Source organism: Enterobacter sp. BIDMC 29 (assembly GCF_019378755.1).
In the GTDB taxonomy this organism is placed as follows: domain Bacteria; phylum Pseudomonadota; class Gammaproteobacteria; order Enterobacterales; family Enterobacteriaceae; genus Enterobacter; species Enterobacter ludwigii.
Genome location: NZ_CP080000.1, coordinates 1,996,280 through 2,081,664, shown reverse-complemented (window position 1 = coordinate 2,081,664; position 85,385 = coordinate 1,996,280). Strand labels below are relative to the sequence as shown.

Annotated in this window: 86 protein-coding genes and 1 pseudogene; 57 read left to right on the top strand and 30 right to left on the bottom strand. The window is 54.4% G+C overall.

Features of this window, described 5'->3' with window-relative positions; genetic code table 11:
* From JTA15_RS09410 to fucR, 3 genes are all read left to right on the top strand, one after another.
* Nucleotides 1-271: FGGY-family carbohydrate kinase (locus tag JTA15_RS09410; RefSeq protein WP_219373148.1), on the top strand; the 271-nt coding region annotated here is incomplete at its 5' end.
* A gap of 1 nt (nt 272) precedes the next feature.
* Nucleotides 273-695, top strand: coding sequence for an L-fucose mutarotase (fucU, locus tag JTA15_RS09405; protein ID WP_020883358.1), 423 nt, complete (start codon nt 273-275; stop codon nt 693-695).
* A 56-nt stretch (nt 696-751) separates the two neighbouring features.
* The gene (gene fucR, locus JTA15_RS09400; protein ID WP_219373147.1) at nt 752-1,480 is read left to right on the top strand and encodes an L-fucose operon activator; all 729 of its coding nucleotides are present in this window, start codon (nt 752-754) and stop codon (nt 1,478-1,480) included.
* 192 nt (nt 1,481-1,672) lie between these two features.
* Here fucR and JTA15_RS09395 read toward each other — a convergent pair whose 3' ends face one another.
* Nucleotides 1,673-1,900 carry a hypothetical protein gene (locus JTA15_RS09395; RefSeq protein WP_014170703.1) on the bottom strand — a complete coding sequence of 76 codons (228 nt, stop codon included), beginning with the start codon at nt 1,898-1,900 and terminating at the stop codon, nt 1,673-1,675.
* A 57-nt stretch (nt 1,901-1,957) separates the two neighbouring features.
* Nucleotides 1,958-2,152 carry a hypothetical protein gene (locus JTA15_RS21785; protein ID WP_032669962.1) on the bottom strand — a complete coding sequence of 65 codons (195 nt, stop codon included), beginning with the start codon at nt 2,150-2,152 and terminating at the stop codon, nt 1,958-1,960.
* 125 nt (nt 2,153-2,277) lie between these two features.
* On the opposite strand from JTA15_RS21785, the gene JTA15_RS09390 reads away from it, so the two are divergent.
* Entirely contained in the window at nt 2,278-2,448 is a 171-nt protein-coding gene (locus tag JTA15_RS09390; RefSeq protein ID WP_305961753.1) for a YnfU family zinc-binding protein, read from the top strand.
* A 297-nt stretch (nt 2,449-2,745) separates the two neighbouring features.
* On the opposite strand, the gene JTA15_RS09385 is transcribed toward JTA15_RS09390, so the two are convergent.
* Nucleotides 2,746-2,964 carry a cold shock domain-containing protein gene (locus JTA15_RS09385; protein WP_014170702.1) on the bottom strand — a complete coding sequence of 73 codons (219 nt, stop codon included), beginning with the start codon at nt 2,962-2,964 and terminating at the stop codon, nt 2,746-2,748.
* Nucleotides 2,965-3,249: 285 nt separating this feature from the next.
* Here JTA15_RS09385 and cspF point away from each other — a divergent pair, with 285 nt between their 5' ends.
* Nucleotides 3,250-3,462 (top strand): cold shock-like protein CspF, encoded by a 213-nt coding sequence (gene cspF, locus JTA15_RS09380; RefSeq protein WP_025203826.1) that lies wholly within the window; start codon nt 3,250-3,252, stop codon nt 3,460-3,462.
* Nucleotides 3,463-3,565: 103 nt separating this feature from the next.
* Here cspF and JTA15_RS09375 read toward each other — a convergent pair whose 3' ends face one another.
* The 5 genes from JTA15_RS09375 to JTA15_RS09355 all read right to left on the bottom strand — a co-directional run bounded on the left by JTA15_RS09375 (nt 3,566) and on the right by JTA15_RS09355 (nt 8,573).
* Nucleotides 3,566-4,282 carry an ABC transporter ATP-binding protein gene (locus JTA15_RS09375; RefSeq protein ID WP_014170701.1) on the bottom strand — a complete coding sequence of 239 codons (717 nt, stop codon included), beginning with the start codon at nt 4,280-4,282 and terminating at the stop codon, nt 3,566-3,568.
* Nucleotides 4,279-5,154: an ABC transporter ATP-binding protein gene (locus JTA15_RS09370; protein WP_014170700.1), complete on the bottom strand. Its 876-nt coding sequence runs from the start codon at nt 5,152-5,154 to the stop codon at nt 4,279-4,281. Before JTA15_RS09370 ends, JTA15_RS09375 begins: the two co-directional genes overlap by 4 nt.
* A complete protein-coding gene (gene livM, locus JTA15_RS09365) occupies nt 5,151-6,425 on the bottom strand; it encodes a high-affinity branched-chain amino acid ABC transporter permease LivM (RefSeq protein WP_219373146.1) in 1,275 nt (424 codons plus the stop codon). Before livM ends, JTA15_RS09370 begins: the two co-directional genes overlap by 4 nt.
* A gap of 11 nt (nt 6,426-6,436) precedes the next feature.
* Entirely contained in the window at nt 6,437-7,351 is a 915-nt protein-coding gene (locus tag JTA15_RS09360) for a branched-chain amino acid ABC transporter permease (protein WP_025203827.1), read from the bottom strand.
* A 100-nt stretch (nt 7,352-7,451) separates the two neighbouring features.
* A complete protein-coding gene (locus tag JTA15_RS09355; RefSeq protein WP_020883361.1) occupies nt 7,452-8,573 on the bottom strand; it encodes a branched-chain amino acid ABC transporter substrate-binding protein in 1,122 nt (373 codons plus the stop codon).
* Nucleotides 8,574-8,998: 425 nt separating this feature from the next.
* Here JTA15_RS09355 and JTA15_RS09350 point away from each other — a divergent pair, with 425 nt between their 5' ends.
* Entirely contained in the window at nt 8,999-9,667 is a 669-nt protein-coding gene (locus JTA15_RS09350) for a YecA family protein (RefSeq protein ID WP_219373145.1), read from the top strand.
* A 31-nt stretch (nt 9,668-9,698) separates the two neighbouring features.
* On the opposite strand, the gene tyrP is transcribed toward JTA15_RS09350, so the two are convergent.
* Nucleotides 9,699-10,910, bottom strand: a complete 1,212-nt coding sequence (gene tyrP, locus JTA15_RS09345; protein ID WP_032680759.1) for a tyrosine transporter TyrP — start codon at nt 10,908-10,910, stop codon at nt 9,699-9,701.
* 247 nt (nt 10,911-11,157) lie between these two features.
* On the opposite strand from tyrP, the gene JTA15_RS09340 reads away from it, so the two are divergent.
* Nucleotides 11,158-11,499 carry a hypothetical protein gene (locus tag JTA15_RS09340; RefSeq protein ID WP_032678445.1) on the top strand — a complete coding sequence of 114 codons (342 nt, stop codon included), beginning with the start codon at nt 11,158-11,160 and terminating at the stop codon, nt 11,497-11,499.
* Nucleotides 11,500-11,552: 53 nt separating this feature from the next.
* Here the strand turns inward: JTA15_RS09340 and ftnA are convergent, their stop codons facing one another.
* From ftnA to JTA15_RS09325, 3 genes are all read right to left on the bottom strand, one after another.
* Nucleotides 11,553-12,050, bottom strand: a complete 498-nt coding sequence (ftnA, locus tag JTA15_RS09335) for a non-heme ferritin (RefSeq protein ID WP_014170693.1) — start codon at nt 12,048-12,050, stop codon at nt 11,553-11,555.
* 202 nt (nt 12,051-12,252) lie between these two features.
* Nucleotides 12,253-12,591: a YecR family lipoprotein gene (yecR, locus tag JTA15_RS09330; RefSeq protein WP_020883365.1), complete on the bottom strand. Its 339-nt coding sequence runs from the start codon at nt 12,589-12,591 to the stop codon at nt 12,253-12,255.
* Between the two features lie 103 nt (nt 12,592-12,694).
* Nucleotides 12,695-14,848 (bottom strand): HD domain-containing phosphohydrolase, encoded by a 2,154-nt coding sequence (locus JTA15_RS09325; protein WP_255580208.1) that lies wholly within the window; start codon nt 14,846-14,848, stop codon nt 12,695-12,697.
* A 247-nt stretch (nt 14,849-15,095) separates the two neighbouring features.
* Between JTA15_RS09325 and JTA15_RS09320 the strand changes: the two genes are divergently transcribed.
* The 3 genes from JTA15_RS09320 (at nt 15,096) to JTA15_RS09310 (ending at nt 16,329) form a co-directional block, all read left to right on the top strand.
* Complete coding sequence (locus JTA15_RS09320; RefSeq protein WP_219373144.1) at nt 15,096-15,734, top strand: RpiB/LacA/LacB family sugar-phosphate isomerase; 639 nt, start codon at nt 15,096-15,098, stop codon at nt 15,732-15,734.
* Nucleotides 15,735-15,884: 150 nt separating this feature from the next.
* Nucleotides 15,885-15,968, top strand: coding sequence for a stress response protein AzuC (gene azuC / locus JTA15_RS09315; RefSeq protein WP_014832437.1), 84 nt, complete (start codon nt 15,885-15,887; stop codon nt 15,966-15,968).
* 109 nt (nt 15,969-16,077) lie between these two features.
* A complete protein-coding gene (locus JTA15_RS09310; protein ID WP_014170688.1) occupies nt 16,078-16,329 on the top strand; it encodes a DUF2766 family protein in 252 nt (83 codons plus the stop codon).
* Nucleotides 16,330-16,378: 49 nt separating this feature from the next.
* Here JTA15_RS09310 and JTA15_RS09305 read toward each other — a convergent pair whose 3' ends face one another.
* Both JTA15_RS09305 and JTA15_RS09300 read right to left on the bottom strand, forming a co-directional pair.
* Nucleotides 16,379-17,722, bottom strand: coding sequence for an anaerobic C4-dicarboxylate transporter (locus JTA15_RS09305; protein ID WP_020883368.1), 1,344 nt, complete (start codon nt 17,720-17,722; stop codon nt 16,379-16,381).
* A gap of 176 nt (nt 17,723-17,898) precedes the next feature.
* Complete coding sequence (locus tag JTA15_RS09300; RefSeq protein ID WP_020883369.1) at nt 17,899-18,402, bottom strand: non-heme ferritin-like protein; 504 nt, start codon at nt 18,400-18,402, stop codon at nt 17,899-17,901.
* A 506-nt stretch (nt 18,403-18,908) separates the two neighbouring features.
* Here JTA15_RS09300 and JTA15_RS09295 point away from each other — a divergent pair.
* From JTA15_RS09295 to otsA, 6 genes are all read left to right on the top strand, one after another.
* Nucleotides 18,909-19,466 (top strand): DJ-1 family glyoxalase III, encoded by a 558-nt coding sequence (locus JTA15_RS09295; protein WP_049023835.1) that lies wholly within the window; start codon nt 18,909-18,911, stop codon nt 19,464-19,466.
* Nucleotides 19,467-19,782: 316 nt separating this feature from the next.
* Nucleotides 19,783-20,772 (top strand): arabinose ABC transporter substrate-binding protein AraF, encoded by a 990-nt coding sequence (gene araF, locus JTA15_RS09290; RefSeq protein ID WP_020883371.1) that lies wholly within the window; start codon nt 19,783-19,785, stop codon nt 20,770-20,772.
* Between the two features lie 71 nt (nt 20,773-20,843).
* On the top strand, nt 20,844-22,358 hold the full coding sequence (araG, locus tag JTA15_RS09285; RefSeq protein WP_032678442.1) for an L-arabinose ABC transporter ATP-binding protein AraG: 1,515 nt from the start codon (nt 20,844-20,846) through the stop codon (nt 22,356-22,358).
* Between the two features lie 14 nt (nt 22,359-22,372).
* A complete protein-coding gene (gene araH, locus JTA15_RS09280) occupies nt 22,373-23,353 on the top strand; it encodes an arabinose ABC transporter permease AraH (protein ID WP_014884358.1) in 981 nt (326 codons plus the stop codon).
* Between the two features lie 176 nt (nt 23,354-23,529).
* Nucleotides 23,530-24,333 carry a trehalose-phosphatase gene (gene otsB, locus JTA15_RS09275; protein WP_014170681.1) on the top strand — a complete coding sequence of 268 codons (804 nt, stop codon included), beginning with the start codon at nt 23,530-23,532 and terminating at the stop codon, nt 24,331-24,333.
* On the top strand, nt 24,308-25,732 hold the full coding sequence (gene otsA / locus JTA15_RS09270; protein ID WP_014170680.1) for an alpha,alpha-trehalose-phosphate synthase: 1,425 nt from the start codon (nt 24,308-24,310) through the stop codon (nt 25,730-25,732). The genes otsB and otsA overlap by 26 nt, the downstream gene beginning before the upstream one ends.
* 15 nt (nt 25,733-25,747) lie before the next feature.
* On the opposite strand, the gene uspC is transcribed toward otsA, so the two are convergent.
* Nucleotides 25,748-26,176 (bottom strand): universal stress protein UspC, encoded by a 429-nt coding sequence (gene uspC, locus JTA15_RS09265; protein ID WP_014170679.1) that lies wholly within the window; start codon nt 26,174-26,176, stop codon nt 25,748-25,750.
* 796 nt (nt 26,177-26,972) lie between these two features.
* Between uspC and flhD the strand changes: the two genes are divergently transcribed.
* From flhD to cheW, 6 genes are all read left to right on the top strand, one after another.
* Nucleotides 26,973-27,323, top strand: a complete 351-nt coding sequence (gene flhD / locus JTA15_RS09260; RefSeq protein ID WP_020883374.1) for a flagellar transcriptional regulator FlhD — start codon at nt 26,973-26,975, stop codon at nt 27,321-27,323.
* Nucleotides 27,324-27,325: 2 nt separating this feature from the next.
* Nucleotides 27,326-27,904, top strand: a complete 579-nt coding sequence (flhC, locus tag JTA15_RS09255) for a flagellar transcriptional regulator FlhC (RefSeq protein ID WP_014170677.1) — start codon at nt 27,326-27,328, stop codon at nt 27,902-27,904.
* Between the two features lie 123 nt (nt 27,905-28,027).
* Complete coding sequence (gene motA, locus JTA15_RS09250; protein ID WP_008500417.1) at nt 28,028-28,915, top strand: flagellar motor stator protein MotA; 888 nt, start codon at nt 28,028-28,030, stop codon at nt 28,913-28,915.
* The gene (gene motB / locus JTA15_RS09245) at nt 28,912-29,841 is read left to right on the top strand and encodes a flagellar motor protein MotB (protein ID WP_014170676.1); all 930 of its coding nucleotides are present in this window, start codon (nt 28,912-28,914) and stop codon (nt 29,839-29,841) included. The genes motA and motB overlap by 4 nt, the downstream gene beginning before the upstream one ends.
* A 4-nt stretch (nt 29,842-29,845) precedes the next feature.
* Nucleotides 29,846-31,879: a chemotaxis protein CheA gene (gene cheA, locus JTA15_RS09240; RefSeq protein ID WP_014170675.1), complete on the top strand. Its 2,034-nt coding sequence runs from the start codon at nt 29,846-29,848 to the stop codon at nt 31,877-31,879.
* Between the two features lie 19 nt (nt 31,880-31,898).
* Nucleotides 31,899-32,402, top strand: a complete 504-nt coding sequence (gene cheW, locus JTA15_RS09235) for a chemotaxis protein CheW (protein WP_020883376.1) — start codon at nt 31,899-31,901, stop codon at nt 32,400-32,402.
* A gap of 189 nt (nt 32,403-32,591) precedes the next feature.
* On the opposite strand, the gene JTA15_RS09230 is transcribed toward cheW, so the two are convergent.
* Nucleotides 32,592-33,851 (bottom strand): dicarboxylate/amino acid:cation symporter, encoded by a 1,260-nt coding sequence (locus JTA15_RS09230; RefSeq protein WP_025203835.1) that lies wholly within the window; start codon nt 33,849-33,851, stop codon nt 32,592-32,594.
* Between the two features lie 430 nt (nt 33,852-34,281).
* On the opposite strand from JTA15_RS09230, the gene JTA15_RS09225 reads away from it, so the two are divergent.
* From JTA15_RS09225 to JTA15_RS09150, 16 genes and pseudogenes are all read left to right on the top strand, one after another.
* The gene (locus JTA15_RS09225) at nt 34,282-34,854 is read left to right on the top strand and encodes a spore coat protein U domain-containing protein (protein WP_020883378.1); all 573 of its coding nucleotides are present in this window, start codon (nt 34,282-34,284) and stop codon (nt 34,852-34,854) included.
* A 12-nt stretch (nt 34,855-34,866) separates the two neighbouring features.
* Entirely contained in the window at nt 34,867-35,415 is a 549-nt protein-coding gene (locus JTA15_RS09220; RefSeq protein WP_047744855.1) for a spore coat U domain-containing protein, read from the top strand.
* A 16-nt stretch (nt 35,416-35,431) separates the two neighbouring features.
* Nucleotides 35,432-36,193, top strand: a complete 762-nt coding sequence (locus JTA15_RS09215) for a molecular chaperone (RefSeq protein ID WP_014170669.1) — start codon at nt 35,432-35,434, stop codon at nt 36,191-36,193.
* Nucleotides 36,169-38,552, top strand: a pseudogene (locus tag JTA15_RS09210) (fimbria/pilus outer membrane usher protein). Before JTA15_RS09215 ends, JTA15_RS09210 begins: the two are co-directional and overlap by 25 nt.
* Complete coding sequence (locus JTA15_RS09205; RefSeq protein WP_086463548.1) at nt 38,549-39,511, top strand: spore coat U domain-containing protein; 963 nt, start codon at nt 38,549-38,551, stop codon at nt 39,509-39,511. The pseudogene JTA15_RS09210 and the gene JTA15_RS09205 overlap by 4 nt, the downstream one beginning before the upstream one ends.
* A gap of 84 nt (nt 39,512-39,595) precedes the next feature.
* Nucleotides 39,596-41,260 carry a methyl-accepting chemotaxis protein II gene (gene tar, locus JTA15_RS09200; protein ID WP_020883382.1) on the top strand — a complete coding sequence of 555 codons (1,665 nt, stop codon included), beginning with the start codon at nt 39,596-39,598 and terminating at the stop codon, nt 41,258-41,260.
* A 44-nt stretch (nt 41,261-41,304) separates the two neighbouring features.
* Complete coding sequence (gene tap / locus JTA15_RS09195; RefSeq protein ID WP_219373143.1) at nt 41,305-42,906, top strand: methyl-accepting chemotaxis protein IV; 1,602 nt, start codon at nt 41,305-41,307, stop codon at nt 42,904-42,906.
* 19 nt (nt 42,907-42,925) lie between these two features.
* The gene (gene cheR / locus JTA15_RS09190) at nt 42,926-43,792 is read left to right on the top strand and encodes a protein-glutamate O-methyltransferase CheR (RefSeq protein WP_014170664.1); all 867 of its coding nucleotides are present in this window, start codon (nt 42,926-42,928) and stop codon (nt 43,790-43,792) included.
* Entirely contained in the window at nt 43,789-44,838 is a 1,050-nt protein-coding gene (locus JTA15_RS09185) for a chemotaxis response regulator protein-glutamate methylesterase (RefSeq protein WP_014170663.1), read from the top strand. The genes cheR and JTA15_RS09185 overlap by 4 nt, the downstream gene beginning before the upstream one ends.
* Before the next feature lie 17 nt (nt 44,839-44,855).
* The gene (gene cheY, locus JTA15_RS09180) at nt 44,856-45,245 is read left to right on the top strand and encodes a chemotaxis response regulator CheY (protein ID WP_000763862.1); all 390 of its coding nucleotides are present in this window, start codon (nt 44,856-44,858) and stop codon (nt 45,243-45,245) included.
* A gap of 13 nt (nt 45,246-45,258) precedes the next feature.
* Nucleotides 45,259-45,903 (top strand): protein phosphatase CheZ, encoded by a 645-nt coding sequence (gene cheZ / locus JTA15_RS09175; RefSeq protein ID WP_013096065.1) that lies wholly within the window; start codon nt 45,259-45,261, stop codon nt 45,901-45,903.
* A 274-nt stretch (nt 45,904-46,177) separates the two neighbouring features.
* Nucleotides 46,178-47,326, top strand: a complete 1,149-nt coding sequence (flhB, locus tag JTA15_RS09170; protein WP_121339423.1) for a flagellar biosynthesis protein FlhB — start codon at nt 46,178-46,180, stop codon at nt 47,324-47,326.
* Nucleotides 47,319-49,397 carry a flagellar biosynthesis protein FlhA gene (gene flhA / locus JTA15_RS09165; RefSeq protein WP_014170658.1) on the top strand — a complete coding sequence of 693 codons (2,079 nt, stop codon included), beginning with the start codon at nt 47,319-47,321 and terminating at the stop codon, nt 49,395-49,397. Before flhB ends, flhA begins: the two co-directional genes overlap by 8 nt.
* Nucleotides 49,394-49,789, top strand: a complete 396-nt coding sequence (locus JTA15_RS09160; protein ID WP_123266835.1) for a flagellar protein FlhE — start codon at nt 49,394-49,396, stop codon at nt 49,787-49,789. Before flhA ends, JTA15_RS09160 begins: the two co-directional genes overlap by 4 nt.
* Nucleotides 49,790-50,053: 264 nt before the next feature.
* A complete protein-coding gene (locus tag JTA15_RS09155) occupies nt 50,054-51,637 on the top strand; it encodes an MFS transporter (protein WP_025203842.1) in 1,584 nt (527 codons plus the stop codon).
* A gap of 4 nt (nt 51,638-51,641) precedes the next feature.
* On the top strand, nt 51,642-52,781 hold the full coding sequence (locus tag JTA15_RS09150) for a glycoside hydrolase family 105 protein (protein ID WP_219373142.1): 1,140 nt from the start codon (nt 51,642-51,644) through the stop codon (nt 52,779-52,781).
* 34 nt (nt 52,782-52,815) lie between these two features.
* On the opposite strand, the gene argS is transcribed toward JTA15_RS09150, so the two are convergent.
* Nucleotides 52,816-54,549, bottom strand: coding sequence for an arginine--tRNA ligase (argS, locus tag JTA15_RS09145; RefSeq protein WP_014170653.1), 1,734 nt, complete (start codon nt 54,547-54,549; stop codon nt 52,816-52,818).
* A gap of 239 nt (nt 54,550-54,788) precedes the next feature.
* Here argS and JTA15_RS09140 point away from each other — a divergent pair, with 239 nt between their 5' ends.
* Together JTA15_RS09140 and cutC are read left to right on the top strand one after the other, a co-directional pair.
* Nucleotides 54,789-55,349, top strand: coding sequence for a VOC family protein (locus tag JTA15_RS09140; protein ID WP_014170652.1), 561 nt, complete (start codon nt 54,789-54,791; stop codon nt 55,347-55,349).
* A 76-nt stretch (nt 55,350-55,425) separates the two neighbouring features.
* Nucleotides 55,426-56,169 carry a copper homeostasis protein CutC gene (cutC, locus tag JTA15_RS09135; RefSeq protein WP_219373244.1) on the top strand — a complete coding sequence of 248 codons (744 nt, stop codon included), beginning with the start codon at nt 55,426-55,428 and terminating at the stop codon, nt 56,167-56,169.
* A 184-nt stretch (nt 56,170-56,353) separates the two neighbouring features.
* Here cutC and cmoB read toward each other — a convergent pair whose 3' ends face one another.
* Genes cmoB through JTA15_RS09110 form a run of 5 tightly spaced genes read right to left on the bottom strand, consistent with a single transcriptional unit; the run spans nt 56,354 to nt 59,934 of the window.
* Nucleotides 56,354-57,325: a tRNA 5-methoxyuridine(34)/uridine 5-oxyacetic acid(34) synthase CmoB gene (cmoB, locus tag JTA15_RS09130; protein WP_020883389.1), complete on the bottom strand. Its 972-nt coding sequence runs from the start codon at nt 57,323-57,325 to the stop codon at nt 56,354-56,356.
* Nucleotides 57,322-58,065: a carboxy-S-adenosyl-L-methionine synthase CmoA gene (gene cmoA, locus JTA15_RS09125; RefSeq protein WP_219373141.1), complete on the bottom strand. Its 744-nt coding sequence runs from the start codon at nt 58,063-58,065 to the stop codon at nt 57,322-57,324. Before cmoA ends, cmoB begins: the two co-directional genes overlap by 4 nt.
* A 40-nt stretch (nt 58,066-58,105) precedes the next feature.
* Nucleotides 58,106-58,501 (bottom strand): MAPEG family protein, encoded by a 396-nt coding sequence (locus JTA15_RS09120; RefSeq protein WP_020883391.1) that lies wholly within the window; start codon nt 58,499-58,501, stop codon nt 58,106-58,108.
* Between the two features lie 51 nt (nt 58,502-58,552).
* Nucleotides 58,553-59,371 carry a DUF72 domain-containing protein gene (locus JTA15_RS09115; RefSeq protein ID WP_020883392.1) on the bottom strand — a complete coding sequence of 273 codons (819 nt, stop codon included), beginning with the start codon at nt 59,369-59,371 and terminating at the stop codon, nt 58,553-58,555.
* Nucleotides 59,368-59,934: a hydrolase gene (locus JTA15_RS09110; RefSeq protein WP_032678431.1), complete on the bottom strand. Its 567-nt coding sequence runs from the start codon at nt 59,932-59,934 to the stop codon at nt 59,368-59,370. Before JTA15_RS09110 ends, JTA15_RS09115 begins: the two co-directional genes overlap by 4 nt.
* A gap of 264 nt (nt 59,935-60,198) precedes the next feature.
* On the opposite strand from JTA15_RS09110, the gene aspS reads away from it, so the two are divergent.
* The 6 genes from aspS to ruvB all read left to right on the top strand — a co-directional run bounded on the left by aspS (nt 60,199) and on the right by ruvB (nt 65,466).
* Entirely contained in the window at nt 60,199-61,986 is a 1,788-nt protein-coding gene (gene aspS, locus JTA15_RS09105) for an aspartate--tRNA ligase (protein ID WP_032678430.1), read from the top strand.
* 1 nt (nt 61,987) lies between these two features.
* On the top strand, nt 61,988-62,431 hold the full coding sequence (gene nudB, locus JTA15_RS09100) for a dihydroneopterin triphosphate diphosphatase (RefSeq protein ID WP_014170644.1): 444 nt from the start codon (nt 61,988-61,990) through the stop codon (nt 62,429-62,431).
* Between the two features lie 27 nt (nt 62,432-62,458).
* The gene (locus JTA15_RS09095; protein WP_014170643.1) at nt 62,459-63,199 is read left to right on the top strand and encodes a YebC/PmpR family DNA-binding transcriptional regulator; all 741 of its coding nucleotides are present in this window, start codon (nt 62,459-62,461) and stop codon (nt 63,197-63,199) included.
* A gap of 34 nt (nt 63,200-63,233) precedes the next feature.
* Nucleotides 63,234-63,755, top strand: a complete 522-nt coding sequence (gene ruvC, locus JTA15_RS09090) for a crossover junction endodeoxyribonuclease RuvC (protein WP_032680774.1) — start codon at nt 63,234-63,236, stop codon at nt 63,753-63,755.
* A gap of 80 nt (nt 63,756-63,835) precedes the next feature.
* A complete protein-coding gene (gene ruvA, locus JTA15_RS09085) occupies nt 63,836-64,447 on the top strand; it encodes a Holliday junction branch migration protein RuvA (RefSeq protein ID WP_020883395.1) in 612 nt (203 codons plus the stop codon).
* Nucleotides 64,448-64,455: 8 nt separating this feature from the next.
* Nucleotides 64,456-65,466, top strand: coding sequence for a Holliday junction branch migration DNA helicase RuvB (gene ruvB, locus JTA15_RS09080; protein ID WP_219373140.1), 1,011 nt, complete (start codon nt 64,456-64,458; stop codon nt 65,464-65,466).
* A gap of 39 nt (nt 65,467-65,505) precedes the next feature.
* On the opposite strand, the gene znuB is transcribed toward ruvB, so the two are convergent.
* Both znuB and znuC read right to left on the bottom strand, forming a co-directional pair.
* Complete coding sequence (gene znuB / locus JTA15_RS09075; protein ID WP_014170639.1) at nt 65,506-66,291, bottom strand: zinc ABC transporter permease subunit ZnuB; 786 nt, start codon at nt 66,289-66,291, stop codon at nt 65,506-65,508.
* Complete coding sequence (znuC, locus tag JTA15_RS09070) at nt 66,288-67,043, bottom strand: zinc ABC transporter ATP-binding protein ZnuC (protein ID WP_014170638.1); 756 nt, start codon at nt 67,041-67,043, stop codon at nt 66,288-66,290. Before znuC ends, znuB begins: the two co-directional genes overlap by 4 nt.
* Before the next feature lie 77 nt (nt 67,044-67,120).
* Here znuC and znuA point away from each other — a divergent pair, with 77 nt between their 5' ends.
* From znuA to lpxM, 3 genes are all read left to right on the top strand, one after another.
* A complete protein-coding gene (znuA, locus tag JTA15_RS09065; protein WP_025203849.1) occupies nt 67,121-68,065 on the top strand; it encodes a zinc ABC transporter substrate-binding protein ZnuA in 945 nt (314 codons plus the stop codon).
* Nucleotides 68,066-68,080: 15 nt separating this feature from the next.
* Nucleotides 68,081-69,400: a murein DD-endopeptidase MepM gene (mepM, locus tag JTA15_RS09060; RefSeq protein WP_014170636.1), complete on the top strand. Its 1,320-nt coding sequence runs from the start codon at nt 68,081-68,083 to the stop codon at nt 69,398-69,400.
* 119 nt (nt 69,401-69,519) lie between these two features.
* Nucleotides 69,520-70,491 (top strand): lauroyl-Kdo(2)-lipid IV(A) myristoyltransferase, encoded by a 972-nt coding sequence (lpxM, locus tag JTA15_RS09055; RefSeq protein WP_032678429.1) that lies wholly within the window; start codon nt 69,520-69,522, stop codon nt 70,489-70,491.
* A 55-nt stretch (nt 70,492-70,546) separates the two neighbouring features.
* Here lpxM and pyk read toward each other — a convergent pair whose 3' ends face one another.
* Nucleotides 70,547-71,989 (bottom strand): pyruvate kinase, encoded by a 1,443-nt coding sequence (gene pyk / locus JTA15_RS09050; protein WP_020883399.1) that lies wholly within the window; start codon nt 71,987-71,989, stop codon nt 70,547-70,549.
* A gap of 124 nt (nt 71,990-72,113) precedes the next feature.
* On the bottom strand, nt 72,114-72,983 hold the full coding sequence (locus JTA15_RS09045) for a MurR/RpiR family transcriptional regulator (RefSeq protein ID WP_025203851.1): 870 nt from the start codon (nt 72,981-72,983) through the stop codon (nt 72,114-72,116).
* Between the two features lie 357 nt (nt 72,984-73,340).
* On the opposite strand from JTA15_RS09045, the gene zwf reads away from it, so the two are divergent.
* The 3 genes from zwf to kdgA all read left to right on the top strand — a co-directional run bounded on the left by zwf (nt 73,341) and on the right by kdgA (nt 77,543).
* Nucleotides 73,341-74,816, top strand: coding sequence for a glucose-6-phosphate dehydrogenase (zwf, locus tag JTA15_RS09040; RefSeq protein WP_020883401.1), 1,476 nt, complete (start codon nt 73,341-73,343; stop codon nt 74,814-74,816).
* 234 nt (nt 74,817-75,050) lie between these two features.
* A complete protein-coding gene (gene edd, locus JTA15_RS09035; RefSeq protein ID WP_014170631.1) occupies nt 75,051-76,862 on the top strand; it encodes a phosphogluconate dehydratase in 1,812 nt (603 codons plus the stop codon).
* A gap of 39 nt (nt 76,863-76,901) precedes the next feature.
* Nucleotides 76,902-77,543: a bifunctional 4-hydroxy-2-oxoglutarate aldolase/2-dehydro-3-deoxy-phosphogluconate aldolase gene (gene kdgA, locus JTA15_RS09030; RefSeq protein WP_020883402.1), complete on the top strand. Its 642-nt coding sequence runs from the start codon at nt 76,902-76,904 to the stop codon at nt 77,541-77,543.
* A gap of 40 nt (nt 77,544-77,583) precedes the next feature.
* On the opposite strand, the gene purT is transcribed toward kdgA, so the two are convergent.
* Nucleotides 77,584-78,762 (bottom strand): formate-dependent phosphoribosylglycinamide formyltransferase, encoded by a 1,179-nt coding sequence (gene purT, locus JTA15_RS09025; RefSeq protein ID WP_025203852.1) that lies wholly within the window; start codon nt 78,760-78,762, stop codon nt 77,584-77,586.
* A 170-nt stretch (nt 78,763-78,932) separates the two neighbouring features.
* Between purT and JTA15_RS09020 the strand changes: the two genes are divergently transcribed.
* A complete protein-coding gene (locus tag JTA15_RS09020; RefSeq protein ID WP_219373139.1) occupies nt 78,933-79,583 on the top strand; it encodes a tellurite resistance TerB family protein in 651 nt (216 codons plus the stop codon).
* A gap of 85 nt (nt 79,584-79,668) precedes the next feature.
* Nucleotides 79,669-81,729 (top strand): oligopeptidase B, encoded by a 2,061-nt coding sequence (ptrB, locus tag JTA15_RS09015; protein ID WP_219373138.1) that lies wholly within the window; start codon nt 79,669-79,671, stop codon nt 81,727-81,729.
* Here ptrB and exoX read toward each other — a convergent pair.
* From exoX to JTA15_RS09000, 3 genes are all read right to left on the bottom strand, one after another.
* The gene (exoX, locus tag JTA15_RS09010; RefSeq protein WP_014170626.1) at nt 81,726-82,388 is read right to left on the bottom strand and encodes an exodeoxyribonuclease X; all 663 of its coding nucleotides are present in this window, start codon (nt 82,386-82,388) and stop codon (nt 81,726-81,728) included. The genes ptrB and exoX overlap by 4 nt on opposite strands.
* Nucleotides 82,389-82,412: 24 nt before the next feature.
* Nucleotides 82,413-83,063, bottom strand: coding sequence for a carbon-nitrogen hydrolase family protein (locus tag JTA15_RS09005; RefSeq protein WP_020883406.1), 651 nt, complete (start codon nt 83,061-83,063; stop codon nt 82,413-82,415).
* A gap of 109 nt (nt 83,064-83,172) precedes the next feature.
* Nucleotides 83,173-83,403 carry a DNA polymerase III subunit theta gene (locus tag JTA15_RS09000; protein ID WP_013096102.1) on the bottom strand — a complete coding sequence of 77 codons (231 nt, stop codon included), beginning with the start codon at nt 83,401-83,403 and terminating at the stop codon, nt 83,173-83,175.
* A gap of 137 nt (nt 83,404-83,540) precedes the next feature.
* Between JTA15_RS09000 and yobA the strand changes: the two genes are divergently transcribed.
* The 3 genes from yobA to JTA15_RS08985 are packed head-to-tail and all read left to right on the top strand — an operon-like array spanning nt 83,541 to nt 85,138.
* Nucleotides 83,541-83,912, top strand: coding sequence for a CopC domain-containing protein YobA (yobA, locus tag JTA15_RS08995; protein ID WP_020883407.1), 372 nt, complete (start codon nt 83,541-83,543; stop codon nt 83,910-83,912).
* A 1-nt stretch (nt 83,913) separates the two neighbouring features.
* A complete protein-coding gene (gene copD, locus JTA15_RS08990; RefSeq protein ID WP_059306267.1) occupies nt 83,914-84,783 on the top strand; it encodes a copper homeostasis membrane protein CopD in 870 nt (289 codons plus the stop codon).
* Between the two features lie 16 nt (nt 84,784-84,799).
* Entirely contained in the window at nt 84,800-85,138 is a 339-nt protein-coding gene (locus tag JTA15_RS08985; RefSeq protein ID WP_014170622.1) for a YebY family protein, read from the top strand.
* The last annotated feature ends 247 nt before the right edge of the window (nt 85,139-85,385 follow it).

Here is an 85,385-nt window from a genome sequence, read left to right as displayed (position 1 = left end):
GCTGGAAAAGAACGGTCACTTCAATGCGACTGAACTGCTGCTGGTCGGCGGTGGCAGCCGTAACATGCTGTGGAACCAGATCAAAGCCAATATGCTCGGCATCCCCATCAAGGTACTTGATGATGCAGAAACCACTGTCGCGGGGGCAGCCCTGTTTGGCTGGTACGGGGTCGGAGAATTCACGAGCCCGGAACACGCCAGAGCGCAGATGCATTATCAGTACCGCTACTTCTTTCCGGAAACCGAATCTGCACCGATCGAGGGAGTTTGAGATGTTAAAAACGATTTCACCGTTAATATCACCTGAACTACTGAAAGTCCTGGCCGAAATGGGCCACGGCGATGAGATTATTTTTTCTGATGCCCATTTCCCCGCCCACAGTATGGGGCCGCAGGTTATACGCGCCGATGGGCTAAAGGTCAGCGAATTGCTGCATGCGATTATCCCGCTGTTTGAGCTCGACAGCTACGCGCCGCCACTGGTGATGATGGCTGCGGTTGAGGGTGACTCCCTCGATCCCCGTGTTGAGGCTCGCTATCGCGATGCGCTTTCACGTCAGGCACCCTGTCCGGCAATTACCCGCATTGACCGCTATGCGTTTTACGCACGTGCCAAAAAATCCTTTGCGATCGTTGTCACAGGGGAGTGTGCTAAATACGGGAATATTCTTTTAAAAAAGGGGGTAACGCCGTAATCTCATGCCGGTGCGCCCGCCAGCGCGGGCGTGTATCGAATGATGGGTGAGAAAAAATGAAAGAGGCACGTCAGCAAACGATAATCGACCTGTTGATTCATCATCATAGTCTGACGATGGACGTTTTATCCACCCAGCTTAACGTCAGTAAAGAGACCATTCGCCGCGATCTCAGCGAACTGCAGGCGCAGGGAAAAGTGCTGCGCAACCACGGTCGGGCGAAATATATTCACCGGGAAAACCAGGACAGCGGTGATCCTTTTCATATTCGCCTTAAGAGCCACTTCACGCATAAAGCGGATATCGCCAGAGAAGCGCTGGAGTGGATTGAAGCCGGGATGGTCATTGCCCTGGATGCCAGCTCAACCTGCTGGTATCTTGCGCGTCAACTGCTTGACATCGATATTCAGGTCTTTACTAACAGTCACCCCATCTGCCTGGAACTGGGCAAACGTGAACAGATTCAACTTATTAGCTCCGGCGGTAAACTCGAGCGTAAGTATGGCTGCTACGTTAACCCCTCGTTGATTTCACAACTCAAACTGCTGGACATCGACCTGTTTATCTTCTCCTGCGAAAGGATAGACAGTCATGGAGGGTTGTGGGATTCCAACAGGGTCAACGCTGGCTTCAAATCGCTGCTACTCAAGCGTGCTTCACAGTCTTTATTGTTGATAGATAAGAGTAAGTTTAATCGTTCAGGGGAGGCCAGAATTGGGCACCTGGATGAGGTAACGCATATTGTGTCTGACACACAACTGAATGAGTCAGGGCTGAGACAATAAGCCACCTGACATATTATGACGCAATTAAGTCTATTAGGGATGTGTTTGTTCGCGATAGCGTTAACGTATTATTCATTCCGTATAAGGTTTTTAACGCGGGGGAGGGTAAACAAAAGATGTTAGCAGCACAAATAAGAAGGGGATTACCCTTAAATAAGGGCATCTACAAGAACAGCCATACATTCAGAATAATTATAAATATTTCTTAGCCGCATCCAGAATTTCCTGAGAAGTCAGCTCCCTGTCCGACGCCACATATACCACTTCATGATCGCCGGTCAGAGAAGGAAAACCTGCGGACATTATCTGCAGGTTTATCGCTTCACCATTCGGATATTCCTGCCGTATGGATGTAATACCCTTAAGCACGGTGACAACATTGCTCGGTTTACCATTGAAAAAGACGATGACTTTCTTCATATCTCACCTTGTTGGTCGTTATCTGCTTAAGCACCTTCTCTGTGAAGGCGAGGGGAATCAGGACGGCGCGAAAATTTTTGTCTGGCTGTCAGGTCTGTCTGCGAATGTCATCGTCGATTTGCAGAAAATGCATTTAGCGCCATACGGATTTTTTTCAGACACATCAAAAATCGACGTTCTGTATTGGGAGCCATGACAACATGGGCATCTGAAGTGAATATTTAAGTTGATATCATTTACCTTTTTTAACATTAGCGGTATTTAATTTTCGAAAAAACGTTGCATTTGTACTTTCTTTGGTTTTTGCAATCATTCGGAAATAAAAGCAAGCAATCATCTTCGTGAACGTGTATGGTGACAGTCGTTTAAATCAGGAGATGCCTATGTCAGGACGTAAAAATACACAATTCCGTCGCAATTACTTAGTAAAATGTCCATGTCCAAACTGTTCAAAAGACTCTGAGCATAGTTTCAGCCGTGTACAAAAAGGGGCTCAACTTGTCTGCCCACACTGCAGCACTCTTTTCAAAACCGCTCAAAAATTCTAAAAATGCATTTGCCAGATGATGTATTTGCGTCTTTACAGACGATCTCATTTGGCAAATCAACATTGAAGAAGTGATGCTTTTGGAGGTTGCCTGACCTCTTACGCACTTTGATATTTTACAAGCAGCTCGCTTCTGCTTTAAGACTCTTCGTGCAGCAGACCTGCACTTCATCACATCGGTCAGCACACTCTTTCTACGAGAAAAATATGCTGACCTGTTGCTCAGAAAAAGCCTTCTAATCCAGGACCCGTCTACTCAGGAAAAATCCATCATCGTGATCGCGGGTCCGTGATAACTTTATCTATCGCAAAGTATTACGCTTGCAGCAGCAGGGCCTTTTTCGCCACTCTGGATAGCAAATTCGACCTTCTGGCCTTCAAAGAGAGTTTTAAAATCATCACCCTGCAGAGCAGAAAAGTGCACAAACACATCTTTGCTGCCATCGACAGGAGAGATAAAACCGAAACCTTTATCTTCGTTAAACCACTTAACCAAACCTATAATTCTTGAAGACATGCAGACTCCTTGTGAGTATTTGAAATGCTAAGAAACGTATAATATTAAACGTATGGACTCAAAAGGAGGGGATATCAGCGATAGCGCCTGGTTATGAGGACTGCCGGGTAAAATTTTTTACGCTCGTGTGTGGATTAAACCAACGACTTCATTAATGCATGAGGAGGGAGAATTAGCAATTTTTATTTTAGCCTTCCGGAAGGCTCACATAAAAAGTGTCACGCTGCATTAGCTTAAAATTAATTTGTGTGTATAGTTAATGCATGTTTTCTAAGAGGATCTTATTTGTCTCGTAAAATGACAGGAATTGTCAAAAGTTTTGATATGCACAGTGGCAAAGGCCTAATCATCCCTTCAGATGGTCGAAAGGACGTTTTTCTCCACATTTCAGCCTTTAATAACAACGAAAAAGAAACGCTCCTTCCCGGGATTCGCGTTGAGTTCTGTCGTATCAACGGACTCAGCGGACCGATGGCCGCAAATGTCTATCTTTCATAAATTATCAGCGAAGATGTTAATAGCGGTAAATTGAATCACCCGCGTCGTATCGCCTGACATATAGTTACATTTATGCGCGACACGCGTATGACACGCGTATGAATTACACTCCGCCTAAATAGGCTTTTCTTACCTCCTGGTTTCCCAGCAACTCCTCGCCGCTGCCGCTGAGGCGAATTTGCCCGTTGACCATGACGTAGCCACGGTCAGAAAGCTTCAGAGCATGATGCGCATTTTGCTCTACCAGAAAAATGGTCATGCCGTTGCGAGCCAGCTCGCGCAGCGTCTGGAAGATCTGCTTAACCACTATGGGCGCCAGACCCAGGCTGGGTTCATCCAGCAGTAGCAGTTTAGGGCGGCTCATTAGCGCGCGGGCGATGGCAAGCATTTGCTGTTCTCCGCCGGACATGGTCATGGCTCGCTGTTTACGGCGTTCTTTGAGGCGCGGGAACAATTCAAACATGCTCTGCATATCGTCGGCGGCAAATTGATTGCCGACAGGAATGGTCCCCATCAGCAGGTTCTCTTCAACCGTCATATCCGGAAAAATACGCCGCCCCTCGGGTGCCTGCGCTATGCCGCCGGAGGCCACATAGTGGGTAGATTTATGGCTGATGTCTTCGCCGCAAAACAGGATCTGCCCGTTACGAATACGCGGTTGGCCAAAAATAGACATCAGCAATGTCGATTTACCCGCGCCATTCGCGCCGATAAGCGCCACCGTTTCCCCTTTATGCACTTCGAGGGATACCTGCTTCAGCGCCTGAATCACGCCATAGAACACATCCACCTCGCGAAATGCCAGCAGCGGCTCATTCATAGAGTGACCTCGCTTTCATCGGTGCCCAGATAGGCGGCAATCACCTTTTCGTCATGCTGGATCTGCTCAGGTTTCCCCCGGGCAATCACATCGCCATGGTCGAGCACAATAATGTCGTCCGATATTTCCATCACCATCCCCATGTCGTGCTCAATCAGTAATACCGTTATGCCGTGGTTGTCGCGCAGAAAACGAATAATGTTACTCAGCTTATGTGTCTCTACCGGGTTCAGCCCGGCGGCGGGTTCATCCAGACAGATCATTTCCGGGCCGGTGCACATGGCCCGCGCGATCTCCAGGCGCCGTTGTTGACCGTACGACATCTCGCCCGCCAGGCGGTTGGCGCACTCTACAAGATCGACCACCTCCAGCCAGTAAAAGGCCCTGTCCAGCGCGTCGTTTTCCGCCCGTCGGTACGCTGGCGTATTGAATACGCCAGCCAGCAGGTTGCGATTGACGCGCATGTGCTGGGCCACGAGCAGGTTTTCCACGACCGACATCTCGCGAAAAAGACGAATATTTTGAAAGGTGCGCGCAAGTCCGGCGCGGTTCACCAGGTGAGTGCCGCCGAACATTTTGTAGAACAGGCGTTGCCCAAACTGCGCAGGGTGGATCCAGTCTCCTGGCTGGAATTTTTGCCCGAGGATCTGAATGACGTTGGTCGTCTTATTGCGCGTATTGAAGAAAATATTGCCGCCGGAAGCCTTATAGAAACCGGTCAGGCAGTTGAAGACGGTGGTTTTTCCCGCGCCGTTTGGGCCAATAAGCGCAGTAATTGAACCGCGCTGCACGTCCAGGTTGACGTCGTTTAACGCCTTGATCCCGCCGAAATGCATCATAAGATGTTCAACGCTTAATATCGTTCCGTTCATGGCGCTACGCCCTTACGCACGGCAAACCCGCTGCGGTTAATGCGGATCAACCCGCGTGGACGCCAGATCATCATCACCACCATCAGCATGCCAAACAGTAAAACCCGGTACTCGGCAAAACTGCGCAGCAGCTCCGGCGTCACCGTGAGCACAAACGCCGCCAGCACCACGCCAAGCGTTGAGCCCATACCGCCGAGCACCACAATCGCCAGGATCAGCGCCGATTCAAAAAAGGTAAACGATGTCGGGTTGACAAAGCCCTGATAAGTGGCAAAAAACACCCCGGCGATGCCGGCAGTCGACGCGCCAAGCGTAAAGGCCGAGAGCTTGACCAGCACATGATTTAATCCCATTGAGCGACAGGCGATTTCATCTTCCCGCAGGGCTTCCCACGCCCGACCAATCGGCATCCGCGTCAGGCGATGCTTGATATACAGCACCAGCATCACCACCAGGAACAGCACCGTGTAGATAAAGATAAATTTCATGTTCGGGTTGTAGGTCAGCTGGAAAAATTCGTGAAAGGGCACGCCTCCTTCTTTGGCACGGCGGCCAAACTCCAGTCCGAAAAAGGTGGGAGGCGGGGCAGAAACGCCGTTCGGGCCGCCGGTGAAGGTCAGCCAGTTGTTGAGGATCAGGCGAATAATCTCCCCAAAGCCAAGCGTGACGATCGCCAGGTAATCACCGTGCATGCGCAGCACCGGAAAGCCGAGCAGGGCGCCGGCCGCGGCAGCCATAATCGCCGCCAGCGGCAGCATGCTCCAGAATCCTAATCCCAGATACTGATACCCCAGCGCCAGCCCGTAAGCGCCGATGGCATAAAAAGCGACATAACCGAGATCCAGAAGCCCGGCCAGACCGACCACAATATTCAGCCCGAGACCGAGAAGCACGTAGATAAGACCAAGAATGGCGACGGTGAGAACGTACTTGGTGGCAATAAAGGGAAAGCAGATCGCAAGGGCGATAATCAGCGGGATTATCCAGCGCATGCGGCTTTTGTATTCCGGCGGCCGGACATAAACCCCCGCGCTGTCGGCTTCAAAACGTGCCTGGAAACGTGCACCCGGAGCGGTACCTAAAAAAGCGCTCAGCAGAAAACGGCCCAGCATCACGATGCCTACTATCCATGCGAGCCGCTGTCCGGCGAAATTAAAGCTGTATCCGTCCAGCACCACGCCGGCAATCGGGCCAAAAATTATTAACGCAATCAGCCCGGAAAAAATGGCGTCCAGAATGCAGCGCTTAAGCGAAAAGCCGTGAGAGGTCATCGTATTCTCCTTCACACTTTGGCGACAATCGGGCGGCCAAGCAGACCCTGAGGACGAAAAATCAGGATCAAGACCAGCAAGCCAAACGAGAACACATCTTTATAATCTGAGTTCACCATGCCGGAAAATTGCGCCTCGGCGACGCCCAGAATCAACCCGCCGAGCATCGCACCGGGCAGGGAGCCAATCCCGCCGAGCACCGCTGCGGTAAACGCCTTGATGCCAATGACAAATCCGACGTAGAAATCGAAGGTGCCGTAATTCATGGTGATGAGCACACCCGCCAGACCGGCCATCGCCGCGCCAATCACAAAGACCAGCGAAATGATTCTGTCGGTGTTAATGCCCAGAATGGAGGCCATTTTGCGGTCCTGCTGCACCGCACGGCACATCCGCCCAAGCCGGGTATTGTTGATTATCCATGTCAGCAACAGCATGCCGGCGAACGAGGCAACCAGAATAAACACTTTGGTGTAGGTTATCTGAACGAACCCCTCACCGATATGCAGGCGAAGTACGCCATCCAGCATCGTGGGCACCCCTTGCTGACGTGGCCCCTGGCTCAGCTGTGCGTAGTTTTGCAAAATCAGAGACATCCCGATGGCGGAGATAAGCGGTGCCAGACGGGTAGAGTTGCGTAGCGGCTTATAGGCAATGCGCTCGATAGTCCAGCCGTAAACACCGGTCACCACAATCGTGAAGATCAGCGTACCGAGGATAAGCAACGGGAACGACTGCAGGCCGAAGAAGGAGAGCAGCGCCAGGCCAATGGCGCAGAGGTAGGCGGAGATCATATACACTTCGCCGTGGGCGAAATTAATCATACCAATGATGCCATACACCATGGTGTAGCCGATGGCGATTAATCCATACACGGAGCCCAGCGTTAAGCCATTTATTAACTGTTGCAGGAAGAATGTACTCATCATAGCGCGCTCGTTATTTTAAGCTGCGCGGCACGCGCAGCCTGATGTTTATTACGCGCCGACAGGCGAACCTGCCGGCGTTGAGCGTGACTCCGTCCCGTTACTGAACTTCCTTATATTTTCCGTTATCGTCCCACTGATACACCACGTAGTCAGACACTTTCAGATCGCCTTTGCTGTCCCAGGCTTTTTTGCCCATAACCGTGTCGACGGCATTGGCTTTCAGCCATTCGCTGGCTTTGGCCGAGTCTTTACCGCCCGTGGCCTTGAAGGCCGCGGCAATGGCCTGAACGGAGGCATAAGAGTAGAGGGTATAACCTTCAGGCTCGAATTTTCCGGCGCGGAATTTCTCAATGACCGCTTTCCCATCCGGGATCAGGCGCGGGTCTTTACCAAAGGTCATATAAATACCCTTGGTATATTGTGGCCCACCCGCCGCGGTCACCATCTCTTCGTTGACGATACAGTCGCCGGAGAAGAATTTCGCCTGCACACCCTGTTCACGCATCTGGCGAACCAGCGGGCCGGCTTCAGGGTGACAACCCCCGAAGAACACCACATCCGGCTTTTGCGCGCCGATTTTTGTCACCAGCGCGTTAAAGTCTTTCTCACCACGGGATAAGCCCTCATACATCACATCCTGAACCCCGCGCTTCGCCAGCGCAGCTTTGGTGGCGTCTGCCAGCCCCTGACCGTAGGTGTCTTTGTCATGGATGATGACCACACGTTTGGCTTTCAGCTTATCGATAATGAAATCGCTGGCGACCTGGCCCTGCTGGTCATCGCGACCACACATGCGGAACATATCGGTCATGCCTCGTTCGGTAATGAGCGGGTTGGTGGAGCCGGGGGTAATGGCAAGGATCCCCGCGTCGCTGTACACCTCGGAGGCGGGCATTGTGGAAGAGGAGCAGAAATGGCCGACCACCGCGTTGACTTTATCCTGGTCGACCAGGCGGTTGGCGACGGCCACGGCTTGTTTCGGCTCGCAGGCATCATCCCCCTGAACCAGCTTAATCTTCTCGCCGTTAATGCCGCCTGCGGCGTTAATGTCTTCAGCGGCCTGCGTTGCACCGTGCCAGTACTGATCGCCATAGGTGGCGTTTGGACCGGTAAACGGCCCGGCCACACCAATGACAATATCTGCATGCGCAGAAAATGCCGTCACCAGACAACCGGCCAGCACGAGAGAAAGGGGAGTTCTGATAAATTTCAGCGACATTATTATGTTCCTTAGCAAAGAGGTTTTTGCACCACGGCGTAAACCCGGACGCCGACGGCGCAGCCAATCCAAAAACACGAGCAAGAACAAAATGCACTAAACGAACAAGATCCAGACAACGCCTGCATAATACGGCGAGGTTTCCCTGCGCAGGTTCGCGCGAAGAACATTAAGCAAAATCGTTGCCAGAATGGTTAACCCATTGAGCGGGTTGTGACATGTTTGAGTATAGAGTGCGGTGATATGGCACCTTGTGGGACGCGATGAAATTACAGCGGAGATCACATATCGTTAACAACAAAGCCCATAAGTTGTGCAATGGTCACGATTTGCACGTTTTTGCAGCAATAAAGACCTAAACTTCAGATAGGAAAGCCGTGAGATATGTGTCAGGATCTTTTCCTTTTTTATCAGGAGTGTCAGCGATGACTGAAGGCCCATTGAATGAAAGCGAAATGGCGTGGCTTGAAGAGACATTAATGTCTTACGGTCATGACGATGCGTCCGTGATTGACGTGTCTGAACTGGACGGCATGCTTACCGCAGTCCTTTCCGGCCCTGTTGTCGTTGAGCCAAATACCTGGCTGGTGGCCGTGTGGGGTGGCGAGAAATACATTCCGCGCTGGAAAAACGATCGTGAAATGCACCGTTTTATCGATCTCTGCTTTAAGCATATGAACGACATTGCTGAGCGCCTGAGCGAATACCCGGATCAGTTTGAGCCGATGTTTGGTTACAACGATGTCGACGGCGAGAGCTATACCGTTGTTGAAGAGTGGTGTTATGGCTATATGCGCGGTGTGGCGCTGACGGACTGGTCAGCCTTACCGGAAGCACTGAAGGCCGATCTTGATGCGATTGCGCTGCACGGTACAGACGAGAACAGCGAGAAGCTGGATGAGCTGAGCGAAGACGAATATAAAGCCAGCATTGAGAGCATTCAGCCTGCGGCTCTGCGTTTGTACAATTACTGGGTGGACAACCCACAGCAGCCGGAAGCAAAAAAACCGATTGTTAACGGCACAAAGGTCGGGCGTAACGATCCGTGTCCGTGCGGCAGCGGTAAGAAGTTTAAGAGCTGCTGTTTGCATTAATAAAAAGGGGCTGATTTCAGCCCCTTTTTTGTTAACCCACTTCCGGTAGCATCCCTGCGGCTATCAAGCACTGCACCAGAATAATCATCACTCCGCAGGCAAACACAATGCACAGCAGCGGTTTGCCGCCCATGACGCGGTACCCTTGCTGAGGATGCTGCTGGCGGCTCTTCCAGGCCAGCAGGGAAGGGAGCAGCAGGGCCAGCACGGATAACGCCACACCTGCATACCCCAGCGCCATCACGAACCCACGCGGGTAAAACAGCGCGAACGCCAGAGGGGGCAGGAAGGTGACTGCCCCCGTCTGTAAGCGTCCTGCGGCAGTATTACGACGCTGGAACAGATCGGCCAGGTAATCAAACAGGCCGAGCGCCACGCCCAGGAATGAGGTGGCCAGCGCCAGGTCGGCAAACAGATGGACCGCCAGCTCAACGTGCGGGGAGGTGACTACCTCGCGCAGTGCCAGCAGAAAGCCGTTCAGGCCAGCGTGTTCCGCCATCAGCCCGGTAAAGGTCGACGCGTCAATGCTCCCCAGCGTCACCAGTTGCCAGAAAATATAGGCAATCAGCGGAATAGCGCTCCCCACCATAAAGACGCGGCGTAGCTTACGGATATCGCCGTTCATATAGCTCACGATGCTGGGCACGCTACCGTGGAAGCCAAACGAGGTGAAAATAACCGGGATCGCGGACAGCGCCAGCCCTTTTTCCAGCGGCAGCGTCAGCAGATTAACCTTGTGAACATGCGGTGCCAGCAAAACCAGCATCACAATCAGGAACAGTATTTTGGCGCTGAACAGAAAACGGTTAAACAGATCGACCAGCGAAGTCCCCACACAGACCACCCCCCCGCCAATAAGCGCAAAGAAGATAACGCCCGTTGAAGGCGTGATATCAGCGTCGAACCAGTCGTTAACGCTGGAGGCGATTAACTCTCCGGCGCCGCTGATATAGGCTGCGGTCAGGGCGTACATCAGGAACATCATGCTAAAGCCGGTTATCCACTGGCCATAGCGTCCCAGGTAGCGTGCCGCAAGAGAACCCAGGCCGGTATCCGCGGGCACATGCTGATAAACCTCAAGCAACAGCAGGGCGGTGTAGCACATCAACGCCCAGAGCGTGCCAAGGAGCAGCAGTGTCATTCCAAATCCAACGCCTGCGGCAGCCAGAGGCATCGCCAGCATTCCTGCGCCAATCGTCGTTCCGGCGACGATAAAAATACTTCCCAGGGTTCTGTTTTTCACGCATTCCTCTACAACGATTCGTAATCGCGACAAATTCTGCGGCGCAGAGTAAGGGAAAAGCCCCGCCTCGTCAAATGACCGTTACAGTAGGTGTAATGAATTATTTACGATATTTTTCGACTTTAAGTAATTTCCCCGCACCTGCCCCTTTGGGAGGGGATACCTACTTCGTAAGGGCACTATTTTTGCCGAAAAATCAGGCGTAATTTAAACAATAACTATAAGTTTTCAAATAAAGTGAGGGCAGATGGCGGGAAATAATCCCTTTACCGCGGCGTGGAGCCGGGGCGGTAATTTACTGTGCCATGGTCACTGGATAATCAGCTGGCAGAACCAGGCCCTGCAGCTTCCTGAATCGCGTCGTGAAAAGGATATGGGCACCTGGGCCATTTATTCGATCATCGATCCTGAGGACGACACCTTTGCGCAGGGGCTAAAAGAAGATGAGTGGATCATCGAAAACGTAGACTGGCTGACAGATGTTTTTTTTGACGCCGGTATTCCGCTGGAGACGGCTAACTACCGGTATTTTTACCAGGCGGTCAATGCGCAGGACTGGCGGTGTACAAGCTGTGCGGGGTGTATGTAAATCTGTGCGCGGAGAATAAAAAGTGCGGCGCTGAAAACAGCACCGCAGCAATATTATTTCTGTGTATCGAGGGTAGAAAGTTCTTTATCGATAAAGTAAAGACCTTCGCCTGTTTTCCCCACCAGAGACAATTTATCCAGCACGGATTTAAACAGTTTCTCTTCTTCGTGTTGCTCTGCCACGTACCACTGCAGGAAATTAAAGGTCGGATAATCCTGGCCGATCATTGCCGCATGAACCAGTTCGTTAATTTTTTGCGTAATCAGCTGCTCGTGCTCATAGGTCGCACGGAACAGCTCATCAAGCGAATTATACTCGGCAAACGGGGACGCAACGTTATCGATGCGCGGCAGGCTGCCCGTGTCAGTCAGATAATCAAACAGACGCTGCATGTGGGTCATCTCTTCCTGCGCGTGGCGGCGCAGGAAGGCGGCAGCGCCTTCAAAACTGTGGTAGCTGCACCAGGCGCTCATCTGCTGGTAGAGAAGGGATGAAAAAAGCTCAAGGTTCATTTGTGCATTGAGCTTGTCGATCATTTCAGTTTTCAGCACGGTGACGCTCCGGGTTATTAATTCTGGTTCACAATGAGCGACACTATAATTTGTTATTTAATTATTTGCAAAACGTAAAATAATTATTTCTTTATTTAAAATACGAATGGGAATAAAACGCATTGCCGATTTWATATTTTATTAATGAGAATTGTTTTTGTTCGTAATGAAATACACTGCCAGTCAATACTGGCAGCACAGATTAATACCACGGGTTATTTGCCTTAGGGTTTACGGCAAAGCCCATGCATTTATACTGGATCGTCACGCTCTCATTGAGACACAGAGAGCCGCTGGTCAGGGTGCAGGTTTTAATGGGCTGGCCATAGGCAGAGGCGGTGGCATACCCCATGCTCTGACACGCTTTAGCTGCGGTGCCGTTATTAACATACTCATCGGAATAGGCGTTTTGCAGCATTGCTTGCCCGTAGTCGAGGCGGACGATGCCGTTTGGCGCGTCCAGGGTGCTGACCTCAGCCTGGCGATTAATGTTACAGCCCGCCAGCAGCAGGATCGTACCGGCGACGAAGACTCTTTTCATGGTTCGCTCTGAGTGAGTGGAAATACGTTATCGTACCTGCAGATGTGAGTCGCAATGCGAGGAATAGCCGGGCAATCTGCGCTTTCTCTTTGCGACGGGCCGTTTAGTCGGCCAGGCTGTCAAAAATGGTTTTAAACTTAAGATGATGCAGGCGAAACAGCGCAATAAGCTGCGGGTCAAAATGGCGGCCGTCACCCTCCAGAATGATTTTGCAGGCTTGCTCGTGTGTGAATCCCGGCTTATAGACCCGCTTTTGCCTCAGGGCATCATACACATCGGCCAGCGCCAGTATGCGGGCTTCCAGCGGGATCTGTTCTCCCCGTAGCCCCTGCGGATATCCGCTGCCATCCCATTTTTCATGATGGAAATGGATAATATTCTCCGCAACTGCGCCCAGCTCTAAGCCCTGAATAATCCGCCACCCTTTCACGGTATGAAGTTTCATCTCGGCAAACTCGTCCTGGGTCAGCGGGCCTTGCTTACGCAGAATACGCTCCGGCACGGCAATTTTTCCGACATCGTGAAGTGAGGCAAAATGTTCTATCTCACGGGTCATTTTGCGCGAAAGCCCAAGCTCACGCGCCATTAAGCCGCAATATCGGGCGACGCGCTGAATATGGCTGCCGGTCTCGTCATCGTGCGCGCGGTTTACCTTCTCCAGCGCCTGCACCATATTGCGGTTAACCATCCGGTTCTGGCGTAAATGGCGACGCATCATGATCAGCATACCGATGCTGAACAGGGCCACGATCAGCAAAATCACGCTGATAATCTTCAGCGTGTTTTTAGAAAAATCGGGTAAGTAACTCTGCTCATCCTGACGTTCTATTTGCGTGCGGTATTCTGACAGGCGATGAACCTGAGTCAGCAGATGAAAGAGCGGATGCTGCGGGTCCACCCACGGGCCAATAATAAATTCAGAGCGGGTGACCCCCGCGACTTTCAGCACCCCGCGAAACAGTTCGTTGCCGCGAAGCGTGGACTCCAGCGAACTGAGGTCGCCCAGAATATAGTCAATCTCATCGTTCTCAATCGCGTCGATAAGACCGTCAATGGTTGGCCGGGTCACGATGATCACATCGCTGCCAAAACGCTGGCGTAAATAGGCTGCGGCAAACGAACCGTCGAGTACGCCGACGCGCTGGCTGCGAATACTCTCTTCGTTCCACAAGAAGGGCTGACTGCTGCGATTGTAATAGGCGTTGTGCCAGGCGATGTCGGGGCCGATACGGCCCTGTGCATGCGCACTGTCGCTTCGATCAACGATATCAATCAATCGAACCGCCCACTGCTGTCGCGGAAGACTCGAATAGTGATCGATAAAATTGACATCAACCTTCATGCCCAGTAAATCGCGCATGTCGTTAATCATATCAATGGCTGTGCCGTGGTAGCCCTTGCTGTCCCGCCAGATAAGTGGGGCAAAATTCTCGTTTTTGGGCAGGTTAATCTGCAGGCGGTTATGCGCGATCCAGGTTCGCTCCTCCTCTGACAGGGTGATACGGCTTAGCAGGTAATTGCGCTTGCTCTCCTCCAGCATCGTGTTGATTTCGCCGTTGCGATACCAGGTGCCAATTAGCGCATTGATTTTATCCCGCAGGGGAAGCAGGTCAGGGCTGAAGGCGAGGACGACAGGAATGCGTAGCTCAGGAAAGGGCCGGGAGACCAGATAATAGCGCTGGGTATTTTCCATCTCCGGAGCGTCATTAATATAGAAATCAGCCTGGTTGTCGCTCAGTAAGCGAAAAGCTTCATCGCTGGTGGCGACGAGACGCAGAGAACGAAATTTAAGGTCGGGATAACGTTGTTGCACGCTGTCGAGCGTCGCGTCGTCTTTACGGAACAGCACCCGGGCATGGCTGAGCTGTTCGGCGGTTGTCACCGTCATCGATGGACTGGCGGCCACCACGTCGTTATCAAACAAACGTGCTGAGAGAATTTTGGTTCTGGCTCGCTTCTCCGTGCGCAATACCCCGGCATACACGCCATACTCATTTTGTGCAAAACGCTGGCTAATATCGGCTCCGGAGAGCGGCCGCAGCTGCAGCTGCGTACCCGCCTGTTTATTGATGGCCTTAATCAGTTCAGGATAAAAACCCTGCCACTCTCCTTGCGGTGTGCGCCAGAATTCGAAGTTGTTAGCATCAAAGATCCAGACCGGTACAGGCTCTTCTGCCCGGGCAGGGGGGCAAACAAGCAACAGACCCGTCAACGCGAGTAGAAAGAGGGAGCGAAGCATCCGGCAGCGCTGATTCACAGGTCAACCCCATACGGTTTTAGCGTGTACTTTTGCAGTCTAGCTAACGGGCTGAAGCGGCAACAGGTTTGCTTTAACTTTTTAATGCACGTTTGGCGTACGGTCTCATTCTCGCTAAATTGTGAACCTGTCTTTGTTTTTTAAAACAACCTTTCATTTAATTTGAAAGGTTGTTTGTTTGATAGTAGGGTGAACAGGTAAAGGTATCCATAGCGGGATCTCCCGCCACGCATTCAGGAGAGATGAAATGAAAATTGCACTGATGATGGAAAACAGCCAGGCCGCGAAAAACCCAATGATACTGAAAGAGTTGAAAACGGTAGCCGATGAAAAAGGGTTCCCGGTTTATAACGTGGGCATGAGCGACGAGAATGACCATCACCTGACCTATATCCATCTGGGGATTATGGCGAGCATTTTACTGAATGCGAAAGCCGTTGATTTTGTTGTGACCGGCTGCGGTACGGGGCAGGGAGCATTGATGTCGCTGAACATCCACCCGGGTGTTATCTGCGGCTATTGCATTGATCCTGCGGATGCGTTCCTGTTTGCTCAGATCAACAACGGTAACGCGCTCTCCCTGCCGTTTGCCAAAGGCTTCGGTTGGGGGGCTGAACTGAACGTTCGGTTTATCTTTGAAAAAGCGTTCACGGGTCGAAACGGTGAAGGTTATCCGCCCGAGCGCAAAGAGCCGCAGGTGCGTAACGCCGGTATTCTGAACCAGGTTAAAGCGGCGGTCGTGAAAGAGAACTATCTGGATACGCTGCGCGCAATCGATCCCGAGCTGGTGAAGACGGCCGTTTCGGGTCAGCGTTTCCAGCAGTGCTTCTTTGAGAATTGCCAGGACAAAGAGATCGAAGCTTTTGTTCGCGGGATCGTAGGCTGACGCTTTCAGGTGCCGTGAGCCCCACTTTTCAGGTTTGGCAGGAAGCATGAAATTGTGATTTGCGTCACAAAAATATTGATTTTTGTGACGATGGTCATATTATAAGCACATTGACGATAAAGTTGTATAACAAGTTAATGGAGCTACCTGATGAAACTTCGCAAGATCCTGAAAAGTATGTGGGCTAACTACTGCAACACTTTCAAAGACGTGCCACCGGGCGCAATGTTCTGATGAAAAAAACCTGCTTCGGCGGGTTTTTTTGTGCCCGTAAGCGACGAGAGGGAGATGAATGGGCCTTCGTTTTGTTACTATGGCGGCCTTTAAATAAGGAGAAAGCCCCATGTCACAAAACCTGAGCGCCGATCAGGAGCTGGTGTCTGACGTTGTCGCCTGTCAGTTAGTTATCAAACAAATCCTTGATGTCCTGGACGTTATTGCGCCGGTTGAAGTGCGCGAGAAGATGTCCACGCAGCTGAAAAATATCGATTTCAACAGCCATCCCGCTGCGGCTGACCCGGTCACGCTTCGCGCTATTCAGAAAGCCATCGCGCTGATTGAACTGCGATTCACGCCGCAGGGCGAGTCTCACTAAAGCCCGCCTGACGCTAAAAAGGGCGACCGTTTGTCGCCCTTCGCTCACCTTAAAAGAACGTCTGTACCAGTAAATAGCTCGCCGCACACGCGCAGCTTACGCCAATTAATCCCGGCAGAATAAAGCTGTGGTTAATGATAAATTTGCCGATGCGGGTTGTGCCCGAACGGTCAAAGCCGATGCAGGCTAAATCGCTTGGGTAGGTCGGCAGGACAAAATAGCCGTAAGAGGCCGGGAAAAAGGCGATCAGCATTTTCGGGTCGATTCCCAGCATCAGCCCCATAGGCGCAACGGCCGTCAGGGCTGCCGCCTGGCTGTTCACCAGCTTTGATACCAGGAACAGCACAATCGCGTAGGTCCACGGATGACTTTTCACCACGCCTTCCAGCGCCAGCTTTAACTCATCAAGATGCGCCTGGAAAAAGGTATCGCTCATCCACGCCACCCCGAACACCGAGAAGATCGCGACCATACCTGCCTTAAACACCGCGCCGTTAGAAATGGCAGACGCATTGACCTTGCAGGCCATCAGCATTACGGCACCGGCAATTAACATCATCATCTGGATGACAAGGTTCATCGACAACGCCGTCATTTTTCCTTTTATCTCAAATGCAGGGCGCAGGTCGGGGAATGCCCCCAGCAGGACAACCACGGCAATGCCAGCGAAGAAAATCCACGTGGACCAGTAGGCCTGTTTTGGAAAACGTTGATTCATTAACGTTTCCGTCCCGCCGTAGATGAATTCACGCTGCTTCGGATCTTTGAGCTTTTCCTGAAACTCCTTATCGTCCGCTAACGCTTTCCCACGACGTAAACTCCACAGCGCAGCAATCGCCACACCGAACAGTGAGGCTGGAACCGAGACGGCGAGAATTTCCAGTATTCCCCACGCGTGGCCGAGCCCATGCTGCGCGCCCAGAATGGAGACCAGTGACACAACGGCCACGGAGACCGGCGAGGCCGTAATTGCCATCTGCGATGCCACTGATGCCACGGCCATTGGGCGTTCCGGGCGGATCCCTTTTTTCAGGGCGATATCCGCAATGATGGGAAACATGGTGTACACCACGTGTCCGGTCCCGCAGAGAAAGGTCAGCATCCAGGTGGTAAAAGGGGCGAGAAGCGTGATGTGTTGAGGATGTTTGCGCAGCAGGCGCTCAGCAAATTGCATCATGACGTTCAGGCCGCCTGCGGTCTGAAGCGTTGCGGCACATCCAATGACGGCGAGAATGGTCAGCATCACGTCAACCGGCGGTTTGCCGGGTTGCAGACCAAAGACAAAACATAAAATAAAAAGGCCAATACCGCTTATCAACCCAAGCCCCATGCCGCCGAAACGCGTACCTGTCAGCAGGCAGAGGAGGATGACAATAAACTCAATGGTGATCATGATGCTCCCTCGTCAATGATAATGTAATTAAATAAATCATTACATGTTGTGTGGTTAATCATTGAGAGCGAGATCTGATTTGTTAAATCTGAGCAAAAGCAGAAGGTTGGCGACGAGAAGGGGAACCTGCTCCCGGTAGGCCGAAAAGCGCGCCTGACCGGGAGCAGGAAAAATGATCAGTGGTGCTGTACTGTCACAAGGTCAAGCAGATGACGGTCGGTTTGTTCCGGACATAAACCCGCCTGCTGCGCGTTATGGATTTCGTCCGCCAGCGTTTTAAGCAGCATGCCGTCCTGCTGTTGCGCTTTATCCATATCGCGTAAGAATTTAAGGGTTTTGGTGTCGTGTTGTGCTCTGGCTTCATCGGCCAGCTTGTTAAGCGTGCTGCAACGCTGTTCGTACTGTTCCAGTGTTTTCTCAAACAATTCTTCCAGAGAAGAGTAGTTATCGTCGATCGTATCAAGCGCTTTTACGGTTGGGTTCGCCCCTGCGGCTTTCATGAAGTTAAAAACACGCATCATATGGGTGACGTTGCTTTGCGCCTGGCTGCGAAAAAAAGTGGCAGAGCCATTGAGACTGTTTTCGGAACACCACGAGCTGATATGCAGGTGCAGATTCGAGGCATAGAACTCGAGGTTCAACTGGGCATTGAGTTTTTGCATCATCGTTTGGGTAGTCATACTCATATCCTTATTGACTGTGGGACGTGATGTCCGCGGCTAACCTGACCCGGCAGGCACATCTAATGGAATGCAGAAATGGCATTTCTGCGGCGACAAAAGTCGATCGAATATTCACTTCCTGTGTTCGATATAAATAAGCATACCCTTGTATTCTGTCTAAGAAAACTCTTAATTAGGCTGTGTTTACCATACATTACAAAATTTAATATAGTACAGAAATGAAAACAGGTGGATATAAATTAACACATTAATAACTAATTGATTTTTATGTGTTTGTGTATTGTTTGTCTCGTTTTTTCAAGAGTGAAAATATTAAGGCAACAGAATCTTCTGTGACGATGTGAAAAACAGATCAATCAATCAGGATATATTTTGAGGAATAAAATTGCGCTAAATCAATTTATCGCAAAAAGGCGAGTGTGTGATCGCTGTGCAAGATTGTTCTTAATGATTGTGTAAAAATGAAACACTGTTTTATCTTGTTTCAATCATTGAGGTCTATGATGGCAAAGGTTGCGGTGCTGTTGGCACCCGGTTTTGAGGAAGCAGAGGCGATTATCACCATTGATATTTTGCGCCGGCTGAACATCGACGTGGAAACTCTGGCCTGCGCGCAGTCGCGTGCAGTGGTCAGTTACCATAACATTCCCATGGTGGCAGACAGCACCTTATCAGAACGCCGTGATTCGCTTTACGATGCGATTGTTCTACCCGGGGGACCCCAGGGCAGCGCAAATCTGGCCGCGGATCCGCAGGTTATCCGTTTTATTTCTGCACATGACGCGCGCGGAAAGCTGATTTGCCCTATTTGTTCAGCAGCGGCGCGCGTGCTGGGGGGAAATGGGCTGCTTCGGGGGCGTCGCTACGTCTGCTCCGGGGATTTATGGGAGACGGTAAAAGACGGTGAATATGTGGATGCACCGGTCGTCCAGGATAAAAACCTGCTCAGTGGCAAAGGTCTTGGTCATGCTTTTGACTTTGCGCTGGCCCTGGCTGCTCGACTGTTGGGTGACGAAACGCCCGTTCGCGATCACGCTGACCACATCTATTACGCCTGGTAAATTTCCCGCCGGATGCTAGAGCGTCCGGCGCTCAGGGACTTCTTAGCTGATCTTATGGATAATTCTGCTTAACCCCGTTTCATTTGTCCGACAATTCCTGCCGTTTTTATGTCATTTTCCGCTGAATTTATGTACGCAATTACTGTAATTCTGCGGTGTGATGGCGCTCTCTTATGGATGATTAATTTCCCGCTAAAACTATCACCAGCAATAACGCTTATGACGAGGTAAGCGCTAATGCCTTGTTTTAAGTCCGATTAAATAAGAAGCACGCAAATATTCCCTACAGAAAAGAATGCTAAAGCTGGAGTTTACCATGCACAAATTTACTAAAGCGCTGGCGGCCGTTGGTCTGGCTGCTGTTATGTCACAATCCGCTATCGCAGAGAATTTAAAACTCGGTTTTTTGGTAAAACAGCCAGAAGAGCCGTGGTTCCAGACTGAGTGGAAATTCGCCGATAAAGCCGGAAAAGATTTAGGTTTTGACGTCATTAAAATCGCCGTGCCTGACGGTGAAAAAACTCTGAACGCCATCGACAGCCTGGCGGCCAGCGGTGCGAAAGGTTTCGTTATCTGTACACCCGATCCAAAACTGGGGTCGGCAATTGCGGCTAAAGCGCGCGGTTACGACATGAAGGTTATTGCCGTTGACGATCAGTTCGTCAATGCCAAAGGCAAGCCAATGGACACCGTGCCGCTGGTAATGATGGCCGCGACCAAAATTGGTGAGCGCCAGGGTCAGGAACTCTATAAAGAGATGCAAAAGCGCGGCTGGGATGTAAAAGAGACGGGCGTCATGGCCATCACGGCTGATGAGCTGGATACTGCACGTCGTCGTACTACCGGTTCCATGGACGCTCTGAAAGCCGCCGGCTTCCCGGAAAAACAGATCTATAAAGTGCCTACCAAATCCAACGATATCCCCGGCGCGTTCGACGCCGCGAACTCAATGCTGGTTCAACACCCGGAAGTTAAACACTGGCTGGTGGTCGGTATGAACGACAACACCGTGCTGGGTGGCGTGCGTGCGACAGAAGGTCAGGGCTTTAAAGCTCCGGATGTGATCGGTATCGGTATCAACGGCGTTGACGCCGTCAGCGAACTGTCCAAAGCGCAGGCGACCGGCTTCTACGGCTCTCTGCTGCCAAGCCCGGACGTACACGGCTACAAATCCAGTGAAATGCTCTACAACTGGGTGACCAAAGGGGCTGAACCGCCGAAATTTACTGAAGTGACCGACGTGGTGCTGATTACCCGCGACAACTTCAAAGAGGAACTGGCGAAAAAAGGACTGGGCGGTAAGTAATACGCTGTGATTGCGCCCCTCATTCACCATGAGGGGCCAGACGTACACACTACAGGAATCACGGAGACGTTATGCGACAGTCTGATCCGTATCTCTCATTTCGCGGCATCGGGAAAACGTTCCCCGGTGTTAACGCGCTGACCGATATCAGTTTCGACTGCTATGCCGGCCAGGTTCATGCCCTGATGGGTGAAAACGGCGCGGGAAAATCCACGCTGTTGAAAATCCTCAGCGGCAACTATTCCCCTACGACCGGCACACTGGCCATTCGTGGCGAAGAGGTGGCTTTTGCTGATACCACGGCGGCGCTTAATGCCGGGGTGGCCATTATCTATCAGGAACTGCACCTGATCCCAGAGATGACCGTGGCCGAGAACATCTATTTAGGACAGCTCCCGCACAAAAGCGGCGTGGTTAATCGTTCGCTACTTAATTATGAAGCAGGGCTGCAGCTTAAACATCTTGGGCTGGACGTCGATCCTCAGACGCCGCTGAAATACCTCTCCATCGGCCAGTGGCAGATGGTTGAAATTGCCAAGGCTCTGGCGCGTAACGCCAGAATTATTGCCTTTGACGAACCCACCAGTTCGCTTTCCGCACGTGAAATCGAAAACCTGTTCCGCGTGATCCGGGAGTTGCGCCAGGAAGGCCGCACGATTTTGTATGTTTCGCACCGTATGGAAGAGATATTTGCCCTGAGCGACGCCATCACCGTGTTTAAAGATGGCCGCTATGTGCGCACCTTTAGCGACATGGCGCAGGTGAACCATGACCAGCTTGTCCAGGCGATGGTCGGACGCGATCTGGGGGACATTTACCACTGGAAACCGCGTGAGTACGGCCCTGAACGCCTGCGACTGGATAATGTAAAAGCGCCGGGAGTACGCATGCCGGTTTCGTTATCGGTACGCAGCGGTGAAATCGTCGGGCTGTTCGGCCTGGTGGGTGCAGGGCGTAGCGAATTAATGAAAGGGTTGTTCGGCGGCACGCGCATTACCGAGGGCGTGGTGTCTATTGACGGCGCACCGGTGGATATTCAGAAGCCCGCCCACGCGATTAAGGCAGGCATGATGCTCTGCCCGGAAGATCGCAAAGCGGAGGGGATTATTCCGGTGCATTCGGTGCGTGACAATATCAATATCTCCGCCCGTCGCAAATTTATCCGCGCAGGATGCCTGATCAACGATAGCTGGGAATCGAGCAATGCCGATCACCACATTCGTTCACTCAATATCAAAACGCCGGGACCGGAACAGCTGATCATGAATCTTTCCGGGGGCAACCAGCAGAAGGCCATTCTGGGCCGCTGGCTGTCGGAGGATATGAAGGTCATTTTACTGGACGAACCGACGCGCGGTATCGATGTGGGGGCAAAACACGAGATTTATAACGTGATCTATGAACTGGCAAAACGCGGCGTGGCGGTGCTTTTCGCCTCCAGCGATCTGCCTGAAGTGCTTGGCGTCGCCGATCGCATTGTCGTCATGCGTGAAGGTGAAATTGCCGGTGAATTGCTTCATGAACAGGCGAATGAACAACAGGCGTTGAATCTCGCCATGCCTAAAGTCAGCCAGGCTGTCGCCTGAGTAAGGAGTTAATGATGTCCTCTGTTACTACATCCGGAGCGCCAAAGTCGGCGTTCAGTTTTGGCCGAATCTGGGATCAGTACGGCATGCTGGTGGTCTTTGCCGCCCTGTTTGTCGCCTGTGCGATCTTCGTTCCTAATTTTGCCACTTTTATTAATATGAAAGGGCTGGGGCTGGCCATTTCCATGTCCGGCATGGTGGCCTGCGGTATGCTGTTCTGTCTGGCCTCGGGCGATTTTGACCTGTCGGTGGCCTCGGTTATTGCCTGTGCCGGCGTTACCACGGCTGTGGTAATCAACATGACGGAGAGCCTGTGGATTGGCGTGCTGGCGGGTCTGTTACTGGGCGTGCTCAGCGGGCTGGTGAACGGCTTTGTCATTGCTCGCCTGAAGATTAACGCCCTGATCACAACGCTTGCGACCATGCAAATTGTGCGAGGTCTTGCCTATATCATCTCTGACGGTAAAGCGGTGGGGATTGAAGACGAGCGCTTCTTTACCCTTGGTTACGCTAACTGGCTGGGGCTGCCAGCGCCAATCTGGCTGACCGTGGCCTGTCTTATACTGTTCGGGTTCCTGCTCAACCGGACCACGTTTGGCCGTAATACCCTGGCTATCGGGGGCAATGAAGAAGCCGCACGTCTGGCCGGTGTGCCGGTTGTGCGTACCAAGATTATTATCTTTGTTCTCTCCGGGCTGGTCTCTGCAGCCGCAGGGATTATTCTGGCATCGCGAATGACCAGTGGCCAGCCAATGACCTCTATCGGTTATGAGCTGATCGTCATTTCAGCCTGTGTTTTGGGGGGCGTTTCCCTGAAAGGCGGCATCGGAAAAATCTCATATGTGGTGGCCGGTATCCTGATCCTGGGGACGGTAGAGAACGCCATGAACCTGCTCAATATTTCGCCGTTCTCTCAGTACGTCGTTCGTGGCCTGATCCTGCTGGCAGCGGTGATATTCGACCGTTACAAGCAAAAAGCGAAGCGTACCGTCTGAGGTTTTTCCTATCTTTATATTGCTCAACTAATAACCTTAGCTGACCCCCGAACCGCCTCGCCAGTTTTGCTGGCGGGGCGGTTGTCAAATGGCGAGCGACGTCACACTGTCTATACTTACATGGCTATGAAAGAGGTAAAGGCGTTTACCTCTCGTAAACCGTAAGGAGGAATAGGGTGGCTGACTTGTTAACTGCACCGCCTGTACTGCCCGGACACTATGCTTTCTTTTTTGATCTCGACGGTACGCTCGCCGAGATAAAGCCGCATCCTGACCTGGTGGCGATCCCCGCCACGGTTCTTCAGAAGTTGCATCAGCTCTCGCAGATGACTGAGGGAGCAGTGGCATTGATATCAGGGCGCTCGATGGCCGAACTGGACCAGCTTGCCAGGCCTTATCGCTTTCCGCTGGCCGGTGTACACGGAGCGGAGCGCCGCGACATCCATGATCAAACGCATATCGTTTCACTCCCCGACGCATTAATCCAGGCGCTACAGGTACAACTCTCGTCTGCGCTGGCAGAATTGCCCGGTACGGAGCTTGAAGCCAAAGGGATGGCCTTTGCCCTGCATTATCGCCAGGCGCCGCAGCACGAAGCGGCTGTGCTTGCGCTTGCGACCGCTATAGCAAATGCACATCCGGAGCTGGCGCTGCAGCCGGGTAAATGCGTGGTGGAGCTTAAACCTAAAGGGATCAATAAAGGCGCGGCGATTGCTGCGTTTATGGCGACACCGCCTTTTAACGGCAGGACGCCCGTTTTTATTGGGGATGACCTGACCGATGAGGCAGGGTTTCGTGTGGTGAATCAGGCCGGAGGGATCGCCATCAAGGTCGGGCCTGGTGAGACTGTCGCCGAATGGCGTCTGGCGGATGTCGCCAGCGTCTGGCAGTGGATATCTGACATCGCTAACCAGCAACAACAACAAATAGCGCAAAACAAAGGGGGAAACCATTATGGGTCGCTTAGTCGTCGTCTCTAACCGAATTGCACCGCCTGATGATAAAAAATCCAGTGCAGGTGGCCTGGCGGTTGGGGTATTAGGTGCCTTAAAAGCCGCCGGTGGGCTGTGGTTTGGCTGGAATGGTGAAATCAGTGAAGAACAGAAACCGCTCAAGAAAGTGACGCGCGGAAATATTACGTGGGCGTCGTTTGCGTTAAACGAAAAAGATTATGACGAGTATTACTCGCAGTTCTCCAATGCTGTGCTGTGGCCAGCGTTTCACTATCGTCTGGATCTGGTCAAATTCCAGCGCGAGTCCTTTGAAGGCTACACGCGGGTGAATTCGCTGCTGGCGGATAAACTGCTGCCTTTAATCGAGGAAGACGATATTTTATGGATCCACGATTATCACCTGCTGCCCTTCGCCAGAGAGTTGCGTAAAAGGGGAGTGAATAACCGGATTGGCTTTTTCCTGCATATTCCGTTCCCGACGCCGGAAATCTTTACCGCGCTGCCGCCGCATGAAGAGTTGCTGGATGCGCTGTGTGACTACGATCTGCTGGGCTTCCAGACCGAGAATGACCGACTTGCGTTCCTTGATTCTGTGTCCGGCAAAACGCGAGTGGTGACCAAAGGGGGGAAAACCCATACGGCCTGGGGCAAGACATTCCACACTGAAGTGTATCCCATCGGTATTGAACCTGAAGAGATTGCCGAGCAGGCTTCCGGTCCGCTGCCGCCCAAACTGGCGCAGCTTAAGAATGAACTCAAGCATGTGAAGAATATCTTCTCGGTGGAACGTCTTGATTATTCCAAAGGGCTGCCGGAACGTTTCCTGGCGTATGAAACGCTGCTGGAGAAGTATCCGCAGCATCACGGTAAAATCCGCTATACGCAGATAGCGCCCACCTCGCGCGGTGAAGTGCAGGCTTATCAGGATATTCGTCACCAACTGGAGACGGAAGCAGGGCGCATTAATGGCCGCTACGGTCAGTTGGGCTGGACGCCGCTCTTTTATCTGAATCAACACTTTGACCGTAAGATCCTGATGAAAGTGTTCCGCTATGCGGATGTCGGGCTGGTTACGCCATTGCGGGACGGGATGAACCTGGTCGCGAAAGAGTACGTCGCCGCCCAGGACCCCGCCGATCCGGGTGTGCTGGTGCTTTCCCAGTTTGCCGGGGCCGCCAATGAATTGACGTCTGCGCTTATCGTCAACCCTTACGATCGTGACGACGTGGCGAATGCCCTCAACCGTGCGCTGACGATGCCGCTCACGGAGCGTATTTCCCGCCATGCCGAGATGATGGAAACGATCCGTAAGAACGATATTAACCACTGGCAGGCGCGTTTTATTCGCGATCTTCGTGATATTGCCCCGCAGAGTAATGAAGGCCATCTGCAAAAAAAGATCGCGACATTCCCTAAACTCGCCTGATTTTCCTCTGGGGGTTTAACGACCCCCAAGAGGCACTAACAACACATCCACCTGGCTTGACGCGACAATCGATTTCGCCGCACAGGCTGCGCGAGAAAAAAAGCTGTGGTTATGATTTCCGCATATTACTAAATCAATATTCTGCTTACTGCATATGCTGAGAATATGCGCATTAAGCTCCCCGGTCGCAATAATGGTGTCATATATAGGATATTGCGCCTTTTCTACCAGCTCGCGCATAAATTGCTGCGTTTCTTCCTGTAATACCTCACGAATATCTTCCAGCATGGGGGCAGCCAGTTGATTATACATCTCAGGCTCGGCCGCGAGGGTGATCAGGCTGATACGGGCATTATGCGGTCTGGCAATGGAAACCGCCCGGGCGATGAGTTCATGGCTTTCGGGCGAAACCGCAACAGAAACAAGAAGATGGGAGTAACTCATAACGCACTCCTTAGGTGTCTGAAAGACAGCGTCTTAGTCACCATTACCGCGATTTCACCGGATCTGCAAGAGGTGAATACGACATAAGTGTGAAGCTAATCATAATTATTCATTAATTATTCTTATAAGAAGAATAACGGGAAAACGTGCCTAAATGAAAAAAATTAACAACTTAACCTGAATCACACTTTTTTACGTTTCCGGTGTTAAATCGTTTTAATGCGTTATAAACACATTTCTAATGATTACCATGTGAAACAATTGTTATGGGCGTTTTTCATAACTACATGTTTTTTATAGGTAATGAAAATGTGACCTTAAGATGGATTCGCTGTGACGCGCATCCGGTCGCTGACACGTTTCGAACAGCACATGTCATGCCACTTCTGCTCATGCTCCTGCATGAGTATTCGCCCATAAAGAATAGAAAACAGTGTCGATCGTTCAAAAAATAACCAATTTACAAGTCATACTGATGGATTTATGGGAGATATTCACTTAAATTGTGTGACGTAGATCACATTTTTTTTAAATTTGGGGGTGGCTGCATTGTATGTGTCAAAACTGACGAGTAGAGTTTGCGTCGAATTAGGAAAAATCTTAGTTATTTGTAAGAAATGATAAAACGTGTAAGAGACGTAACCGCGTTTCAGCTGTTGCGCGTTTCAATGAATACAAACCTAAATTCGACTATGCATTTAGCCTTTTCTTTTTTATACCGGGTGATTTCCCGGCGACATCACGGGGTGCGGTCTTTCCGCATAAAAATAATAGTTGGTTATTCGGGATGGGAACAATGCATACATCCGAGTTGCTAAAACATATCTATGACATCAATTTGTCGTATTTACTGCTCGCGCAGCGTTTGATTAGTCAGGACAAGGCGTCCGCGATGTTTCGTCTGGGTATTAATGAAGAAATGGCAACCATGCTGGGTGGGTTAACCCTTCCTCAAATGGTTAAACTGGCGGAAACAAACCAACTGGTTTGCCAGTTCCGTTTTGACAATCCTCAGACTATCACGCGTCTGACGCAGGATTCCCGTGTTGACGATCTTCAACAGATCCATACGGGTATTCTTCTTTCCACTCGCTTGCTTACCGAAATCAGCCAGCCTGATGACGCAGCCCGTAAGAAAAGGGCCTAGCAATGAGCGAGAAAAGCATTGTTCAGGAAGCGCGTGACATACAGTTAGCAATGGAGCTGATTACGCTCGGTGCTCGTTTACAAATGCTGGAAAGCGAGACTCAGCTGAGTCGTGGTCGCCTCATCAAATTGTATAAAGAGTTACGTGGTAGTCCCCCGCCGAAAGGAATGCTGCCGTTTTCAACGGACTGGTTTATGACCTGGGAACAGAACATTCATGCCTCCATGTTCTGTAATGCTTGGCAGTATCTTCTCAAAACCGGTTTGTGTAGCGGCGTTGATGCCGTGATCAAAGCGTATAAACTTTACCTTGAACAATGCCCGCAGCAGGACGAGGGTCCTTTGCTGGCGCTCACCCGCGCATGGACGCTGGTGCGTTTTGTTGAAAGCGGAATGCTTGAGCTGTCGCGCTGTAACTGCTGCGATGGCAATTTTATTACCCATGCGCATCAGCCTGCAGGCAGCTTCGCCTGTAGTTTATGCCAGCCTCCATCCCGAGCAGTAAAAAGACGTAAACTTTCCCGGGAAGCTGCCGATATTATTCCACAACTGCTGGATGAACAGATCGAACAAGCTGTTTAACCCGAACGTGTGGGCAAGATTCCAGCAGCGGTAAGCAATTACCGCTGCTTTTTTTTACCCCGCAAACGGTAAACGCTGCGAGCTGAACATCCTTGCCATAGTCACTAGCGGAAGGATGATGTCGTGCTTATCTTATTAGGTTACCTGGTAGTTCTCGGTACAGTTTTCGGCGGTTACATGATGACCGGCGGGCACCTTGGAGCACTCTATCAACCGGCTGAACTTATTATCATCGGCGGCGCAGGGGTAGGGGCTTTTATCGTTGGTAATAACGGTAAATCGATCAAGGGCACGCTGAAAGCTATTCCACTGCTGTTCCGTCGCTCTAAATACACCAAAAGCATGTATATGGATCTGCTTGCGCTGCTCTATCGTCTGATGGCGAAGTCGCGTCAGCAGGGCATGTTCTCGCTTGAGCGGGATATTGAAAACCCGAAAGAGAGCGAAATTTTTGCCAGCTACCCGCGCATTCTCGCTGACGCAATGATGCTGGATTTCATCGTCGATTACCTGCGACTGATCATCAGCGGCAACATGAACACCTTCGAAATCGAAGCGCTGATGGACGAAGAGATTGAAACGCACGAAAGCGAATCCGAAGTGCCGGCAAACAGCCTGGCACTGGTGGGTGATTCCCTCCCTGCGTTCGGTATCGTCGCGGCGGTGATGGGCGTGGTACACGCGCTGGCCTCGGCGGATCGTCCTGCGGCAGAGCTGGGCGCGCTGATTGCGCATGCGATGGTGGGCACCTTCCTCGGTATTTTGCTGGCGTATGGTTTTATCTCTCCGCTGGCCAGCGTTCTGCGTCAGAAGAGCGCGGAAACGACCAAAATGATGCAGTGCGTGAAGATCACGCTGCTCTCTAACCTCAACGGTTATGCGCCACCTATCGCAGTTGAATTCGGCCGTAAAACGCTTTATTCCAGCGAGCGCCCGTCGTTTATCGAGCTTGAAGAACACGTGCGTGCGGTGAAAAACCCAAACCAACAGACGACAACTGAGGACGCATGAAAAATCAGTCCCATCCGATCGTCATCGTAAAAAAACGCAAGCACAAGGGGCATGGGCACGGCGCGCATGGCTCCTGGAAAATCGCGTACGCCGATTTTATGACCGCAATGATGGCATTCTTTCTGGTGATGTGGCTCATCTCCATCTCCAGTCCGAAAGAGTTGATCCAGATTGCCGAGTATTTCCGAACGCCGCTGGCGACCGCCGTGACCGGTGGGCAGCGAATCTCTAACAGCGACAGCCCGATCCCTGGCGGCGGCGATGATTACACCCAGCAGAAGGGTGAGGTGAAGAAAGAGCCGAACATCGACGAGCTGAAAAAACGCATGGAGCAAGCGCGCCTGAAGAAACTGCGCGGCGATCTCGATCAGCTGATTGAGGCGGATCCTAAACTGCGTGCCCTGCGACCACACCTGAAGATCGATCTGGTGCAGGAAGGTTTACGTATACAGATTATTGATAGCCAGAACCGCCCGATGTTCAAAACGGGCAGCGCGGAAGTTGAGCCATACATGCGCGACATTTTGCGCGGCATTGCGCCAGTGCTGAACGGTATTCCTAACCGTATCAGCCTGTCTGGACACACGGATGACTTCCCGTACGCCACGGGTGAGAAGGGATACAGCAACTGGGAGCTTTCTGCCGATCGTGCCAACGCCTCGCGTCGCGAGCTGGTGGCAGGTGGGCTTGATGATGGCAAGGTACTGCGCGTGGTCGGCATGGCATCAACCATGCGTGTCACTGACCGCGGGCCGGATGACGCCATCAACCGTCGTATCAGTCTTTTAGTGCTGAACCAGCAGGCGGAGCAGGCCATCCTGCACGAAAACGCCGAAAGTCAGAATGAGTCACTGGACGATTTAAAACAGCCTGGGGCCGTTCCTTCGGCTGCCGTTCCAACATCGCCACCAGCCAATCCGAGGTGATAGCGTGAGCATGGATATTAGCGATTTTTACCAGACATTCTTTGATGAAGCCGACGAATTGTTGGCCGATATGGAGCAACACTTGCTGGATTTGGTGCCTGAAGCACCGGACTCCGAGCAGCTCAATGCCATCTTCCGTGCGGCGCACTCGATTAAAGGCGGAGCCGGAACGTTTGGATTTACCATCCTGCAGGAAACGACCCATTTAATGGAAAACCTGCTGGATGAAGCACGACGCGGTGAGATGCAGCTCAATACCGACATTATCAACCTGTTTTTGGAAACCAAAGATATTATGCAGGAACAGCTCGACGCCTATAAAAGCTCGGCAGAGCCTGATGCCGCCAGCTTTGAATACATCTGCAATGCGCTGCGCCAGCTCGCGCTGGAAGCCAAAGGTGACGCAGCCGCAGCCGTTGTTCCGGCAGCCAAACTGAGCGTTGTCGATGCCGTTACCGCACAAGAGGCGGCCCCGGCCGCCGCTGCGAGTAAAGTGCGCGTGGTGCTGTCACGCCTCAAAGAGAACGAAGTTGACCTTCTTGAAGAAGAGCTGAGTAACCTGGCGAAATTAAGCAACGTGGTGAAAGGCAAAGACAGCCTGAGTGCGACGCTGGAAGAGGGGATCAGCCAGGACGATATCGTGGCGGTCCTGTGCTTTGTTATCGAAGCCGACCAGATCGCGTTTGAAACCGAAACGGCGGCGGTTGACGTGCCAGCGGCAGTGGAAGAGGTGGCGGTTGTTCCTCAGGCGGCCGCGCCTGCCGTTGCGCCTGCGGCGCCGGTATTGAAAGCGGTGCCAAAAGATGCTGCCGCGCCAGGCCGTGGTGACAAACCGGCCGCGCGTTCCAGTGAATCCACCAGCATCCGTGTCGCCGTCGAGAAAGTTGACCAGCTGATTAACCTGGTGGGTGAACTGGTGATTACCCAGTCGATGCTGGCACAGCGGTCTAACGAACTGGATCCGGTGACCCACGGCGATCTGATTACCAGCATGGGGCAGTTGCAACGTAATGCCCGCGACCTGCAGGAATCGGTGATGTCCATTCGTATGATGCCGATGGAATATGTCTTCAGCCGCTTCCCGCGTCTGGTGCGTGACCTGGCCAGCAAACTGAATAAACAGATTGAACTGACGCTGATGGGCAGCTCCACCGAACTGGATAAAAGCCTGATCGAACGCATTATCGACCCGTTAACGCACCTAGTGCGTAACAGCCTCGACCACGGTATCGAACTGCCGGAAAACCGCATTGCCGCCGGAAAATCCCCGGTCGGGAATCTGATCCTCTCCGCCGAACACCAGGGCGGGAACATCTGCATCGAAGTGACCGATGACGGTGCGGGCCTGAACCGTGAGCGCATTCTGGCGAAAGCCATTTCGCAGGGAATGGCGGTCAACGAAAACATGACTGACGAAGAAGTGGGCATGCTGATCTTCGCGCCAGGTTTCTCGACCGCAGAGCAGGTGACGGACGTTTCCGGACGCGGCGTGGGAATGGACGTGGTGAAGCGTAACATTCAGGAGATGGGCGGCCACGTTGAGATCAAGTCTAAGCAAGGTTCCGGCACCACCATTCGTATCCTGCTGCCGCTGACGCTGGCAATCCTCGACGGCATGTCGGTGAAAGTGGCGGACGAAGTCTTTATTCTGCCGCTGAACGCAGTGATGGAATCGCTGCAGCCGCGTGAAGAAGATCTGCATCCGCTGGCGGGTGGCGAGCGCGTTCTTGAAGTGCGCGGTGAGTACCTGCCGCTGGTCGAATTGTGGAAAGTGTTCGAAGTGGATGGCGCGAAAACCGAGGCCACGCAGGGGATCGTGGTGATCCTGCAAAGTGCGGGTCGCCGCTACGCGCTGCTGGTTGATCAGCTGATTGGCCAGCACCAGGTGGTCGTGAAGAACCTCGAAAGCAACTACCGCAAAGTGCCAGGTATTTCTGCCGCCACTATTCTGGGTGACGGTAGCGTGGCGCTGATCGTTGATGTGTCGGCGCTTCAGGGATTAAATCGTGAACAACGTGTGGCGTACACAGCCGCCTGATCAAGTAGAAGGTAATAACATGACCGGTATGAGTAATGTAACGAAACTGGCGGGCGAGCCATCAGGGCAGGAATTCCTGGTATTCACTTTAGGCGATGAGGAGTACGGCATCGATATCCTGAAAGTGCAGGAAATTCGTGGTTACGACCAGGTTACCCGCATCGCGAACACGCCTGCCTTTATTAAAGGTGTCACCAACCTGCGCGGCGTGATTGTGCCTATCGTTGACCTGCGCGTGAAGTTCAGCCAGGGCGACGTGGACTATAACGAAAACACCGTGGTGATTGTCCTGAATCTGGGGCAGCGCGTGGTTGGGATCGTGGTGGATGGCGTATCTGATGTGCTGTCCCTGACGTCCGATCAAATCCGTCCGGCGCCGGAGTTTGCGGTCACGCTGTCTACCGAGTATCTGACGGGGCTGGGAGCGCTGGGTGAGCGTATGCTGATTCTGGTGAATATTGAGAAGCTGCTGAACAGTGATGAGATGGCGCTGCTGGATATCGCGACGAATCACGTGGCGTAATGTTTCTCTAAACGGTTCTGTGAGGCTTTCGTGGAACCGTTTCGTTCAGTCGGGCATTTCGGTTATCTGATTCGCGCGCTGCGGTGAACGTATTAAGGGGGCTATTGCAGCCCCCTTATCTTATTCGACTATTGCAGACATGGTATTTTCTGCTGGTCTTAAGGTGAACAAAACCATTCCGCCAACCCGTTACGCTTCCTGCTCTACCAGCTCAGTCTCCGCTTCACGCGCCCCTTCATTTTGCGACAGCATCGCAGTCGCAATACCGTTACCCAGCACGTTAATCGCTGAACGTCCCATATCCAGGAAATGATCGATCCCCATCAGCAGCAAAATACCCGCCACCGGAATATTGAAACTCGGGATGGTTGCCGCCAGCACCACCAGCGACGAACGAGGCACCCCCGCAATCCCTTTTGAAGCCAGCATCAGCGTCAGCATCAGCACGGTCACTTCGGTGAAGCTCAGGTGAATATTGTACGCCTGGGCGATAAACATCGAGGCGAAAGAGCAATACACCATAGAGCCCACCAGGTTAAAGGAGTAACCGATCGGCAGAACGAAAGAGGCGATATTGCGCGAGCAACCAAAACGCTCAAGCTGCTCCAGCGTTTTTGGATACGCCGCTTCTGAGCTGCTGGTGGTAAACGCCACCAGCACCGGGTCCTTCAGCATGCTGACCAGGCGGAACACCTCTTTCTTCAGCACCATATAGCCGACGGCCAGCAGCACCATGCAGGTGAGAAGGATTGCCACGTAGTAGCCGCCAATAAAGGAGGCGTAGTTCAGCAGAATGCCCAGACCCTGAGTGGCAATCACAGATGAGATGGCGGCGAAAATGGCCAGCGGGGCGACGTACATCACGTAACCCGTCACCTTCAGCATGATATGGGAGACCACATCCAGCGCGGCCACCAGCGGGGCATTGAATTTTTGCCCCAGCGACGCGCCGGCGATACCGAAGAACATAGAGAAGACCACAATCTGCAGGATTTCATTGTTCGCCATCGCACCGGCGATACTGGTCGGAATGGTATGGGACAAGAACGCTTTCAGCGTCATCCCCCCCACCGCAAGGCCGGTGTCTACCGCCTCTTTCGGGATAGCCAGGTTCAGGCCGCTGCCCGGACGCTCCAGCGTGACGATAAACAGTCCCACCAGAATGGAAAGCACGGATGAGCTAATAAACCACACCATCGCTTTGCCGCCCACGCGACCAATGGTGGAGGTTTCACCCAGTTTCATAATGCCCACGGTCAGCGTGCTGAAGACCAGTGGCGCAATAACCATTTTAATCAGACGCAGGAAAATATCGGTCAGCAGCGTGATGTTATCCGACCATGCTTTGATGGCATCCGCAGAGGCATACTCATGAATCGCCGCCCCTGAAAGAATACCCGCCAGCATGAATATCACGATGAAGAGTGTGAGTTTGTTTGCACTTGCCACGAAAAAAGACCCTCTATGCGCTTTGGTTGCCGTCTGCGCCGATGTATATAGATTTTTTATTACGACGCAGGAAATTATTCGGCACATAAATTGAAGTAAAGCGGAGGGAGATACAACTAGTTTTTAATTTTTATTAATTTTGTTGTTAATGCCTCGACGATATATTGTGATGCAGATCACATTTCGATGGATATATCCTCTGCGTATACGAGAAATAAGGCATTCACAAAGTATTAACATCCTGTTTTATAAATAAATATTCAGTCAATAAGCCATCAGTCTTGCCCTCCGCGGCGCGGGTGGTCGAAGCGGTATCCATAAACTAAATTCTCAATAACCCCCGGAAGAGGAACGTTAAGTGGGGCTAACATCTTGAACAGCAAAAATAAAATGTGGCAAGCGAACGGAAATGTCTTCTGGAGGGTGGTAAATGAAAAGAAAACTCCTTTTGATCTGTGCAGGCACGTTGCTGACGGCGACAACAGCCCAACAGGCGCTGGCGGTGACCAGCAGCGGTACTATTGGCGCGACGTTAACCCTGACGAACGGTTGTCTGATAAACGGCTCGCCCACGCAAAATGGCATTAACTTCGGGACCCTGGATTTCGGCACCCATCCCGCAACGTTTTCCACCCTGACGACGCAGTTGACCGGTGCCAGCGGCGGTAACACGTTCACCATTCAATGTACGACCGCCAGCTATACGGTGGCGATCACCGGGAATACCAACTCCACCGCGCCGGGTACCGTCGTGGGAACGCCAGGCACGCCTGCGCGCTATCTGGTCAACACCACCAATGCTGCACAGGGTGTGGCTTACAGCCTGTATAGCGACAGCGGATTTAACAACGTCGTTGCCAACAACGCGGCACTGCCAATAGCGTCAACCGCCGGGGGCATCGACAGTTACACACTTTACGGGCGCATTACCGGGGGCGGTAACAGCGTTACGGTCGTTCCGGGCACCTACACCGACACGATTAACGTCAGCGTCACCTACTAGTTTCACGCAGCCATGAAGGCATCCATTTTGCGTCTGCGCAACAGCGCGGAGGGGATCGTGCAGCCTTTGTACGCGCTGATCGTCTGCCTGATGCTGGTGCCTGCGGCGGGTGCTGTGACGTCACAGTCATTTAAGGTCAGCGCGACCATTGTGCCCGGGTGCGCGGTATCCACGGGCAGCGGAGGAGTTTTCGGTACGCTCGATTTCGGTACCCACAACGGGGTGGAAAGTGCCCCGGTGAGCACCAGTTTTGTGCCTAACGGGGCCTTGTCCATCGCCTGCACGCCCGGCGTGGCGCTGAGTATGAGTATTAACGGCGGACAGAATTACTCCTCCGTTCGGCGTATGAAGCGCTCAGGGGGAACGGAAGTGGTGGGATATCGCCTTTACAGCAGCAGTTCGCTGGCGGCGAACAGCGAAATTGGCGTCAATCAGGCAATACCGGTGACCTATACCAACAGTAATAACATTGCGCTGCCGCTTTTTGGCGTGGCGCTGCTGACCGGGTTTAGCCCGGCAGGAACGTATTCTGATCAGCTCACCGTGACCTTGTCATGGTGATAAAGGGAGACAGTCGATGAAGCCATTTTTCAGACACCTTTGTCTGGTGAGTTTGTTGGGGGGAATGGCTGCGGCGACAGGCCAGGCGCAGGCGGCGGCAACCATTCTGTTGTGGCCCATCGATCCGTGGCTGTCAGCGGATGCCAAAGCCACTGAATTATGGATCCAGAATCAGGGGAACAGCGCAACGACAATGCAGGTCCGCATTGTGCGCTGGAAGCAGGAGGGCGGTTATGAACGCTACTCCGCACAGCAGGACGTGGTGGCCAGCCCGCCCATCGTCACCATTGGCAAAGGCAGTAAGCAGCTTATTCGTCTGATTAAGCAGGGTACGGTGCCGCTCGGCGTCGAACAGGCCTACCGCATTATTGTGGATGAAATCCCCCAGCCGGATGCCAAAGCCGAGCCGGCCATTGGCCTGAAATTGCAAATGCGCTACTCCATTCCTTTGTTCGTTTATGGACAGGGAATCCCGACCCTCAAAGAGGGGGCACATCATGCGCTGGTGGAGACCAAAAATCTGAGCTGGCGGGTGACGCAGGAGAAGGGACATCCTGCCCTGGAGGTCCGTAATCAGGGGGATGTGCACGTCAAACTCAGCCAGGTGGCGCTGGAGCAGGGCGGGCAGAAGCGGACGGTTGCAGACGGATTACTCGGGTATGTTCTTGCGGGCAGCACCCGCACCTGGTCAATCCCGGCCGGAATAGGTCAGCCAGACCGGCTGAGCGCGCAGATTAATGCCAGGGATACGCAATGGCAGTCGACGCCCGTCAACTGAAACCGGCGATGATGATCCTGCTCTTCGTCAGTACCAGCACCTGGGCTGAGCCCGGGGATGACAGTTTACCGCCGCCGCCGCAGGCTCAGGCGTTGAACGGCGAAGCGGTCTTTCAGCTCTCGATTGTGTTGAATCACTACGACACCGGTATGGTGGTGCCCGTGACGCAGCGCGAGGGGGCATTCTTTATTTCCAGCGCCGACCTGCTGCGGGCAGGGCTTCCGCCGGAGCATGTGCCTGCCGGAGACGTGAACCTTTCTACCCTGCCGCAGGTGCGCGTAGAGTACGACAGCGCCGCGCAGCGTCTGCTGCTGGGCGTTCCGGCCGACTGGGTCGCCTCACGCGTGACCCCTTTCAGCGGACAAATGTCACAAAGCAAACCACACTTCGGGCGTGGAGCGCTGCTCAATTACGATCTCTACACCAACCATACGGAACATGTCGGCGGACAGGCCTCGCTCTGGCATGAATTCCGCTACTTCAATGAGAACGGCTCCTTTTCTTCAACCGGCTATGCCCGGGAAAATTTCACCGGAAACGACGGTCAGCAGGAAGGGTATGTGCGCTATGACACGACGCTTCTGATGACGAACGAGGACGAGGCAACGACCTGGACCGCCGGGGATGTGATCAGCGATGCCCTGAGCTGGAGCACCAGCGTGCGCATGGGCGGGATCAGCTACGGGCGGGATTTCTCCCTGCGTCCTGACCTCGTGACCTGGCCACTCCCAGAGTTCTCGGGCGAAGCGGCGGTTCCCACCTCGGTGGATCTCTTTATCAATGGCTATCGTTCCGGCTCGACCCAGCTTCAGCCGGGACCGTTCACCCTGACCAATCTGCCCTATATCAACGGAGCAGGGGACGCGGTACTGGTCACCACCGATGCGCTGGGGCGCCAGGTGAGTACCACGCTGCCGTTTTACGTCACCAGCGAATTGCTGAAACAAGGCCTGAGCGACGGGGCGGTGACGCTCGGCAGCCTGCGGCGTAATTACGGCATCAAGAATTTTGACTACGGCCCGGCGGCGGGTAGTGGGTCGTATCGCTACGGCGTTACGGACTGGCTGACGCTGGAGGGCCATGCCGAAGGGGCAGAAGCGCTGGCGCTGGGCGGGATGGGGACGGTGGTTAAATTGGGTCGGTTTGGCGTCGTGAATACCGCGTACTCTCAAAGCCGCATGCGTGGAGATAATGGCGGGCAAATCAACTGGGGCTATCAGTACAGTACCAGTGAATTTAGTGTAGCGACACAGCATACGCGGCGCGATCGCGACTTTGGCAACCTCGCCCTCTACGACCAACCGACGGTCTATGACGAAAATGACCGGCCCATCGCCAGTTTTAGTCGCAACACCGACCAGTATTCTCTCACCTTTAACCTGGGCGAGTATGGCAGTCTCGGTGCTGCGTGGATCGGCGTGGAGAGCTTTGACAACCAAAAAACCGAACTGCTGAATCTCTCCTGGAGCCGCAATCTGTGGGGGGCGAGCAGTATTTATCTGGCCGCAAGCCGCGATCAGCAGCGGGGAGACTGGACGGTGGCCATGTCGCTTCAGGTGCCGCTGGGAGAGCGTGACAGTGCCGCCGTAACCTATGAAAACACGCCAGATGCCGGCAGCACGCAGCGTATCAACTACAACCACTCCTGCCTTCCGACGGTGGCTTTAGCTGGAACATGGCATGGGCCAACCAGTCGAAAGCCAATGATTATCAGCAGGGAACGCTGGGCTGGCGCAATAACAACATCGAACTTCAGGGCGGTGGTTATGGCGAAAGGGGCATGATGACCTGGTGGGGAGAGGCGATGGGCGCGGTTGTGCTGATGGACGGCGAACTGTTTGCGGCAAACAAAATCAACGATGCGTTTGTGGTGATCAGCACCGACGGTCACCCGGACGTTCCCGTCAGCTATGAGAACCAGCCGGTCGGCAAAACGAACAATAACGGCTACCTGCTGGTCAGCGGTGTATCGGCTTATTACCCGGCCAGTTATCGCATTGACACCCTGAATCTGCCCGCGGATACCCGGCTGAAAGAGACAGAGCGGCGGCTCGCTATTCGCCGCCACAGCGGTTATCTGGTCGATTTCCCGATGGAGCAGGAGCGGGTGGCAAGCGTCATTCTGCATGACAAGCAGGGGCAGGCTATCCCGGTGGGAAGCCAGGTTCGACGCGCCTCGCGCAACAATGCGGTGGTGGGGTATGACGGCATCGCCTGGCTGGAAAATCTCAACGATGTGAACCCGCTTGAGGTGATTACGCCAGACGGAAAACACTGCTCGGCCACGCTGACCGTGGGGGCCAATCCGGAACATAAACTGCAGACATACGGACCGCTGATTTGCCGGGAGGAACGGTGAAGCGCTTACTGCTGTTGATGCTGCTGCTGTTTTCCGGCGGCGGCTGGGCGGCGTGTACCGTCAGTACGGTAAATGCGTCATTTGGTAGCGTCACCTCGTTCGCGCTCAGCGGAACCGGGGAGGTCGAAACCACCGGCAGGCTGATTGTGGCATGCGACGCCGTGCTCAATCTTCTGACCAACGACTCGGTGACGCTGAACTACACCGCTGCGTCGGTTTCAGGCAACAGCCGTGCCACCATGAAACGCACCGACAATGCGGCCATCACGGATGTGATCCCCACCCGGTTGTGCGGGTTAACGGGGTGTTCGAGCAACAGCGAAGTGCAAATCAGCAAAGCTTATACCTGGAGCGGCAACACCCTGCTGGGATTACTGGGGTCAAAACAGTACAGCATTCCGCTTTATTTCCGCACCGTTGCCGGACAAAACGTCACGGCCGGGCCCTATCAGGTGCTGCTCACCTTCAGCATCAACTACAGCGTCTGTTCCGTGGGCGTGCTGGGCCTTTGCACCCTTCCCCAGACAGGCACGGCGACCACCAGTATTCTTCTCAACATGACCGTCACCAACGACTGCAGCGCCATGACCACGCCGGACGTCAACTTCAACAGTGCGCCGCTGGTGCAAAGTTTCCCCACCGTCTCGCAGGCGATTGCCGTCACCTGTACCAAAGGAAGCACTTACACTATCGGAATTAATAATGGTGCCAACGCGCTGAATAATGTTCGCCGCATGGTGAGCGGCAGTAACTACATGAGTTACGACATTTATAAAGAAGCCACGACCAACCGCTGGGGTGGCAGCGGTACCGAGCGCTGGACCAGCGCAACCTCCTCGCAGGTCAGTACCGACGGTTTATTGCGAACCTACAACTACACTGCCAAAGTCCTTACCAGCCAGTCTACGCCGCCTGCCGGCACCTATACCGATACGCTGATCGTTGACGTTGCGTTTTAACCCCGCGCTTTTCCCTTTCTCAAATGTAAAGTTCCTGTAGTCAGTGCCGATAACACCGTTAATAAATCTATGAGAAGGTGTTGTATGTTGAACCGTATCCGCGTTGTCACAATGCTTATGATGGTGCTGGTCATTTTCGCACTTCTTCAGCTTACCTCCGGCGGGCTTTTTTTCTCGTCACTTAAACAAAACCAGGACAGTTTCGCCGCCTCGAACGATCTCCGCGTACAGCAGAGTGAACTGACGTCGACGTGGGATCTGATGCTGCAAACGCGTATCAACCTGAGCCGCTCTTCCGCCCGCATGATGATGGATCCGAATAATCAGCAGAGCAGTGCGAAAACGGAACTGCTGAAAAATGCGCGGGCGACCCTTGCTGACGCCGCGAAACACTACGACGCCTTTAAGAAAATCACGCCACAGCCTGCCATGGCGCAGGTGAGCCAGAATATCGATGAAAAGTACAACGCCTACTATGCCGGTCTGACGGAGCTTATTCAGTTCCTGGAAAGCGGCAACATGGACGCATATTTCGCGCAACCTACCCAGGGGATGCAAAACGCCCTTGGTGCGGCACTCGGGGAATACGCCAAAGCCAGTGGCGACCTGTATCACTCGGCCTTTACGCAAAGCCAGAATGATTACCGCTTTGCCAAATGGCAGATGGCCGTCATGGCGCTGGCGCTGGTCATCGTGCTGGTGGGCGTGTGGTACGGCATTCGCCACATCCTGCTTAATCCTCTCGGTCGCGTCATTGCCCACATTCGCGAGATTGCCGGTGGTGACCTGACCAAAACGCTGACCGTCTCCGGGCGCAATGAAATTACCGAGCTGGCAAACAGCGTTGATCATATGCAGCGCTCGCTAATTGAGACCGTCGCCAACGTGCGTAACGGATCGGAAGCCATTTATACCGGTACCAGCGAAATTGCGATGGGCAACAACGATCTGTCGTCGCGCACCGAACAGCAGGCGTCGGCGCTCGAAGAGACCGCCGCCAGCATGGAGCAGCTTACCGCGACCGTGAAGCAGAACGCGGACAACGCCCGTCAGGCCTCACAGCTGGCGGAAAGCGCGTCCGAAACGGCGCAGCGAGGCGGTCGCGTGGTGGACGGCGTGGTGAAAACCATGCACGAAATCGCCGACAGTTCGAAGAAAATCGCCGACATCATTAGCGTTATCGACGGCATCGCTTTCCAGACCAATATCCTCGCCCTCAACGCCGCCGTTGAAGCCGCACGTGCGGGCGAGCAGGGGCGCGGGTTTGCCGTGGTGGCCGGGGAAGTGCGCAACCTTGCCAGCCGCAGTGCCAACGCGGCGAAAGAGATCAAGGCCCTGATTGAAGACTCCGTTTCCCGCGTCGATACCGGCTCCGTGCTGGTAGAAAGCGCAGGGGAAACCATGAATGACATCGTGAATGCCGTTACCCGCGTAACGGACATCATGGGTGAAATCGCCTCTGCGTCGGATGAGCAGAGTCGTGGTATCGACCAGGTTGCTCTGGCGGTATCGGAAATGGATCGCGTGACACAACAAAACGCCGCGCTGGTGCAGGAGTCCGCTGCGGCGGCCGCTGCGCTGGAAGACCAGGCAAGCCGTCTGAAGATGGCCGTCTCGGCGTTTCGTCTCGCTTCACTCGCTGGAAACACGGTCACCCCGCAAGCAACGTATCTCGCGCCTGCCGCAGCAGCGGCAGCGACCCGTAAACCTGCAGCGACGACCGGACATGAAAACTGGGAAACATTTTGACTGACATTTAAACCGCGGCTGCTTGCCGCATGATGGGAGCGTGGATGTTAAATCGTATTCGTATCTCGACCACACTGTTTTTGATTCTGATCCTTTGCGGTGTGTTGCAGGTTGGCAGTAACGGGTTGTCTTTTTGGGCGTTTCGCGATGGCTATCAGAATTTGCAGGAAGTTGAGGCGAGTAACCAGCAGCGCGCCGCCGTGGCACAGACGCGCGCCGTACTGTTGCAGGCAAGCACGGCGCTGAACAAAGCGGGAACCTTAACCGCCCTGAGTTATCCGCCGGATGACATCAAGGCGTTGATGGTGACCGCGCGCGACAGCCTGAAGCAGGCTGACGCGCAGTTTAACGCCTTCGCGGCACAGGACGCCGGCAGCGCGGAAGTGAAAGCGCTGAAAGTCGCGATGAAGAAGCGTTTTGATCAGTGGCACAGCGACCTGGATCACCAGGCGACCTGGCTTGAGAACAACCAGCTCTCGGACTTTATGACCGCGCCAGTCCAGGCCTCCCAGGCGGCGTTTGATGCGAGCTTTAATGCCTGGCAGCAGAACATTAACCAGTTTGTCCAACGCGCCGGGAATGACAGCCGTAAAAACTACCATATGTCAGGCGTGATTTTTGCTGTGGTGGTGATTCTGGCGGTACTGCTGACCTGCGGTGCCCTGTACTGGTCGCGCAGAATGATTGTGCAACCGCTGGCGATCGTCAGCAGCCACTTCGACAGTATTGCGAAGGGTAACCTGGCGCGTCCGGTGGCGGTGTACGGCAAGAACGAAATTTCGGCGATTTTTGCCAGCCTGAAGGCGATGCAGGGCGCCCTGCGGGAAACGGTTTCCGATGTGCGACAGGGCAGTTATGCCATGCACACCGGGATCTCGGAGATTGCGGCAGGCAATAACGATCTCTCGTCGCGCACCGAGCAGCAGGCAGCTTCGCTGGCGCAAACGGCTGCCAGCATGGAGCAGCTCACCGCGACGGTAAGCCAGAACGCGGATAACGCGCGTCAGGCGTCTGACCTGTCCAGACAGGCGGCGATGACGGCGAAGAAGGGGGGCGATCAGGCCTCTCACGTGGCCAGTACCATGCAGGACATTGCCGCCAGTTCACAGAAAATTGGCGACATCATCAGCGTGATTGACGGTATTGCGTTCCAGACCAACATTCTGGCGCTGAACGCGGCCGTTGAAGCGGCACGCGCCGGTGAGCAGGGGCGTGGTTTTGCGGTTGTGGCCGGTGAAGTCCGTAATCTGGCGAGCCGCAGCGCCAACGCCGCGAAAGAAATTAAAGGACTGATTGAAGAGTCCGTCTCACGCGTCCAGCAAGGCTCTGCCCTGGTGGACACGGCGGCGAAAACCATGCACGAAATCGTCACCTCCGTTACGCGGGTTAACGACATCATGGGCGAGATTGCTTCTGCGTCCGATGAACAGCGTCGCGGAATTGAGCAGGTGGCCCAGGCGGTAAGCCAGATGGATCAGGTCACGCAACAAAACGCCTCGTTAGTGGAGGAAGCGGCAGCGGCAACCGATCAGCTGGCCAGCCAGGCGGATCATCTGACCGGGCTGGTCGCGGTATTTAATGTGAAAGAGCACGTTGAAGCAGTAACAGAAGTCGGGCGGTCGCAGGCCGTGCCAGTTGTATCCTGAATGTAATTAAGAAGGCGCTATGACATCACCAATGCCCCCAGGGCAAACGTCATTACTGTTGCAGATGACACAGCGCCTCGCGCTGTCCGACGCGCATTTTCGTCGGATATGTCAGTTAATCTACCAGCGTGCGGGGATTGTGCTTGCCGATCATAAGCGAGACATGGTCTACAACCGTCTGGTGCGGCGCTTGCGTACGCTGGGGCTGGACGATTTTGGTCGCTATCTGAGCATGCTCGAAGCGAACCAGAACAGCGCAGAGTGGCAGGCTTTTATTAACTCGTTAACCACCAACCTGACCGCATTTTTCCGTGAAGCTCACCACTTCCCGGTCCTGGCGGAGCACGCGCGTCGCCGCAGCGGGGAGTATCGCGTCTGGAGTGCGGCCGCCTCAACCGGGGAAGAGCCGTACTCGCTGGCGATCACCCTTGCCGACACGCTGGGCATGGCGCCTGGACGCTGGAAAGTCTACGCCAGTGATATTGATACCGAAGTGCTGGAGAAGGCACGCAACGGCGTGTATCGCCAGGATGAACTGAAAACGCTGTCACCTCAGCAGTTGCAGCGTTACTTCATGCGCGGAACCGGCCCGCATGAAGGCCTGGTGCGCGTGCGCCAGGAGCTGGCGAACTGTGTCGAATTCGCGCCCGTTAACCTGCTGGATAAGCAGTACAACGTGCCGGGGCCATTCGACGCTATTTTTTGCCGTAACGTCATGATCTATTTTGATAAAACGACGCAACAGGACATTCTGCGTCGGTTTGTTCCGTTGCTCAAGCCTGACGGTTTACTGTTTGCCGGGCACTCGGAAAACTTCAGCAACCTCGTGCGTGAGTTTAGCCTGCGTGGGCAAACGGTATATGCGCTGAGTAAGGAAAAAGCATGAGTAAAATCAGGGTGTTGTCAGTCGACGATTCTGCGCTGATGCGCCAGATCATGACTGAAATTATCAATAGCCACAGCGACATGGAGATGGTGGCGACAGCGCCTGATCCGCTGGTAGCGCGGGATTTAATTAAAAAATATAACCCCGACGTGTTAACGCTGGATGTCGAAATGCCGCGCATGGATGGCATTGATTTCCTGGAAAAATTGATGCGCCTGCGGCCCATGCCGGTGGTGATGGTCTCATCCCTGACCGGAAAAGGATCTGAAATTACCCTGCGTGCGCTGGAGTTAGGGGCGGTGGATTTTGTCACCAAACCTCAGCTTGGCATTCGTGAAGGGATGCTGGCGTACAGCGAAATGATCGCCGAGAAGATCCGCACCGCGTCACGTGCGAAGCTTGCCGCGCACAAACCGATGGATGCACCGGTAACGCTGAAGGCCGGTCCTTTACTCAGTTCGGAAAAACTGCTGGTGATTGGGGCGTCAACCGGGGGAACAGAGGCAATTCGTCATGTACTCCAGCCATTGCCGCTGTCAAGTCCGGGTATTCTGATCACGCAGCATATGCCGCCAGGCTTTACCCGCTCGTTCGCCGAGCGTCTGAACAAGCTGTGTCAGATCAGCGTGAAAGAGGCGGAAGACGGTGAGCGCGTACTCCCCGGCCATGCGTATATCGCCCCGGGTGACAAGCATATGGAGCTGGCGCGCAGTGGCGCTAACTATCAAATCAAAATTCATGACGGGCCGCCGGTAAACCGGCACCGTCCGTCGGTGGATGTGCTGTTTCATTCGGTGGCGAAACATGCGGGGCGCAACGCCGTTGGGGTGATCCTGACGGGGATGGGTAACGACGGTGCCGCCGGAATGCTTGCAATGCACCAGGCTGGCGCCTGGACGATTGCGCAGAATGAAGCAAGTTGTGTGGTGTTCGGCATGCCGCGCGAGGCCATCAATATGGGTGGCGTGAGCGAAGTGGTCGATCTTAGCCAGGTAAGCCAGCAGATGCTGGCGAAAATCAGTGCCGGACAGGCAATACGTATTTGACTCAGGAGTATTATTTTATGGCGGATAAAGAGCTTAAGTTTTTGGTTGTGGATGACTTTTCCACCATGCGTCGTATCGTACGCAACCTGCTGAAAGAGCTGGGCTTCAACAACGTTGAAGAAGCAGAAGACGGCGTTGATGCGCTGAACAAACTGCAGGCGGGCGGGTTTGGTTTTGTTATCTCCGACTGGAACATGCCAAACATGGACGGTCTGGAACTGCTGAAAACCATCCGTGCGGACGCGGGAATGGCATCATTGCCGGTTCTGATGGTGACCGCAGAAGCGAAAAAAGAGAACATTATTGCCGCAGCACAGGCGGGCGCTAGTGGCTATGTCGTGAAGCCGTTCACTGCGGCCACCCTGGAAGAGAAGCTCGGTAAGATCTTCGAGAAACTCGGCATGTGAGGTGTTGGTTATGATGATGCAACCTGCTATGAAACCCGTTGAAGAACACTCGCCCAGCGATATCATTGCCCGCATCGGCAGCCTGACACGCATGCTGCGTGACAGCCTGCGTGAACTGGGGCTGGACCAGGCAATTGCTGAAGCGGCGGAAGCCATTCCGGATGCCCGCGATCGTCTGGACTACGTTGTGCAGATGACCGCTCAGGCGGCTGAACGTGCGCTGAACAGCGTTGAAGCGTCACAACCGCATCAGGATGCGATGGAGAAAGGCGCGAAAGCGCTGACCAAACGCTGGGATGAGTGGTTTGAGAATCCAATCGAGCTGGCGGATGCCCGCGAGCTGGTCACGGATACCCGTCAGTTCCTGGGCGATGTGCCGGGCCACACCAGCTTTACCAACGCGCAACTGCTGGACATCATGATGGCGCAGGATTTCCAGGACCTCACGGGCCAGGTTATCAAGCGCATGATGGATGTGATTCAGGAAATTGAACGTCAGCTGCTGATGGTCCTGCTGGAGAACATTCCGGAACCGGCCGCTCGTCCAAAACGCGAGAACGAAAGCCTGCTCAACGGTCCACAGCTCGACGCCACCAAAGCGGGCGTTGTGGCAAGCCAGGATCAGGTAGACGATCTGCTGGACAGCCTTGGTTTCTGATTGAGGTGATGACCCTCAGGTTGCGTGCGCAACCTGAGGGTATGCCGCTTAATTTTGAGTGCATAACGCTGGGGTGGCTGGCCCTTGCTCACGCACTGCTTGCTGACAGTGTTGCCAAACGCTATCTCAAATTTTTTTGCCGTTTTTTACTCATCACCCGATTGCTCCGACGCTGAACTGGCTAAAAGAACCCGGTTATTGGGTTTTTTCAACCCATTGATGAAAGGTCAGGCTGGCATGATACCCGTGACTAAATGGGCTGCGAGCAGGCACTGTGGCAGAAGAGAACGACGACAAAACGGAAGCCCCCACACCCCACCGACTAGAAAAAGCGCGTGAGGAAGGGCAGGTCCCCCGATCCCGAGAATTGACATCCCTGCTGATCCTCATCGTAGGCGTGTGCATTATCTGGTGGGGTGGGGAGGCGCTCGCCCGCAAACTGGCGGGAATGCTCTCGGCTGGCCTGCGTTTTGACCACAGTATGGTCAACGACCCTAACCTGATCCTCAGCCAGATAATCCTGCTCGTTAAAGATGCCATGCTTGCGCTGTTGCCCCTGATTACCGGCGTCGTGCTGGTGGCGCTGGTCTCGCCCGTAATGCTGGGCGGTCTGGTGTTTAGCGGGAAATCGCTGCAACCCAAGTTTTCGAAACTGAACCCGCTGCCGGGGATTGCGAAAATGTTCTCGGCGCAAACCGGTGCGGAGTTGCTTAAAGCGATTCTGAAATCGGTCCTGATGGGCAGTACCGGCGGTTTTTTTCTCTGGCACCACTGGCCGGAAATGATGCGCCTTATCAGCGAATCGCCGTTAACCGCGATGAGCAATGCGCTGAACCTGGCCGGGCTCTGTGCCCTGCTGGTGGTGCTCAGCATTATTCCCATGGTGGGTTTTGACGTTATCTTCCAGCTTTACAGCCACTTCAAGAAACTGCGCATGTCTCGTCAGGATATTCGGGATGAATATAAGCAGATGGAAGGTGACCCGCACGTGAAAGGGCGTATCCGCCAGATGCAGCGTGCTGCCGCCCGTCGACGGATGATGGAAGATGTGCCAAAAGCCGACGTCATTGTGACTAACCCGACACACTATTCCGTTGCGCTGCAGTACGACGAAAACAAAATGAGCGCGCCGAAAGTGGTGGCGAAAGGGGCGGGGCTTATCGCCCTGCGTATTCGTGAAATTGGTACCGAAAACCGGGTGCCCATACTCGAAGCGCCTCCGCTGGCGCGCGCGCTGTATCGCCATGCGGAAATTGGACAACAGATCCCAGGACAACTCTACGCCGCGGTGGCGGAAGTGCTGGCCTGGGTATGGCAGTTGAAACGCTGGCGTCTGGCTGGCGGTCAACGGCCTATGAAACCTGAGAACCTTCCGGTGCCTGACGCGCTGGATTTTATGAACGAGAAGGACACTGATGGCTAATCTGGTGGCAATGTTGCGCCTGCCCGGCAACCTGAAATCGACGCAATGGCAGATCCTTGCCGGACCGATTCTCATCCTGCTAATTCTGTCGATGATGGTGTTGCCGCTTCCGGCGTTCATCCTCGACCTGCTTTTCACATTCAACATTGCGTTGTCCATTATGGTTTTGCTGGTGGCGATGTTCACCCAGCGCACCCTTGAGTTCGCCGCATTCCCGACCATTCTGCTGTTTACCACCTTGTTAAGGCTGGCGCTGAACGTGGCGTCAACCCGTATCATCCTGATGGAAGGCCATACCGGTGCTGCTGCGGCGGGTAAAGTGGTTGAGGCATTCGGCCACTTCCTGGTCGGCGGTAACTTTGCCATCGGTATCGTGGTGTTCGTCATTCTCGTCATCATTAACTTTATGGTTATCACCAAAGGTGCCGGACGTATCGCGGAAGTGGGCGCGCGTTTTGTGCTTGACGGGATGCCGGGCAAGCAGATGGCCATCGACGCGGATCTGAACGCCGGGCTTATTGCCGAAGATGAAGCCAAAAAGCGCCGCTCGGAAGTGACGCAGGAAGCTGACTTCTACGGCTCAATGGACGGTGCGAGTAAGTTTGTTCGCGGTGATGCCATTGCGGGCATCCTGATCATGGTGATTAACGTGGTCGGCGGCCTGCTGGTGGGCGTGCTGCAGCACGGTATGGACATGGGCCACGCGGCGGAAAGCTATACGCTGCTGACCATTGGTGACGGTCTGGTGGCTCAGATCCCGGCGCTGGTCATCTCAACGGCGGCGGGGGTTATCGTGACCCGCGTCAGTACCGATCAGGATGTTGGCGAGCAAATGGTCGGGCAGCTCTTCAGCAACCCGCGCGTGATGCTGCTGGCCGCTGCGGTGCTGGGCCTGCTCGGTCTGGTGCCGGGAATGCCAAACCTGGTGTTCCTGCTGTTCACTGCGGCATTGCTGGGTCTTGCCTGGTGGATGCGTGGACGTGAGATGACCCCGGCAGCGGAACCTGCTCCGGTAAAAATGCCGGAGAACACGCAGGCCGTGGAAGCGACCTGGAACGACGTTCAACTGGAAGACTCGCTGGGAATGGAAGTAGGGTATCGCCTCATCCCGATGGTCGATTTCCAGCAGGATGGCGAACTGTTGGGCCGAATCCGCAGCATCCGTAAAAAATTCGCCCAGGACATGGGCTTCCTGCCGCCGGTGGTTCACATCCGCGACAATATGGATCTGCCGCCTGCGCGCTATCGTATTCTGATGAAAGGCGTAGAGATTGGCAGCGGTGATGCTTATCCAGGCCGCTGGCTGGCTATTAACCCGGGCACCGCGGCGGGTACGCTGCCGGGCGAGCAAACCATCGACCCGGCCTTTGGCCTGGCTGCCATCTGGATTGAAAGCGCGCTGAAAGAGCAGGCGCAAATTCAGGGCTACACCGTGGTGGAGGCGAGTACCGTGGTGGCGACCCACCTGAACCATCTGATTGGACAATTCTCTGCAGAGCTGTTTGGTCGTCAGGAAGCCCAGCAACTGCTCGATCGCGTCACGCAGGAGATGCCGAAGCTGACGGAAGATCTCGTGCCAGGCGTCGTGACGCTGACCACGCTGCACAAGGTGTTGCAAAACCTGCTCGAGGAAAAAGTGCCGATCCGCGATATGCGTACCATTCTGGAAACCCTCGCCGAGCATGCACCGTTGCAAAGCGATCCGCACGAACTGACGGCGGTGGTGCGTGTGGCACTGGGACGGGCGATCACGCAGCAGTGGTTCCCGGGCACCGGGGAAGTGCAGGTTATCGGCCTCGATACGCCGCTTGAACGTCTGCTGCTGCAGGCTCTGCAGGGCGGTGGAGGGCTGGAACCTGGCCTGGCCGACCGTCTGCTGGAGCAAACACAAGAGGCGCTGGCGCGTCAGGAGATGCTGGGGGCGCCACCGGTTCTGCTGGTGAACCATGCGCTGCGTCCGCTGCTGTCACGCTTCCTGCGCCGTAGCCTGAACCAGCTGGTCGTGCTGTCGAATATGGAGTTGTCGGATAACCGTCATATCCGTATGACGGCGACGATCGGAGGAAAATAATGCGTAAGTGGTTATGGATTTTACTTTTTCCGCTGGTGGCCCAGGCCGCCGGGGAAGGGACCTGGCAGGCCAGCAGCATTGGCGTGACCCTCAGCAACCGCGGTGTCGCCATGTCTTCGCGACCGCTATCACCGACTGAGCCGGTGTCCGGTCTGATGACCCTGGTGGTCTGGAACTACACGCTTATTGGCCCAACGCCTGCCGGGCTTCGGGTACGGCTGTGCTCCCAGACACGCTGTACGGAAATTGACGGAGAGAATGGCACCACTCAGGCCTTCAACGGCGTGCCTGCTGTCGAACCTTTGCGCTTTATCTGGGAAGTGCCGGGCGGCGGACGCCTGATCCCTGCGCTGAAAGTTCAACGTAATTCCGTCATCGTCAACTACCGCTAACACCCCGCCTTCTACGTCAGCCATCAGCCATTTCTGATGGCTGGCTCGCAAAAAATGACCTCCTCTTTTGAGGTAAAAGAAACGCTGTTTTATAAATCAGTGACACGCGTAACGACACTCTTTGCATTTTTGCCAGCCGCTTGCCGGTGATGGCAAAAACAGAAAGGTATCACCAGGTCGATACTCTTACTGTAGCCGTGTAATAACTCCCGGATCAGATTTTGCTTACAGGGAGTCTCCCAAAACTGAGTAGGGTTGACGGCAATGAAAACACGAAAAATTGGACTCGCAAATTATCTTGCTTACGGGTCAGGCGATTTCCTCGGGGCGGGAACCACCGCCCTGACGGCGGCCTGGCTTTTGTATTTTTATACAACGTTCTGTGGACTCTCCCCGATTGAAGCAACCTTCATCTTTGCTGCCGCAAGGGTGCTGGATGCCGTCGTCAGCCCTTTGATGGGCTTTTTGACCGATAACTTTGGCACGACCTGGCTCGGCAAGCGCTTCGGTCGGCGTAAGTTCTTTATTCTGCTGGGGATCCCGTGCGTATTCAGCTACTCCCTGATGTGGGTGGGGGAGATGAGTTTCTGGTATTACCTGCTGACCTATCTGGTGTTCGATATCGTCTACACCATGATTCTGGTGCCGTACGAAACGCTGGTGCCGGAAATGACCGACGACTTCAAACAGAAAACCCGCTTCTCAGGTGCCCGTATCTCGATGGCGCAAATGTCTGCCATCCTGGCTTCATTCCTGCCGGGGATCCTGCTCACGCATTTCGGCAAAGACAACGCGGTCTCCTTTTTCTATGCAAGCCTGGTCTTCTCCGTGCTGTGCGCGCTGATGCTGATGCTCGTCTGGTTCTTCACCTGGGAGCGACCGCGGGAAGAGTGGAGCGAAGCCGCCCTGCGTGCCGAAGAAGAGAAGAAAAAACTGTCGCTCGGGCAGAGCCTCAACCGCCTGTTTGTGGAGTTGAGCTCAACGCTGCGCGTGAGAATTTTCCGTCAGCATCTGGGGATGTACCTTGGCGGGTATATCGCCCAGGACGTCTTTAATGCCGTGTTTACCTACTACGTAGTTTTCGTGCTGATGCAGGAAGCATCCATGGCCTCCAGCCTGCTGGGCACAATGGCCATCTTCCAGTTTATTGCAGTTATCGCAATGATCCCGCTGTGCATTCGTTTCGGACCCGCGCCGTCCTATCGGATGGTCGTGGTGCTGTTTGGCCTTGCATCGCTTTCCTACGCCGTGCTGTATTACGCGGGCCTGAGTGATATCTACTCTCTGCTATTGCTGGTCTCTGCAGTTGCCGGTCTGGGGCGCGGTGGGATCAACTATGTACCGTGGAATACCTACACCTACATTGCTGATGTCGATGAAGTGATCACCGGCCAGCGCCGCGAAGGGATTTTCGCCGGCATCATGACGCTGACCCGTAAAGCCTCGCAGGCGGGGGCGGTAATGCTGGTGGGCATTGTGATGCAGATGTCCGGCTTTGTCAGCGGACAAAAGACCCAGCCCGCGGAAGTGAGCCACACCATTCTGCTGATCCTGAGTGTGGGAACGCTTCTGGTTCTGTTCTGCGGCTTCCTGGTCTCGCTGCGTTTCAAACTCAATTTGCACACCCACACCACGCTGCGTGAAGAGACCGCCAAAATGCGCGCGTCTGGTCGCGCCATTCCTGAGAGTGCGACACCAGAAGCCCGCGCCACAGTGGAGATGCTGGCCGGTATGCCTTATGCGTCGCTGTGGGGCAATAACAACATTGGTTATCTGAATCGTAATAAGCCTGCGGCACCTTCGCTGAAGGGGCGCGCGGTACTGAATTCGACATACAACAGAGGTTAAGATAATGAAAGTTTGGCCGGTCAAACACAGTCCACTCCTGCGTCAACCTGCGCATTTCATCGCCCGGGACGAGCTGAAATCGCTGATTGAAAAGGTGACGCATAACCTCGTTAATATCCACGACACAACAGGTGAGTTTTTACTGCGCCTGGACGACGGGCGGGTCATTGACACCAAAGGATGGGCAGGCTGGGAGTGGACCCACGGCGTGGGGTTATACGGTATCTGGCAGTATTACTGCCAGACGGGCGACGAAGCGATGCGTGACATCATTGACCGCTGGTTTGCCGATCGTTTCAGGGAAGGGGCGACCACCAAAAACGTGAATACCATGTCACCGTTCCTGACGCTGGCATATCGTTATGAAGAGACCAGAAACCCGGCCTGGCTGCCGTGGATGGAAAGCTGGGCGGAGTGGGCCATGAATGAGATGCCGCGCACCGACCATGGCGGCATGCAGCACATCACCCTGGCGGAAGAGAATTCTCAGCAGATGTGGGATGACACGCTGATGATGACGGTTCTGCCGCTGGCGAAAATCGGCAAGCTCCTTAATAAACCGGAGTACGTTGAAGAGGCGGTGTATCAGTTTCTGCTGCACGTGCAAAACCTGATGGATCGCGAAACCGGCCTGTGGTTCCACGGCTGGAATTACGAAGGCCACCATAACTTTGCGAAGGCACGCTGGGCACGAGGCAACAGCTGGCTGACCATCGTGATCCCGGATTTCCTTGAGCTGGTGGATTTGCCTGAATATAACGCCGTTCGTCGCTACCTTGTGCAGGTGCTGAACGCGCAGATTGCGGCCCTCGCCAAATGTCAGGACGATAGCGGCCTGTGGCATACGCTGCTCGACGATCCGCACGCCTACCTTGAGGCGTCAGCCACGGCAGGCTTTGCCTACGGTATTCTGAAAGCGGTGCGTAAACGCTATGTCGGCGCGGAATATGCTGAGGTGGCGGAGAAAGCGATTCGCGGCATTGTGGAAAATATCTCGCCGGAAGGGGAGTTACTGCAGACGTCGTTCGGTACGGGGATGGGCAGCGATCTGGCGTTCTATCGCCAGATCCCACTCACGTCGATGCCCTATGGACAGGCCATGGCAATCCTGTGTTTAACGGAATACCTGCGCAAATATTTTTGAACATAAAAAACCCGGCGATGGCCGGGTTTGTTTATTACATGCGCTCTACGGTTTCGATACCCAGGGTATCCAGACCCAGCTTCAGGGTCTTCGCCGTCAGCTGAGCCAGCTTCAGGCGGCTGTTGCGGACTGCTTCGCTTTCCGCAGACAGGATAGGGCAGTGTTCGTAGAAACCGGAGAACAGACCCGCCAGATCGTACAGGTAAGAGCACATCACATGCGGGGTACCGTCACGTGCGACAACGGCCAGCGTCTCTTCAAACTGCAGCAGACGTGCCGCCAGCTGGGCTTCGCGATCTTCGGAAATGATTACCTCAGCATTGGCCAGCGCGCTTTCATCGATACTGGCTTTACGGAACACGGAGAGCACGCGGGTGTAGGCGTACTGCATATACGGCGCAGTATTACCTTCAAAGGCCAGCATGTTATCCCAGTCGAAGATATAGTCGGTGGTACGGTTCTTGGAGAGATCCGCGTACTTCACTGCACCGATACCCACGGCGTTGGCGAGTTTTTCCAGCTCATCGGCAGGCATATCCGGATTCTTCTCGGCCACCAGACGGCGGGCGCGTTCCAGCGCTTCGTCCAGCAGGTCGGACAGCTTCACGGTACCGCCTGCACGGGTTTTGAACGGCTTACCGTCTTTACCCAGCATCATGCCGAACATATGGTGTTCAAGCGGCACGGAATCCGGCACGTAGCCTGCTTTGCGCACGATAGTCCACGCCTGCATCAGGTGCTGGTGCTGACGGGAGTCGATGTAGTACAGCACGCGGTCCGCATGCAGCGTTTCGTAACGGTATTTCGCACAGGCGATATCGGTGGTGGTGTAGAGATAGCCGCCATCCTTTTTCTGGATGATCACGCCCATCGGTTCACCTTCCTTGTTTTTATACTCATCAAGGAACACGACCGTAGCGCCTTCGCTCTCAACCGCCAGGTTTTTGGCTTTCAGGTCGGCCACAATGCCAGGCAGCATCGGGTTATAGAGGCTTTCACCCATCACATCGTCACGGGTCAGGGTAACGTTCAGACGATTATAGGTGAGCTGGTTCTGGGACATGGTGATGTCAACCAGTTTACGCCACATCTCGAGGAAGTACGGGTCGCCGCCCTGCAGTTTTACCACGTAACTGCGCGCGCGCTCGGCAAAAGCGTCGTCTTCGTCGTAGTGTTTTTTAGCTTCGCGGTAGAACCCTTCCAGGTCTGCCAGGGCCATCTCACCTGCATTTTCCTGCTGCTGTTTTTCCAGGTAAGCAATCAGCATCCCGAACTGGGTACCCCAGTCGCCCACGTGGTTCGCGCGGATCACTTTGTGACCGAGGAATTCCAGGGTACGCACGGCCGCGTCACCGATAATGGTGGAACGCAGGTGCCCTACGTGCATCTCTTTCGCCACGTTTGGCGCTGAGTAGTCAATCACCACGGTCTGCGCTTCTGGCTGGGAGACACCCAGACGGTCAGATTTCAGCGCCGCGTCAACGTGGCGTGCCAGGAAAGCAGGCTCAAGGAAGATGTTGATAAATCCAGGGCCGGCGATTTCAGTTTTGCTGGCAATACCGGTGAGATCCAGATGAGTCAGCACCTGCTCGGCGAGTTGTCGCGGCGGCATACCCAGTTTTTTAGCCACTGCCATCACGCCATTAGCCTGATAGTCGCCAAACTGTACTTTTGCTGACTGACGAACCTGCGGTTCGCAATCCGCAGGCGCACCTGCGGCAATCAGTGCCTGACTGACTTTTTCGGAGAGAAGAGCCTGAATATTCACCTGGATACCTTACATTTTTGATGCGGGCAAATAACCGCCCGCGCCAGTTAAAGAATTTAGGGCGGGAGTATACTGCAAATGCCTTCTGGCGTCAGCATTGCGGGGGCCGAAGATTGCTCAGAATCCAGGCTAAGAAAGCATGCATAAACATGCAGTCGTAAAAACCGCTATTCAGAGGTTGGTCGAAAGAGGGCAACAGAGTAAATTAGCGGCTTTGCGACACGATAAGAGACTGACGTATGGCGAACTGGCACTCCATTGACGAACTGCATGATATTTCCGCAGATTTACCGCGCTTCACCCAGGCGTTCACAGAACTTGCCACCCGCCTTGGTCTGGATATTGCGCCGCTTGAGGCCGATCACATCTCCTTGCGCTGCCATCAGAACGCAACCGCCGAGCGCTGGCGTCGCGGGTTTGAACAGTGTGGCGAGTTACTCTCCGAGAACATCATCAACGGTCGCCCCATCTGCCTGTTCAAACTGCATGAACCGGTGTGCGTGGCTCACTGGCAGTTCAGTGTGGTCGAATTGCCCTGGCCGGGCGAGAAACGCTATCCGCATGAAGGATGGGAGCATATCGAAATTGTCCTGCCGGGTGAGCCCGAAACGCTGAATGCCCGTGCACTGGCGCTGTTGTCTGACGAGGGTCTGAGCAAGCCTGGCATTTTTGTGAAAACAAGTTCCCCGAAAGGCGAACGTGAGCGTCTGCCTAATCCTACTCTGGCCGTCACTGACGGACAGGTTACCGTGAAGTTCCATCCCTGGACGATTGAACAGATTGTTGCCAGCGAAGCATAAGATGTGACCGTACGCTGAGACCGGGCGTAGCCTGCGTGTCATGATGGTGCGTTAAGTGGATATTAAGGAGGATGTAATGGCGCTGCTGGAGATTTGTTGTTACAGCGTGGAGTGTGCCGTCACCGCGCAACAGCACGGGGCTGACCGTATTGAACTGTGCGCCGCACCCAAAGAGGGTGGGTTAACGCCTTCATACGGGATGCTGAAGTCTGCCCGTCAGGCTGTCACCGTTCCGGTACACCCGATTATTCGTCCTCGCGGCGGCGATTTCTGTTACACGCCGGGCGAGTTCAGTGCCATGCTTGAAGATATTACTCTCGTTCGCGATCTGGGATTCCCCGGCCTGGTTATTGGGTTGCTTGATGAAGACGGCAATGTCGATCTGCCGCGCATGCGTCAGGTCATGAACGCGGCAAAAGGGATGGCGGTCACTTTTCATCGCGCGTTTGATATGTGTAAAAATCCCCTGCAATCCTTTGATATTCTTGCTGAACTTGGCGTGGCGCGGGTCCTGACATCGGGTCAGCAGTCCTCTGCTGAAAAAGGACTGCAATTAATTACGGAACTAAAAGCACATTCCGGTGTTCCAATAATAATGGCGGGTGCGGGAGTACGTGCCAGCAATATGGAACTGTTTTTAAACGCCGGGGTAGAGGAGCTTCACAGCTCTGCAGGCAAATGGATGCCATCGCCCATGCGTTATCGCAACACAGGGTTGTCAATGTCGACGGATGCTGAAGCGGATGAGTATTCACGCTACGGTGTAGAGGGAGAGTCGGTTGCGGTAATGAAATCGATGATTGAACGTCATCACGTGTAGCAACGTACCGATTTTTACCGCGCATCATGTCGCCCAATATGATGCTTGCTTGTACCAGGCCCCTGCAATTTCAACAGGGGCCTTTTTTTATGCCCCCTCACCCTAACCCTCTCCCCAAAGAGGAGAGGGGACAGTACGGTGCGGTCTTTTCTCCCTCGCCCTTTGGGAAGAGAACCGGGGGAATCTACGGTTTCGTCGCGATCAACACCGCGCGCATTGGCGCAGGATACCCTTCGACAGTCTTGCTGTGGTCTGCCGGGTCGAGGAATTCCGCCAGTGATTCCGTGATCATCCAGTCGGTGCGACGCTGTTCTTCAGTTGACGTTACGCAAACATCGGCAATACGGACATCCACAAAACCGCACTTCTCCAGCCAGTTTTTCAGCGCCGGCGCGGAAGGGATAAAGTAAACGTTCCGCATCTGCGCATAGCGATCGCCCGGCACCAGAACGGTATTCTCATCACCCTCTACCACCAGCGTTTCCAGCACCAGCTCGCCGCCGCTGACCAGCTGATCTTTCAGCTGCCACAGATGTTCGAGTGGGGAGCGGCGGTGGTACAGGACACCCATCGAAAACACGGTGTCAAACGCCTTCAGGGCAGGGAGCTGCTCAATACCCAACGGCAGCAGGTGCGCGCGCTGGTCGTTACCCAGCAATTTACGCACCGCTTCAAACTGGCACAGGAACAGCTGCATAGGGTCAATCCCCACTGCCAGATGTGCCCCTGCGCCAATCATGCGCCACATGTGGTACCCGCTGCCGCAGCCAACATCCAGAATGGTTCGCCCGGTGAGGTCGGAAAGGTGAGGCAGCACGCGATCCCATTTCCAGTCAGAACGCCATTCAGTATTAATGTTAACGCCGTAGAGTGAGAACGGACCTTTGCGCCACGGCATCAGGTTACGCATCAGCGTTTCAATGCGGTTTATCTGCCCGGGCGGAAGCGGCGTTTCGCTTTGCGCGGTAACGCTGTGGAGCAGATCCAGACGGTGCGGAGTCAGTTCCGGCAGAAACTCCACCGCGTTGGACCACTGCTTTAACAGACCATGCTGCTGATCCCGCTGCCAGGCAGCAATTTGTGCAGGCAGCGTCTCCAGCCAGTGGGAGAGGTGGTTTTTGGCAATCAGCTGATAGAAATTACTGAACTCGATCATGCGATGTCCTCACCTTTCAGCGCCACCAGCGAGCCGAAGTTGAAGCACTGGAACCACAGTTCGCTGTGCTCGAAGCCTGCCTGACGCAGGCGTGCTTTATGGGTTTCGACGGAGTCCGTCAGCATCACGTTTTCGAGCATGCTACGTTTCTGGCTAATTTCCAGTTCGCTATAGCCGTTGGCCCGTTTGAAGTCGTGGTGCATATTGAACAGCAGCTCACCCACTTCGGCATCTTCAAAGCTGAATTTCTCGGACAGCACCAGCGCGCCACCGGGTTTCAGGCCTTTATAGATTTTGTCCAGCAACAGCTGACGGTCTTCAGGCACCAGGAACTGCAGAGTAAAATTCAGAACCACCAGCGACGCGTTATGGATGTCGATATCACGGATATCACCTTCCACAACCTCGACTGGCGTCGGGGCTTTATACGCGTCGATGTGGCGACGGCAGCGTTCCACCATGGCCGGGGAGTTATCGACGGCAATGATTTTGCAGCCTTCATGGTGAACGTTACGACGAACAGACAGCGTTGCCGCGCCGAGCGAGCAGCCCAGATCATATACCTGCGTGCCGGGTTGAACGAAACGCTCAGCCAGCATGCCGATCATAGAGATGATATTGGAATAACCGGGAACAGAGCGCTGGATCATATCCGGGAAGACTTCGGCTACCCGTTCATCAAAGGTCCAGTCGCCCAGGCTGGCGATAGGCGCGGAAAAAAGCGTGTCGCGATCTGACATAACGTAAAAATCCGGGAAAAATAAAGTGGCGTATTGTGCGCTAATGGAAGGAGAAAACCAACTCCCACGGCATATACCAAAGGTTAGCCAGCACCATCAGCAAAAGCGAACACCAGGTCGCGCTCATGCCGGAACGACGCCAGCGGAATAAGCGGTGGTGAAAGCCGTAATAATGCATTAACCGGCCGGCAATCAGAAGCAGGCCGCAGACGTGCACCATCCAGGTTTCCGCGCCGTTCATTTCCATAAACAGCAGCAAAATTAACGCAACGGGGATGTACTCAACCGCGTTACCGTGAATGCGGATAGCGCTCTGTAACTCCGAAAAACCGCCGTCACCGTAAGAAACACGGTACTGCATTCGCAGGCGCACAACATCAAATGAAAACTTAATCAGCAGTAATGCACCTAACACCGCATACAGCGCGCTGACCATACTAACTCCCTGTTTTTGGCAGATGGCACCTTCCTATGATAGGGGCTGATATCAGAAAAGAGAAGATTGTTGTGGGATAGAAGGGGCGCTGCCTACAGACGGAACCGCAGCCTGCAAGGCCTGCCAGAGAACATCGACCAGTTCGGGGGCATGAGCGATATCCGGCGTATGGAGAAAGAGATACGGCGTGGTGGTTTGCTCCCATTTCGCTAATTTTTGCAGCCAGACGGCGAACATCTCCTGGTTTTGCTGCATATTATCGCTGCCGATAAACCTGACCATCGGGTTTTGCGCGGTGACCACGGCGTGAACAGGCACTCTGGGCTTTTTACGCTGGGCATCAATGATGGCCTCGTTATGCGGGATGGCGCTGTGCACGGGACGGCTGTCGAGAATCACCCGGTTCACCCCGCGCGCATGTAAGCCACGGTTAAGGGCCGTTTCAGCCTCTCCCTTGGCAAAAAACGCCGCATGTCTCACCTCAACGCCATAGGTAAAGTCCTTGGGCAGGGTATCAAGAAACTGCCATAGCGCAGGCAGGTCGCGTGGGCTAAAGGTGGCCGGAAGCTGCAACCAGTACTGACCGATGCGGTTCGCCAGCGGCGACATCCGGCCAAAGAACTCGTCGGTCAAATCACCGCAGTTTCGCAGCGCAGCGGTGTGGGAGATCGTCGCCGGAAACTTGAAGCAGAAGCGGAAATCATCGGTCGTCTGGTCGCGCCAGCGCTCAACAATCTCTGCTCTGGGCAACGCGTAGAGAGTGGTATTGCCCTCGACGCAGTTGAAATGACGGGCATATTCTTCAAGGCTGGTAATACCCAGGCGCACCCATTTCGGGTGCGACCACTGGGGCAGGCCAAGGTAGATCATAGGGCGCTTATAATGTCGTCCGTGCTACGCACGCGGCCAATGCGCGGGAAGATGTGGGTCATACTGCCCTGGTGCTGCTCCGCAGACGCTGCGCTGCATGCATCTTCAGCAATCACCAGGTTAAAGCCCAGTTCCCAGGCGTTTCGGGCGGTGGATTCCACGCCAATGTTGGTGGAGATCCCACAGAGAATCAGGGTGTCGATACCGCGCCGACGCAGCTGCAGCTCAAGATCGGTGCCGTAGAATGCGCCCCACTGGCGTTTGGTCACTTCGATATCGCTGTCCCGTTTGCCGAGCGAAACCGGATAGGTCCACCAGTTTTCAGGTAGTGAATGTGCTGCAACCTGAGCATCGACAGGCTGTTTTAAGGCCTCCGCGAAATCCGCTGACCAGCCAACGCGCACCATGATCACAGGGGCACCGCTGGCACGGCATTTTTCTGCCAGACGCGCGGCGCGGCTGACAACATCTTCGGCGCTGTGCGGGCCTCCGGCAAACGGCAGGATCCCTTCCTGTAAATCAATCACCACAAGCGCGGTTTTGCGGGCATTAAGTGTTAACATGGTAACTCCAGTGAAATGAGTCGCTTCCGCTACACCTTACGACGTAATGACCTGTTATCGGTCGGATAATTTTGTTAATTTTTGTGAGAATACACAATAAGCGCGCAGCAAACGACCGTCTGGCCGTGGTTCGCTCTTATCGTCTGGCGGAATTTCCAGTATAATAGCCGCCTTTTTTCATCCAGTTGTGACATACAGAAAGCTGCGACATAGTAGCCTGCATTCCAGGCGACATTTAGCCTGCGGCTAATTAAGGGATATCTCATGCGTACAGAATATTGCGGGCAGCTGCGTCAGTCCCACGTTGGACAGCAGGTAACCCTGTGTGGTTGGGTCAATCGTCGTCGTGATCTTGGGAGCCTTATCTTCATCGATATGCGCGACCGCGAAGGTATCGTTCAGGTGTTCTTCGACCCAGATCGCGCAGATGCGTTGAAGCTGGCTTCTGAGCTGCGTAATGAGTTCTGCATTCAGGTCACCGGCACCGTACGTGCGCGTGACGAGAAAAACGTTAACGCAGACATGGCGACCGGCGCAATTGAAGTGCTGGCGTCGGATCTGGTTATCATCAACCGTGCTGAAGCGCTGCCGCTGGACTCCAACCACGTCAACACTGAAGAAGCGCGTCTGAAATACCGCTATCTGGACCTGCGTCGTCCGGAAATGGCTCAGCGCCTGAAAACCCGTGCGAAAATCACCAGCCTGGTGCGTCGCTTTATGGATGACCACGGTTTCCTCGACATCGAAACCCCGATGCTGACCAAAGCCACGCCGGAAGGCGCGCGCGATTACCTGGTTCCATCCCGTGTACACAAAGGCAAATTCTACGCGCTGCCACAGTCTCCTCAGCTGTTCAAACAGCTGCTGATGATGTCCGGCTTCGATCGCTACTATCAGATTGTAAAATGCTTCCGCGACGAAGACCTGCGTGCTGACCGTCAGCCAGAATTTACCCAGATCGATGTGGAAACCTCCTTCATGACGGCCGAGCAGGTGCGTGAAGTGATGGAAGCCCTGGTGCGCAGTCTGTGGAATGACGTGAAAGGCGTGGAACTGGGTGATTTCCCCATCATGACCTTCGCTGAAGCTGAACGTCGCTACGGTTCTGACAAACCAGACCTGCGTAACCCGATGGAGCTGGTGGACGTTGCAGACCTGGTGAAATCCGTTGAGTTCGCGGTATTTGCCGGCCCGGCTAACGATCCAAAAGGTCGCGTGGCTGCCCTGCGTGTACCGGGCGGTGCGGCGCTGAGCCGTAAGCAGATTGACGATTACGGCAACTTCATCAAGATCTACGGCGCGAAAGGTCTGGCCTATATTAAAGTGACCGAACGTGCGAAAGGTCTGGAAGGCATTACCAGCCCGGTGGCGAAATTCCTGAACGCGGAAATCGTGGAAGCGATCCTCGAGCGCACCGGCGCACAGGATGGCGACATGATCTTCTTTGGCGCAGACAACAAGAAAATCGTTGCTGACGCAATGGGCGCGCTGCGCCTGAAGCTGGGTAAAGACCTGAGCCTGACGGATGAGAGCAAATGGGCTCCGCTGTGGGTAATCGACTTCCCAATGTTCGAAGACGACGGTGAAGGCGGCCTGACCGCAATGCACCACCCGTTCACCTCGCCAAAAGACATGACGGCGGCAGAGCTGAAAGCGGCACCGGAAGATGCGGTAGCAAACGCGTATGACATGGTTATCAACGGCTACGAAGTGGGTGGCGGTTCCGTGCGTATTCACAGCGGCGAAATGCAGCAAACCGTGTTTGGTATTCTGGGAATCAACGAGCACGAACAGCGCGAGAAATTCGGCTTCCTGCTGGACGCCCTGAAATACGGTACGCCGCCACACGCGGGTCTGGCATTCGGTCTTGACCGTTTGACCATGCTGCTGACCGGCACCGACAACATTCGTGATGTTATCGCCTTCCCGAAAACCACGGCTGCGGCCTGTCTGATGACGGAAGCCCCAAGCTTTGCCAACCCGGCCGCGCTGGCTGAGCTGGGCATTCAGGTGCTTCCGAAAGCTTCAAAAGAGATTTCGGAGAACGAATAATATGCAGTATAAGCGTCCCGTTTCGGTTCTGGTTGTCATTTATGCAGAAGATACGAAACGGGTGCTGATGTTGCAGCGGCGCGATGACCCTGATTTCTGGCAGTCGGTTACCGGCAGCCTGGAAGAGGGGGAGACCGCGTCGCAGGCCGCCGCGCGCGAAGTAAAGGAAGAGGTCACCATTGACGTTGCTTGCGAGCAACTGACCCTGAAGGACTGTCAGCGCACGGTGGAGTTTGAAATTTTTAGCCATTTACGTCATCGCTATGCGCCGGGTATTGAGCGCAATACGGAATCGTGGTTCTGTCTCGCGCTCCCCCATGAACGGGAGATCGTGTTTACCGAACACCTGACCTACCGCTGGGTGGATGCGGCGGATGCCGCTGCACTGACCAAATCGTGGAGCAACCGGCAGGCGATTGAAGAATTTGTAATTAACGTAGCCTGAAAAGGCGCGCTCTTTGAGGAAATTTTTATGGCAGGTCATAGTAAGTGGGCCAACACCAAACACCGCAAAGCGGCACAGGATGCCAAGCGCGGTAAGATCTTCACCAAAATTATTCGTGAGCTGGTTACAGCGGCACGTCTGGGCGGCGGCGATGCGGCGTCTAACCCGCGTCTGCGCGCGGCAGTGGATAAAGCCCTGTCCAACAACATGACGCGTGACACCCTGAACCGTGCTATCGCACGTGGCGTAGGCGGTGATGAAGACGCGAACATGGAAACCATCATTTATGAAGGTTACGGTCCTGGCGGTACGGCGGTGATGGTTGAATGTCTGTCCGACAACCGTAACCGTACCGTAGCGGAAGTGCGTCATGCCTTCAGCAAATGCGGTGGTAACCTGGGCACTGACGGCTCCGTGGCCTATCTGTTCAGCAAAAAAGGCGTCATCTCCTTCGAGAAAGGCGACGAAGACGTAATCATGGAAGCGGCGCTGGAAGCCGGTGCAGAAGACGTTGTGACCTATGATGATGGCGCAATCGACGTCTACACCGCGTGGGAAGAGATGGGCGCAGTACGTGACGCGCTGGAAGCGGCGGGTCTGAAAGCCGACAACGCTGAAGTCTCCATGATCCCGTCAACCAAAGCGGACATGGATGCGGAAACGGCACCTAAACTGCTGCGTCTGATCGACATGCTCGAAGACTGCGACGACGTGCAGGAAGTGTATCATAACGGTGAAATCTCTGATGAGGTTGCAGCGACTCTCTGATGAGAGCGTATAAACCGTTTACGGGAGACGCGTGATGTCGATTATCCTCGGGATTGACCCCGGCTCGCGCGTCACCGGTTATGGCGTCATCCGGCAGGTAGGGCGCCAGTTAACCTACCTTGGCAGCGGCTGTATTCGGACCAAAGTGGACGATCTGCCGTCGCGCCTGAAGCTAATCTATGCTGGCGTGTCGGAGATCATCACCCAGTTTCAACCCGACTTTTTTGCCATCGAGCAGGTCTTTATGGCGAAAAACGCCGATTCAGCGTTAAAACTGGGTCAGGCACGGGGCGTCGCCATCGTTGCGGCGGTGAATCAGGATCTTCCGGTGTTCGAATACGCAGCCAGACAGGTCAAACAGACCGTCGTGGGGATTGGTAGCGCGGAGAAAAGTCAGGTGCAGCATATGGTGCGCACGCTCCTGAAGCTTCCCGCGAACCCGCAGGCAGACGCCGCCGATGCGCTGGCGATAGCCATTACCCACTGTCATATAAGCCAGAACGCGGGTCAGATGAGCGAATCGCGGCTTAATCTGGCGCGAGGCAGGTTACGATAATGACAAATCAGGCTGGATGTTTATCCAGCCTTTTTTTATTATGTCGGCAGTTAATTTCTTCCAGAACGCAGGAGCGTCACGTGATAGGCAGACTCAGAGGCATCATCATTGAAAAACAACCCCCGTTAGTGCTGCTGGAAGTCGGTGGCGTGGGCTATGAAGTCCATATGCCGATGACTTGCTTCTATGAGTTGCCGGATGCGGGCAAAGAGGCGATTGTCTTTACCCAGTTTGTGGTGCGTGAAGATGCCCAGTTGCTGTATGGCTTCAATAACAAACAGGAACGGATGCTGTTTCGCGAGCTGATCAAAACTAACGGCGTCGGGCCGAAGCTGGCGCTGGCTATTTTGTCCGGCATGTCCGCTCCGCAGTTCGTCAATGCCGTTGAGCGCGAAGATCCTGCTGCGCTGATTAAACTCCCGGGTATCGGCAAGAAAACCGCGGAGCGTCTGATTGTCGAGATGAAAGACCGCTTTAAAGGTCTGCATGGCGATCTGTTTACGCCAGCCGCTGATCTGGTGCTTACCTCGCCTGGCGCGCAAGCCTCTGACGATGCTGAACAGGAAGCGGTTGCTGCGCTGGTGGCGCTGGGATATAAACCTCAGGAGGCCAGCCGGATGGTGAGCAAAATTGCCAAACCGGATGCCAGCAGTGAAACCCTGATTCGTGAAGCGCTACGCGCGGCATTGTGAGGTAAAGGATGATTGAAGCAGATCGCCTGGTATCGGCAGGCACCCTTCAGGCAGAAGACGTGGTGGATCGCGCCATCCGCCCGAAACTGCTTGATGAGTATATTGGCCAGCCGCAGGTTCGTTCTCAGATGGAGATCTTCATCCAGGCGGCAAAACTGCGCGGCGATGCACTCGATCACCTGCTGATTTTTGGCCCCCCCGGTCTGGGGAAAACCACGCTGGCGAACATTGTCGCCAATGAAATGGGCGTTAACCTGCGCACAACCTCTGGCCCGGTGCTGGAAAAAGCGGGCGATCTGGCGGCAATGTTGACCAACCTTGAACCGCATGACGTGCTGTTTATCGATGAGATCCACCGTCTGTCGCCGGTCGTGGAAGAGGTGCTCTATCCGGCGATGGAAGATTACCAGCTGGACATCATGATCGGTGAAGGTCCGGCAGCACGTTCCATCAAAATCGATCTGCCTCCGTTTACCCTGATTGGCGCGACGACGCGTGCCGGGTCATTGACCTCTCCGCTTCGCGATCGTTTTGGTATCGTTCAGCGTCTGGAGTTCTATCAGGTTGCGGATCTTCAGCATATCGTTGGCCGCAGTGCCCGCTATATGGGGCTGGAGATGAGCGAGGAAGGGGCGTTTGAGGTAGCGAAGCGCTCCCGGGGGACGCCGCGTATTGCGAACCGCCTGTTGCGTCGCGTACGTGACTTTTCCGAAGTAAAATACGATGGCACGATTTCGGCTGAGATTGCAGCGCAGGCGCTGGATATGCTGAATGTGGATGCCGAAGGCTTTGACTACATGGACCGTAAGCTGTTGCTGGCGGTACTGGATAAGTTCTTTGGCGGTCCGGTCGGACTGGATAACCTGGCGGCAGCGATTGGTGAAGAGCGCGAGACAATTGAAGATGTGCTTGAGCCGTATCTGATCCAGCAGGGTTTCTTGCAACGTACCCCGCGCGGTCGTATGGCAACGGTGCGGGCGTGGAACCATTTTGGTATTACCCCGCCAGCGATGCCGTAGCAGAGGTTCCCTCTCCCGGGGGGGAGAGGGGAGAGTCGATCAGCTTGCAGGCTTCTTCATCATACTGAAGATAAACAGCAGCGCCGCACACAGCACCACAGACGGGCCGGCAGGGGTATCGTAGAACGCCGAGAAGGTTAACCCTCCCGTTACCGCAATCATCCCGATGATAACCGCCACACCGGCCATTTGCTCCGGCGTACGGGCAAAACGACGCGCAGTGGCCGCGGGGATAATCAGCAGGGAAGTGATGATCAGCGCGCCGACGAATTTCATCGCCACACCAATGGTTAACGCCGTCACCAGCATCAGCAACAGCTTCACGCGCTGCAACTTCACGCCGTCGACAAACGCCAGATCCGGGCTGACGGTCATCGCCAGCAAATTACGCCACTGCCAGAGCAGAATACCCAGCACGACCACCACACCAGCGGCGATGGAGATCAGATCTTCAGGCGTCACGGCCAGCAGGTCACCGAACAGGTAGGCCATCAGATCAACACGAATGTTCGACATCAGGCTCACGACCACCAGACCCAGCGACAGGGCGCTGTGGGCCATAATACCAAGCAGCGTATCGATGGCGAGGTGAGGGCGCTTTTCCAGCCATACCAGCCCTGCGGCCAGCAGCAGCGTGACCACAATCACCGCGTAGAAGGGATTCACGTCCAGTAACAGGCCAAAGGCAACGCCCAGCAGAGACGCGTGTGCCAGCGTATCGCCAAAATAGGACATTCTGCGCCACACCACAAACGAGCCCAGCGGGCCCGCGGCGCAGGCAAGCATAATCCCGGCCAGCCAGCCGGGCAGTAACAGTTCAATCATGAGTGTCCATTTCCCCGGCGCAGGACAATTCGTCCCTGTAAATCATGGCGGTGATTGTGATGATGGCGATAAATTCCCAGCTGCTCAGCGCCGCGAGGGCCGAACATGGAGATGAATTCAGGGTGCATTGACACCACTTCCGGCGTGCCGGAACAGCAGATGTGATGGTTAAGGCACAGCACTTCGTCGGTCTTGGCCATCACCAGATGGAGATCGTGGGAAACCATCAGCACCGCACAGTTGAGTTCGCGGCGTAGCTGGTCGATTAAATCGTAAAGTGCGACCTGACCATTCACGTCCACACCCTGCGTCGGCTCATCCAGCACCAGAAGCTGTGGGCTGCTCAACAGGGCGCGGGCAAGCAATACGCGCTGGGTTTCACCGCCGGACAGTTTCTGCAGCGGGGCATCAATCAGATGGCCTGCCTGCACGCGTTTCAGCGCCGGAAGAATATCGGCTTTATGTGTCCCGGGGCGCAGACGCAGGAAGCGGCTAACCGTCAGCGGCAGTGTGGCGTCGAGGTGGAGTTTTTGCGGCACATAGCCGATGCGTAATTTTTCCTCACGGCGGATAACCCCTTCGTCAGGTGTTACCAGACCCAGCACCACGCGCACCAGGGTGGATTTCCCTGCGCCATTGGGGCCGAGCAGCGTCAGAATTTTGCCGGGTTTCAGATCCAGCGACACGTCAGAGAGGACGCGGCGTTGGCCAAATGAGACCGAAATATTGTCGAGAGAAACCAAAGTCGTCATGTCAATTTAAGCTTGCAGAAGTCAACGAATGTTATAATATCACATCCCACGCATTCATTACGATGATTAGTCGCATTATGTTACATAAAAATACGCTTCTTTTCGCAGCATTATCCGCTGCCCTTTGGGGTTCAACAGCACAAGATGTTAACGCTGCTGTTGTCGCTTCGCTTAAACCGCTCGGTTTCATTGCTTCCGCGATTGCAGATGGGGTTACTGACACCCAGGTTCTGCTCCCTGATGGGGCTTCCGAGCATGATTATTCCCTGCGTCCATCTGATGTAAAACGCTTACAAAACGCGGACTTAGTTGTCTGGATTGGTCCAGAGATGGAAGCGTTTATGCAGAAGTCGGCAAAACAGGTGCCGGGCGAAAAACAGGTCGCTATTGCCGAACTCCCGGGCGTGAAACCGTTGCTCATGAAAGGGGCTGACGACGATGGTGATGAACATGATGCCGGACACGCCGACGGCGAAAAAGGTGATGGGGATCACCATCACGGCGAGTACAACATGCACCTTTGGCTATCCCCAGAGATAGCGCGGCTTTCGGCGGTTGCAATCCATGACAAATTAGTGGAACTTATGCCGCAAAGTCGAGCCAAACTAGACGCCAACCTGAAGGATTTTGAGGCACAATTAGCCGCAACCGATAAGCAGGTGGGTAATGAGCTCGCACCGTTGAAAGGAAAAGGGTATTTCGTTTTTCATGACGCCTATGGCTATTACGAGAAACACTACGGCCTGACCCCGCTGGGGCACTTTACCGTCAACCCTGAAATTCAACCTGGTGCGCAGCGTTTACATGAAATCAGAACACAGTTGGTTGAGCAGAAAGCGACATGCGTTTTTGCTGAGCCACAGTTCAGGCCAGCGGTCGTAGAAGCCGTGGCCAGGGGAACATCCGTGCGCATGGGAACCCTTGACCCGCTAGGAACGAATATCCAGTTGAGCAAAGCGAGCTATTCGCAGTTTCTCAGCCAACTGGCGAACCAGTATGCGAGCTGCCTGAAAGGAGATTAACGAGGAAGTGAATACGTGCAACAGATAGCCCGCTCTGTCGCCCTGGCATTTAACAATCTGCCTCGACCCCATCGCGTTATGCTGGGGTCTCTTACAGTTCTCACGTTAGCGGTCGCCGTCTGGCGGCCCTATGTTTACCATCCGAGTTCTGCCCCAATCATCAAAACCATCGAGCTTGAGAAGAGCGAGATTCGCTCTCTCCTCCCTGAGGCCAGTGAACCTATCGACCAGGCGGCTCAGGAAGATGAAGCCATCCCGCAGGATGAGCTGGACGATAAAACCGAGAATGAAGCGGGGATCCACGAATATGTCGTTTCGACGGGTGATACGTTAAGCAGCGTTCTGAACCAGTACGGTATCGACATGGGAAACATCAGCCAGCTGGCGGCGGCTGATAAAGATCTTCGTAACCTGAAAATTGGTCAACAGCTCTCCTGGACGTTAACCGCTGATGGCGATCTGCAACGCCTGACCTGGGAGATGTCCCGTCGCGAAACCCGCACCTACGATCGCACTGCAAACGGTTTCAAAATGACCAGTGAAATGCAGAAAGGCGACTGGGTGAACAGCGTGATGAAAGGGACCGTAGGCGCAAGCTTTGTCTCCAGCGCGCGCGATGCGGGGCTGACCAGCGCCGAGATCAGCTCGGTAATCAAAGCCATGCAGTGGCAAATGGACTTCCGCAAACTGAAGAAAGGCGATGAATTCTCCGTTCTCATGTCCCGTGAAATGCTTGACGGCAAGCGTGAGCAGAGCCAGCTGGTGGGTGTGCGTCTGCGCTCTGATGGCAAAGATTACTACGCCATTCGTGCCGAAGACGGTAAGTTCTACGACCGCAGCGGTACCGGGCTTGCGAAGGGCTTCCTGCGCTTCCCGACGGCTAAACAATTCCGTGTTTCATCCAACTTTAACCCGCGCCGTCTGAACCCGGTCACCGGGCGTGTTGCGCCGCACCGTGGCGTTGACTTTGCCATGCCGCAGGGGACCCCTGTGCTGGCTGTGGGTGATGGCGAAGTGGTGATTGCAAAACGTAGCGGTGCAGCCGGGTATTATGTCGCGGTGCGTCATGGTCGTACCTACACCACCCGCTATATGCACCTGCGTAAGCTACTGGTTAAGCCGGGACAGAAAGTGAAACGTGGCGACCGTATCGCGCTCTCCGGGAATACCGGGCGCTCTACCGGGCCGCATTTGCACTATGAGGTATGGATTAACCAACAGGCAGTGAACCCGCTTACGGCGAAACTGCCGCGTACCGAAGGCCTGACAGGTAAAGATCGTTCCGATTACCTGGCGCAGGTGAAAGAGGTGATTCCGCAGCTGCGCTTTGATTAAGCCCTCTGTTTTGTGAAAAAGCCGGCCTCAGTATGTGCCGGCTTTTTGTTTTGTGCGCGAGCGGCTGCCTCGCTACACTATCTGAATGAAATTTTGCGTCACCAGACCCTGGAACCAGCATGGAAACCCAAAAAAACAATATTGAGTACATTCCTGAGTTTGAAAAATCTTTTCGCCACCCGCGCAACTGGAGTGCCTGGCTTGGCGTTTACGCATTTGCGGGGATTGCGATGTTACCTGCCTCGGTTCGCGATCCGGTACTGGGAAAAATAGGCCGCCTGGCGGGCCGGTTTGGTAAAAGTGCCCGTCGCCGTGCGCAGATTAACCTCCTGTACTGTTTCCCGGAGAAGAGTGACGCCGAGCGTGAAGCGCTGATTGACGACATGTACACGACCGCGCCGCAGGCCATGGCGATGATGGCCGAACTGGCGCTCAAAGGGCCGGAGAAAGTTCAGACGCGTGTTGACTGGAAAGGGCTGGAAATCATCGAAGAGATGCGCCGCAACAACGAGAAGGTGATCTTCCTCGTTCCTCACGGCTGGGGTGTGGATATTCCTGCGATGCTGATGGCGTCTCAGGGGCAGAAAATGGCGGCAATGTTCCATAACCAGGGCAATAAGATCTTTGATTACGTCTGGAACACCGTGCGTCGCCGTTTTGGTGGCCGTCTGCATGCGCGTAATGATGGCATTAAACCGTTTATACAGTCCGTGCGTCAGGGCTACTGGGGTTACTATCTGCCGGATCAGGACCACGGCCCCGAGCACAGTGAGTTTGTGGATTTTTTCGCGACGTATAAAGCCACGTTGCCGGCGATTGGCCGTCTGATGAAAGTCTGCCGTGCGCGCGTCATTCCGCTGTTTCCGGTATACGACGGGAAAACCCATCGCCTGAGCATTGAAGTGCGTCCACCGATGGATGATTTACTGACGGCGGACGATCACACCATTGCGCGCCGAATGAACGAAGAGGTCGAGATTCTGGTGGGACCGCATGCTGAGCAATACACGTGGATACTGAAGTTGCTCAAAACGCGTAAGCCCGGTGAAACAGAGCCGTACAAACGCAAAGAACTTTTCCCGAAGAAATAAGCAGAAATAAAAAAAGCCCGCTCCGAAAAGAGCGGGCTTTTTAACAGGGACGTGCTTACTCGACGGTCAATACGCGAGTGGTATTGGTCGAGCCGATGGTGCTCATCACGTCACCCTGAGTCACAATCACGATATCACCGGAGACCAGATAGCCTTTGTCGCGCAGCAGGTTCACGGCGTCGTGGGCAGCCGCGACACCGTCGTTGGTGCTGTCGAAGTGAACCGGCGTGACACCGCGATACAGCGCCGTCAGGTTCAGCGTACGCTCGTGGCGAGACATGGCGAAGATGGGCAGACCGGAGCTGATACGGGAGGTCATCAGCGCGGTACGGCCAGATTCAGTCATGGTGATAATCGCCGTTACGCCTTTCAGGTGGTTAGCGGCGTACATGGCAGACATCGCAATTGCTTCTTCCACGTTGTCGAACTGCACGTCCAGACGGTGTTTAGAGACGTTGATGCTTGGGATCTTTTCAGCACCCAGGCAAACGCGTGCCATCGCGGCTACGGTTTCAGCAGGGTACTGGCCGGCTGCGGTTTCTGCAGAAAGCATTACGGCATCGGTACCGTCCAGCACGGCGTTAGCCACGTCCATCACCTCTGCACGGGTCGGCATTGGGTTGGTGATCATGGATTCCATCATCTGGGTTGCGGTGATCACGGCGCGGTTAAGCTGACGTGCACGGCGGATCAGTGCTTTCTGGATCCCCACCAGCTCAGGGTCGCCAATTTCCACGCCCAGATCGCCACGGGCAACCATCACCACGTCAGACGCCAGAATCACGTCATCCATCGCGTCCTGATCGCAAACGGCTTCCGCACGTTCCACTTTAGCAACGATTTTGGCATCACAGCCCGCATCACGTGCCAGACGGCGCGCGTAGTTCAGGTCTTCGCCACAGCGCGGGAAGGAGACGGCCAGATAGTCAACGCCAATCAGCGCAGCGGTCACGATATCCGCTTTGTCTTTATCGGTCAGCGCTTCGGCTGAGAGGCCACCGCCAAGTTTGTTAATGCCTTTGTTGTTTGAGAGCGGGCCACCGACGGTGACTTCGGTGAATACCTTCATCCCCTGAACTTCCAGCACTTTCAGCTGAACGCGACCGTCGTCGAGCAGCAGGATATCGCCAGGCACAACGTCAGCCGGCAGACCTTTATAGTCGATCCCAACTTTTTCTTTATCGCCTTCGCCTTTACCCAGGTTGGCATCGAGCAGGAATTTGTCGCCGATATTGAGGAAGACTTTACCTTCTTTGAAGGTTGAAACACGAATTTTTGGACCCTGCAGGTCCCCGAGGATAGCAACATGACGGCCAAGTTTGGCCGCAATTTCACGCACTTTGTCGGCACGTAATTTATGGTCTTCTGGCGTACCGTGAGAGAAGTTCATACGCACCACGTTGGCACCCGCGGCGATAATTTTCTCGAGATTGTTATCGCGGTCAGTGGCCGGGCCTAAGGTGGTTACGATCTTGGTTCTGCGAAGCCTTCTGGACATGTAATACTCCGTTGACTGAAACAACTTTGGTGTTGCGTGAACATTAAATCGGCCTTCATCTGCTGCAAGGCAACAGAGAGAGGACCGAATGCCGTAAATCGTTACATCGTAGTTATTAAACTATTTAGGGAACATCGCTTTTCATAAGCAATTCTTTATCAAAACGCGATTCCTTAAGCGCTTCCTTGACACGCTTCAAGTTATCTCTGAATTTTGCACCACGGCGCAGGGTGAAACCGGTTGCCAGCACGTCAATCACCGTGAGTTGCGCTAGACGGGAGACCATCGGCATATACATGTCGGTGTCTTCCGGGACGTCAAGGGTGATGGCGAGCGTTGCTTCTCTTGCCAGCGGCGTGCCCGCCGTCGTGAGGGCAATAACCATGGCATCGTTTTCACGCGCCAGTTGCGCCAGCTCCACCTGGCTTTTGGTGCGCCCGGTGTGCGAAATGAGTACCACGACATCATCTTCACTGCAATTCATACAGCTCATGCGTTGCAGGACAATGTCATCGGAATAAATGACCGGGACGTTAAAGCGGAAGAACTTATTCATGGCGTCATGCGCCACGGCCGCCGACGAGCCGAGGCCAAAGAACGCAATGCGCTTGGCCTGGGTCAGTAAATCCACCGCGCGGTTCACGGAATTCATATCCAGGGATTGGCGAACGTGGTCCAGCGTAGCCATGGCCGACTCAAATATTTTCGCCGTATAGGCATCAACACTGTCGTCTTCATCCACATTGCGATTAACATAAGGCGTGCCGTTTGCCAGACTTTGTGCAAGATGCAGTTTAAAATCAGGAAAGCCGCGCGTTTCAAGGCTACGGCAGAAGCGGTTAACCGTCGGTTCGCTGACGCCTGCCTCCTGCGCCAGAGCGGCGATGCTTGAATGAATCGCCTGAGCAGGAGCAGCAAGAATGACTTCGGCCACTTTTCGCTCGGATTTGCTAAGGTGTTCCAGTTGGAACTGGATTTTTTCCAGCATGTTCATTGTTAACAGGGCGCTCATGGGTGGAAACGATTTCATTAATACATGAAATCATGATTCGATTTAGCCGATATTACCCCTGTGGCTTCCATAAAGGGTAACAGTCGACAAGATAATGTTGTTGTTTTTTTTCATTACTTGATCGGTGTCGGGTTTTGTTATGACCCTGTAGTTCAAAGAATCAACGCTTTTTGCGTGATTCCGCCACCACACGCGTCTGACGGCGAAAAAATCGCGGTATCGCACGCGAGGTTAAGCGCTAATGGTTTCGGGAATGACGTAAAAGCAGTACAGTGCAACGTAATAAAATTACAACGATACCTGGCAAAAGTACCAGGTGATCCAACTGAGGAGAATGACATGGCGGTAACGCAAACAGCCCAGGCATGTGACCTGGTCATTTTCGGCGCGAAAGGCGATCTTGCACGCCGGAAATTGCTGCCTTCCCTGTATCAACTGGAGAAAGCGGGCCAAATTCATCCGGATACGCGTATCCTGGGCGTTGGGCGCGCCGACTGGGACAAGGAAGCTTATACCAAGGTCGTACGCGAGGCGCTCGAAACTTTCATGAAGGAAAAGATTGATGAAAGTTTGTGGGATACCCTGAGCGGACGTCTTGATTTCTGTAACCTGGACGTGAACGACGTCAGCGCGTTTAACCGTTTAGGCGCGATGCTGGATCAGAAAAACCGTGTCACCATTAACTACTTCGCCATGCCACCAAGCACTTTCGGTGCAATCTGCAAAGGTCTGGGCGAAGCGAAGCTGAACGCTAAACCGGCACGCGTGGTGATGGAGAAACCGCTGGGGACCTCTCTTTCAACCTCCCGCGAAATTAACGACCAGGTCGGCGAGTACTTCGAAGAGTGCCAGGTCTACCGTATCGACCACTATCTCGGTAAAGAGACGGTACTGAACCTGCTGGCGCTGCGTTTTGCCAACTCCCTGTTTGTGAATAACTGGGACAACCGTACCATCGACCATGTGGAAATCACCGTGGCCGAAGAGGTGGGGATTGAAGGCCGCTGGGGTTACTTTGACCAGGCCGGTCAGATGCGCGACATGATCCAGAACCACCTGCTGCAAATCCTTTGCATGATTGCCATGTCTCCACCGTCTGACCTGACGGCGGACAGCATCCGTGATGCTAAAGTGAAAGTGCTGAAGTCGCTGCGTCGCATCGATCGCTCAAACGTGCGTGAGAAAACGGTACGCGGCCAGTACACCGCAGGGTTTGCTCAGGGTAAAAAAGTGCCGGGCTACCTGGAAGAAGAGGGCGCCAACAAGGCGAGCAATACCGAGACGTTTGTGGCGATCCGCGTGGATATCGATGACTGGCGCTGGGCGGGTGTTCCGTTCTACCTGCGTACCGGTAAACGTCTGCCGACCAAATGCTCTGAAGTTGTCGTTTACTTCAAAAACCCTGAACTCAACCTGTTCAAAGAGTCCTGGCAAGAGCTGCCGCAGAACAAACTGACCATTCGTCTGCAGCCAGACGAAGGGGTGGACATCCAGATCCTGAACAAAGTGCCGGGCCTGGATCACAAACATAACCTGCAGACCACCAAGCTGGACCTGAGCTACTCCGAAACGTTCAATCAGACGCACCTTGCCGATGCTTACGAGCGTCTGCTGCTGGAAACCATGCGCGGTATCCAGGCGCTGTTCGTGCGTCGCGATGAAGTGGAAGAGGCGTGGAAATGGGTCGACTCCATCACCGAAGCCTGGGCTGCGGATCAGGATGCGCCGAAACCGTATCAGGCGGGCACCTGGGGGCCTGTCGCGTCCGTCGCGATGATCACCCGTGATGGCCGCTCCTGGAATGAGTTTGAGTAAAATAATCAGCTGCCTCTTAGGTGTTATTTTACCGGTAACATGATCTAACACAGCTCGTGGCACAATTTATAAACTTTTAAGCTCCGCGTGGATTCACCCGCGGAGCTTTTTTTATTACACTGCCGGAAGTGATTTTGCCCCTGAGCTCCGGACAGCAAGCGTTTCAGCGTTGTTAATAATCGCCAGCGACTTTGTAAACTCCCGAGCCCGGACAGATAAATTAGAGGAGCTTTTATGAATCCGACATTGTTACGCGTAACACAACGCATTATTGAGCGCTCGAAAGAGACCCGTTCTGCCTACCTCGCCCGGATTGAACAGGCTAAAAGTAATACCGTTCATCGCTCACAACTCGCCTGCGGTAACCTGGCGCACGGTTTCGCCGCCTGCCAGCCCGACGATAAAGCCTCGCTGAAAAGCATGCTGCGTAACAATATCGCCATCATTACCTCCTACAACGACATGCTTTCTGCGCATCAGCCGTACGAAGTGTATCCGGAGATCATCCGTAAAGCGCTGCACAGCGTCAATGCGGTAGGCCAGGTCGCGGGCGGCGTGCCGGCCATGTGCGATGGCGTGACGCAGGGTCAGGATGGGATGGAGCTCTCTCTGCTGAGCCGCGAAGTGATTGCGATGTCGGCCGCAGTGGGCCTGTCTCACAATATGTTTGATGGCGCGCTGTACCTCGGCGTGTGCGATAAAATCGTCCCGGGGCTGGCCATGGCAGCGCTGTCGTTTGGTCATCTGCCTGCGATCTTCGTGCCATCAGGTCCGATGGCAAGCGGTCTGCCAAACAAAGAAAAAGTGCGTATCCGTCAGCTGTATGCGGAAGGTAAAGCAGACCGTCAGGCACTGCTGGAAGCGGAAGCCGCCTCCTACCATGCGCCGGGCACCTGTACTTTCTACGGTACGGCCAACACCAACCAGATGGTGGTGGAATTTATGGGGATGCAGCTTCCTGGGTCCTCTTTCATTCAGCCGGATGCGCCACTGCGTAAGGCCCTGACTGAAGCAGCTGCCCGCCAGGTAACGCGTCTGACCGGTAACGGCAACGCGTGGATGCCGCTGGGTAAAATGGTCGACGAGAAAGTGATCGTCAACGGTATCGTTGCGCTGCTGGCAACCGGCGGCTCAACCAACCACACCATGCATCTGGTGGCGATGGCGCGCGCGGCGGGCATCCTGATTAACTGGGATGATTTCTCGGATATCTCGTCTGTGGTGCCACTGATGGCGCGCCTGTACCCGAACGGCCCGGCTGACATCAACCACTTCCAGGCTGCCGGTGGCGTGCCGGTGCTGATGCGCGAGCTGCTGAAAGGCGGTCTGCTGCATGAAGATGTGAACACCGTGGCGGGCTTTGGTCTGCAGCGTTATACCCATGAGCCGTGGCTCAATAACGGTGAGCTTGACTGGCGTGAAGGCGCCACCGCCTCGCTTGACGCACAGGTTATCGCCACCTTTGAACAACCGTTCTCTCGTCACGGCGGCACCAAAGTGCTCAGCGGTAACCTGGGGCGTGCGGTGATGAAAACCTCCGCCGTACCGGAAGAGAACCAGATTATCGAAGCGCCGGCCGTGGTGTTTGAAAGCCAGCATGACGTTTTGCCTGCGTTTGATGCCGGTCTGCTCGACAAAGATTGCGTCGTTGTGGTGCGCCATCAGGGGCCAAAAGCGAACGGGATGCCAGAATTACATAAACTTATGCCGCCACTTGGTGTATTATTGGACCGCCGTTTCAAAATTGCGTTAGTGACCGATGGACGCCTCTCTGGCGCATCAGGTAAAGTGCCTTCTGCCATCCACGTGACCCCGGAAGCTTACGACGGCGGTTTGCTGGCGAAAGTTCGTGATGGAGACATGATCCGCGTTAACGGTCAGACAGGTGAGTTAACCCTGCTGGTGGATGACGCTGAACTGGCGGCACGTAAGCCACATATTCCTGACCTGAGCGCATCGCGCGTGGGAACCGGACGCGAAATGTTTGGCGCGCTGCGTGAGAAACTCTCCGGTGCGGAGCAGGGCGCAACCTGTATTACGTTTTAAGACGACTTGATTTTATCGATCTGGCGAGAGAAAACTCTGATGAAAAACTGGAAAACAAGTGCAGAAGCAATCCTGACCACTGGCCCTGTCGTGCCGGTAATCGTGGTGAATAAGCTGGAACATGCTGTCCCGATGGCGAAAGCCCTGGTCGCGGGTGGTGTTCGTGTTCTGGAAGTGACCCTGCGTACCGCCTGCGCGATGGACGCTATTCGCGCTATCGCCAAAGAAGTGCCGGACGCGATCATCGGTGCGGGTACCGTACTGAACGCACAGCAGCTGGCTGACGTGACCGAAGCGGGCGCGCAGTTCGCTATCAGCCCTGGCCTGACCGAGCCGCTGCTGAAAGCTGCAACCGAAGGCACGATCCCTCTGATCCCGGGTATCAGCACCGTATCTGAACTGATGATGGGTATGGATTACGGCCTGAAAGAGTTCAAATTCTTCCCGGCTGAAGCTAACGGCGGCACCAAAGCGCTGCAGGCTATTGCGGGTCCATTCTCTCAGGTTCGCTTCTGCCCGACGGGCGGTATCTCTCCGGCAAACTACCGTGACTACCTGGCGCTGAAAAGTGTCCTGTGCATCGGCGGCTCATGGCTGGTTCCTGCGGATGCGCTGGAAGCAGGCGACTGGGATCGCATCACTAAACTGGCTCGCGAAGCGGTTGAAGGCGCGAAGCAGTAAGCGAAGACAGTATGAAAAACGGGCCTGCTGGCCCGTTTTTTTATCCTGCAACCTTCACGTTCGCGGCGGCTGTTTTGGCTCTTGCCACAGCCTCATCCACGTTTTCACCGGTCGCTAGCGCCACGCCAAGGCGGCGCGTGCCGTCAATCTCCGGTTTCCCGAACAGACGAACCTGCAAGCCTGCACCCATAGCCCCTTCGACGTTATCAAAGGTGACGTTCTGGCTGGTTAATTGCGGCAGGATCACCGCCGAAGCCGCCGGGCCGTACTGACGAATGCCGCCAACGGGCAGGCCGAGGAAGGCGCGCACATGCAGGGCGAATTCAGAAAGGTCCTGCGAAATCAGCGTGACCATCCCGGTATCGTGCGGGCGAGGGGAGACTTCACTGAAAATTACCTCATCGCCGCAGACAAACAGCTCCACGCCAAACAATCCGTAACCCCCCAGCGCCAGCACCACTTTACGGGCAATTTCCTGCGCACGTGCCAGCGCCAGGTCGCTCATCTGCTGCGGCTGCCAGGATTCACGATAGTCGCCATCTTCCTGGCGGTGGCCAATCGGATCGCAGAAATGGACGCCATCAACGGCGCTGACCGTCAGCAGCGTGATTTCGAAATCAAACTTTACGACGCTTTCGATAATCACGCGACCGGCACCGGCACGTCCTCCCTGCTGGGCATACTCCCACGCCTTATCCAGAGTGCTGCTGTCGCGGATAAAGCTCTGTCCTTTACCGGAGGAACTCATGACGGGCTTAATGATGCACGGGTAGCCAATTTCGTCGACAGCCTGCAGGAAAGCGGCTTTATCGCCGGCAAAACGGTAGCCTGAGGTAGGTAAGGCCAGCTCTTCAGCCGCCAGACGACGAATGCCTTCGCGGTTCATGGTGAGTTTGGCCGCTTTTGCGCAGGGCACCACGCGCTGGCCTTCCTGCTCAAGGGCGATCAGCGTATCGGTGGCAATGGCTTCAATTTCGGGTACCACGAAATCCGGTTTCTCCTGCGTAATCAGCGTACGCAGGGCATCGCCATCCAGCATATTGATCACATAAGAACGGTGGGCGACATGCATGGCAGGTGCGTCAGCGTAACGATCCACTGCAATGACTTCCACGCCCAAACGCTGGCACTCAATGGCGACCTCTTTACCCAGTTCGCCCGATCCTAACAGCATCACACGCGTCGCCGCAGGTCGCAGCGCGGTTCCTAAACGAGTCATAACAATCCCCCTGAAAAAGTTGCGCGCATTATAAACGTAAACGTTTGCATCTGTCTTGTTCAGGGCCCGAGAGCGGTTAAGAAATTTGCGCTTCTTTAGCCGTGGCAGACATTTCCTGACGCCTGCTCGCTTACGCTGGGAGACATATTCACCGTTAAGTGAGGGAAACCATGTCAGGCTGGCTTAATCAATTGCAATCCATGTTGGGACAGAAAACGTCGTCATCCGGCGAGCAGGGGCTGAGCAAACTCCTGGTACCGGGGGCGCTTGGCGGGCTGGCTGGACTGCTGGTTGCCAATAAATCCTCGCGTAAGTTACTGGCAAAGTATGGTACCGGCGTGCTACTGGCGGGCGGCGGCGCTATTGCGGGTACCGTACTGTGGAACAAATACAAGGACAGAGTACGGACCGCGCACAGCGACGAACCCCACTTTGGTGAGCAGACCTCGCCGCTGGATCTGCGTACCGAACGGCTCATCCTGGCGCTGGTGTTCGCGGCGAAAAGCGACGGGCACATTGATGACCAGGAACGATCGGCGATTGAGCAGCAACTGCGCGAAGCCGGTGTCGAAGAAAAGGGCAGAGCGCTGGTGGCGGAGGCCATCGAACAGCCACTCGAACCGCAGCGTCTGGCGCAAAGCGTGAAAAATGAGGAAGAGGCGCTTGAGCTCTATTTTCTGAGCTGTGCCGCCATCGATATCGATCACTTTATGGAGCGCAGCTATCTCAATGCGCTGGGTGATGCCCTGAAGATCCCACAAGATGTCCGGGACGGGATCGAGAAGGATATTCAGGAGCAAAAACGGGCGTTACAGGGCTAACTGCCACCGTCGCAGCCATGTTTCGCTTGCATCATGCGTGGGTTTTGCCAACCTTATAGGGTGTAAAACTCAAAAGAATGATGACATGCCACCGAAAGCCCGACGTACTCCTTATGCGATCACCACGCATGGCGATACGCGTATAGATAACTATTACTGGCTGCGGGACGACTCCCGTTCCCGGCCAGAAGTGCTCGACTACCTGCACGAGGAAAACGACTATGGCCGCAAGGTCATGTCCAGCCAGCAGGCGTTGCAGGATCAGCTGCTAAATGAAATGGTGCAGCGTATCCCCCAGCGCGATATCTCCGCGCCATGGACCAAAAATGGCTATCGATATCGCCATATCTACGAACCTGGCAACGAGTATCCCATCTACCAGCGACAGTCGGTGTTATGCGCCGAATGGGATGAGTGGGATATCCTGCTGGATGCCAACCAGCGCGCCGCCCATAGCGAGTTTTATACCCTCGGCGGCATGTCCATCTCTCCCGATAACACCATTATGGCGCTGGCGGAGGATTACCTCTCCCGTCGTCAGTACGGTTTGCGTTTTCGCAACCTGGAAACCGGCAACTGGTATCCGGAAATGCTGGATAACGTTTCGCCGGACTTTGTCTGGGCAAATGATTCCGAAACGGTCTACTACGTCAAAAAGCATGCCTCCACGTTGTTGCCTTACCAGGTGTGGCGCCACACCGTTGGGACGGATTCTGCTGACGACGAACTGGTTTACGAAGAGAAAGACGAAACGTTTTATGTCAGCCTGCACAAAACCTCGTCCCGCCACTATGTGATCATCTTCCTGGCCAGCGCCACCACCTCTGAAGTTCTGCTTCTGGACGCCGAGCTACCTGATGCGCAGCCGCTGTGCTTCCTGCCGCGGCGTAAAGATCATGAATACAGCCTCGATCACTTCCAGCACAGCTTTTACCTGCGCTCTAATCGGGAGGGTAAAAACTTTGGCCTCTACAAAACCAAAGTACGCGATGAACGTAAGTGGGAAGTGTTAATCCCCGCCCGGGAGCAGGTGATGCTCGAAGGGTTTACGCTGTTCACCGACTGGCTGGTGGTTGAGGAGCGCCAGCGGGGGCTGACCAGCCTGCGGCAAATTAACCGCAAAACGCGGGAAGTGATCGGGATTGCGTTTGACGACCCGGCCTATGTTACGTGGATAGGGTTTAATCCTGAGCCGGAATCGTCGCGTCTGCGCTACGGCTACTCGTCTATGACCACGCCCGATACGCTCTTTGAGCTGGATATGGACACCGGGCAACGTCAGGTGCTTAAACAGTCCGAAGTGAAAGGGTTTGATTCCGACAACTACCGAAGCGAGCACCTGTGGGTTACAGCCCGCGATGGCGTCGAGGTACCGGTCTCGCTTGTTTATCATCGGGCGCATTTCCAGAAAGGTAAGAATCCGATTCTGGTTTACGGCTACGGCTCCTACGGCTCAAGCATGGACGCTGATTTCAGCAGCAGCCGGTTAAGTCTGCTGGATCGCGGTTTTGTGTTCGCCATTGCGCATGTTCGCGGCGGCGGGGAGCTGGGACAGCACTGGTATGAAGACGGGAAATTTCTGAAAAAGAAAAATACCTTCAATGATTATCTCGACGTCTGCGATGCGTTGATTGAGCAGGGCTATGGCGATCCTGGGCTTTGCTTTGGTATGGGCGGCAGCGCGGGAGGATTATTGATGGGGGCCGTCATCAATCAGCGTCCCGAACGCTTTAAAGGGATTATTGCGCAGGTGCCGTTTGTCGATGTGGTAACGACCATGCTGGATGAATCCATCCCACTGACGACCGGAGAGTTTGAAGAGTGGGGCAACCCGCAGGATGAGATCTACTATCGCTACATGAAAGAGTACAGCCCGTACGACAATGTAGAAGCGAAAGTGTATCCGCACATGCTGGTGACCACCGGATTGCACGATTCACAGGTGCAATACTGGGAGCCTGCAAAATGGGTGGCGAAACTGCGGGAACTGAAAACCGACGACAACCTGCTGCTGCTGTGCACGGATATGGACTCCGGTCACGGCGGGAAATCGGGACGATTTAAATCTTACGAAGGCGTGGCACTGGAGTATGCGTTTTTGATTGGACTGGCGCAGGAGACGCTGCCAGGCCGTGCGGAGCGTTAAGCTTCGCCAAGATAGTGCTTAAGCGTTAAACGCAGTTCCGGGCTCATCTTATCGAGGTTGTTATAGAGCCAGCGCAGATAGCCCGGATCTTTATCCGCAATATCGGAAACCGCCCGACCGCGGTATTTGCCAAAGGTGAAGGTAGTCAGCAATGCCGGACGCCCGGTAATGGTCGCCATATCATCAGGGGTCCAGCCGGAGTTATTCATAATATCAATGAGTAACGCGGCGGTGATGTAGCAGTCATACAGGGCGCGGTGATGGTGCAGACCCTCCGGCGTTCTGACGCTCAGTTTACGGGATTTGTACAACGCCATATTGCTGTACTTAATCCCGGGCCAGAGACGACGCGCCAGTTTCATCGTGCAAATCCATTCTCCGGGCATGTCAGGGAGCACCCGGCGGTCAAAACTGGCGTTGTGCGCGACGTACCACGGGCTACCGTAATAGTGGGGTATCACCTCTTCTATCCACGGTTTGTCCGCCACCATCGATTCTGTAATGCGATGAATAGCCATTGCCTGCGGGCTGATCGGGCGGTCGGGACGTACCAGATGGCTCATTGGGTTGACTATTTTTCCATCAATCACGTCGACAGAAGCCACTTCCACTATTCCGCCCTGAAGATCGCAGGTTTCGGTATCGATGACGCGCAGCATTGAACTCTCCTGAGCCTAAAACGCCTAGCCTAAAGGAATGATATCGCCTTGCCAACCCTGTCTGCCAAGAGATCCGGTCAATAGCAGTTCACCTTTGTCCGCGCGGACGATCAGCTGACCTTTTTCATCCCATAACGCGCTGCCGCCGCGCGCGTTCGCCATTAACACCGCAATGGCATATTTGTGTGCGAATCGCTGCAGGGTACTGATGGACTGCCGCCAGCGGCTATCTCCCACTGACTGGCAGCTGGTAAACAGCGTCGCCTGCGGGTCGAGATTTGGCGAATCAGCATGTGCATCGATGATCGTCAGCTGTTTATCTCCTGGGATCAGGCTTGCACCGCGACCCTGAGGGTAGCGCAGGATGCTATGGCGAGAGGGGGTAAACAGGGCAAGGCCTTTCTGACGATGGCCATTCACGTCGAGCGGAAGCCCGGCAATAATAGTAATCCGGTATAATTTCGCGGCGTTTAGCAACGGGGCCAGCTGTTTATCATCGGGAGGGGCGGGGAGCGTCGTTGTCCCTGGGCCAGTTAATGAGAGCTCCGGGAATACCAGCAAATCGCACTGCTGTCGTGCCGCTTCGGCAATGAAACGGAGATGGTGCGCGACATGTTCATCTACACTGTGGTGCAGCCCGGCATACTGGGCCGCAGCAATATTCCATTGTGACATCGTGACTTCCTTTACACAGAGTCGCAGTGATTTAAGAATACACCTAATTTAATCAGGGTTTTCTTATCCTGCCATATTCCGCGTAAGGAAGTGTAACGACTCGTTAAGCTTATTTAACTTTAGGTTCGTACGGTAAACGAGAAAGGTTAACTGAGGCGAGACGATGCGCAATTAAGCGTTCGCGAAACCAGTCGCGCAGATGAGCAGGTTGCTCACGTTCAACCACTTCAGCCACGATGGGCATGTTGTAACGCTCTTTAAATGCGACGCCAGCGGCAGCGAGATCGACATTCACTTTATCCATCTCGTCCTGAGGAAGGGCGGCCAGATTGATCTTCATTACCTTCTCCTTTTTAGACGGCGGCAACGTTACCGCGATTGCTCGACGATGACAAGCATAGGTGGGATGATCCTCGACTCGCTTATTATACAGAGTTATTCTTTGCCATACAGGCATAACAAAAAGGAATGATTGCGATGGGTTTATCCTCTTCCCGCGCGGCAGGCGCACTGGTCTTTTTGGCCTCTTGCGTGATGTCACCCTCCGTGCTGGCGCACGCTCACCTTAAACAACAGACTCCGGCAGCAGATAGCCTCGTGACGGCACCGCGCACGCTGACGCTGACGTTTTCAGAAGGTATTGAGCCCGGTTTTAGCGGTGTGGTGGTGACGGATGCACAAAAGCAGACCATCAGGACCGGTGCCGTTAAACGCGACGAGAAAGACAAGACGCAGCTGAATGTGCCGCTGGATCGCGAGTTGACGCCCGGAACCTACCAGGTTGACTGGCATGTGGTGTCGGTAGACGGCCACAAGACAAAAGGCAGTTATCACTTTAGCGTGAAATAGCATGCTGGCGATGTGCTACGTAGGGCTGCGCTTTCTCCATTTCGGCGCGTTAATGCTTATTTTTGGCAATGCGCTTTATAGCGTCTGGTTTGCTCCTTCCTCTCTGCAACGGCTCATGTCCCGGCGTTTTCAGTCGCAGCAGAGAATGGCGGCGTTAATCAGCCTGGTGACAGCGCTCCTGATGTTTACGCTTCAGGGCGGGTTAATGGGGAATGGCTGGGGCGATGTCGTCAACCCCGACATCTGGCGTAGCGTGCTGGGGACGCAGTTTGGAAGCGTCTGGCTGTGGCAAATTATTCTCGCGGTCCTTACTGCCGGTACAGCATGGCTGGCACCGCATAAAGGCTCACGGCTGTTACTGCTCGCCATGGGACAGTTCATCCTGCTGGCGGGAGTAGGGCATGCGACAATGAACGAAGGCGCGGTGGGCGCATTACAGCGTCTTAATCACGCTCTTCATGTGTTATGTGCTGCAACCTGGCTTGGCGGATTACTGCCGCTGCTGTTTTGCATGCGTCTGGCGAAAGGGCAGTGGCAGCCTGCCGCAATCTACACCATGATGCGCTTCTCACGCGTGGGGCATTACGCCGTAGCAGGCGTGGTGCTTACCGGCGTTTTCAATGCGCTGTTTATTCTGGGTATCGATATTCCCTGGCAGGCCCGTTATGTGCAATTTTTGTTGTTCAAATGTGCGCTGGTGGCTTTGATGGTGGTAATTGCGCTGGCAAATCGGTATTTTCTGGTGCCACGGTTTCGTGCGCAAAGCGGGCGAGAACAACAAATATTTATCAGAATGACACAAGCAGAAGTGGTGCTGGGTGCGCTGGTGCTGGCTACAGTCAGTCTGTTCGCGACCTGGGAACCCTTCTGACAAGGTTAACTATCCTATGAAAAAGACACTACTTTCTCTCATCTTACTGGCCTGCACGGGGAGCGCCCTGGCCGCACCACAGGTCATTACCGTCAGCCGTTTTGAAGTGGGTAAGGACAAATGGGCGTTTAATCGTGAAGAGGTGATGCTGACCTGCCGTCCGGGGCACGCCTTGTATGCGATTAACCCAAGCACGCTGGTGCAATACCCTTTAAATGATGTCGCAGAGCAGCAGGTCGCCAGCGGCAAAAGCAGTGGACAGCCAATCAGCGTTATTCAGATTGATGATCCCGCGCATCCAGGGCAGAAGATGAGTCTGGCACCGTTTATCGAGCGTGCAGACACGCTTTGTTAATCTTCGGGTTTCCAATAAAAAACCGCAGATGCTTGCGAAAGCACTGCGGTTTTTCACTTTTAATGATGCTCATACGCTTTTTTTCCGGCCGCTTTAACTGAGGACTGGAAAACCTGGCGTCGTCATCTATTCTTAAAAGGCAAGGCGACTTAGCCTGCATTAATGCCAACTTTTAGCGCACGGCTCTCTCCCAAGAGCCATTTCCCTGGACCGAATACAGGAATCGTATTCGGTCTCTTTTTATCTG

What these genes read in the sequence shown, in the direction of transcription:
- fucU (WP_020883358.1), top strand. Translation starts at nt 273, where the DNA reads ATGTTAAAAACGATTTCACCGTTAATATCACCTGAACTACTGAAAGTC.
- fucR (WP_219373147.1), top strand. Translation starts at nt 752, where the DNA reads ATGAAAGAGGCACGTCAGCAAACGATAATCGACCTGTTGATTCATCAT.
- JTA15_RS09395 (WP_014170703.1), bottom strand. Translation starts at nt 1,900, where the DNA reads ATGAAGAAAGTCATCGTCTTTTTCAATGGTAAACCGAGCAATGTTGTC.
- JTA15_RS21785 (WP_032669962.1), bottom strand. Translation starts at nt 2,152, where the DNA reads ATGTTAAAAAAGGTAAATGATATCAACTTAAATATTCACTTCAGATGC.
- JTA15_RS09390 (WP_305961753.1), top strand. Translation starts at nt 2,278, where the DNA reads ATGCCTATGTCAGGACGTAAAAATACACAATTCCGTCGCAATTACTTA.
- JTA15_RS09385 (WP_014170702.1), bottom strand. Translation starts at nt 2,964, where the DNA reads ATGTCTTCAAGAATTATAGGTTTGGTTAAGTGGTTTAACGAAGATAAA.
- JTA15_RS09375 (WP_014170701.1), bottom strand. Translation starts at nt 4,282, where the DNA reads ATGAATGAGCCGCTGCTGGCATTTCGCGAGGTGGATGTGTTCTATGGC.
- JTA15_RS09370 (WP_014170700.1), bottom strand. Translation starts at nt 5,154, where the DNA reads ATGAACGGAACGATATTAAGCGTTGAACATCTTATGATGCATTTCGGC.
- livM (WP_219373146.1), bottom strand. Translation starts at nt 6,425, where the DNA reads ATGACCTCTCACGGCTTTTCGCTTAAGCGCTGCATTCTGGACGCCATT.
- JTA15_RS09360 (WP_025203827.1), bottom strand. Translation starts at nt 7,351, where the DNA reads ATGAGTACATTCTTCCTGCAACAGTTAATAAATGGCTTAACGCTGGGC.
- JTA15_RS09355 (WP_020883361.1), bottom strand. Translation starts at nt 8,573, where the DNA reads ATGTCGCTGAAATTTATCAGAACTCCCCTTTCTCTCGTGCTGGCCGGT.
- JTA15_RS09350 (WP_219373145.1), top strand. Translation starts at nt 8,999, where the DNA reads ATGACTGAAGGCCCATTGAATGAAAGCGAAATGGCGTGGCTTGAAGAG.
- JTA15_RS09340 (WP_032678445.1), top strand. Translation starts at nt 11,158, where the DNA reads ATGGCGGGAAATAATCCCTTTACCGCGGCGTGGAGCCGGGGCGGTAAT.
- yecR (WP_020883365.1), bottom strand. Translation starts at nt 12,591, where the DNA reads ATGAAAAGAGTCTTCGTCGCCGGTACGATCCTGCTGCTGGCGGGCTGT.
- JTA15_RS09320 (WP_219373144.1), top strand. Translation starts at nt 15,096, where the DNA reads ATGAAAATTGCACTGATGATGGAAAACAGCCAGGCCGCGAAAAACCCA.
- azuC (WP_014832437.1), top strand. Translation starts at nt 15,885, where the DNA reads ATGAAACTTCGCAAGATCCTGAAAAGTATGTGGGCTAACTACTGCAAC.
- JTA15_RS09310 (WP_014170688.1), top strand. Translation starts at nt 16,078, where the DNA reads ATGTCACAAAACCTGAGCGCCGATCAGGAGCTGGTGTCTGACGTTGTC.
- JTA15_RS09305 (WP_020883368.1), bottom strand. Translation starts at nt 17,722, where the DNA reads ATGATCACCATTGAGTTTATTGTCATCCTCCTCTGCCTGCTGACAGGT.
- JTA15_RS09300 (WP_020883369.1), bottom strand. Translation starts at nt 18,402, where the DNA reads ATGACTACCCAAACGATGATGCAAAAACTCAATGCCCAGTTGAACCTC.
- JTA15_RS09295 (WP_049023835.1), top strand. Translation starts at nt 18,909, where the DNA reads ATGGCAAAGGTTGCGGTGCTGTTGGCACCCGGTTTTGAGGAAGCAGAG.
- araF (WP_020883371.1), top strand. Translation starts at nt 19,783, where the DNA reads ATGCACAAATTTACTAAAGCGCTGGCGGCCGTTGGTCTGGCTGCTGTT.
- araG (WP_032678442.1), top strand. Translation starts at nt 20,844, where the DNA reads ATGCGACAGTCTGATCCGTATCTCTCATTTCGCGGCATCGGGAAAACG.
- araH (WP_014884358.1), top strand. Translation starts at nt 22,373, where the DNA reads ATGTCCTCTGTTACTACATCCGGAGCGCCAAAGTCGGCGTTCAGTTTT.
- otsA (WP_014170680.1), top strand. Translation starts at nt 24,308, where the DNA reads ATGGGTCGCTTAGTCGTCGTCTCTAACCGAATTGCACCGCCTGATGAT.
- uspC (WP_014170679.1), bottom strand. Translation starts at nt 26,176, where the DNA reads ATGAGTTACTCCCATCTTCTTGTTTCTGTTGCGGTTTCGCCCGAAAGC.
- flhD (WP_020883374.1), top strand. Translation starts at nt 26,973, where the DNA reads ATGCATACATCCGAGTTGCTAAAACATATCTATGACATCAATTTGTCG.
- flhC (WP_014170677.1), top strand. Translation starts at nt 27,326, where the DNA reads ATGAGCGAGAAAAGCATTGTTCAGGAAGCGCGTGACATACAGTTAGCA.
- motB (WP_014170676.1), top strand. Translation starts at nt 28,912, where the DNA reads ATGAAAAATCAGTCCCATCCGATCGTCATCGTAAAAAAACGCAAGCAC.
- cheW (WP_020883376.1), top strand. Translation starts at nt 31,899, where the DNA reads ATGACCGGTATGAGTAATGTAACGAAACTGGCGGGCGAGCCATCAGGG.
- JTA15_RS09225 (WP_020883378.1), top strand. Translation starts at nt 34,282, where the DNA reads ATGAAAAGAAAACTCCTTTTGATCTGTGCAGGCACGTTGCTGACGGCG.
- JTA15_RS09220 (WP_047744855.1), top strand. Translation starts at nt 34,867, where the DNA reads ATGAAGGCATCCATTTTGCGTCTGCGCAACAGCGCGGAGGGGATCGTG.
- JTA15_RS09215 (WP_014170669.1), top strand. Translation starts at nt 35,432, where the DNA reads ATGAAGCCATTTTTCAGACACCTTTGTCTGGTGAGTTTGTTGGGGGGA.
- tar (WP_020883382.1), top strand. Translation starts at nt 39,596, where the DNA reads ATGTTGAACCGTATCCGCGTTGTCACAATGCTTATGATGGTGCTGGTC.
- tap (WP_219373143.1), top strand. Translation starts at nt 41,305, where the DNA reads ATGTTAAATCGTATTCGTATCTCGACCACACTGTTTTTGATTCTGATC.
- cheR (WP_014170664.1), top strand. Translation starts at nt 42,926, where the DNA reads ATGACATCACCAATGCCCCCAGGGCAAACGTCATTACTGTTGCAGATG.
- JTA15_RS09185 (WP_014170663.1), top strand. Translation starts at nt 43,789, where the DNA reads ATGAGTAAAATCAGGGTGTTGTCAGTCGACGATTCTGCGCTGATGCGC.
- cheY (WP_000763862.1), top strand. Translation starts at nt 44,856, where the DNA reads ATGGCGGATAAAGAGCTTAAGTTTTTGGTTGTGGATGACTTTTCCACC.
- cheZ (WP_013096065.1), top strand. Translation starts at nt 45,259, where the DNA reads ATGATGCAACCTGCTATGAAACCCGTTGAAGAACACTCGCCCAGCGAT.
- flhA (WP_014170658.1), top strand. Translation starts at nt 47,319, where the DNA reads ATGGCTAATCTGGTGGCAATGTTGCGCCTGCCCGGCAACCTGAAATCG.
- JTA15_RS09155 (WP_025203842.1), top strand. Translation starts at nt 50,054, where the DNA reads ATGAAAACACGAAAAATTGGACTCGCAAATTATCTTGCTTACGGGTCA.
- JTA15_RS09150 (WP_219373142.1), top strand. Translation starts at nt 51,642, where the DNA reads ATGAAAGTTTGGCCGGTCAAACACAGTCCACTCCTGCGTCAACCTGCG.
- JTA15_RS09140 (WP_014170652.1), top strand. Translation starts at nt 54,789, where the DNA reads ATGGCGAACTGGCACTCCATTGACGAACTGCATGATATTTCCGCAGAT.
- cutC (WP_219373244.1), top strand. Translation starts at nt 55,426, where the DNA reads ATGGCGCTGCTGGAGATTTGTTGTTACAGCGTGGAGTGTGCCGTCACC.
- cmoB (WP_020883389.1), bottom strand. Translation starts at nt 57,325, where the DNA reads ATGATCGAGTTCAGTAATTTCTATCAGCTGATTGCCAAAAACCACCTC.
- cmoA (WP_219373141.1), bottom strand. Translation starts at nt 58,065, where the DNA reads ATGTCAGATCGCGACACGCTTTTTTCCGCGCCTATCGCCAGCCTGGGC.
- JTA15_RS09120 (WP_020883391.1), bottom strand. Translation starts at nt 58,501, where the DNA reads ATGGTCAGCGCGCTGTATGCGGTGTTAGGTGCATTACTGCTGATTAAG.
- JTA15_RS09115 (WP_020883392.1), bottom strand. Translation starts at nt 59,371, where the DNA reads ATGATCTACCTTGGCCTGCCCCAGTGGTCGCACCCGAAATGGGTGCGC.
- JTA15_RS09110 (WP_032678431.1), bottom strand. Translation starts at nt 59,934, where the DNA reads ATGTTAACACTTAATGCCCGCAAAACCGCGCTTGTGGTGATTGATTTA.
- aspS (WP_032678430.1), top strand. Translation starts at nt 60,199, where the DNA reads ATGCGTACAGAATATTGCGGGCAGCTGCGTCAGTCCCACGTTGGACAG.
- nudB (WP_014170644.1), top strand. Translation starts at nt 61,988, where the DNA reads ATGCAGTATAAGCGTCCCGTTTCGGTTCTGGTTGTCATTTATGCAGAA.
- JTA15_RS09095 (WP_014170643.1), top strand. Translation starts at nt 62,459, where the DNA reads ATGGCAGGTCATAGTAAGTGGGCCAACACCAAACACCGCAAAGCGGCA.
- ruvC (WP_032680774.1), top strand. Translation starts at nt 63,234, where the DNA reads ATGTCGATTATCCTCGGGATTGACCCCGGCTCGCGCGTCACCGGTTAT.
- ruvB (WP_219373140.1), top strand. Translation starts at nt 64,456, where the DNA reads ATGATTGAAGCAGATCGCCTGGTATCGGCAGGCACCCTTCAGGCAGAA.
- znuB (WP_014170639.1), bottom strand. Translation starts at nt 66,291, where the DNA reads ATGATTGAACTGTTACTGCCCGGCTGGCTGGCCGGGATTATGCTTGCC.
- znuC (WP_014170638.1), bottom strand. Translation starts at nt 67,043, where the DNA reads ATGACGACTTTGGTTTCTCTCGACAATATTTCGGTCTCATTTGGCCAA.
- znuA (WP_025203849.1), top strand. Translation starts at nt 67,121, where the DNA reads ATGTTACATAAAAATACGCTTCTTTTCGCAGCATTATCCGCTGCCCTT.
- lpxM (WP_032678429.1), top strand. Translation starts at nt 69,520, where the DNA reads ATGGAAACCCAAAAAAACAATATTGAGTACATTCCTGAGTTTGAAAAA.
- pyk (WP_020883399.1), bottom strand. Translation starts at nt 71,989, where the DNA reads ATGTCCAGAAGGCTTCGCAGAACCAAGATCGTAACCACCTTAGGCCCG.
- JTA15_RS09045 (WP_025203851.1), bottom strand. Translation starts at nt 72,983, where the DNA reads ATGAACATGCTGGAAAAAATCCAGTTCCAACTGGAACACCTTAGCAAA.
- zwf (WP_020883401.1), top strand. Translation starts at nt 73,341, where the DNA reads ATGGCGGTAACGCAAACAGCCCAGGCATGTGACCTGGTCATTTTCGGC.
- edd (WP_014170631.1), top strand. Translation starts at nt 75,051, where the DNA reads ATGAATCCGACATTGTTACGCGTAACACAACGCATTATTGAGCGCTCG.
- kdgA (WP_020883402.1), top strand. Translation starts at nt 76,902, where the DNA reads ATGAAAAACTGGAAAACAAGTGCAGAAGCAATCCTGACCACTGGCCCT.
- purT (WP_025203852.1), bottom strand. Translation starts at nt 78,762, where the DNA reads ATGACTCGTTTAGGAACCGCGCTGCGACCTGCGGCGACGCGTGTGATG.
- JTA15_RS09020 (WP_219373139.1), top strand. Translation starts at nt 78,933, where the DNA reads ATGTCAGGCTGGCTTAATCAATTGCAATCCATGTTGGGACAGAAAACG.
- ptrB (WP_219373138.1), top strand. Translation starts at nt 79,669, where the DNA reads ATGCCACCGAAAGCCCGACGTACTCCTTATGCGATCACCACGCATGGC.
- exoX (WP_014170626.1), bottom strand. Translation starts at nt 82,388, where the DNA reads ATGCTGCGCGTCATCGATACCGAAACCTGCGATCTTCAGGGCGGAATA.
- JTA15_RS09005 (WP_020883406.1), bottom strand. Translation starts at nt 83,063, where the DNA reads ATGTCACAATGGAATATTGCTGCGGCCCAGTATGCCGGGCTGCACCAC.
- JTA15_RS09000 (WP_013096102.1), bottom strand. Translation starts at nt 83,403, where the DNA reads ATGAAGATCAATCTGGCCGCCCTTCCTCAGGACGAGATGGATAAAGTG.
- yobA (WP_020883407.1), top strand. Translation starts at nt 83,541, where the DNA reads ATGGGTTTATCCTCTTCCCGCGCGGCAGGCGCACTGGTCTTTTTGGCC.
- copD (WP_059306267.1), top strand. Translation starts at nt 83,914, where the DNA reads ATGCTGGCGATGTGCTACGTAGGGCTGCGCTTTCTCCATTTCGGCGCG.
- JTA15_RS08985 (WP_014170622.1), top strand. Translation starts at nt 84,800, where the DNA reads ATGAAAAAGACACTACTTTCTCTCATCTTACTGGCCTGCACGGGGAGC.